Genomic DNA, 112296 nt, shown 5'->3' on the forward strand with positions numbered 1-112296 from the left:
GGTGCCGTAGCCCGCCATGTCCCACACATGTACGCGGTGCCCGGCGGCGGCGAGGGCGGGCGCGATCTCGTGCCACACATACGAGGAGAAGGGCGTCCCGTGCAGCAGCACCACCGGCTCTGCGCCGGGGTCGCCGAGGCGGTCCCAGCGCACGGTCCCCGACCCGGTGACCAGGCTCTCCCGCAGTATCCAGTCAGCCACGATCCCGCTCCCTCCCGTCGCGGGCACCTACCCGCGGTTTTTTGTCATTTCGGCGCGACAGTGCCGCTCCTCCGACCGTAATGTGACCTCATCGGACAGCCAGAGCAGCAGATCATGGCGGTACCTTTGCCGCGCCGGAAGGAGCGGCTCGCATGAACGGGTATGCGACCTCGGACCGCGACGCCGTCACGGCCGCGCCCGGCGGGTTGCTGGACCTGCTGAAGGTCGCGGCCGTGGTCCTGGACGCGGGCGGGCGCATCGCGTTGTGGAGTCCCGAGATCGAGCAACTGCTCGGCTGGACCGCGGCGGAGGCCCTGCGGCAGCGCGCCGACACCCTCCTGGTCTCCCCCGAGAACCGGCCCCGCGGCAGGGAGCTGTTCGCCCAGGTCAGCACAGGTGCCCGGTGGGCCGGTGTCTTCCCGCTGCGGCACCGCGACGGCACGGAACGCGCCGTGGAGTTCCGTACGATGCGCCTCCTCGACCCCGAGGGGCAGCCCCACCTGCTGGGACTGGCCACGGACGCGACGACCGTACGGCAGGTGGAGCGCGACCTCGCCCTCTCGCACAGCCTCGTGAACCAGACCCCGCTCGGCATCGCCGTCTTCGACAACGACCTGCGCTGGGTCGGCGTCAATCCCGCGCTGGAGCGGATCAACGGCGTGCCCGAGGAGGCCGTCCTGGGGCGCCGGGTGGGTGAGGTGCTGCCGGATCTGGACGTGGCGGCCATCGAGGCCCGGATGCGGCACGTCCTGGAGACCGGCAGACCCCTGCTCGACCAGCAGACCGTCGGGCGTACGGCGGCGGACGTCCAGGACCGCGCCTACTCGGAGTCGTACCACCGCATCGAGGACACCGACGGCCGGGTGCTCGGGCTCGCGATGGCCGTGCTGGACGTCACCGAGCGCCAGCAGGCCGCGGCGGAGGTCGCGCAGGCACGCCAGCACCTGTCGGTGATCGCCGACGCGGGCATGAAGATCGGCACCACGCTGGACCTCCAGCAGACCGCCCGGGAGCTGGCCGACGTGGTCGTGCCGCATCTGGCGGACCTGGCCGCCGTGGACGTCCTGGAGTCGGTCGTGGCCAGCGGCACCATCACGCCGGTGTCGGGCGGCGCCCCGGCCGAGTTCCGGGCTCTGGCCGTCGCGGCCGGCTACCCCACCGACGCCATCCACGCCGCCGACCCGGTGGGCGAACTGGCCACGTACGGCTCGTCGCGGGTCATCACGCAGGTCGTGCGCAGCGCCCGCCCGGTCCTGGTCGAGCGCGTGGACGGCAAGATGCTCCGGCGTCTGGCAAGGGACTCACGGGCCGCCTTGGCCCTGCACGAGGCCGGTGCCCACTCCTACCTGGCGCTGCCGCTGGTGGCCCGGGGCAAGGTGCTCGGCACGCTCTCGCTGTACCGCACGGTCAACGAGCGCCCCTTCGACGACCGGGACCGGGTGCTGGCCTCCGAACTCGCCGCCCGGGCCGCGATCTGCATCGACAACGCCCGCCTCTACGGCCGCGAGCGCGGCACCGCCCTGACCCTGCAGCGCAGCCTGCTGCCGAGCACGCCCGCCGAGCGGGAGGGGCTGGACATCGCCGCCCGCTACCGCCCGGCCCTCAGCGAGGTCGGCGGCGACTGGTACGACGTCCTGCCGCTGGGCCCGGGGCGCACCGGGCTGATCGTCGGGGACGTCATGGGCAAGGGCGTCCAGGCCGCGGCGATCATGGGGCAGCTCAGCACCGCGACCCGGGCGCTGGCCCGGCTGGACCTGCCGCCGGCCGAGCTGCTGCGCCACCTCGACGACATCGCCGGCTCGCTCGGCGACGCGATCGCCACGTGCGTGTACGCGGTGTGCGACCTGGAGCGCGGCACCTGCGAGCTGTCCAGCGCCGGGCATCTGCCGCCGGTGCTCGCCGGGGCGGACGGCAGCGCGAAGCTCCTCGACGTGCCGGGCGGTGTGCCGCTCGGGGTCGGCGGCGTGGGGTTCGGCACGGTGGAGGTGGAGCTCGCCCCGGGCTCCCTGCTCGCCCTCTACACGGACGGGCTGGTGGAGAACCGCTCGGAGCCGATCGACACGGGCCTCGACACGCTGACCCGCCTGCTCGGCAGCGCGGGGCCCAGCCTGCAGCGCGCGAGCGACAGTCTGCTCAGCGCGCTGAGTCCCGAACCGGACGACGACGTGGCCCTGCTGCTGGTCCGCAGGCGGGTCTGAGCCGCGACGGCTCAGGCGTCACCCCTGCGTGGGGTGCACAGGGCCCAGATGATGAACGCGGACATCGCGATCATGACCACGGACCAGACCGGGTAGGCGGGCAGGGAGAGGAAGTTGGCGATGATGACGAGTCCGGCGATGCCCACGCCGGTGACGCGCGCCCAGCCCGACCCCTGGAACAGACCCATGCTGACGAGCACGGCGACCACACCCAGGATGAGGTGGATCCAGCCCCAGCCGGTGAGGTCGAACGCGAAGACGTAGTTGGGGGTCGAGACGAAGACCTCGTCCTCGGCGATGGCTGCGATGCCGCGCAGCACGGCGAGGATCCCGGCGATCATGAGCATGACGGCCGCGAAGACCATCATGCCCGTGGCCAAGTTGTGCTTCGCCGTCCTGTGCCCGTGCGTAGGGTGTGTGGCTGCCATCTGCTGCCTCGTTTCTGTGGCGTCCGGCGCGGTCAGCGACCGGAGGTGGAGGTGGCGTGCGGCGAGGATGCCGACGCGCCGGAGCCGCTCAGGACCAGGTGCTTGGCCTTGCGGAACTCCTCGTCGGTGATGTCACCGCGGGCGCGGATCTCGGACAGCCTGGCGAGTTCGTCGACGCTGCTCGTCCGGTCGTCGCCGCCCCGGGCGGTCTGCCGTATGTAGCTGTCCATGGCCTCCTGCTGCTCGCGGGCGTGTGCGATCTCCCTGCGTCCCATGTTCTTGCCGCGGGCGATGACGTAGACGAACACCCCGAGGAAGGGCAGGACGATGCAGAACACCAGCCAGCCCGTCTTGGCCCAGCCGCTCAGGGAGTCGTCGCGGAAGATGTCGAAGACGATCCGGAAGAGCAGCACGAACCACATGATCCACAGGAAGAACCACAGCATCGCCCAGAAGGCGCTCAGCAGTGGAAAGTCGTACGCCAGGTAGGTCTGCGCACTCATGTCACTCCTCCGTCCCGGGCGGGGGCCCGGCAGCCTTATGTGCCGTTCTCAGCGTGGTCGCGGTCCGGGACGGCTGCCTCACCCGGAGCGGGTGATCGTGCGGCCGCCGCGCGGCCGGCCACGGGTGCCGATAGCCCTGCGGTACCAGGCGGACGTGGCCACCGTCTCGCCGAGTGCCAGCCCCGAGACGGCTACCAGGAAGACCGCGATCAGCCACGACAGGAAGGTGAACACCGGTCCCAGCAGGCCGAACGCCTCCAGGCTGCGGTCCATGGCCGTGGGCATCAGCAGACGGGCCGCCCAGCTGAGCCCGACCGTCCCCGTCCCCGCCAGGACCGCTCCCGGCAGCAGCTCGCTCCAGCCGACCCTGGCGCCCAGCAGCAGGTGCTGCGACCACCACCACAGCAGCGTCGCCCCGAGCAGGGACAGCACCGCTCCGAGAACCGGGCCGACGCCGAAGCCGCCGCGCATCGGCGCCTGGAGGAGCAGGTAGACGAGCCAGACCAGCAGCCACAGCGGCCAGCGCCAGGCCGCCTCCCGCAGCGGGGCCCGGGGCAGGTTCCAGCACCGCTGGCACACCGCCTGGAGCGCCCGGCTGAAGGCGGTCGCCGAAGCGAGCGTGACCAGCAAGCCCACGGCCCCGACCGTGTTCGCGGTGGGTCCGGTCGCCTCGAAGGCGCGCCGCACCTCCTCCAGCGTGTCGCCCCGGACCCCGAGCAGCTCCTGGAGCGCGTCGGCCAGCAGGTCCTGTACGCCGTCGGGTGCGAACGCCGCCACCGTCATCAGCAGGGGCAGCGCGGCGAGGAAGGCCTGGGCGGCCAGCCGGACCGCCCCTTCCACGATGTTGAGCGCGACCAGCCGGGGCAGCAGCCGGGCCGCGGGGCCGGACCTCAGGTGCGCCGAGATCCGCTCGGCCCTCGACCTGCGGGACGGCGGATCCGGGGCGGCGGTGCCGGACATGACTCATGGAGCCGCGGCCGGGCCCGTCCGCGTGGTATCCGCGCCCAGTGCGGCAGCGGCGAGCGTCTCCAGGACGATCAGCACGACGACGACCAGGCCTGCCACGAGCGCGACCGCGCCGGCCGTGGGGTGGTTCCACAGGACGAGGGCCAGCACGCCCGCGCCGATGACGATGCCGGTGGTCCACGAGCGGTGCTCCGCCAGGGCGAGGCCGGCGGATCCGGTGCGCAGCCCGGCACGGGACAGGCCCCGGCCGGCGGCCGAGGTGCCCCGGCGGGCGAGGTTCCGGACGGCCCGGGCCCCGCGCCCGGGGCCGTAGAGGTAGGCGGCCAGTGCGGTGATCACGGCCACCACGAGCAGGGTGCGGGTGCTGTCGCGCAGGAAGCGGACGAAGGTGTCGTAGATCGCCGCGGCGGCGTCCGGCGGCAGCGTCGCGCTCGGCACGGCGTCCAGGTAGACCCGCCGCAGGAGGGCGAGCGCCACCAGGAACACGATCATCATCACGCCGACGCCGACAGCCGTGACCAGCAGCATGCGCCGGTGCCGGGGAGCGGTCCACACGGCGAGGGCTGCCAGGGCGACCGTCAGCACGGGCAGCCAGGTACCCATGGTGTCCAGCAGCCTCATCGCGTCCTTCGCTTTGCCCAGTTCCTCGGCCTGGAACAGCGTGATGGTCCGGTCGGTGTCCGGGATGGCCGCGGCCTTGTCGAAGCCCGCGTCGACGAGACGCTGTCGCACCTCGTCGACCACCTGGCCGAGGTCGAGTTGCACGGTGTCGCCCTCGGCGCGGAGCGCGCCCTCGCGCTCTCCGGTGAGCATGCTCACCACGGCGGCGTGCGCCCGCGTGTTGGCGCCCTCCCACACCTGCGCGAAGACATCGCTGGTCACGACGCGGCTGATGGTCCGGTCCACGACGTCGCGGACGGCGGAGCGCAGGGGCCCGGCGAGGGACTCGGACGCCTCCACCACGCGCGGCGGTGCCCCGGCGTCCGCCAGCGTCCGCGTGAGCGCGTCCGTCACCGCCTCGACATCCACCTGGGCCACCACGCGGTCGGTCAGCCGGTCGGTCACCACGTCCTGGACCGCCGGGTCCGAGGCGAGCGGTGCCACGGTCTGCACGTACCGGCCCGTGTCGGAGACCTGGTCGTCCACCCAGGTGGCGACGACCGACAGCGGCGCGAGCAGCAGGGCCAGGACGAGCAGCACGCCGGCGCCGGAGTAGCGCAGCCGGCGGTGCCGTACGCCTGCGTTCCGGCGCAGCCGCTCGTACTCGGCGTCTTCTTCCGTGCTCAGGAAGCGCCCCGACCCCTCATTCCCCTCGCCGGGAGGTGACGGGACGGGACCGTCGGTGGGGGCCATGGCTGCTCCTTGCATGCGGTGACGGCGGTCGCCGTCGTCGGGTGTCCCGCCTGGCTCAGGCATTCCCGGTGGGGCCGTGCGGAACGGCCGTGGACGTTCCGCGCAGCGCGGCCCGCCAGGCGAACGCGAGCCCCGCCTCGGCCAGTCCGAGCAGGACGAGCCACAGGCCGAGCAGCCGGGTCAGCGCGCGGGCCGACTCCGCGGGCAGGGCGAGCACCACGATGCCCGCGACGATGCCCAGCACCGCGGCGCCCAGGACGAAGCCGCGGTGCGGCAGGTCCCGGGCGGCGAGGGCGGTGTAGAGGGTGAGGATGCCGGACACCAGCCAGACGAGGCCGACGATCAGCGACAGCGCGGTGATGGTCTGCAGCGGGTTCCGCAGGCACAGCACTCCGGCCAGCACGTACAGCACGGCCAGGAGCAGACTGGGCAGGCGGTGGCCCTGCTCCTGCCGGGCGAAGGTCGCGACGAAGCGGAACGCTCCGGCCGCCAGCAGGTACAGGCCCATCAGCACCGCCACGACGTGCAGGGTGGCCTCGGGCCAGACCAGGAGCAGGATGCCCGGCACGAGGGTCGCCACCGCCGAGGCGAGGATCCACGTCCAGGACCGTCCGAGGGCCGCCAGCAGCTGCGCGGGGTCGCCCGCGGTGCTGTACGCAGGCCCCGCGGGCTCGTACTCGGCTCCCGCACGTGGCCCCTGACCCGGTGACGTGGCCATGACTCCTCCTCACCGGCGATCCGCCGGTCTGCGGGAACGCCCTTGCCGAGCAGCGTCGCGTGCCCCGCCGGCCTCGGGATCACCCCCGGCGGGTGATCCCTCTCCCGCGCCGCCGCGGTGAGGTGGTGAGGACCCCATCTGACGGCAGGGAGCACGAGACACGAGATGAACGATCCAGCGCTGGCCCGGACCACGTCCCCCCGGCTGCGGCAGAAGCAGGACCAGGAGCAGGACGAGGAGCAGGAGCGGCTTCGGCGGCAGCACGGTCCGCGGCGACGCGCGCGGGCCGCCGTCCTCGTGCGTGCGGTGCTCATCGCGACCGGTCTCGTCACCGTCTACTACCTGCTGCCTCTGGACGGGCGGAGCACGACCGGCACCTCGGTCCTGCTCGCCTGCGGGCTGCTGCTGTGCGTCGTGGTCTTCTGGTGGGAGGTGCGGGCCATCACGTACTCGCCCTACCCGCGGCTGAAGGCCGTCGAGGCCCTGGCCGCCACGCTGGTCCTCTTCCTCCTGCTCTTCGCCGGCACCTACTACCTGCTGGAGCACTCCACCCCGGGTTCCTTCAGCGAACCGCTGACCAAGACGGACTCCCTGTACTTCACGCTCACCACGTTCACCACGGTCGGGTACGGCGACATCGCCGCCCGTTCCCAGACCGGACGCGTACTGACGATGATTCAGATGGCGGGCGGACTGCTGCTGGTGGGCGTCGCCGCACGGATCCTCGCCGGTGCCGTACAGGCGGGGCTGCGCCGTCGGGGACGGGAGCCCTCGGACGACTTCACCTCGCGGCCGGAGGACTGAGCCATGACCGTACCGGGCCCCCTCACGACCTACCTGTCCCCGGCCGAGCGGGCGGCCGAGGGCCGGAACGTGCGACGGCACGTCCCCCGCTCGTCCCACGGCTTCTTCGACGCCGGGCCACAGCGCTTCGACCCGGTCGAGGTGGTGGAACGTCAGTCGGCCACCCGCATACCGGAGTTGGTGCCGATCCGCTACGCCCGCATGCTCGAATCCCCGTTCCGCTTCTACCGCGGCGCGGCGGCCGTCATGGCGGCCGATCTCGGGGCCGTCGCGGACACCGGACTGCGGGTGCAGCTCTGCGGCGACGCCCATCTGCTGAACTTCCGGCTGCTGGCCTCGCCGGAACGCCACCTGGTGTTCGACATCAACGACTTCGACGAGACCCTGGCCGGGCCGTTCGAGTGGGACGTCAAGCGGCTCGCGACCAGTTTCGCCATCGCGGGCCGGGCCAACGGTTTCGAGGCCGAGGAGCAGAACCGGGTGGTGGAGACGTGCGTACGGGCCTACCGGCAGCGGATGCGGGAGTTCGCGGGCATGCGCACCCTGGACATCTGGTACGCGCAGGACGACGCCGACCGGCTGCGGGAACTGATGGCCGCGTCGATGACCAAGGAGGCGAGGCGCCGTACCGCCGAGGCGACGGCGAAGGCCAGGACCCGCACCCACCTCCAGGCCTTCGCGAAACTCACCCGGGTCACGGACGAAGGCCGGCGGATCGCCCCTGACCCGCCCCTGATCACGCCGCTGCGCGACCTGGTGGACGACTCCGCGCCGCACGGGCAGGAGAAGGAGCTGCGCGCCGTCCTGGAGGGATACGTGCGGACCCTGTCGTCCGAGCGCCGGCATCTGCTGCGCCGCTACCGGCTGGTCGACATCGCCCGCAAGGTCGTGGGCGTCGGCAGCGTCGGAACCCGCTGCTGGATCGTGCTCCTGCTCGGCCGGGACGACGACGATCCGCTGCTGCTGCAGGCCAAGGAGGCACAGGCGTCGGTACTCGCCGACCACACCGACGGCATCCGCTACGACAACGAGGGCCGCCGCGTGGTGGCGGGCCAGCGGCTGATCCAGACGACCAGCGACATCCTCCTCGGCTGGACGCACGCCGTGGGCCTCGACGGGCACGAGCGGGACTTCTATGTGCGTCAGCTGCGCGACTGGAAGGGCATCGCCCGGCCGGACACGATGGACCCGGGCCTGCTGCGGCTGTTCGCCGGGCTGTGCGGGGCGAGTCTGGCGAGGGCCCATGCCCGCTCGGGCGACCCCATCGCCATCGGGGCGTACCTCGGCGGCGGGAACGGCTTCGACCGCGCGCTCACCGCGTTCGCGCAGTCCTACGCCGACCGGAACGAGCGGGACTTCGCCGCGCTGGGCGCCGCCGCCCGGTCCGGCAGGATCCGGACGGCGGCCTCGTGAGCCGGTACCTCCTGTGAGCCGGTCACTCCGGCAACTGGCGCATCTCCACGACCCTGAGCCCCAGCGACTGGAAACGGGTCAGCAGCCCGTACAGGTGGGCGTCGTCCACGACCGGGCCGTACAGCAGCGTCTGCCCGGACACCACCACGTGGTCCAGTTCCGGGAAGACTTTGGCCAGTGTCTCCGACATCTGTCCGGCGATGCGGATCTCGTAGCGCATGAGCTGCTCTCCCGCGGGCGGCCCGAGAGGGTGAGGCACGCCCTTCCCTAGCGATGGTCCGCCCCGGCGAACCGTGCGCCCTCACCCGGCGCAGGTGAACCTCCGGCCCGGCTCGCGGGGCGCGTCAGTGCTTCACGACGAACTTGAAGGCGATGATCAGCAGACCGAGCAGCAGGTTCACCGCCGCCGAGGCGGCCAGCTGCCCCCGGGAGGCACCGGCCCGGACCGCCGCGGCGACCGACCAGCCGACCTGCTCCGCCACGGCCACGGCGAGCGCCAGCCACACGGCGCCCTGTATGTCCAGCCCGAGCAGGGGGCTGACGGCGACAGCGGCGGCGGGCGGGACCGCGGCCTGCACGATCGGCCACTCCTCGCGGCACACGTGCAGGACGGTCGCGCGGTCGACGGCCCGCTGCGCCAGCCGCGCTCCGAACAGCTGCGCGTGCACGTGCGCCAGCCAGAACACCCCGCCCGTCAGCACGAGCAGCAGCACCAGTTCCAGCCGGGGCAGCGCGCCCAGGGTTCCGGCCCCGATCACCACGGAGGCGGCGAGCATGGCCCCGTAGACGCCGCCGGTGTAGTCGGCGTGGGCCCGGCGCTCCGCGCTCCGTGCCCTGCGTGCGGCACCGCGGTCCGTGGCCATCAGACCCCTCCTTCGCCGGCGGGGCGCCGCGCAGGGCGCTGCCCCGCGGTCGGCAGATGCGAGGTGACCAGGAAACTGGCGACGGTGATCCCACCGGTGGCGAGGACGGCCGCCTTCAGCCCGTCGAGCTGGGCCGACGCGTAGGAGTCCGTGACCGCCTCGACCTCCGCGGGCGGCAGACCGGCCCGTTCGGCCGCCGAACGGACCTGGCCCGTGGAGACGAAGCTGACCCCGGCCTCCAGGGCCACGCCGGTCTGTCTGCGGGCCTCCTCCGACAGCCGGGGGTCGGCCTCGACCTGGGTGCTGAAGGCGTGCACCAGGGCCCCGATGAGCAGCGATCCGATGAGCGCGGTGCCCAGCGCGGAGCCCAGGTTCTGGGCCGTGAACTGGAGCCCTCCCGCCTCACTGCGCTCCTCCTCGCCGACGCCCGACTGGACGACGTTGCCCAGCTGCGAGGCGAGCAGGCCCATGCCCACGCCCAGCAGGGCCATGGCCCCGGCGAACTGGGCGTCGTCGATGGCGGGGTCGATCGTCGCCAGCAGCCACACGATCGCTCCCGCGAGGGTCAGCAGAGCCAGCCGCACCACCCGGCGCGGACCCGCCAGCCGGCCGAGCCGTGAGGCGAGCAGGGAGGCCGCGAGCATGGTGAGGGACACAGGGAGCAGCCGCAGGCCGGTCTCGAACGCGTCGAAGCCCTGCACCACCTGCAGGTACAGCGGGATCGTGAAGAACAGCCCCAGCAGGATGAGGTTCTGGCTCAGGAGCATCAGCAGACCGGACCGCAGGACCGGTCTGCCCAGCAGTGGCAGGTGCACCAGGGCGTCGGCCCCCCGGGCGTCCCGCCGCCGCTCCCAGTGCACGAAGACGGACAGGACCACCGCTCCTGCGCCGACGACGAACAGGGTGGGGGCGAAGCCCAGGACGGTGAAGGGCGGGTTGCGCGGCTGCACCCAGCCCCAGGTGCTGCTCTGGAGCACTCCGAGCACGCCCAGTCCGAGGCCGGTGGCGGAGAGCACCGCACCCACGGCGTCGAGCCGGGGCCGCGGTTCCCTCGGGGCCGTCCGGGGGATCGCGCGGTGCAAGAGCAGTACGGCCACGACGACCACGACCTCGCCGGCGAAGACCAGACGCCAGGTGAGGTACGTCGTCATCCAGCCGCCCAGCAGCGGGCCCACCGCGATGCCGGCGCCGGCGAGGCCGCCTATCACGCCGTAGGCGACGGCCCGGTCCCGTCCGCCGTAGGACTCGGCGACGAGGGCCGCCATGGAGGGCAGGACCATGGCGGCGCCGATCCCCTCGATGACCGACCAGCCCAGGGCGAGGACCCACAGACTGGGCGCGACGGCGGTCAGGGCCGAGCCGGTGCCGTAGACCGCCAGCCCCAGGAGGAACATGCGCCGGCGGCCCAGGACGTCGCCGAGCCGTCCGCCGACCATCATGAACGCCGCCATGACCAGGGCGTACAGGGTGATGACCGCCTGGATGGCGGTGACCTCGGTGTCGAAGTCCTCGACCAGCTTGCTGATGGACACGTTCATGACGGAGGTGTCCAGCACCATCAGGAACTGAGCGGTGCCGAGGACGAACAGGGGGCGCCAGCTTCTCACCCGTCCATCGCAGCCGCAGAGCCGTCGTCGCGCCTCACCCGCCCCGGGCGAGGGGGCGAAGCCGGACCCGTGGGGTCAGAGGATCCGCGCGTCGCGTGCGCGGCGCACCGCGTCGCCGCGCCGGCTCACCGCGAGCTTGCGGTAGATGCTCTTCAGGTGGGTCTTCACGGTGTTCACCGAGACGTGGAGGTCGGCCGCGATCTCCTCCGTCGACCTCATCTCGGCCAGCCTGCGCAGCACGTCACGCTCGCGCGCGCTCAGTTCCTCGACGACGAGCGCCGGTGGCTGCGGCTGCTCCGTGGGGGCGGGGGGACCGTGCCCGGGGCCGGGGACGAGCCAGCCGCCCGCCAGCTCCCGCAGGCGGCCCGTGCTAAGCAGCGGGCGGATCCAGGGGCCGGCTTCCAGGAACGGCAGGCGCAGCTGCTCGCGCCGGCCGTCCAGGAGGGCCCGGCCGAGCAGGCGGTGGGCGGCGGTGTGGTCGCCGAGCTCGTGGGCGGCCTGGGCGCGGACCAGCGTGGCCCGGACGGTCACCGCCGGCCCGGGCCGGTCGGTCTCCGGCAGGCTGTGGAGCATCTCCAGCGCTTCTGCGGGGTGGCCCGCGGCGAGCCGGGCCCGGGCGGCTTGCACGGTGCAGGCGGCCCGGCGGTCGGCCACCCGCTCGACGACCTTCCGGGCCGGCTCGGGCTGCCCCTGGGCCAGGTAGGCGGCGGAGGCGAGGGCAGCGGCGTGGTCCTGGGCCCAGGGTGAGCTCACGACGGCCGGGACGATCGCGTCCGCCGCCGCCAGTGCGGCCCGGGCGTCTCCCCTGGCGAGCAGCAGCCGGCCCCGGGTGAGCACCCGGCCCGCTTCCTCGACGGGATCCTCGCCGAGCAGGTGGGAGGCGGCGACCTCGTCGAGGAGCGCCTGCGCCTCGTCGAGTTCGTCACGGTCGATGAGGACGGCGGCCCGGACCAGCGTGCCGAGTCCGGCCCCGGACCGCTGGGGCAGGCTGTACCGCTGGGCCTGGCCGGCCGCCGCCAGGGCCTTGTGCTCCGCCCGGCCGAGCCAGCCGTTCAGGTAGTCGATCAGAGCCAGATGCCCGAGCGCCTCCCACCGGGGCAGCGCCATGGCCGCTCCGCCGGGTCGTCCGGCAACCGCCGACAGGACGGTACGGGCGTCCTCGAAGCGCCCGGCCCACAGCCGGGCGGAACCCAGGTGGGTGAGCAGCAGGGCGTTCAGCTCCGGGTGCTCGTCGAGCAGGTGCCCGGGAACCTCCGGCCGGAGGGCCAGTGCCTGCTCCGCGGCGCGCTCCGCCCTGCCCGGGGTTCCGGTCAGCCGCGCCGCCAGGGCCTCCAGCAGGGCGCAGGTGAGCCCGGCCGCCGCCGGGTCCGTCGCGCCGTCCCGCGCCAGTTCCTCCTCGGCCCGGTGCAGGTGCGCCAGGCCGTGTTCGACATCGCGGCCGGCCAGCTCGCGGGCCGCGCGGACGAGGTCCGGGGCCGGGCCCCTGACGTCGGGGCCCATCCGCTCGAACAGCGCGGTCAGGTCGTCGGAGCGCAGGCCGGTGAAGAGCTGACCGAGGGCGAGGTCGTCGACCACGGCCCGTGCGGTGAACTCCCAGTCGTCCGCCGCCGCTCCCTGGGCGAGCGCTTCGGGCAGGGCTCCGGAACGCCGCAGCCACTGGGCCGCCCGGCTGCGCAGTTCCGGCTCCAGGCCGGGGAAACGCTCGCGCAGGTGGGCGCGGAGGATCTCGGCGAACAGGGGATGCAGGCTGTACCACGAGTGGCCGAGGTAGTGGACGAAGGCGTTCTCGCGCTGCAACGCGGCCAGGATGGGCTCCGCGTCGGTGCGCTGTGTCAGCACGTTGACCAGGTCGGGGCAGCAGCGCTCCAGCACGCTGATGCGCAGCAGCAGGTCCTGTGTGTCGGGTGCCTGCCGGTCGAGCACCTCGGCCAGCAGGAAGTCGGCCACCGCGCTGTGGTCCGCCTCGAACTGCTTCAGGTAGGCGTGCGGGTCCGTGCCCTGCCGGGCGGCGAGTGCGCAGAGCCTGAGACCCGCGGCCCATCCCCGGGTCCGTTCCACCAGGGCCTGCACGGCGCTCGTGGACAGGTGGAGGCCGTGCCGTGTCAGGAGCTCATGGGCCTCGTCCGGGGTGAAGGCCAGTTCGGCGTCCCGGATCTCCGTCATCTCGCCGGACGCCCGGTAGCGGTGCAGCGGCAGCAGGGGTTCGGTGCGGGTGACCAGGATCAGACGCAGGCCACGCCCGGCGTGGTGCAGGACGAACTCCAGTTGCTCGGCGATCTCGCGGGAGACCACGCGGTCGAACTCGTCGAGGACGACGAGCGTGGATGTGTCCCTGCCCTCCAGATCGGCGGCGAGGCGGGTGAGCGTCCGCCGGTCCACGCGGCTCGCTTCCGCGGGGCTGCCGACCTCGCTCGCCACCGGCACACCGGCCGCGCGCAGGGCCTGCAGCACATGCGCCCAGAAGACGCCGGGGGCCTGATCGGTGCTCTCGGCGGTGAGCCAGGCGACCGGTTGGCGCAGGCCGGAGGCCCAGTCGGCGACCAGGAGCGTCTTGCCGGCGCCGGCCGACCCGTTGACCATCGTCAGGGGCGTCCCCAGGGCCTGGTCGAGGTGCTCGGTCAGGCGTGGCCGGCGCACGAACATGGCGGGCCGGCTGGGCAGGGCGAACCGGGTGCGCAGCATCGGGTCGCCGGTGGGGTCGGCGAACCCCGCCTCCGGAGTCTCATCGGTCGCGGCCATGGGGCTCACCCCTGCCTGCCGTCCGTCAGTCGGTCCTGAACTGGCGATCGTCCTGATCAGCATCTCAGTGTTGGCTCTGCCGCGCACGCCCGGGCCTCACCGTCCCCCGTCAACCACCCGTGGCGGGCGATGCGGCCACCGCTCCGGCCGGAGTCTCCTGGGGTCACCGCTCGGAACGGGAGGACCGACCATGTGCCGCTGGCTCGCCTACTCGGGCACCCCCGTACTGCTCGACGACGTCCTCTACCGCCCCGAGCACTCGTTGATCGACCAGAGCCTGCACGCGCGGATGGGGGTCGAAACCACCAACGGCGACGGCTTCGGCGTCGGCTGGTACGCGTGGCATCTGCGCACCCCGGCCGTCATCCGCGACACGGGTCCGGCCTGGAGCAACCGCAACCTGCGGGAGATCGCCGACCACGTCCGCTCGTCGCTCTTCTTCGCCCATGTGCGGGCCTCCACCGGCACCGCCGTGCAGCAGACCAACTGCCACCCCTTCCGGCACGGACGCTGGATGTGGATGCACAACGGGGCGATCGCCGGGTTCTCCGCGCTGCGCCGGGATCTCATGCTGGCCATAGCGCCGGAGCTGTTCCCGTCACTGGAGGGCACGACGGATTCCGAGGTGATGTTCCACGTGGCCCTCACCCTCGGTCTCGACGGAGATCCGCCGGGGGCGGTGGCCCGGATGGCGGGGCTCGTCGAGCGGCTCGGGCACGAACACGGGGTGCCGGAGCCGCTCCAGATGACGGTCGCGGTGACCGACGGCGAGCGGGTGTGGTTCTTCCGGTACTCGAGCGGCGGAGCCTCGCGCTCGCTGTACTACAGCAGCCGGGTGGAGGACGTGCGTGCCCTGCACCCCGATCTCGCGTTCCTGAACCACATCTCGGACGAGACCCGGCTGGTGGTGTCGGAACCGCTGGGCGACCTTCCCGGGGTGTGGAACACCGTGCCGGAGAACAGCTACGGCGTCGTCCAGCCCGGCCGGGATCTGCTGCGGCACTTCGAGCCCGAGCCCGTCTGAGCGCCGGCGTCTCGCGGCTCAGCGAAGGTGCGCGGCGAACGCCTCGTACGCGGGCCGGTCGAAGAGGACGAACCTGACCTCCTCGACCGTGGTGTCCGCCGCCCGTACGGTCTCGATCGCGATGCGGGCGCCGTCGTCCATCGGCCAGCCGTAGACGCCGGTGGAGATGGCGGGGAACGCGACGCTGCGGGCGCCGAGTTCACCGGCGATCCGGAGCGACTCGCGGTAGCAGGAGGCGAGGAGGGCGGAGCGGTCGTCGGTGGGGCTGAACACCGGGCCGACCGTGTGGACGACCCAGCGGGCGTCCAGGTCGCCCGCGGTGGTGGCGACGGCCTGGCCGGTGGGCAGGCCCTTGCCGAGGTGCGCCGCGCGGAGCCTGCGGCAGTCCTCCAGGATGGCCGGGCCGCCGCGGCGGTGGATCGCGCCGTCGACCCCTCCCCCGCCCAGCAGGGAGGAGTTGGCCGCGTTGACGATCACGTCGACGCTCTCGCGGGTGATGTCGCCCTGGACCAGTTCGATGGCCGTCATGTCTGCCTCAGTCGCTTCCAGACGGCCTTCGCCGCGTTGTGCCCGGACATGCCGTGCACGCCGGGGCCCGGCGGGGTCGCCGACGAGCAGATGAAGACGGCGGGATGCGGGGTGCGGTACGGGAACAGGGTGGGCTTGGGGCGCAGCAGGAGCTGGAGGCCGGAGACCGCGCCGGAGGCGATGTCCCCGCCGATGTAGTTGGCGTTGCGGGCGGCGAGTTCGGGCGGGCCGGCCGTGGCGCGGGCCAGGACGCGGTCGCGGAACCCCGGGGCGAAGCGCTCCAGTTGGCGCTCGATGGTGTCGGTGAGGTCGCCGGTCCAGCCATGCGGGACGTGCCCGTAGGCCCAGAAGACGTGCTTGCCCGCCGGGGCCCGGGTGGGGTCGACGACGCTCGGCTGGACCGTGATCAGGAACGGCTTGTCGGGGGCCCGGCCCTCCCGGGAGACCGCGCGCAGGGCGGCACCGATCTCCGCGCTGCTCGCGCCGACCTGCACCGTGCCGGCGGCGCGGGCCTCCTTCGCGGTCCAGGGCACGGGGCCGTCCAGCGCGTAGTCGATCTTGAAGACGCCCGGTCCGTAGCGGTAGCCGGCGTAGTGGTTGCCGAAGCCGGCGATGCGGGCCAGGGCGGTGGGCGAGGTGTCGAAGACGTACGCCCGGGCCGGCGGCAGGTCGTCGAGGCGCTTGACCTCGTAGTCGGTGTGGACGCTGCCGCCGAGGTCCCGCAGGTAGGCGGCGAGGGCGTCGGAGAGGGACTGGGAGCCGCCGCGGGCGACGGGCCAGCCCCGGGCGTGCGCCGCGAGGGCGAAGACCAGGCCGATGGCGCCGGTGGCGAAGCCGCCGAGGGGGGCCATCACGTGGGCGACGAGCCCGGAGAACAGGGCCTTGGCCGGTTCGTCGCGGAAGCGGCGCATCAGCAGCGTCGACGGGGGCAGTCCGGCCAGGCCGAAGCGGGCGAGGGTCACCGGGTCGCGGGGCAGCGCGGTCAGCGGCAGCGACATGAAGTCCCGGGCGAGGGTGTCCCACTTGGGCAGGAAGGGCTCGACGAGCCTGCGGTACGCGTCGGCGTCGCGCGGGCCGAAGGAGGCGGCCGTCTCGCCGACCGTCCGGGCCAGGACGGCCGCCGATCCGTCCGGGAAGGGGTGTGCCATGGGCAGCTCGGCGTGCAGCCACTCCAGGCCGTACCGCTCCAGCGGAAGGGCGCGGAACGCCGGGGAGTTGATGGCGAGCGGGTGGGCCGCGGAGCACGGGTCGTGCCGGAAGCCGGGGAGGGTGAGCTCCTCGGTGCGGGCTCCGCCGCCCACGGTGCTCCGGGCCTCGAAGACGGCGACGGAGAAGCCGCGGCGGGCCAGCTCCACGGCCGCGGTCAGTCCGTTCGGCCCCGCACCCACTACGACGGCATCGAGCATCGACGGCACCTCGGACCCCTTCGTCAGCCGACGGCCACTGGGGATCAGGATATGCCCGGGGACTGACAGTCACCGGCCGCCGGTGGTTTCCGGCAGGGAAGGCCGCTTTGCGGCGACCGAATCCCCTCGCGTGCACACACTGCGTAGTCAGCTGTGTGCGACACGCAATGGCCCGCCGCTCATGCCCCGCCCGACAGCAGGCTCACCACCCGGCGGGCCGTGGCCGCGTCGCGGGCGGCGGTGAAGGGCAGGGCGTTGCCGCCCGCGATGCGGAACGGCTCGTCCGCGAGCGTCAGGTGGGCGCCGCCGGCCTCCTCGACCAGCAGCAGCCCGGCCGCGTGATCCCAGGCCGCTTCCCAGGAGAACGCGACCGCGTCGGACTCGCCGCGGGCGATGGCGAGATACTCCAGTCCGGCGGAGCCGCACGGGCGCGGTGCCACGCCGTCGGTGCGCAGGCCGAGCAGGGCGTGCTTCTGCTCGTCCGTCGTGTAGTCGGGGTGGGAGGTGGCCACGCGCAGGTCCCGGCCGGCCTCCGGCACTCCGGCGAACAGCCGCTCCCCGTCGAGGTGGGCACCCTTGCCCCGCAGGGCGGTGGCGAGCCGGTCGCGGGCGGGCGCGTACGTCCAGGACGCGAGCAGGGTGCCGCGGTGGGCCAGCGCGACCAGGGTGCAGAACCCGGCCTCGCCGCGGACGAACTGGCGTGTCCCGTCGACCGGGTCGACGATCCAGACCGGGGCGTCACCGCGTATCGCCCGGTACGACTCCGGGTTGGCGTGGACCGCCTCCTCGCCGACCACGACCGAGCCGGGCAGCAGGGCGACCAGCGCCTCGGTCAGGTACAGCTCGGCCTTGCGGTCGGCGTCGGTCACCAGATCGTGCGGGCCGCTCTTCTGGTCGACCTCGTGCGCGGCCAGCCGGCGCCAGCGCGGCATGATCTCGTTGGCGGCAGCCTTGCGGATCGCCTCTTCGACGTCGAAGGCGTGCTGTGCGAGAAACTCTTCGATGGTTTCGGTGCTGTCGTTCACCCCTCCATGACAACACGTGCCACTGACAGCGCGCGCCGGCCGGGTGCACCGCGGGTGGCACCGCGATGAACAGCGGGGCGTCCGGGGGCGGTCGGACGGCGGTGAGTCCGCGGGCGCGCACCCGAGACCGGCCGGCCGGTCACCGGCCCACCGCGTACCCCTGCATTCCGCGCGGGTTCGCCGCGGCCGACAGGACGCCCGTCTCCGGGTCCCGCGCGACCGCGCACAGCCGGCCCTCCGACCAGGGGCCGCCCACGGTCACGTCGTGGCCGCGGCGGCGCAGTTCCGCGACGACGGCCGGGGCGGTGCGGGACTCCACCGTCACGCTGCCCGGGCGCATGCCGCGCGGGTAGAAGGAGCCGGGGAAGCTGTCGTTGTGCCAGTTGGGGGCGTCGATCGCGCCCTGGAGGTCGGGGCCGCCGCGCACGCGGGCGCGCAGCGCGACCGCGAGGAAGAAGTGCAGCTGCCACTGGTCCTGCTGGTCACCGCCGGGCGTGCCGAACGCCATGACGGGCACGCCGTCGCGCAGGGCGATCGAGGGTGTCAGGGTGGTGCGGGGGCGGCGGCCGGGGGTCAGGGAGCCCGGCAGGCCCTCCTCCAGCCAGGTCATCTGGAGCCGGGTGCCGAGCGGGAAGCCGAGTTCTGGCACGACGGGGTTGGACTGGAGCCAGCCGCCGCTGGGCGTGGCCGAGACCATGTTGCCCCAGCGGTCGACGACGTCGAGGTGGCAGGTGTCGCCCCGGGTGGTGCCGTCGGCGAGGACCTCCGGTTCGCCGGGAACGGGGGACGCCGGGCTCTTGGCGACGGTCGGTTCACCGGCGCCCAGGGCGTCGAAGCCCTTCTGGGCGGCGGCGGCCACGCGCGCGTGCGCGCACAGCCGCGGGGTGCGTCCGCCGGGGCTGCCGGGCCGCAGGTCGTTCTCGGCCCGCTCGCCGACGAGGGTGCGGCGGACCGTGTTGTACGCGTCGGACAGCAGGTCGTCGAGCGGCACGTCGGCGGCGTCCCCGTACCAGGCCTCGCGGTCGGCCATGGCGAGCTTGCAGTTCTCGACCAGGAGGTGGACGTAGTCGGCCGAACCGTACGGGGGCAGTTCGGGCGGGAGCAGGGCGAGTTGCTGGAGGAGGACGGGGCCCTGGCTCCAGGGGCCCGGCTTGCACACGGTCCAGCCGTTCCAGTCGTACGTCGCCGGTGCCTCGTAGGTCGCGGACCAGGCGGCGAGGTCGGCGGCCGTGAGGGTGCCGGTGTGACGTTTTCCGCTGGTGTCCCTGGTCGGGCGGCCGGCCTGGCGGACGAGGGCGTCGGCGATGAACCCGCCGCGCCACACCTGCCGGGCGGCCTCGATCCGCGCCTCCCGGTCGCCGGCGCCGGCCGTCTCGGCGAGCAGGCGCTTCCAGGTGGCGGCGAGCGCGGGGTTGGCGAAGAGCTCGCCGGGGCGCGGCGCCTTGCCGCCGGGCAGATAGACGTCCGCCGACGAGGTCCACTCCGTCTCGAACAGCTCGCGCACGGTCTCGACGGTCTCGCCGACGCGCTCCACGGGGGCGTGGCCGTGCTCGGCGTAGCCGATGGCGTACTTCAGGACGTCGTCGAGGGACCGGGTGCCGTGGTCGCGCAGCAGCAGCATCCACGCGTCGAACGCGCCCGGGACGGCGGCGGCGAGCGGCCCGGTGCCGGGGACCAGGTCCAGGCCGAGGCCCCGGTAGTGCGCGACGGTCGCGCCGGCCGGTGCGACGCCCTGCCCGCACAGCACCCGCACCTCGCCGCCGGCCGGCGCGAGCAGGATCGGGACCTCGCCCGCCGGGCCGTTGAGGTGCGGCTCGACGACGTGCAGCACGAAGGCGCCCGCCACTGCCGCGTCGTAGGCGTTGCCGCCGCTCTCCAGGACGGCCATCGCCGACTGCGAGGCGAGCCAGTGGGTCGAGGAGACCATGCCGAAGGTGCCCTGGAGGGTGGGGCGGGTGGTGAACATACGGCCTTCTCATCTCTCGTCGTCCTGTGCGCTCAGGGGGCACACCACCCGTCCCCCTCCCCTTGCCGGGGTCCTGGCAAAACCTCGGGAAAACCGCCCACCAGCTGCTGAATCGCCCGATTTCCGGGCGGTGAGAAGGGGGCCCCCGTCACCGCGCGGCCACGGAGCGAGTTCGCACTTCCGCACCACAGACACTCGTGTGAGACTGTCGTCCCGTCCGCCGTGCGGACCCGCTCCGCACCTTCCGTCCCCCACGAGAAGGGCGCCGTGCGTTCCCTACCCCTGCCCCTCGCCCTGACCGCACGTCTGTCCCCGGTGGTCGTGCTCGCCGCCGCGGGCTGGGCGCTGTCATCCGGTCCGCTCGCCGCGCCGCAGGCCGCCGAGCACAAGCCGGCCGAAGAGAAGACCGAGACGCAGTCCGCGTCCGCCCCGTCGACGTCGACGGCGTCGAAGACGTACTCGGCCGCGCCCGCCCCGTGCGGGAGCATCGCCAAGAAGACGCTCGAATCGCTGGTGCCGGGCGCCAAGACGGCCGGCAAGGAGATCCCGTCCACGGACTCCGAGCTGCGCCGCACCTGCTCCTGGAACGCGCTCAAGGGGTACGACTACCGCTGGCTCGACGTCTCCTACGAGGTCATGGAGTCGGACGAGGCCGCCCGGAAGTCGTACGAGGAGCACACCACGAAGAAGAGCGGCGGCGGGGCCGTCCCCGGACTCGGTGACAGCGCCTACTCCGTCGTGAACCTCACGACGGAGGACAAGCAGGAGACCCGCGAGGGCGCCGTGATCGCCCGCGCTTCCAACGCGCTGGTGATGATCACCTACAACGGCAGTGACTTCGAGTCGAAGAAGGCGCCCAGCACGGACACGATCAACAAGGGCGCCATCAAGGCCGCGAAGGAAGCCGTGGCCGCGCTGGAGAGCGACAAGGGCTGAGCGCCCTCCAGCGCGCCGGCCTTCCTCAGACGGTGCTCCGGCCCCGCGTGGCCATCAGCACCAGGTACAGGACCATCGACGTGCCCAGGCCCACGGCCCAGCCGTAGTCGGCGAGATCGGCCAGGGCGGGAATGGGACGGCCGTCGATCAGCGGCTTGAAGCTCGCGCCGCCGACGGCGAGGACACCGCCGACGGCGAAGGCGACGACGGCCCGCCAGTTCCAGCCGCCCTGGTACCAGTAGCGGCCGCCCGGGCGGTACAGGTCGGCGAGGTCGAGCCGGGAGCGGCGCAGGATCCAGTAGTCGGCGATGAGGATGCCCGCGACGGTGCCGAGCAGGCCGCCGACCAGGCCCAGCCAGGTGAAGATGTAGCCCTGCGGGTCGGAGTAGAGCTTCCACGGGAAGATCAGCACGCCGAGGACACAGGTGGCGAGGGCGCCGGCCCGGAAACTGATGCGGCGGGGCGCGATGTTGGAGAAGTCGAACGCCGGCGAGACCAGGTTGGCCGCGACGTTGACGGAGAGCGTCGCGACCAGGACGGTGACCAGCGCGAAGAGCAGGCCGACCGTGTTGTCGGTCTTGGCGGCGAGCTGCACAGGGTCCCAGATGGCCTCGCCGTAGACGGCCTGGGAGCCGGAGGTGACCATCACCGACAGGAAGGCGAAGAGGGTCATGGTGGTCGGCAGGCCGAGCGCCTGGCCCCGGGTCTGTGCCTTCTGGCTCCGGCCGTAACGCGTGAAGTCGGGGATGTTCAGCGACAGCGTGGACCAGAAGCCGATCATGCCCATGAGGGCGGGGGCGAACAGCTTCCAGAAGTCGGCGCCCCAGCCGAGCTTGGAGGGCTGGTCGAGCAGCGGGCCGAAGCCGCCCGCCTTGTCGCTCATCCACCACAGCATCACGAACGCGCCGACGAGCACGAAGGGCGCCGCCCAGTTCTCGAAGCGGCGGATGGTCTCCATGCCCCGGTAGATGATGACGACCTGCAGCGCCCAGAAGATCGCGAACGACAGCCACATCGTCCAGGCGTAGCCGCCGACCTTCGCCGCGTCGGTCCAGCCGGTGCCGATGAGCTTGCCGGCCAGGAAGTAGATGGCCTCGCCGCCGATCCACGTCTGGATGCCGAACCAGCCGCACGCCACCAACGCCCTCACGACGGCGGGCAGGTTGGCGCCGCGGATGCCGAAGGAGGCCCGGGCGAAGACCGGGAAGGGTATGCCGTACTTGGGTCCGGCGTGCCCGGTGAGCAGCATCGGTATCAGCACGATGACGTTGGCCAGGGCGATGGTGAGCACCGCCTGCTTCCAGTCCATGCCGACGGCGATGAGCCCGGAGGCCAGGGTCCAGGAGGCCGTGTTGTGGGCCATGCCGACCCACAGCGCGGAGAAGTTGTAGGTGGTCCAGGTGCGCTTCTCGACCGGGACCGGCAGCAGGTCCTCGTTGGCGTAGGGGCCGGTCGGTGCGGGGGCGCCCGGGGCGATCTCCACCCGGCCGTCGGCGAGGGTGACTTGGGTGGTCGGCGGTGGGGCCGTGGGAGCGGTATCGGTCATGGGCCGGGCCAATCAGGGGAGGTGGGACGGGAAAGGCCGTGCGGTGGCGCCGATGGGGGGTGCGCTCCGGGTGCACCGGGGAGCGTCCTGGGCCCCCTTCCCGAGCCGCTGGGAAGGGGGAGTTCACGGGGGTGTGGTGCGGCGGAAGAGGTCAGCCGTTGACGGCCGGGATCACCCGCGATCCGTAGGCCTCGATCACGGCCTCCTGCGCGTCGTGCATGTCGTAGACGGCGAACTGGTCCACGCCGAGCGCGCGCAGCGCGTCCAGCTTCTCGATGTGCTTCTCCACCGGGCCGATCAGGCAGAACCGGTCGACGATCTCGTCGGGCACGAACTGGGTGTCCGGGTTGCCGGCGCGGCCGTGGTGGGAGTAGTCGTAGCCCTCGCGGGCCTTGATGTAGTCGGTGAGTTCGTCGGGGACGGCGGCCGAGTGCTCGCCGTACTTGGAGACCAGGTCGGCCACGTGGTTGCCGACCATGCCGCCGAACCAGCGGCACTGCTCGCGGGCGTGGGCGAGTGCCTCGGGCGAGTCGTCCTCGGTGACGTAGGCCGGGGCGGCCACGCAGACGGTCACCTCGGCGGGGTCCCGGCCGGCCGCGACGGCCGCGTCCTTCACGGCCTTGACCATGTACTCGGTGAGATACAGGTCGGCCAGCTGGAGGATGAACCCGTCCGCCTCCTCGCCGGTCATCTTCAGGGCCTTGGGGCCGTACGCCGCCATCCACACGGGCAGTTCGGCGCCCTCCTTGATCCAGGGGAACCGGACGACGGTGCCGCCGCCGAGGTCGGCCTCCCGTCCGCTGCCGAGGTCCCGGATGACCTTCATGGCCTCGCTGATCCGGGCCAGGGTGTTGGGCTTGCGGCCGGCCACGCGCATGGCGGAGTCGCCGCGGCCGATGCCGCAGACCGTGCGGTTGCCGAACATGTCGTTGAGGGTGGCGAACGTGGAGGCGGTGACCTCCCAGGTGCGGGTGCCGGGGTTGGTCACCATCGGCCCGACCTTCAGGGTCGTGGTGTTGGCCAGGATCTGGCTGTAGATCACGAACGGTTCCTGCCACAGCACGGCGGAGTCGAAGGTCCAGCCGTAGGTGAAGCCGTTGCGTTCCGCCCGCTTCATCAGGCTGATCACCCGCGAGGCCGGCGGGTCGGCCTGCAGCACGAGTCCGAAGTCCATCTGCGCCACTCCTAGTTGAGGTACTGACAGGTGGATCGCGGGGTGAACACGCCGTGCCCGGCGTGCCCGGTGTACTCCCGCTCGGTGATGACCGGTTCGCCGCGCGAGAGGACCGTCTCGACCCGGCCGGTGGTGCGCTTGCCCTCGTACGCCGAGTAGTCGACGTTCATGTGGTGCGTCTCGGCGGACATGACCTGCTCGGCGTGCGGGTCGTAGATGACGATGTCGGCGTCGGCGCCCGGCGCGATGGTGCCCTTCTTCGGGTACAGGCCGAACATCCGGGCCGGGGTCGCGCAGGCGATCTCGATCCAGCGGCGGCGCGAGATGTGCCCGTCGACGACCGCCTGGTGGAGGAGGTCCATACGGTTCTCCACGCCCGGCAAGCCGTTGGGGATCTTGGAGAAGTCGCCGCGGCCCAGGTCCTTCTGACCGGCGAAGCAGAAGGGGCAGTGGTCGGTGGAGACGACCTGGAGGTCGTTCGTCCGCAGCCCCCGCCACAGTGCGGCCTGGTGCTCCTTCGGCCTGAGCGGGGTCGAGCACACGTACTTCGCGCCCTCGAAGTCCGGCTCGGCGAGGTTGTCGGTGGACAGGAACAGGTACTGCGGGCAGGTCTCGCCGAAGACGTTCAGTCCCTCGTCGCGGGCCCGGGCGAGCTCGGCGACCGCCTCCGTCGCCGAGACGTGCACGACGTACAGGGGTGCGCCGGCCACCTGCGCGAGCTTGATGGCGCGGTGGGTGGCCTCGGCTTCCAGCAGGGCCTTGCGGACCTCGCCGTGGTAGCGCGGGTCGGTCTCGCCCCGGGCGAGGGCCTGCTCGACCAGGACGTCGATCGCGATGCCGTTCTCGGCGTGCATCATGATCAGGCCGCCGTTCTCGGCGGAGCGCTGCATGGCGCGCAGGATCTGGCCGTCGTCGCTGTAGAAGACCCCCGGGTAGGCCATGAACTGCTTGAAGGAGGTGACACCCTCCTCGACCAGGTGGTCCATCTCTTTGAGGGTGTGCTCGTTGACGTCGGAGACGATCATGTGGAAGCCGTAGTCGATCGCGCAGTTGCCGTCGGCCTTGGCGTGCCAGGCGTCGAGTCCCTCGCGCAGGCTGTGGCCGACGCTCTGCACGGCGAAGTCGATGATCGTCGTCGTGCCGCCCCAGGCGGCGGCCCGGGTGCCGGTCTCGAAGGTGTCGGAGGCGAAGGTGCCGCCGAAGGGCAGCTCCATGTGGGTGTGGGCGTCTACGCCGCCGGGGATGACGTACTTTCCGGTGGCGTCGATGGTCCGGTCGGCTGTGAAGGCCTCTGCGGCGGGGGTGTGGGAGGTTGCGAGGGCGGCGATTCGGCCGTCCTCGATCAGGACGTCGGCGTGGATCTCGTCGGATGCGGTGACTACCAGGCCGCCGCGAATGACTGTACGGCTCATCGGTCGCTCCTCACGGTGTGCACGTGACGGTTGGTCGTGGCTGGTCGCGCAGTTCCCCGCGCCCCTGTCGGGGCGCTTACGGAGCCGTCAGTGGTCCGTACGCGCCCGGCGCCCGGTCCCGGTAGAACTGCCAGCGGTCGCGGACCTCGCGGAGTTTGGCCATGTCCAGGTCGCGGACGACCAGTTCGGGCTCCTTGTCGCTCGCCACCTCGCCGACGAACTGGGCCTCGGGGTCCACGAAGTACGACGTGCCGTAGAAGTCGTTGTCGCCGTACTCCTCGACCCCGACCCGGTTGATCGCGCCGACGAAGTACTCGTTGGCCACGGCCGCCGCCGGCTGCTCCAGCTGCCAGAGGTAGCCGGACAGGCCGCGGGAGGTGGCCGACGGGTTGAAGACGATCTCGGCACCCGCGAGGCCCAGGGCGCGCCAGCCCTCGGGGAAGTGGCGGTCGTAGCAGATGTAGACGCCGACCTTGCCGACGGCCGTGTCGAAGACGGGCCAGCCGGAGTTGCCCGGGCGGAAGTAGAACTTCTCCCAGAAGCCCCTGACCTGAGGGATGTGTGTCTTGCGGTACTTGCCGAGGTAGGAGCCGTCCGCGTCGATCACGGCGGCGGTGTTGTAGAGGACGCCGGGCTGCTCCTCCTCGTACATCGGCAGCACCAGGACGATGCCGAGTTCCCTGGCGAGTGCCTGGAAGCGCCGGACGATCGGGCCCTCGGGGATCTGCTCGGCGTACTCGTAGAACGCCGGGTCCTGCACCTGGCAGAAGTACGGTCCGTAGAACAGCTCCTGGAAGCACAGGACTTGAGCGCCCTGCGCGGCCGCGTCGCGGGCCGCCTGCTCGTGGACCTGGATCATCGATTCCTTGTCGCCCGTCCAGGCGGTCTGGAAGACGGCGGCACGGATCACTGGGCTCATCGGGACCTCCGGTCGCTCGGTGTGCCGTGAGCCTAGGGAGGGCGAAGGGTGTCTTTGAGTTGCAGCGTGTCACGTCCGAGGGCGTGCGGCGTGCCACCGTGTCACTCTTCCATGGGCCCATGTTTCACCGCCGTTTTCCCAGGTGGTCGCGTGTTTCACTGCTGTTGCGCGTCGTGCGCGAGGAGTGCGATGTGCACCGAGGCGGCCTGCTCGAAGTCGTCGAGGTCCACCCCGAGGCGGACCTGTATCGCCTCCAGGCGGCGGTAGAGGGCCGGCCGGGAGACGTGGTGGAGCTGGGCGGTGCGGGACTTGTTGCGGCCGGTGGCCAGGTAGGTGCGCAGCACCGACAGCAGGTCCTCGTCGGTCTCGCGGAGCAGCCCGTCCAGCTCGCGTTCCGCGAAGGACTGCACATGCGGGTCGTCGCGCAGCAGCCGGATCAGGCCCCGCAGGTGGACGTCCTTCAGGCGCACGACCGGTGGGAGGTCGAGGGCGGCGGAGGAGTCGGCCACGGCGTCCGCTACGTGCTGGGCCTCGCGCAGTCCGGTGGGTACGTCGTCCCAGGCGGAGCGGGCTTCGGCCGCTGCGACGACGGTGTGGTCCGGGCCGGTCTCGGTCCGCAGCCGGGTCGCGAAGTGCGCGGCGAGGGCGCCCGCGTCCTGGTCCCGGGGAAGGCTGAGCAGCACGGCGGTCGCCCCGTCGGCCAGTTCGGCCACCAGCCCGGGCAGCCCCAGCAGCCGCAGGAGCCGTTCGAGCCGGGCGGGGTCGCCGTCGCGGACGACCAGCGGCACGAAGGTGCGCCGGTTGACCGGCAGCCCGGCCGCGCGGGCCCGGGGCAGCAGTTGCCGTGCCGGTACGACGCCGCTGACCAGGTCGGTCAGCAGGCTCTGCGCGGACTGCTCCTCCCAGGAGCACGCGGCGCCCCCGGCGAGCATGCGGTGCAGGACGAGGGCTTCGGCGGCGCGGTCGGCCAGCAGCCGACCGGTGGCGGTGTCGCCGCGGTAGCCGCACAGCACGATCCGGCCCCAGCGCTCCCCGCGCCCGCCCAGTTCGGCCCGGATCCAGCCGTCGCCCTCGACGCCGCCGGCCTGCCGGGCGATGCGCTCCCAGTCGCGCAGCACGTCGTCCACCGCGGGCCGCTCCCCCGCCGTGCCGAGGACGCGGTGGGCGAGGTTGGTGACGACGACCGGGCAGGCGCTGTGCCGGGCGACCTCGTCGAGCAGGCGTTGCAGCGGGGCGCCGGCGGTGATGAGGGCGGTGAGTTCGGTGCGAACGGCCTCGGAGAGGCTGACGGCGGCGAACTTGCGGCGCACCAGCCGCGACTGGACCTCCTCGGTCAGTTCGGCGAAGGGGAAGGGCCGGTGCAGGACGACCATCGGCAGTCCGCACCGCTCGGCCGCCCGGCGCATCACGTCCGGCGCCGCGGGGAAGGCGCGGCCGAGCCCGAGGACGACGGCGGCGGCCTCCGCGCGGTGCAGCGACCGGACGTACTCGGCCTGCTTGTCCTCGTCGCCGGCGAGCAGCACACCGGTGGTGAGGACCATCTCGCCGCCGCTGAGCATCACGCCGACGTCGGCGGCCTCGGCGACGTGCACCCAGCGCACCGGCCGGTCGAGATGGCTCGCGCCGGCCACCACCTCGGGCTCCCCGGCGAGCACCCGTTCCAGGGTGAGGACCTGCCGCACCGACAGGGCGGGCTCCAGGGAATCCAGGGTGATGGTCATGGTGGCGGGTCCCTTGCTCAGTGCACTGCTACTGGATGCTCCTCAGAGCGTTCTCGAGGATCGCGGCGCCCTCCTCGGCCTCCGCGACGTTGAGGGACAGCGGCGGCGCGACGCGCAGCGAACTGGTGTTGTGCCCACCGCCCTTGCCGATCAGCAGGCCACCCTGGCGGGCCGCCTCCAGCACGGCCGCCGCGGTCTGCGGATCGGCCTCGTCGGTCCCCGGTTTCGTGATCTCGATGCCGATCATCAGCCCGCGTCCGCGTACCTCGCGTACGGCCGGGACCTGTGCGGCGACGGCCCGCAGCCGCTCGATGAGCAGGCCGCCGACGCGCCGGGCGTTGCCCTGGAGGTCGTGTTCCAGCAGGTAGTTGAGGTTGGCGAGGCCCGCCGCCATGGTGATCTGGGTGCCGCCGAAGGTGGAGATGCTGTTGGAGTCCAGGCAGTTCATGATCTCGGCGCGGGCGACGACCCCGCCGATGGACATGCCGTTGCCGATGCCCTTGGCGAAGGTCATGATGTCGGGCGGCCCGTTGCGGCCGTGGGCCTGCCAGCCCCAGAAGTGCTCGCCGGTGCGGCCCCAGCCGGTCTGCACCTCGTCGGCGATCCACAGGATGCCGCGCTCGTGCAGCACCTCGCGGAAGGCGGCGTAGAGCCCGTCCGGTGGTGCGGTGAAGCCGCCGACGCCCTGGACGGGTTCGGCGATCAGCGCGGCGGGCGGGCGGGTGTGGCCGAGCAGGTCCTTCAGGTCGTCGACGCAGGCCGCGATGAAGGCGTCGTCGCTGAGGGAGGCGAACGGGCCGCGGGTGCGCACGCCGCCGTGCACGTACAGGGTCTGGAGCGGGGAGAGCGAGGTCGGGGACCAGCCGCTGTTGCCGGTGATGCCGACGGCGCTGAAGGAGCGGCCGTGGTAGCTGTTGCGCATGGCCAGGATGGTGTTGCTGCGCCGGTAGGAGGTGGCCAGCAGCAGGGCGGTGTCGTTGGCCTCGGTGCCGGACGTGGTGAAGAAGACCCGTGCGTCCGGGATGCCGCTCAACTGGGCGATGCGCTCGGCGAGTTCGACCATCGGGCGGTTGAGGTAGAGGGTCGAGGAGTGGATGATCCGCCCGGCCTGCTCGCTCACCGCCTTGGTCACCTCGGGCAGCGCGTGCGCCGTCATGGTGGTGAGGATGCCGCCGAAGAAGTCGAGGTACCGGTTGCCCTGGGCGTCCCAGACGTGGCGGCCCTCGCCGTGGGTGAGCTCGAGGGGCTCCTCGTAGTAGAGGGCGAGCCAGTCGGGGAGCACGGCCCGGTGGCGGCCCAGGAGGTCGTTGGTCACGGCTGCACCAGCCCTTCGTAGGCGTCGGGGCGGCGGTCACGGTAGAAGGCCCACGTCTGCCGTACCTCTTCGATGAGGTCGAGGTCGATGTCCCGGATCACGAGCTCCTCCTCGCTGTCGCTGGCGACGTCCCCCACGAACTGCCCGCGCGGGTCGACAAAGTAGCTCGTGCCGTAGAAGTCGTTGTCGCCGTACTCCTCCTGCCCGACCCGGTTGATCGCGGCGATGTAGTACCCGTTGGCGACGGCGGCGGCGGGCTGCTCCAGCCGCCACAGGTGGGACGACAGGCTCCGGTGGGTGGCCGAGGGGTTGTAGACGAGTTGGGCGCCGGCCAGGCCGAGCTGGCGCCAGCCCTCCGGGAAGTGGCGGTCGTAGCAGATGTAGACGCCGACCTTGCCGACGGCCGTGTCGAAGACCGGCCAGCCGAGGTTCCCGGGCTTGAAGTAGAACTTCTCGCGGAAACCCTTGAGCTGCGGGATGTGGTGCTTGCGGTACTTGCCGAGGTAGGTGCCGTCGGCGTCGATCACGGCCGCGGTGTTGTAGTAGAAGCCGGGCTGCTCCGCCTCGAACACCGGCGCGACGATCACCATGCCGGTCTCGCGCGCGAGCGCCCGCATCCGCCGCACGGTCGGCCCGTCGGGGACGGGCTCGGCCCAGCGGTAGTGCTCCGGCTCCTCGACCTGACAGAAGTAGGGGCTGTTGAAGACTTCCTGGAAACCGATGATCTTCGCGCCCCGGCGGGCCGCCTCGCGGGCGTGCTCCTCGTGTTTCGCCACCATGGACTCGGTGTCGCCGGTCCAGGTGGCCTGGACCAGGGCGGCACGTACGACGTTGGCCATGAGCTGCTCCTTCGACGCGACGTCTGCGCCTCTACGCCCGTAGAAGCGGGCCGTAGAGCCACGAACGTAAGCCTCTGGCACGGGGTTGCCAAGACCATCGTCGCCAACCCGCGGGGCATTGCGCGATTCACACTCCTGTGGGTGAGTCGCCCGGGGCGTGAGGTCCCCGGTCAGGCGGCGAATCCGGCGACTCGCAGGGCGTGCACGAGGTCCCAGTGGCGCTCGTCCGAGACACCCCGGGCCGCCTCCAGCAGGAGCGGCACGAGGCGCCGCGGTTCGGGTTCGGCGCTGCGGGCGGCTTCCTCGGGGGTGCGGGCCCTCACGTATGCGTCGAGCAGCACGCGCACCTCGCGGTGGCGCCCCTCGGCGGTCAGTCCGAGGACGGCGTCCCCGACCTCGCCGGGCGGCCGTGCGATCCCCTGCCGCAGCATCTGCCGCCCGTCCTCCGCCCGCCCGGCCTCGACCAGTGCGTCGGCGGCGGCGACCAGCCGCCCGGCGGGCAGCGAGGCGGCCTCCCACAGCAGGGTCTGCCAGTCGGCGTCCAGCCCGGCGAGGTGCAGCCGCTCGGCGAGCAGCGGAAACCGGGCGGGCTCCCACGAGGCGACCTCGGTCAGCAGCGCGTGCGCCTCACCGCTGCGGCCCTCGCCACGCAGCCGGGCCAGCAGGTCGACGGTCCGACCGACCTCGGCCAGATCCGCGGCCCCTGCCGCGCCGGTCTCCCGCGCCGGGCGCTCCACCACGGCCTCCTCGGCGGCCCCGGCGAAGCGCGCGCCGCGGAGGGTACGGCCGCTGCTCGCGGGGGCGGGCGCGGGCAGAACCGGCAGGTCAGCAGCCGGCGGCACGGCGACGGCCGCGACATCCTCGTCCGCCATCCCGGCGAAGCGAGCACTGCCGCGACGGCGTTTGCGCTGCTTGGGGGTGGGGGGTTCGGGCGCTGGAGGTTCGGGGGCGGCTGGGGTGGAGTCGGCGGCCGGGGCGCCGAACGCGCCGGGCCCGCCGCCTGCGGCCACTCCCCCTGGGACGGCCGGGCTCCCGGGGTGCTGCGGGTCATGCCGCGAGGCATCCGGGGCTACGGCGCCGTACCGGGCGGCGGGACCGGCCCCGGCCGGGGCGGCGGGGGCTCGGAACCCGTCGAGCCCGCCGTCTGCGGCCACTCCCCCTGGGACGGCCGGGCCTCCGGGGTGCTGCGGGGTGTTCCACCGGTCCTCCGGGGGCACGGCCTCGTGCCGGGCGGGGGCATCGGCCCCGGCCGAGGAGGCCGTGCCGGGCCTGCCGTGCTCGGTGACTCCGCCAGGAGCGGCCCGGCTCCCGGAGTGCCGCCCGGCCCCCGAGGCTTCGGCGTCGTGTAGGCCTGCGGCACCGGTCGCGGCCCACGACGCCCCGTGGTCGTACCGATCAGCGGCGGTGGACGGTACCGCCGCCCCGGCGCCCCCTGGTCCGGCGGCGTCATCCCACGCCCCCGGGGCGGCCTCCCGGTCGCGTCGGTCCAGGTGGGCCATCCGGGCTCGGAGTTCCGCGCAGCGCGCTGCGGCCCGTTCGTGGTCGTCGCGGGCCCAGGCCAGGTCCAGGCGCAGGGCGTCCGCCTGCTCGCGGGTCGTGGCCGAGGTCAGATGGCGGGCCAAGGCGGCCTGGCGTTCCGCGGCGTACCTCTGTTCGCGGAGCATGACGTCGAGGCGGTCGCCGAGGGCGTCCCGGCCCCCGGGCCTGCCGTCGTACGCGGCGACCGCTGCGGCGTGCAGGGCTCGGGCGCGGTCCGTCTCGGGGCCGGCTCCCCCGGGGCCGTACTGCCCGGCGAGGTCCTGGAGCAGGGCCTCGACCACGTCCCAGGGCGGCATCTCGCGCCCGTCGAGGCAGGCCCGCATGCCCTCCGGGTCGCGCTGCCAGAACACCGCGCACCAGCCGCCGGACGGATCGAGGCGTGCCAGCAGGCCGTCCAGGTAGGTCGCGAACTCGCCGACTTCAGCCGGGAGTTGATCCGCCGCCATCGCTCAACTCCCGTGAGGCCGGAGCATTCCGCCCCGTAGGCAACACCAGTCGTGTTACGGACGTGCTACGGGGAGTTTTCACACGCGGCGCGGGTTCCTCAGAGGGGCACCAGCACGCATTGTCCGGCCAGGTCGTCCATGGACAGCCCCAGGACTCCGGCCAGCGCGGCCACCGTGAAGAAGGCCGGGGTCGGGGCCCGCCCGGTCTCGATCTTCCGGAGGGTCTCCGCGGAGATGCCCGCGCTCGCCGCGATCTCCGTCATGCTCCGGCCGCCACGCGCCTCACGCAGCAGCTTGCCGAGCCGCTCGCCGCGTTGGCGCTCTTCGGGGGTGAGTGGGGTGCGCACCATGACCCCATTCTAATACCGGTATAGTAATTGGCATGGTGGAGCTGAAGACGGACACTTCTATCGACGCGATGTACGAGGCGGGCCAGGTCGTCGCCCGGGCCCTGACGGCCGCCCGGGAGGCCGCCGCCGTGGGCGTCTCCCTGCTGGAACTGGACGAGGTGGCCCACGGCGTCCTGCGCGAGGCGGGCGCGACCTCACCCTTCCTGGGGTACCGCCCCTCCTTCGCACCGACCCCCTTCCCCGCCGTCCTGTGCGTCTCGGTCAACGACGCGATCGTGCACGGCATCCCGACCCGCTACCGCCTGCGCGACGGCGACCTCGTCTCGATCGACTTCGGCGCCGAACTGGGCGGCTGGGTCGGCGACTCCGCGCTCAGCTTCACCGTCGGCACCCCGCGCGAGGCGGACCTCCGCCTGATCGAGACCGCGGAGCGGGCCCTCGCGGCCGGCATCGGGGCGGCCGTCGTCGGCAACCGCATCGGAGACATCGCCCACGCGATCGGCACGGTGTGCCGGGGCGCCGGTTACGGCATCCCGGACGGCTTCGGCGGCCACGGCATCGGCCGCCGCATGCACGAGGATCCCGGGGTGCCGAACGAGGGCCGCCCCGGGCGCGGCATGCGGCTGCGGCACGGCATGGTGCTGGCGATCGAACCCATGGTCGTCGCGGGCGGCACGGACGACTTCCATGCGGCTCCCGACGGCTGGACCCTGAAGACGAACGACGGCTCCCGCGCGGCCCACGCGGAGCACACGGTGGCGATCACGGACTCGGGGCCGAGGATCCTGACCGCACGCTGACACCCGCCGGAATTACCCGGATACATCCCAAAGGTGCCCCTCGCCGACGATCGTGCGAAGGTGTTCTACGAGCGCGCCCCAGGTGTAACCGGCTGCCACCCGGGTTACCCGACCCCGGCACGTCGACCAGCGAGGGCGTCCCCCGCCCGCGCGCCGGGGACGCCGGGAACGGAAGGCCCATGAGCAGCGGCTTCACCAGCCCGGAGGGCTACGGCTCGGATCCCTTCGGAGAATTCCTCGCACGGTTCTTCGGCGGACCGCGTCCCGGTCCCCGGCAGATCGATCTCGGGCGGCTGCTCAGCCAGCCGGCCCGGGAGCTCGTCCGCGGCGCCGCCCAGTACGCCGCCGAGCACGGCAGCCGGGACCTCGACACCCAGCATCTGCTGCGGGCGGCGCTCTCCACCGAGCCCACCCGCACCCTGCTCAGCAAGGCCGGTGCGAACCCCGACTCGCTGGCGTCGCAGATCGACGACCGCTCGGGCCCGGCCCAGCACACCCCGGACGACGCCCCGCCGCCGACCGCGCTGTCCCTCACCCCGGCCGCCAAGCGGGCCCTGCTGGACGCGCACGACATGGCCCGGGCCCGCGGCTACGGCTACATCGGCCCGGAGCACGTGCTCAGCGCCCTGGCGTCGAACCCCGACTCGGCCGCCGGGCACATTCTGAACGCGGCCCGCTTCGCCCCCTCGGAACCGCCCGAGGCACCCGAGGTCCCGCAGTCCGAGCGCCCGCGCCCGACGAACACACCGACCCTCGACAAGTACGGCCGCGACCTCACCGAGCTGGCCCGCCAGGGCCGCATCGACCCGGTGATCGGCCGGGACCAGGAGATCGAGCAGACCGTCGAGGTCCTGTCCCGGCGCGGCAAGAACAACCCGGTGCTGATCGGTGACGCGGGGGTCGGCAAGACGGCCATCGTGGAGGGGCTGGCGCAGCGCATCTCCGAGGCGGACGTGCCCGACGTGCTCATCGGGCGCCGCGTGGTCGCCCTGGACCTCACGGGCGTGGTCGCGGGCACCCGCTACCGGGGCGACTTCGAGGAGCGGATGAACAACATCGTGGGCGAGATCCGCGCCCACTCCGACCAGTTGATCATCTTCATCGACGAGCTGCACACGGTCGTGGGCGCCGGTTCCGGCGGCGGCGACGGCAGCTCGATGGACGCCGGCAACATCCTCAAGCCGGCCCTCGCCCGGGGCGAGCTGCACATCGTGGGCGCCACCACGCTGGAGGAGTACCGCCGGATCGAGAAGGACGCGGCGCTGGCCCGCCGCTTCCAGCCGATCATGGTGCCGGAGCCGACCGCCGCGGACGCCATCGAGATCCTGCGCGGCCTCCAGGACCGCTACGAGGCCCACCACCAGGTCCGTTACACCGACGAGGCCCTGGTCGCGGCCGTGGAGCTCTCCGACCGCTACCTCACCGACCGCCGCCTGCCCGACAAGGCCATCGACCTCATCGACCAGGCCGGCGCCCGGGTGCGGCTGCGGGCCCGGACCAAGGGCACGGACGTACGGGCCCTGGAGCGGGAGCTGGAGCAGCTCACCCGCGACAAGGACCAGGCCGTCGCGGACGAGCAGTACGAGCAGGCCACCCAGCTGCGCGACCGGATCGTGGAACTGAAGCAGCGGATCACCGAGGCCGGCGGCGACAGCGAGGTCGACGAGGGCCAGGACCTGGTCGTCGGGGCCGAGTCGATCGCCGAGGTGGTGTCCCGGCAGACCGGCATCCCGGTCGCCAGCCTCACCCAGGAGGAGAAGGACCGCCTGCTGGGCCTGGAGGAGCATCTGCACCAGCGGGTGGTCGGCCAGGACGAGGCCGTGCGGGTCGTCTCGGACGCGGTGCTGCGCTCCCGCGCCGGGCTGGCCGCCCCCGACCGGCCGATCGGCAGCTTCCTGTTCCTCGGCCCGACGGGCGTCGGCAAGACCGAACTGGCCCGGGCGCTCGCCGAGGCGCTGTTCGGCAGCGAGGACCGCATGGTCCGGCTCGACATGAGCGAGTACCAGGAGCGCCACACCGTCAGTCGGCTGATCGGCGCCCCGCCCGGCTACGTCGGCCACGAGGAGGCGGGCCAGCTGACCGAGGTCGTGCGCCGCCACCCGTACTCGCTGCTGCTCCTTGACGAGGTGGAGAAGGCCCACCCGGACGTCTTCAACATTCTGCTCCAGGTCCTCGACGACGGCCGGCTGACCGATTCCCAGGGCCGCACGGTGGACTTCAGCAACACCGTCATCGTGATGACGAGCAACCTGGGCTCCGAGGCGATCACCCGCCGGGGCGCCCAGACGGGCTTCGCCGCGGGCGGCGCCGACGCGGACGAGGAGGCCCGCCGCGAGCAGATCCTGCGCCCGCTGCGCGAGCACTTCCGCCCCGAGTTCCTCAACCGCATCGACGAGATCGTCGTCTTCCGCCAGCTCACCACGGAGCAGCTGCGCCGGATCACCAATCTCCTGCTGGACCGCACCCGGTCCCTGGTGAAGCACAAGGGCATCACGGTGACCTTCACCGACCGGGCGGTTCAGTGGCTGGCCGACCGCGGCTACCAGCCGGAGTACGGCGCCCGCCCCCTGCGCCGCACCATCCAGCGCGAGGTGGACAACGAACTGTCACGGCTGTTGCTGGACGGCCGGGTGGACGAAGGCGGCGGGGTGACGGTGGACGTGGAGGACGGGAAACTCATGTTCCAGACGCAGAGTCCTGCAGCGCCCCATTAGGGGCGCAGGGAACTGCGCGACCAGCCCCCACGCACCCGCACACGGCGTCAACGCACAGGCCGCACCACCATCGCCGACCCCCCACCCCGCCGCACGGTCTCGGCGGCTGCCAACCACTTCCCACCGGGCAGCCGCTGAACACCCGTAGCAGCACCGATCTCCGGGTTCGCCTTGAAGGAGTGCCCGATCGCCTCCAGCTGCTTCCTGACATCACTGTCGAAACCGGGCTCCAGCTCGGTCTGCGCGGCGTTCCGCTGACTCGCCCGGGGCGCCGCGATCGCGTCGACCAGCGGCAGCCCCCGGTCGACGAACCCGGTGAGCGTCTGCAGCACGGTCGTGATGATCGTCGCGCCGCCCGGTGACCCCAGCGCCACCACGGGCTGGTGGTGCCGGTCCAGCACGATCGTCGGCGACATCGACGACCGCGGCCGCTTGCCCGGCCCCGGCAGGTTCGGGTCGTGCACGGCCGGGTTCGCCGGGGTGAAGGAGAAGTCCGTCAGCTCGTTGTTGAGGATGAATCCCCGCCCCGGCACGGTGATGCCGCTGCCGCCGGTCTGCTCGATGGTGAGGGTGTAGGCGACGACGTTCCCCCACTTGTCGGCCACCGTCAGGTGTGTGGTGCTGTCACCCTCGTACGTCGTGGGAGCCGCGGTGCCGCCGGAATCGCACCGCTGCGGATGACGCGGATCGCCGGGCGCAACCGGACTCGTGAGCACCGCGTCGTCCTCGATGAGGCACTCGCGCGAGTCGGCGAACCGCTGCGAGAGCAGTTCCTTCGTCGGCACGTCCTCGAAGGCGGGGTCGCCGACCCACCGCCCCCGGTCCGCGAACGCGATCCGGCTGGCCTCGATGAAGCGGTGCAGATAGCGGGCCTTGCCCGCCTTCGACAGGTCGGTCCGCTCCAGGATGTTGAGCGCCTCCCCGACCGTGGTGCCTCCGGAGGAGGACGGCGCCATGGAGTAGACGCCGAGGCCCCGGTACGAGGTCCTGGTGGGCGCCTGGACCTTGGTGCGGTAGGCGGCCAGATCCTTCGCGGACAGGTCGCCGGGCCGGGCGTTCCAGCCGGAGCCGGGGTCCACCGGCGGCTTGTTGACCGTGTCGACGACGTCACGGCCGAGCCGGCCGTGGTAGAGCGCGTCGACGCCCTCGCGTCCCAGCTCCGCGTAGGTACGGGCGAGGTCGGGGTTCTTGAAGGTGGAGCCGACGACCGGGAGCTGTCCGCCCGGCAGGAACAGGTCGGCGGTGTCCGGGAAGTAGCGGAAGCGGGCCTCGTTGGACGCCGTCTGGGACCGGAACGTCTCATCGACCGTGAAGCCGTCGCGGGCGATCCGCTCGGCCGGCTTCAGCACGCTGGAGAGCCGCTTGCTGCCCCACCGGTCGAGCGCTGTCTGCCAGGTGGCGGGCGTGCCCGGGGTGCCGACGCTCAGGCCGCTGCTGACGGCGTCGGCGAAGGCGAGGGGTTTGCCGTTCTCGACGAAGAGGTTCTTGTCCGCGGTCAGCGGGGCGGTCTCGCGGCCGTCGATGGTGCGTACCGTGCGGGACTTGGCGTCGTAGTACACGAAGTAGCCGCCCCCGCCGATGCCGGCGGAGTAGGGCTCGGTGACGCCGAGCGCGGCGGCCGTGGCGACGGCCGCGTCGACGGCGTTGCCGCCCTTCCTCAGGACCTCGATGCCGGCGGCGGAAGCGTCCGGGTCGACACTCGAGACGGCGCCCCCGTAGCCGACGGCCAGCGGGGATTTCTCACCGCCGGGGCTCTGCGCGGCGGGTGGCGGCGCCGCCGCTCCCACCGACACCACCACGGCGGCCGAAACCGCCAGGACCGTCAGATTCCGTGCGACAGGGCGACGCATCCGCACCTCCAGTCAAAGGCCGTCCGCGCAGCTTAATTCATCGCCATGGCCGCGTCAGTCAGGCGTCGAACACCGGTGCGTCGGGCCCGCTACCATGCGCGCCCATGAATGACGACGTGCGCAACATCGTTCTGGGTGTGGTCGCGGCGGGCATCAGTGCCGCGCTCGGCTGGGTGGCCCGCACCTACCTGTGGAGGCGCAAGCTGCGCAGGAAGCAGGTGTTCTTCGGGCTGCCCGACAACTCCGAGTCCCTGCTGGTGGTGAACCGGGGCGCCACCGGGCCCGAGTTCGCGGTGATGCGCTACGACGTGTTCGCGCTGCTCGAACTCGCCGCGCTGATCAAGGACTGCAACGCCCACGCCCAGATACTTCCGCACGACACCGCACGCCAGGGTTTCGGGGAGCGCACCGAGTTCTGCGTGGGCGGCCCGGCGTCCAACCGCCGGATGGCGGCCCACCTGTCCTCCCTGCTGCCGGGCGTGCGGGTGAACGTCGACGCCGAACCGGGCCCGGACCGGGGCGCGTTCCAGGTCGGCACCGAGCGCTACCGCGTGGACAACGGCAGGGAGGAGTACGCGCTGCTCGCCCGGCTCACCGCGGACCGCAGCCAGAACACCCGGCCGGTCTTCCTCTTCTGCGGCCAGACGTCGATCACCAACCAGGCCACCACCCGCTACCTCGCCCGCAACCACGAGAAGCTGACCCGCAAGTACGGCAACAGCTCCTTCGTCCTGCTGCTCAAGGTGATCAACTCCCAGGCGTACGGCCCGGACGTCGTCGAACTGGTCGAGGACGTGACGCGGGCGGCGCAGACCGCGCTGCCCGCCGCGGCGACGGTTCCACGCAATGCACACCGCGCCTCCTGAGGTCCTCCACCGCTCAACAATCGTTACTGGCACGTAACTTACCGACGGGTTACCCCTGGTAAGGCGCTGAGGTTACCGTTCGGTCACTTTGCACTGACACGAGTGAGGAGTGACCCGTGGGACCCCACCGCAAGGCCTTGCGCACCACCGCCGCAGGCGCCGTCTCGGCGACCCTGGTCGCCGGTACCGCCCTCGGATTCGCCCCCACCGCCCAGGCCGCGCCGAACCCCGTCCGCTTCGTCGACATCGCCGGCGACGGCGGCACCGTCCTCAAGGCCAACGTCGTGACCCCGGCCGGCGCCCGCGGCGCCGACCATCCGCTGCTCGTCATGCCCACGAGCTGGGGGCTGCCCCAGGTCGAGTACCTGGCCCAGGCGCAGAAACTCGCCGACTCCGGGTACGTCGTGGTCACGTACAACGTGCGCGGATTCTGGCAGTCGGGCGGCGAGATAGAAGTGGCGGGGCCACCCGACATCGCCGACGCGTCGAAGGTCATCGACTGGGCGCTCGCCCACACCCCCGCGGATGCCGGGCGCATCGGCATGGCGGGCGTCTCCTACGGCGCGGGCATCAGCCTGCTCACCGCCGCGCACGACAAGCGGGTCAGGGCGGTCGCCTCCCTCAGCGGCTGGGCCGACCTGATCGACTCGATCTACGCCGGGCGCACCCAGCACCTCCAGGCCGCCGCCCTGCTGGACGGCGCGAGCGTGGTGACGGGCCGCCAGAGCGCGGAACTCCGGCAGACCTTCAACGACTTCTACGGCTCCAACCTGGCGAAGGAACCGGAGCTCATCGCCTGGGGGAAGAAACGTTCCGCTGCGACCTACGTCGACCGGATCAACGAGAACGGCGCGGCGATCATGCTCGCCAACGCCTGGGGCGACAGCGTCTTCCCGCCCAACCAGTACGCCGACTTCTACGAGAAGCTGACCGGCCCGAAGCGGCTGGAGATGCGGCCCGGCGACCACGCCACGGCCGAACTGACCGGCCTGTTCGGGCTGCCCAACGACGTGTGGAAGGACACGACGCGCTGGTTCGACCACTACCTCAGGGGCGAGGACAACGGCATCGACCGCGAGCAGCCCGTCCAGCTCAAGTCCCGTTCCTCCGGCGGCTACGAGGGCTACCCCGACTGGAAGTCGGCCGGCGCGACCGACCGGAAGATCGCCCTCGCCGGCTCGAAGACGATCCGCGCCAACGTGAATTCGGGCGCCGACGGCGGTGTCGTCTTCCTGTCCAGCATCCTCGACCAGGTGGCCCAGCTGCCGCCGACGGCCTCGATCCCGCTGCTCCCCCGCCGCTGGGCCGCCGTCTGGCAGTCGGAGAAGTACGCCACGGCCCAACGGGTGCGCGGGACGACGAGGTTGCACACGACCCTCACCCCGACCAAGGAGAGCGGCACCCTCGTCGCCTACCTGTACGACGTGGGGCCGCTCGGCCTCGGCAAGCTGGTCACCCACGCGCCGTACACCTTCCACGGGCGCACCCCCGGAAAGCCGTTCGGCGTCGACCTGGAGCTGTACTCCACGGCCTATGACGTCCCGGCCGGGCATCGCCTCGCCCTGGTCGTCGACACGGTCGACCCGCTCTACATCGAGCACAACCCGTCCGGCGCGCAGCTGACCTTCTCCTCACCGGCGAACGACCCGTCGTACGTGTCGGTTCCGCTGCGCGAGCAGTGATCTCCGGCTGCCGCCGGACGGGCCTGGCCGATGTGAACCGCCGCCCCCGTGGCCTTCGGGCCGCGGGGGCCGCACCCGGTGGGAAGTGCCCCGCGGACCGGGCGGGCGGTCTGCTCACCCCTGGCGGGATCGGCGGTCTTCGGCGAAGTCCCCCTCTCCGACAGGGATGAAGAGCACATCGTAGTCGAGGTCCGATGCGATGAGCCGTCCGGTGCCCGCCCGTTCAGTGCTTGAGGATCTTGGAGAGGAAGTCCTTGGCGCGGTCACTGCTCGGGTTGGTGAAGAACTCGTCGGGGGTGCGGTCCTCGACGATCCGGCCGTCGGACATGAAGACGACGCGGTTGGCGGCCGAGCGGGCGAAGCCCATCTCGTGAGTGACGACGATCATGGTCATGCCGTCGCGGGCCAGTTGTTTCATGACCTCCAGCACCTCGTTGATCATCTCCGGGTCGAGGGCCGAGGTCGGCTCGTCGAAGAGCATCGCCTTGGGCTCCATGGCCAGGGCGCGGGCGATGGCCACGCGCTGCTGCTGACCTCCGGAGAGCTGCGCCGGGTACTTGTCCGCCTGGTCGGCGACGCCGACCCGGTCGAGGAGTTCACGGGAGCGCTTGTCGGCGTCCTCCTTCTTGCGCCCGCGGACCTTGACCTGCCCCAGGGAGAGGTTCTGCAGGACGGTCTTGTGGGCGAAGAGGTTGAACGCCTGGAAGACCATCCCGACGTCGGCGCGCAGCCGGGCCAGGGGCTTGCCCTCCGCCGGCAGCGGCTGCCCGTCGAGGACGATCTCCCCGGACTCGATGGTCTCCAGCCGGTTGATCGCCCGGCACAGGGTGGACTTTCCCGACCCCGACGGGCCGATGACCACGACCACCTCCCCCCGGGCGACGGTGAGGTTGATGTCCTGCAGGACATGCAGATCCCCGAAGTGCTTGTTGACGTCACGCAGCTCGATCAGCGGCTCGACGGCCATGCTCAGCCCTACTCACTCTCAGCTGTGTGGTGGTTGCCGCAACGTATCCAGGCAAGATCGAACTTGTCGGGCGACACGCACTTTTCGATCATTAGCCGTATTTACGTCGGACTTTGGGCCAAAGGTTGCGGCCATGGGGCTCACGACTCCGCGACTTCGGCGTACAGCTGCGACAGCTCGGGGACCCCGTTCACCGCCCACTCGTGCCCGGAGTCCACCACGTCGAACTCCCGGCCGGAGACCAGCCGCACGACCGGTTGCCCGTCGGAGCGGATCTCCCAGGCGGCTCCCGGCACCGTGCGCACGATGACGGTGCCGAGGTAGAGGCCGGCGTCGTTGCCGAGCCAGGGCAGCGTCTCCTCGTCGTCCCGCCAGCGCGGCACGAGCTGGTCGAGCGCCTCCAGGGAGGCGGCCGAGTCGTCCAGCCGGACGCCCTCCCGGTACGCCTGGGAGCGGAGCAGTTCGCACTCGGCGAGGAGTTCCGCGATGCCTGCGGGGTCGGGGAACCCGACCTTCTGGCGCCGGTTGCCCAGGAAAGGGATGTTCATACTCCCAGCGTGTCATTCGTACCGCCGTACGCACCACAGGGCGCGCGGGTCCGCCGATCCCGGTCGAGTTCAGGCCGAGTTCACGCAGCGCGCGTTGACGGGTCACTCCCGTCTCCCTAACTTCACCGTGCGTCTTGTGTCCCGGCTGTCGTTGTCTCTTCTGTTTTCGTCTCAGCGTTTCGTCTGTCGCGTCGTGTGTCGATGAGCGGGAGGAGTCGGCCGTGCGCCGATGTGTCCGGGGGATCCTGGTCGTCCTGACCCTGTGCGGGTCGCTGGTGCCGGCGGTGTCGGCGCAGGCCGCCGAGCGGGGGCGGGCGGCGCCGGTGCCGCTGGAGCGGCTGTTCGACAACGTGGCCGTCAGCGACGACAGCCGGCCCCGGGAGGCCGACTTCGACGGCTCCGGCGCCTCTCTGTCGGCGCGAGACCTCACCGCCGCCGGCTGGACGCCCGGCCGCGCGCTCACCGTGCAGGGCGCCCGGCTGACCTGGCCGAAGCGCGGGCCCGGCGAGCCGGACAACGTCCGCGCCGCCGGGCAGGACGTCCGGGTCACGGGGCGCGGGGATGCCCTGGCCTTCCTGGTGGCGGGCACCGCCGGCACGGAGGTGGGCGGCCCGGGCACGGTCACGTACGCGAACGGCACGCGTTCCGGGTACCGGCTGGCCGCACCCGACTGGCGCACCGGGCCGCTCGCGACCAAGGCGGTGGCCCTGCCGCACATCAACACACCCGGCGGCCAACTCGACCTGTCGGCCCGCTTGTACGTCGTGACGGTGCCGCTGGTGCCGGGGCGTGCGGTGAGCTCGGTCCGGCTGCCGAGCGCCGCCGGGCTGCACGTCTTCGCGGTGTCGGTGCGGACCGCCACACAGGGCTGGACGGGCAGCTGGACGACCGCCACGGGAGGCTACGCCGCCGTGGGCCCCTGGACGGACCGGACGCTGCGGCTGGTCGTGCACACGTCCGCCGGCGGGCCCCGGGTGCGGATGCGGTTCGACAACACCTTCGCGGCCACTCCGGTGCGGATCGGGAGCGCGACGGTCGCGGTGCAGGCATCGGGCGCGGCCTCGCGGGGCACCCCGGTGGCGCTGTCGTTCCGCGGTGCGGCGGGCGTGACGATCCCGGCCGGGGGCCAGGCGTACAGCGATCCGCTCGGCTTCTCCGTACCGGCGGACGCCAATCTGCTGGTGAGCTTCCATCTGCCCAAGGCGGTGACGGCCGCGCCCGTGCACGGGCTCGCCCAGCAGCGCTCGTACGTCAGCGAGCCCGGCGATCACACGGCCGACACCGCCGCCGGGGCCTACACCTCGATGATCACCCGCTGGCCGCTGCTCGCCGGGGTCGACGTGAGCGGCGGCCCCGGCTCCCTGGTGCTGCTCGGGGACTCGATCACCGACGGCGACAAGTCCACGGTGGACGCGAACCGGCGCTGGCCGAACGTCCTGGCCGGCCGGCTCCTGAAGCAGAGCACCGTCCCGCGCTACGGCGTGCTGAACCTCGGAATCTCGGGCAACCGCGTGGTCACCGACCGGTACCCGGGCGACGGGGTGTCCACGGACACGGCCGGGGTGAGCGCCCTGCACCGCTTCGACCGGGACGTCCTCGCCCAGCCGTCGGCGCGTACGGCCGTCGTCTTCGAGGGCGTCAACGATCTGCGGTGGGGCACGCCGGCGGAGCGCGTGATCGCCGGGCTGCGCGAGCTGGCGGCCCGCGGGCACGCCCGGGGACTGAGGATGCTCGCGGCGACGATCCTGCCCTGCGAGGGCGAGGCGCGGTGCACCGCCACCGTCGACGCCGAGCGGGTCGCGGTGAACGAGTGGCTCCGCGGCGGCGAGGCCTTCGACGGCGTGCTCGACTTCGACGCGGTGGTCCGAGATCCGCAGCGGCCCGCCCGGATGCTCCCCGTGTACGACAGCGGGGACCGTCTGCATCCGGGCGACGCGGGCCTGGCCGCCCTGGCGGACTCGGTCGACCTGGGGCTGCTGCGGCCCTAGAAAGCCCCTCAGACCTCCAGGTCCACGACCACGGGGGCGTGGTCCGAGGCGCCCTTGCCCTTGCGCTCCTCGCGGTCCACGTACGCGTCGCTGACCGCCTTCGCGAAGGGCGCGTTGGCGTACACCAGGTCGATGCGCATGCCGCGGTTCTTCGGGAAGGCGAGCTGGCGGTAGTCCCAGTACGTGAACGGCTGGTCGTACTTCAGGGGCCGCGGGACCACGTCGGACAGGCCCGCCTCGCGCAGGGAGGCCAGGGCGGCGCGCTCGGCGGGGGTGACGTGGGTGGAGCCCTCGAAGAAGGCGGGGTCGAAGACGTCGTCGTCCGTCGGCGCCACGTTGTAGTCGCCCATCACCGCGAAGGGGCGACTGCCCGCCGCGTCACCGGCGACGGCGGCCTTCAGGGCCTCGAACCACTGGAGCTTGTAGGCGTAGTGCGGGTGGTCGACCTCCCGGCCGTTCGGCACGTAGACCGACCAGACGCGGAGCGGGCCGCAGGTCGCCGAGATGGCGCGGGGCTCCACCGAGCCGTCGAAGCCGGGGTCGCCCGGCAGGCCCTTGACGACGTCCTCGATGCCGACGCGGGAGAGCACCGCCACGCCGTTCCACCGGCCGGTCGCGTGGACCGCCGACTCGTAGCCCAGCTCGCGCAGTTGCTCCGAGGGGAACTGCTCCTCGGCGACCTTGGCCTCCTGGAGGCACAGCACGTCCGTGCCGCTGCTCTCCAGCCAGGCCAGGAGCCTCGGCAGGCGGGCGGTGATCGAGTTCACGTTCCAGGTCGCGATGCGCATGCCCCACAACCTACCCGGCGGGTCCGACAACGCGGTCCGGTCCCTTCGCGGCCTCAGACCTCGGCGGACTCCCCCGGCGTCAGCCGCAGGTGCTGCGCGCCGCCGAGCTGCCCGATCTGGCGGTCGTAGATCGGCCGGGCCAGGTCGGTGAGGAGGGCGTCGTGGATGTCGTAGGCGCGCTGCGGCTTCACCTCGCGGACGTAGTCGATGACCTCGGAGATCTTGCTCCAGGGGGCCATGACGGGGAGCATCAGCGTCTCCACCGGGTGGCCGGGGACGGTGAGGGCGTCGCCGGGGTGGAAGACCTTGCCGCCGTCGACGAGGTAGCCGACGTTGGTGATGCGCGGGATGTCCGGGTGGATCACCGCGTGGAGTTCGCCGTGGACCTGGACGTCGAAGCCGGCGGCGGAGAAGGTGTCGCCGTGGCCGACGGTGTGGACGCGGCCGGGGAAGGCGGCGGAGATCTTCTCCGCGACCGACCGCAGGGTCCAGATCTCGGCGGCCGGGTTGCCCTCCATCGCGGCCCGCAGCCGGGACTCGTCGAAGTGGTCGGGGTGCTCGTGGGTGACGAGGATCGCGTCCGCGCCGAGCGCGGCGTCCTCCTCGGTGAAGGCACCGGGGTCGAGGACGAGGGTCCGGCCGTCCTTCTCCAGCCGGACGCAGGCGTGCGACTTCTTCGTGAGCTTCATGAGTCCATCCTGCCTCCGCGCCCTTCGCGCGGACTCACTCCTGGGGCGTGGTCTCCTCGCGGATGACCTGCTGGGCCACCTTGAACGCACTGTTCGCGGCCGGGACGCCGCAGTAGACGGCCGCCTGGAGCAGCACTTCCTTGATCTCCCCCGGGGTGAGGCCGTTGCGCAGGGCGGCTCTGGTGTGGAAGGCCAGCTCGTCCAGGTGCCCACCGGCGACCAGGGCGGTGAGGGTGACGCAGCTGCGGGTGCGCCGGTCGAGGCCGGGGCGGTCCCAGATCTCGCCCCAGGCGTAGCGGGTGATGAACTCCTGGAAGTCCCCGGAGAACTCGTCGGCCTGGGCGAGCGCCCGGTCCACGTGCGCGTCGCCCAGCACTTCGCGGCGGACCTTGATCCCGGCGTCGTACGGGTCGGGCCGGCCCTGGGCCTGCGGCGGTACGGCGAGCGGGGCGATCTCCGCGACGGGCCCCGTCTGCGGGGGCTGCGGCGGGGCGGGGGACAGGACCGGCTTGAGGGCGGCCGCGGGCAGGGCGTTCTGGCCGGTGGACGTCTCGAAGACGGGCTGCCAGGCGGTGGAGAAGTGCCGCACCAGCAGGTCGGTGACCGCCCCGGGCTGCTCCACCGGGACCAGGTGGGAGGCGCCGGGGACGACGGCGAGGCGGGCGTCCGGGATGCCGGCGACCAGCGTGCGGGCCTCGGCGGGGCCGGTGACCTGGTCGTCCGATCCGACCAGGACCAGGGTCGGTACGCCGACCCGCCCGAGCTCGGGGCGCACGTCGAACGAGGCGAGCGCCTCGCAGGAGGCGATGTAGCAGCCGGGGTCGGTGGTGCGCACCATCTGCACGGCCCACTCGGTGATCGCGGGCTGCGCGGCGGCGAACCCGCCGGTGAACCAGCGCTCGGGTGCGCTGCGGGCGATCGGGTCGAGGCCGTTCGTGCGGACGATCACGCCCCGCTGCCGGAACTCGTCGGCCGTGCCGAAGCGGGGTGAGGCGGCGATCAGGGCGAGCGAGGCGAGCCGTTCCGGGTGGCGCAGGGCCAGCTCGATGCCGACGGCCCCGCCGAGCGCGCAGCCCGCGTAGCCGAAGCGCTGCACGCCGAGCCCTTCGAGGGTGGCCAGCAGCCGCGTTGCGAGCTCACTCACCGATCCCGCCGGGTACGCGGGGGCGCCGCCGTGGCCGGGCAGGTCGAACCGGAAGACGCGCCACTGCTTGGTCAGCTCGGGGATCTGGCGGTCCCACATGTGCCATGTGGTACCCAGGGACGGGCCCAGGATCAGGACCGGAGCCTCTTCTGGCCCGTCAAAGCGGTATTGCAGGGTGTTCGACGGTGTCTCACTCACGCCTCAGACCCTCTCACGTATCACGGACGCCCCTATAGCGGGGGTTTGGCGGATACCGTCCTGACAGGTTGAAGACCTCGCGGGCGGCATATCGCTCGAGCCCGGACCTTGTGGGGAAGGCTCGTCGCGTACAGGGCGCCACCGTAGAAGCGGGAGCCGCCGACCAGATCACACAGGCAATGGATCATGCCGTCCCGCTCTGCGGGTACCGTCAGGGTATGAGTCATCCGCACCCCGAGCTGAAAGCCGCCCCGCCCCTTCCCGCAGGAGGGCTGCGGGTCGTCGCCCTGGGCGGCCTGGGTGAGATCGGCCGCAACATGACCGTCTTCGAGCACGCCGGCAAACTGCTCATCGTCGACTGCGGCGTGCTGTTCCCCGAGGAGACCCAGCCCGGCGTGGACGTCATCCTGCCGGACTTCACCTCGATCCGGGACCGGCTGGACGACATCGTGGCCGTGGTGCTCACCCACGGCCACGAGGACCACATCGGCGGTGTGCCCTACCTGCTGCGCGAGCGGTCCGACATTCCCGTCGTGGGCTCCAAGCTGACGTTGGCGTTCCTGGAGGCCAAGCTCAAGGAGCACGGCATCCGGCCGCGCACGGTGCGGGTGCGCGAGGGCGACCGGCGCGGTTTCGGGCCCTTCGACTGCGAGTTCGTGGCGGTCAACCACTCCATCCCCGACAGCCTCGCGGTCGCGATCCGCACCCGGGCCGGGATGGTGCTGCACACCGGCGACTTCAAGATGGACCAGTTCCCCCTCGACGACCGCATCACCGATCTGCGCGCCTTCGCCCGCCTCGGCGAAGAGGGCGTGGACCTGTTCCTCACCGACTCCACCAACGCCGAGGTCCCCGGCTTCACCACCTCCGAGCGTGAGCTGAACCCGGCGATCGAGCAGGTGATGCGCACCGCGCCGCGCCGGGTCATCGTCTCCAGCTTCGCCAGCCACGTGCACCGCATCCAGCAGGTTCTGGACGCCGCACACGAGCACGGCCGCAAGGTCGCCTTCGTCGGCAGGTCCATGGTCCGCAACATGGGCATCGCCCGTGACCTGGGCTATCTGAAGGTCCCCTCCGGTCTGGTCGTGAGCACGAAGGAGCTGGAAAAGCTCCCCGACCACAAGATCACTCTGGTGTGCACCGGCTCCCAGGGCGAACCGATGGCCGCGCTGTCACGGATGGCCAACCGCGACCACATGATCCGCATCGGCAAGGGCGACACCGTCCTGCTCGCCAGCTCCCTCATCCCCGGCAACGAGAACGCCATCTACCGGGTGATCAACGGACTCACCCGGTGGGGCGCCCACGTGGTCCACAAGGGCAACGCCAAGGTGCACGTCTCCGGCCACGCCAGCGCCGGCGAACTCGTCTACTGCTACAACATCGTCAAACCCCGCAACGTCATGCCCGTGCACGGCGAATGGCGCCACCTGCGGGCCAACGGCGACCTCGCCATCCGCACCGGCGTCGACCCCGACCGGGTCGTCATCGCCGAGGACGGCGTCGTCGTCGACCTCGTCGACGGGCGCGCGTCCATCACCGGCAAGGTCCCCGCCGGCAACGTCTACGTGGACGGCATGGAAGTCGGCGGCGCCACCGAAGCGTCCCTCAAGGACCGCCTCACCCTCGCCGCCGAAGGCGTGGTCACGGTCGTGGCGATCGTCGACGCGGACACCGGCGCCCTCGCCGAGCCCCCCGACTTCCTGGCCCGCGGCTTCGTCCACGACGACACCACCTTCGAGCCGGTCATCCCCGTCATCGAGAAGACACTGGCCACCGCCGCCGACGAAGGCGTCGGCGACGCCCACCAGCTCGAACAACTCGTCGCCCGCGCCGTGGCCAACTGGGCGTTCCGCACCCACCGCCGCAAGCCCCTCATCATCCCCGTCATCATCGACGCCTGAGCCACAGCCCGGCGGCACGCTCGCCGGCCGGTCGCGGCCCGTGGGCATTGAGGTCGGGCAAAGACAGCTGACGCAAACGCTGCACGCCCACACACCGCGTGACCATAGGAAATGCTCACACCGCACACCGAGACCGACGCGTGCGGTGCCCCGTCGACGCTGACCGGCACGCTCATCTCATGCTGCTGCCGTCGGGTTCGCTGATTCGGCGGCACGGCGATATTCGGCGTTGAGGCGCTGGGCTTCCTCGAGCTGGTCTTCGAGGATGACGATCCGGCAGGCGGCCTCGACGGGGGTCCCGTGGTCGACGAGTTCCCGGGCGCGGGCGGCGATGCGCAGCTGGTAGCGGGAGTAGCGGCGATGGCCGCCTGCGGAGCGGAGTGGGGTGATGAGGCGGTGTTCGCCGATGGCACGGAGGAAGCCCTGTGTCGTGCCGAGCAGTTCGGCGGCTCGGCCCATGGTGTAGGCGGGGTAGTCGTCGTCATCGAGACGGCCGAACGTGTCGTCTGCTGTCATTGCACCTCTCTGCGGAACGCGTGGAGGGGCCCTGGCGCCGTACTGGCACCAGGGCCCCGAAGGAACTACTACACCATCTGCGGGCCCTGATACTGCACCGGCCCTCTGTTTCCGCGGACCCGACCGAGATGCTGTCGGGGGCGCGGGGATCGCGGTTGCTCGACCGGAGACCACCTCACTATCGATGTCCTGCGGTACCCGGGCCCAAGACGTCCGCCCGGGCGATCCTGATGGCGCTCGGCTCCTCCGTTCTTCCCTCTTGATCAACTACTCACTGTGCCGTACTGCTCGTGGCGGCCCCTGATCACTGCGGGCCACCCGGTCCGGTCGTCAGCCCCGTCGCCGTCCTGCAACCGCTCTGGCTTCGGAACTCCACCACCGCACCGCCCTGCGAACTTCAACTGCGTACTGCTGCCCGGCAGTTCATGTCTGCCGGGCCTTGCTTGATCTCGGCTACGAGAGAAACCGTAACCGCACGGCCGCCGAATGTCTACTCTGGCTGGCATAGATTTCCGCGCGATCGAAGGTTAGGTATTCCGCCTCGACCGGCCCATGGGTGGTTCGAGCAGCTCCGAGGCTCAGTCCGGCGCTCGCGTGCCCCACCGCCGCGCAGCACGTCGGGCTGGGCGTGGCGTCGCCGATGCGCCGCGGCTACCGTCGGCCCGCACCGGCCAGCACTGCGTCCCGTGAAGAACACCACCGGTTGACGCTCCTGCTGCCGCCTCCGTGCCTTGACGAGGCTCCGCTTCCTCGTCCCGCGGCCACTCTCACCGTGGCCCCTGATCCAGCGGACCCGGTGGTCTTGTTCGTGACCGAGCTCGTCACCAATGCCCTGCGCCACGGCGGGGGCCCGCTGCACACTGGCACCGACCGCGCACCCCGACGCCATCGAGGTCGTCGTTCACGACCGCAGCCGGCCGTGTGCCGCGCATAGGTCACCCCTGACCTGAACGGCGGCGCCGGGGGACTTGGGCTGGCCCATGGTCACCCGCTCGCCCCATGCCACGGCGGTCGCCCGCCGGGCCTCCAGCGGCAGGACCGTGAGCGCCTGCCTTGCCCAGTGGCGGCACCGCTCAAGCAGCCGGACGGCCGGCGAATATAGTCCGCTTCATGTCGAAGCCTGACGAGCTGCTCGTTGACGTCGCCGCCATGGTGGAGTCCGCGCAGAGCAATCAGATGTCCCTGACCGTCGTCACCGGCGGCGCTGTCATCACCGGCCGCCTGGCTCCCGAATCGATGTGGAGGCGGCGGGTGTCGGATGTGCTGAGGGATTCCGCCCGCTTGGGCGAGTTCACCGCCGTCTTCGACGCCCCCGTGAAAAAGGACGGACCGCCCACCCACCTGCACCTCCATGTCGCCCGGATCCTGCAGGGCACGGTGGGGATCCCGGAGACGGGCGGGATGTACCGGGTTGCGATCGAGGAGGTCAGCGCCTGGACCATGGGCGACTTCAGCTATTCCGACCACTGAACGACGGCGACGGGAACCGGCCGCACGCAGTGTGGGCCCGACCGGCACACCGGCAGGGCCCACATTGTTGTTCAGGTGTCGCTCGTGCCTGTTTCCCCGGTCAGACGGATACGGGGGCGCCGAGCATCGAGGAGGCATGCTGCATCGGGCTGAGAATGCCCAGGGGCGCGGCCTTGGGGACGGCACGGCAGGTGAAGCCGAGCTGAGTCATGGCCCGCAGGACTTCTGCGGCGCTGAAGTCACGGCGGTCCTGGCGGGTGATGACCTGGCCGACCTGCTTGACGGGGTAGTGACGACGGCCGATGATCACCGATTCGCCGGTGACCGGTTCGGGCTTGATGCCCTTCATCGATTCCAGCACGCCGCCCTTGGTGAGCTCGAAGGGGAAGCGGGCGATGACGCAACGCATGTGGCCTCACAGAGAGAAGGGGGAGAACGGTCCGACCAGGGATGAGACAGTTCAGCGACAGAGGGCGAAGATGCCCCGGGCCGCTGTCTTACCCGTCGAAGGGGCGTGGCGTCCGCCGGGCGGGGCTGCGTCTGGTGCGGGCGGAGCGGTCGTCGTGTACGTGCGGTTCATGCGGAACCTTCCTCGATGTGGCACATATCAAGGAATTCCCGGAGCGATGAGCGGCATGGAGAATTACAAGTATGGACCGGTTGCAAAAGAGAGCAGATCTGGCCGGCGGAAATCTATGGGGCACAGGTGACATAATGAGCGACGCGATGGGATGTAGAACCCGGGCCTCGGCTGCGGTGCGGCTCTTCAGGGAGCCCGCGCGTCTCTGAAGGAGGAGCCGCGTGTGGTGGGCCTGCGGATTCCTCCGAGTCGTCCCGCGGATGAAACCGCTGCGGGAGATGCGTGCAGCTGGGGCCCGCACCCCGAAGGATGCGGGCCCCAGCTACAGATGGTGCGTGAGCGTCAGGCGGGAACGATGTTCTCAGCCGTCGGGCCCTTCTGGCCCTGCGCGATGTCGAAGTTCACCTTCTGGCCTTCGAGCAACTCACGGAAGCCCTGCGCCGCGATGTTCGAGTAGTGGGCGAACACGTCGGCGCCGCCACCGTCCTGCTCGATGAAGCCGAAGCCCTTTTCGGCGTTGAACCACTTCACGGTACCAGCAGCCATGTCATATCTCCTTTGGGGCAGTGCAGCGCCATCCGCACTGTGCGAACGCCGTGTCGCCGCGATGATTACCCCTCCCGGAAATGACCGGAAATACAAGAGCGCTCCCGACCGGCAGAAGCCTGGTGGGGACACTTGAAGTTCGGGAACCACAACTGCAACTGAGACCGACAGTAGCACGCCGGAACAGAACGTGCGTGTCGGATAATTCCACTTGCTCTTCGCGGCAAAAACTCCCACTGAGTGGTCCGTCAAAATCTGATCTCTCGGCCACAGATATTGATTCACTCGAAGTGCAATACAGCCCCGCACGCTTTCGCACACCTGGGGCGTCGCGGGGAGTTTTCGGTACTGGAGGGCAGGGGTCGCGGTCTCACTCACCGCTCCACGCTGACCGCCGGTTCCGGCACCGCCGACACGGGTCCCCCGGATCCTCGCATCCGGCTCCCGGATATCGCCGGGGCTGTTCCCCGGGGAGCACCTTGGGGTGTCGTCAGAGATCGCTCGGCAGACCCAGGCCGGTGAGGGCGCCGACCGGGTCCAGGTCGGGGGTGCCGCGCGGCCACCAGTCGTCACGGTCCGGCTCGGACTCGTAGGCGTACCAGAGGCCGTCGCGGCCGAGGCGGAGCTGGAGGTGGCCCCGGGGGTGGGTGAGGTGGTTGCGCCAGGGGCGGAAGGCGGGCAGGTCGGCGGCGAGCAGGAGGGGGCGGGCCCGGTCGAACCGCCCGGCCGGCGGGTCCCACGGCTCCTCCAGTACGGCGAGGCCCTCCAGCCCTCCCTGACGCCAGGCGGCGACCGCCCGGGCCAGCTCGGACGGGGTGCGGCCCGCCGCCGAGGCGAGGGACGCGTAGAGCGACCGGGTGCCGGCGGTGAGTCCCGCCCCGGGGCGTGCGGCGGCCAGACGGACCGCGTCCTGCCAGAAGGTCAGCTGCCCGACCGGGTCACGGCCGGTGCCGAGCAGGGCGTGGGCACGGGCGGCGGCGTCCGTGGCGAGCTGGTCCAGCGCGAAGGGGTCCGGGCCGCCGGGGGCCGCCGGGTAGGCCGGTGGCTGCTCGGGGTGCGCGGGTGGAGGCAGTGGTGAAGGAAGGGGCGCGAGGGCGCGCGACGCGAGGACCTCCGCGGCCCGCACGCCCGGCAAGGGCGCCGGGGCCTTGTCGCGCGCGGCGCGCGCCGCGCGGGTGGCGCTCAGTCGGGACAGCGCGTCGAGCAGGTCCCGTTCGCCTCTGCCGCGCAGCAGGAGCAGGACGAAGGGGTCGGCGTCGAGCAGCCGGGCGGTCTGGTAGCAGAGGGCGGCCGCGTGCTTGCAGGGGTGACCGCGGTCGGGGCAGCTGCACCGGGGCTCCAGGTCACCGGGGCCGGGCAGCAGCGGCACGCCACATTCCGCGAGGGAGTGGGGCATCTCCTTGTCGAGCAGCGCGGCGATGTGCCCGGGGCGGTCGGCGGCCGCGTCCAGGAAGCGGTCCCAGTCGGAGTCGTCGAGCGTGCGCAGGCGAACCTGGACGCGGTACGGGCGGGGGCGGCTGCCCTGGACGTAGGCCAGCACGAGTCCGGGCGTCACGGTGATGGCGTCGACATGCCCCTGCGCCGCGTACCCCCGCCCGCGCTCCAGCCGCTTCACGTCCAGCGCACCCTGCTCCAGCGCCCCGACCCAGGCGTTGCCCCACCAGCTCTCGGCGAAGCGGTCGCCCTCCCGGGGCGGGAAGGGCGGGAAGGTGCGGCGCAGGTCGCCGTCCCGGCCGGGGGCCGCCATGGAGCGGGGAGCTGTACGGGAGGCCGTGGAGCCGGGGGCGGTCATGGCGGGGGACGCCGAGTGGGCGGGCCCGGAGACGCGGGTCGGCGGGATCGGAGCCGCCGGGGCCGTCGGGGCCGTCGGCTGCGGGGCGTCGGTCGCGGGCACGGCCGGAGTCGCCGGGGCACTCGTCTCGGGGGTGGGGGCCGCGGCTGACGCCGCCAGACCGTTCCTCTCGTCGAGGTCGGAGGGCGTCTCCTCCGGTCCGGCAGGCACGTCCGGCAGTTCCGCCAGGTCCGGCGCATCCGATGCGTCTGACCTGTCGGACACCCCAGGGAGGTCCGACACGTCCCGCGCATCCGGCAGATCCGGCATCCGGAACGCGTCCGACAGCAGTCGTCGTACGTCGGGTGCTCCCTCGCCGACGCCGTGGTCGCGGGCTCGCCGGGCGGCCGCCGCCCTCTCGTCCACGGCTTTCTGCCGGGCCCTGCGCCTGCGCCGGGCGCCTTCCCGCTCGGTCTCCTCCCGGGCGCGCCGCGCGTCGTCCCGGGTCGCGCGCAGCGCCTCCCGCGCGATGTCCGCCGCGCGGTGACCGGCCGAAGGCGCCTCGGCCTCCTGCGCCCCGGTTCGATCCTCGGCCGGGGCGGGCCCGGCCGCAGCTTCCCGCGAACGCTCCGGCGCGGACGGCTCCGGCGCAGTCCCGGCTCCCCGGGTGTCCTCCTCCGGGTCCTGCCCGTCTCCTCGGCCGCTCCCCCGGTGCCCGGACACCGCCTTCCGCAGCGCCTCACGGGCGATGTCGCCGGGGCGCGGGACGTCCTGCCCCGCGGGCTCACCGCCCGGGGACGATGCCGGGTCCGGTCCCTGGGCCGCCCGCTCCCGGGCCTCCCGCAGGGCCCGGCGGGCCTCGTCGGCCGGGCCGGGGGTCATGACGACCTCCGCAGGGACACCAGGTCGGACAGCTCCCGGTCCGTCAGTTCCGTGAGGGAGGACTCGCCGGAGCCGAGGATCGCGTCGGCCAGGGCGCGCTTGGACTGGAGCATCTCGGCGATGCGGTCCTCCACGGTGCCCTCGGTGATGAGGCGGTGCACCTGCACCGGCTGGGTCTGGCCGATGCGGTAGGCGCGGTCGGTGGCCTGTTCCTCGACGGCCGGGTTCCACCAGCGGTCGAAGTGCACGACGTGACCCGCGCGGGTGAGGTTGAGTCCGGTGCCCGCCGCCTTCAGGGACAGGACCAGCACCGGTGTCGAACCGGCCTGGAAGCGGTCCACCATGCGCTCCCGCTCGGGGACCGGCGTACCGCCGTGGAGGAGGTCGACCGGGACCGCGCGGGTGGCCAGGTGGGAGGTGATGAGGCGGGCCATCCCGACGTACTGGGTGAAGACGAGGGCGGACCCGTCCTCCGCCAGGAGTGTGTCCAGCAGTTCGTCGAGGAGGGCGAGTTTGCCGGAGCGGGCGGCGAGCCGGTCGCCCGCGGCCGGGGTGTGCTCCTCCTTGAGGAACAGCGCCGGGTGGTTGCAGATCTGCTTCAGCGATGTGAGGAGCTTCAGCACCAGGCCGCGGCGGGGCATGCCCTCGGCCGTCTCGATGGCGAGCATCGACTCGCGGACCACCGCCTCGTACAGCGCGGCCTGTTCACGGGTGAGCGGGACCGGGTGGTCGGTCTCCGTCTTGGGCGGCAGCTCGGGCACGATGCCCGGGTCGGACTTCTTGCGCCGCAGCAGGAAGGGCCTCACCAGGCGGGCCAGGCGCTCCACCGCCTCCTCGTCCTCGCCGTTCTCCACGGCGCGCGCGTGCCGGGCGCGGAAGGACTTCAGCGGGCCGAGGAGGCCGGGGGTCGTCCAGTCGAGCAGGGCCCACAGCTCCGAGAGGTTGTTCTCGACGGGCGTGCCGGTGAGGGCCACGCGTGCGGGTGCCGGGATGGTGCGCAGCGCCTTGGCGGTGGCCGAATAGGGGTTCTTGACGTGCTGTGCCTCGTCGGCCACGACCATGCCCCAGTCACGCTCGGCCAGGGCGGGGGCCGCTGAGCGCATGGTCCCGTAGGTGGTGAGGACGAAGCCGCCGTCGAGGCCGTCGAGGCTGCGGTCCGGGCCGTGGAAGCGGCGGACGGGCACGCCGGGGGCGAAGCGGGTGATCTCCCGCTGCCAGTTGCCCAGCAGGGAGGCGGGGCAGACGACCAGGGTCGGCTCACGGCGGGCCCGCTTGAGGTGCAGGGCGATGAGGGTGACGGTCTTGCCGAGGCCCATGTCGTCGGCCAGGCAGCCGCCGAGACCGAGGGTGGTCATCAGGTCGAGCCAGGCCAGGCCCCGCAGCTGGTAGTCCCGGAGGGTGGCCCGCAGGTCCGGGGGCGGTTGCGCCGGGCGGATCCCCGCGGTCAGGCGGTCGCGCAGGGCGGCCAGTGCGCCCAGGGGGACGGCCTCGACCGTCTCGCCGTCCACGTCGGCCGTGCCGGTGAGGGCGACGGACAGGGCGTCGACCGGGTCGAGCAGGCCGAGGTCCCGCTTGCGGGCCTTGCGGACGAGGGCCGGGTCGACCAGCACCCACTGGTCGCGCAGCCGGACGACCGGGCGGTGGGCCTCGGCGAGGGCGTCCATCTCGGTGTCGGTGAGAGGGTCGCCGCCGAGCGCCAGCTGCCAGCTGAACCGGAGGAGGTCCTCGCTCTCGAAGAAGCCGGTGCCGTCGGTCGCCGAGCCGGGGGCCGGGCGGACCACCGCAGCGGCGGACAGATCCTGCGCGAGGTCCCGCGGCCAGTGCACGGCGACGCCGGCCGCGGCGAGCCGGGTCGCCGCGACCCCGAGCAGGTCGCTGAGCTCGTCCTCGGTCAGGGCCAGCACGTCGGGCACGTCCTGGTCGGCGAGCCGGTCGAGCGGGGGCCAGACGCGGGCCGCGCGGCGGACGGCGAGGGCGGCGTCCACCCGTGCGCGGGGCCCGAAGGCCTCGGCGGCCTCCCCCGCCCACAGGGCCGCCGCGTCGGCCACGAGAGTGGGGTCGGCGAGGCTGTGCACCTGGACGATCGCGGCGCCGGCGCCGCGGGCGCGGCCGTCGGAGGCGTCGTCGAACAGGTCGTACGCCGACAGGTCCAGGCGGAGCGAGATCCGCACGCCGGCGTCCATGCCCGCGGCGACCTCGGCGGCCCAGTCCTGGGCGGCGGGCAGGTGCTGGGGCTCGCGGGCCGCGAAGGGCCTGCCGGAGGTGTGGGGCGCGGCCGGGGTGCGGGGCAGGGTGTCGGCGACGGCGTCCAGGAAGGCGCGGACCAGTGCTTCCGGTTCGGGCAGCCGGATCGGGCCGGGACCGGGCAGCGGCACGGCGTGGCCCTCGTAGGGCAGGGCGGCGGCAACGGCGCGCAGGTGCCCGATGTCGTCCGGGTCGAGAGGGCCGGCGCGCCAGGCGTCGTGGCCCGTGGGGGTGAGGCCGGGGAGCAGCCGGCCGCGGGCGGTCAGCCGCAGGGCGTGCAGGGCGGCGGCGCCCCAGCAGGCCGTGGCGGGGTGGGCCGCCGGGTCGTGCCGGGCGCGCACGAGGAGCGGCAGGGCCGCGTCGAGCGGCAGGGTCAGCGCGGGGGTGGTGCGCCGCCGGACCCCGGCGGCGCCGTGCCGTCGCACGACGGTCAGCTCGGTGGCCGCGGTGTGCTCCGGGTCCCCGGCGGGCAGGGGTTCGCCCTCGGGGTCCCAGAAGGCGATGCGTCCCTCGCGCGGGAGGGGTGCGGGCAGGAAGACGGCCGGGAGGCGGACCGGGACCGCCGCGTCCCTGGTCCGTTCGGCTGCCGGAGCCGTCTGTCCCATACGTCCTGCCACCTCCCGCCCCGCGTGTCGGATCAGTTGTCTCCGACTCTACGGGCGGGGTCTGACACTCGGCTCCGGAAGCCCCCTAGGGCACGGTCCGGGCCACGACGTACACCCAGGGGTACGCCGGGTTGGACAGGTCCACGACCACGTCGTGGGTGGGGGCCGGCTTCTTCTGCCGGTGGACGAAGCCGTACCAGGAGTCGGTCGTGGCGAACTTCCAGCCGGTGATCTTCCGGTCGCGGGCGCCGATGGTGACGTCGCCCTTGTTCAGGTCCTTCCGCGTCACGCCCAGGCCGGTCAGGTAGGCGTCCAGGCCGGCGGCGTTGGTCTCGAACTGGGTGTAGAGGCGGCTGGTCTTCCAGTTGTTGGTCTCGTAGTACGCCACGTGCCAGGCCGGGTGCGGGACGGGGACCTGGTAGATCCGGCGCTGGAGCTTGGAGGGCCAGCCCTCGGTCAGGCCGGTCGCCGAGTACTTCGCCTCCTTGTCCTTGCCGCTGTCGCGGCTCTGGTTCGCGGAGATCACGAGGTAGCCGGCCGGGATGCCGATGAGCAGCACGATGATCAGCAGGGTGAGGGCCCTGCGGCGGATCATGTGGCGGCGGTCCTCGACCGGGCGGTCCGGCTCGTCGGGCCAGGATCCCTGGTGGGGCAGGGAGGTGGTCACGGCGTCTCCTGGGTACTGCGGAGCGACTGCGTGTAGCGCTCGTACCGCTCGTAGCGCTCCACGCGGCGGCGCTTGGCGCGGCGGAAGCGGCGGGCGACCAGCCGGGCGAGGTCGGCGGCGCCGACCATGCCGGCCTCGGGGCCGAGCTGGGCGCGGACGATGCGGGCCTCGGGGCGGTAGCCGCGGCCGGTGAGGTGCCGCTTGAAGGCATCACGGGCCGGGCCGATCAGCAGGTCGTCGGCGGCCGAGACACCGCCGCCGATCACGAAGCAGGAGGGGTCGAGGGCGGCGGCGAGGTTGGCGATGCCGACGCCGAGCCACTGGCCGATGTCCTGGAGCAGCTCGATGCACATGGCGTCGCCGTCGCGGGCCAGCTCGGTGATCATCGGACCGGTGATGTCGCCGATGCTGCCCTTGACGTGCTCGATGATCCCGTAGGCGACGGGCGAGTCGGCGGCGGCCAGCTCGCGGGCCTCGCGGACCAGGGCGTTCCCGGAGCTGTACTGCTCCCAGCAGCCGCGGTTGCCGCACGGGCAGCGGTGGCCGCCGGGCACGACCTGCATGTGGCCGAACTCGCCGGCGACGCCGTACTTGCCGCGCTTGACCTGGCCGTCCTCCAGGATCGCGCCGCCGATGCCGGTGCCGAGGGTGATCATGACGAGGTGGTCCTCGCCCCGGCCGGCGCCGAAGCGCCATTCCGCCCAGGCGGCGGTGTTGGCGTCGTTGTCCACGAGGACGGGGACGGAGAGCCGGCCCGAGAGGCGGTCGCGGAGTGGTTCGTTGCGCCAGGACAGGTGGGGGGCGAACAGCACCCGGTTGCGGTCGGCGTCCACCCAGCCGGCCGCGCCGATACCGACGGCGTGCACGTCGTGCCGGTCGGAGAGGTCCAGGACCAGCTCGGCGATGGTGTCCTCGACGACCTTGGGGCTCTTGGACTTGTCCGGGGTCTCCGTGCGGAGCATCTCCAGGATGTTGCCGTCGGCGTCGACGCCCGCCATCACCTTCGTACCGCCGATGTCGATGCCGACCGTGGGCACGCGGGGCGCCGTCAGGTGCGAGCGGCGCTCCCGGGTGCCGACGGTGCGGAGCGCTGTGGCGCGGCGGGAGCCGATGGGGGCGGTGAAGTCGCGGTAGGTGCTCATCGCCGCCGATTCTGCCTCACGGGGAGGCGGGGTGCGGAGCGGGGGAACAACCCGCCGTCACCGTGTGCGGGTGCGTGGGGGCCGGCCGCGCAGTTCCCCGCGCCCCTGAGAAATCAGGGGCGTACCAGCAACTGGAACTCGAAGGAGTAGCGCGTCGGGCGGTACGTGTGTGTGCCGTACTCCACTGCCCGGCCCGTGTCGTCGAACGTGACGCGTTGCATGGTCAGCAGCGGCGCGCCCGTCTCCTCCGCCAGGCGGTCAGCCTCCTCCGTCGTCGCCGCCCGGGCGCCGATGGACTGGCGGGCGCTGTGCAGGGTGATGCCCGCAGCGCGCATCAGGCGGTAGAGGCCCGTGGTCTCCAGCTGGTCCGTGTCGAGATCGATGAGGCCGGGGGGCAGGAAGTTGCAGAGGTAGGCCATGGGCTCGCCGTGGGCGAGGCGGAGGCGCTCCACGCGGTGGACGTCGCTGTCCTCGGCGACGCCGAGCGCGGCGGCGACCTCGGCGGAGGCGGGGACGAGCTTGTTGACGAGGACCCGGGTGGCCGGGCGCTGGCCCGCCGCCTCCAGGTCGTCGTAGAGGCTGCTGAGCTCCAGCGGGCGTTTGACCTGGCTGTGCACGACCTGGGTGCCCACGCCGCGGCGGCGGACGAGGAGGCCCTTGTCGACGAGCGACTGGATGGCCTGGCGGACGGTCGGCCGGGACAGGCCGAGCCGGGCGGCGAGTTCGATCTCGTTGCCCAGCAGGCTGCCGGGGGTCAGCGTGCCGTGCTCGATCGCGGCCTCCAGCTGCTGGGACAGCTGGAAGTACAACGGCACGGGGGAGCTGCGGTCCACGCTCAGCTCGAGCTGCACGGTCGGGTCCACTTCTGGTTTCGGCACGGGCCGAGCGTAGCTCCGTGCGTTGTTGACGGGAAGTCGTGTAGTCAGATTGTCCGGACATACAGATTGACAGCGGCGAGTTGGGCACGCACTTTGTTTTCATGCGCATCGGCGTCATCGGTACGGGCCGCATCGGCACCATCCACGCGAACACGCTCAGCCGGCATCGCGACGTCGGCTCCCTGATCCTCACGGACGCGGACGCCGCCCGGGCCCAGGAACTGGCGCACCGGCTGGGCGAGACGGCTGCGCCCGGCGTGGAGGAGATCTTCCGCTGGGGGGTCGACGCGGTGGTGATCACGACGGCGACGTCGGCCCACGCCGAACTGATCGGTCGGGCAGCACGCTCGGGTCTGCCGGTGTTCTGCGAGAAGCCCATCGCGCTGGATCTGCCGGGGTCCCTGGCCGCGATCTCCGAGGTCGAGACGGCCGGGACAGTCCTCCAGATGGGCTTCCAGCGCCGCTTCGACGCGGGCTACACGGGGGCACGTGAGGCCGTGCGCTCCGGTCGGCTGGGGAGGCTGCACACCGTGCGGGCCCTGACCAGCGACCAGGCGCCGCCGGACGCCGCGTGGCTGCCGCTGTCCGGCGGGCTGTACCGGGACACGCTGATCCACGACTTCGACGTGCTGCGCTGGGTGACCGGCCGGGAGGTGACGGACGTCTACGCCGCCGGGTCCGACGCCGGTCCCCGGATGTTCCGCGAGGCGGGCGACGTCGACACCGCGGCCGCGCTGCTCACCCTGGACGACGGCACGCTGGCCACCCTCACCGCGACCCGGATGAACGGGGCCGGCTACGACGTGCGCATGGAGCTCGCCGGGGAGCGCGACCAGATCGTGGTCGGTCTGGACGACCGTACGCCGATCGCGTCCACCGAGCCGACCGGGCCGCCGGCCGCGGACAAGCCGTGGACGGGCTTCCTGGAGCGCTTCGGACCCGCCTACGAGGCCGAGCTGAACGCGTTCGTGGAGGTCGTCCGGGGCGAGCGGGCCAACCCCTGCGACGGGCGCGAGGCGCTGCAGGCGCTGCGGATCGCCGAGGCGTGCGAGCTGTCGCGGCGGGAGCGCAGGCCGGTGCGCCTCGCGGAGATCGCCGGGGCCTCCCCCGCGTTCGCCTGACGGCGGTCCCCCGCGGTCAGTGCTCCTGCTCCTCCTCCAGGAGCCCGGCGTCGTAGGCGAGCAGCGCGATCTGCACCCGGTTGTTGAGGTCCAGCTTGGCCAGGATGCGCGAGACGTGTGTCTTCACGGTGGCGACGCTCATGAACAGTCCGGTGGCGATCGCGGCGTTGGCCAGGCCCCGGCCGACCGCGACGGCGACCTCGCGCTCGCGTTCGTTGAGGACGGACAGGCGTTCCCGCGCGCGGGTGCGGCGCGTGTCGGCCGCGGTGCCGACGGCGTGCCGCATCAGCTGGCGGGTGACCGCGGGCGACAGGACGGGGTCGCCGGCCGCGACCCGGCGCACCGCCGCGAGGATCTCGGCCGGCGGGGTGTCCTTGAGGACGAACCCGGCGGCACCCACGCGCAGTGCGCGCAGCACCTGCTCGTCGGCGTGGAACGTGGTGAGCACCACCACCTGCGGGGCGTCCTCACGGGCGCGCAGCCGCTCCGTGGCGGTGAGACCGTCCACCGCCGGCATCCTGATGTCCATCAGTACGACGTCCGGGCGGGTGCGGTCGACGAGGGCCTCCACCTCGGCGCCGTCGGCGGCCTCGCCGACGATCTCGATGTCGTCGGCGCCGCCCATCATGAAGGACAGCCCGGCCCGCACCAGCGGATCGTCGTCGACGAGGAGCACTCTGATCGCAGTCATGGGCCCTAAGTAATCACGGCCGGGCCGGGCGGCGGGGCACAAGGCGTCACCCCCACGGCAGCCACGCCCGCACCTCGAACCCGCCCCGCGGGGTGGGCCCGTGCTCCAGCCGGCCGCCCGCGAGGGTCGCCCGCTCCGTGAGGCCGATCAGACCCTGCCCGGAGCCGGGGACGGGTGGCACCTCGCCCTCGGGCGGCGGGTTGCGCACGAGGACGCTGAGGCCGGTGCCCGGCGCGCCGGTGACGGTCACGGTGACCTCCGTGCCGGGCGCGTGCTTGCGCGCGTTCGTCAGGCCCTCCTGGGTGATCCGGTAGGCGGTGCGGCCGACGGAGGACGGCACGGCGGCGGGGTTCTCGACGCGGTGGTCGAGGGAGACCTTCATACCGGCCTCGCGGGACTCGGCGACCAGGGTGTCCAGCGCCGCGAGTGTCGGCTGCGGCCGGCCGGTGTCGTCGGGCTCCCCCGCCCGCAGCACGCCGATGATCTCCCGCAGGTCCTGGAGGGCCTCGTGGGCGCTCTCCCGGATCACGCCCGCCGCCCGCGCCGTCTCCGCCGGGGGTGCGTCGGGCCGGAACTCCAGGGCGCCGGCGTGCACGCTCAGCAGGGTCAGCCGGTGGGCGAGCACGTCGTGCATCTCCCGCGCGATGGCCTCGCGGGCGAGCCGCTGCGCCTGCTCGGCCCGCAGCCGCGCCTCCGTCTCGGCGCGCCGGGCGCGGTCCCTGAGACTCACCATGAGCTGCCGCTTGGCGCGTACGAACATGCCCCAGCCGACGATCGCCAGGGTGAGCAGCACGGCGAACGGGACGCTCACCAGGTAGGGGACGTCCGCGTCGGGGCGCACCCAGTAGTAGAGGGGCACCAGCGCCACGTTGACGCCGCCCACCCAGGCCACGTACCGGAAGGGCCGGTGCACGGCGAGGGTGAACAGGGCGATGAGGCCCGCGCCGCCCGAGGTGTCGGAGAGGAGGCTGATGGGGGTCAGCGCCACGGCCAGCCCCAGCGGCCAGCGGCGCCGCAGCCAGACCGCCGCGCAGGCCAGCGCGCCGATCACCTGGTCGGCGACGGCGAGTCCGTCCGGTACATGGGGGTTGTCGGCGAGCGCCTCCATGGCGGTCGCGCCGACCACCACGGCCAGCAGGAAGCAGGAGAAGTCGACGACCCAGTCGCGGGCGGTGCGCCGGGGCCGCCGCCCGGCCCGTGCGGCGTCGGGGTCGAGTTCGTGCAGGAGCGCCGACGGGAAGAACCATCTGCGCCCGGTGAACAGCGCGGGCGTCTCTCCCACCGGCAGCGGGGAGGCCTGCCCCACGTCGTCACCCTTCACGAGCGCCAAATCTACGCAGCAGCAGCCCGCCGCACCCGCTCTCGCGCGGGATCGTCGACCAAAGTCGCCACGGCGCAGACTTTCGTCGCCGTCGTGGCTCCGGAGCGGGGACTTCCGCCCCCCGGGGGGTCGCCCAAGGGCCGATGTGCGTGGGGGGTCCGCGGGGCGAGGCTGAGGGCATGAAGCAGGTACTGGAGATTCTCGGCCTGCTCGCCCTGGTGCAGGGCGTGGCGGGCCTGGTGCACGAGTTCACCGACTGGAACTGGGGCCTGGTGCAGCGGCTGGGGTTCCTCGACGGCTACGAGGTCTACGCGAGCGTCGCGCTGCTCGTGCTGGGCGTCGCCCTGTTCGCGGCGGCCGGGAGCCGGAGGTCCGTCTGAGCAGGTGGACGGACCTCCGGCCCGCGGCCCCGGCGAGGGGTCAGCAGCCGTAGTCGACCAGGTCGAACGACGCGTAGTGGTCGGCCGTGTAGTAGTCCTCCCGGTTCTCCTCACCGGTGACGATGCGCCGGGCACCGCGGGTGGAGGAGCCCGGGGTGATGACCGTGTACTCGTGGTAGTAGCCGGACGACTGGCCGGGCAGGATGCCTTCCCGGTTCTGGAAGACGGTGCCGTCCTGTTCGAACGGGTAGGGACCGCCCTGCTCGATCAGGTCGAGCGTGTCATGGGCCTGGGACGGCAGCTTGCTGTAGCAGATGTCGCCGACGGCGGTGGGGGCGGCGTCGGCCGTGGTCGCGGAGACGGTTCCGCCGACGAGGAGGGCGGACAGGAGGGCGGCTGCTGCGCCGAGCCGCGAGGCGCGTGGGGGGAAATTCATGACGCTCATGATGACGCGCGTAGACGCTGGCATGTCAATGACAAGCCTGGCGAATTTCCTGTGAAACCCCATGCGTTCGCGGGGAGTTCACCCGCGCCCCGGCCCCCCTCACACGTCCTCCGGGAGTCCGAACTCGCCGTACTCCGGGCGGCCCTTCAGGTCGTACGTCTGGACCGACACGCCCGCGCCGGTGACGCTCCCGCCGGTGTGCTCGAACGCGGTCGGCGCGGCGCCCTCCGTGAACAGCCGGAACCCGGAGCCGAGCACGACCGGGAAGGTCAGCAGGTGCAGCGTGTCCACGAGGCCGAGCGCCAGCAGGGACCGGACGAGGGCGCCGCTGCCGTGCACCTGGACCTCGCCGTCGGTGCGCTCCTTCACACCGGCGACCTCCTCTGCGAGATCGCCGGTCAGCACCGTGGTGCCCGCCCAGCCGGGGTCCTTCAGGGTCGAGGAAGGCACGTACTTCGGCAGGGAGTTGAGCCGGGAGGCGACCGGGTCGGCGGGGTCGGTCACCTTGGGCCAGTAGGTGGCGAAGATGTCGTACGTGCGGCGGCCGAGCAGGAAGGCACCCGGACGGGTGAAGACCTCGCCGATGAACCGGCCGAAGTCCTCGTCGGCGTACGGGAAGCTCCAGCCGCCGTGGGTGAAGCCGCCGCGGGTGTCCTCCTGCGGCCCGCCGGGAGCCTGGTAGACGCCGTCGAGGGTGATGAAGAGGGTGGAGACGAGCTTGCCCATGGCGAAACCTTCCTTCGGAACCGGACGGATCTGTTGTCATCGGTTCAGACCCGGCCGCCTCCCGCAACTCATCGCCGCACCGCCGGCGATCTCACCTCGACGTCCGTTCGCCGCCAGCGCCGGTGGCGCGCGGCCGCTGGGATGGACTCATGACCATTCAGGGAACTCTGCACGGCAAGGTGGCTCTCGTGACCGGCGGGAGCCGTGGGATCGGCGCGGCGACGGCGGTGCGGCTGGCGCGGGAGGGCGCGGACGTGGCCGTCGGCCATGTGAACGGCAAGGAGGCGGCCGAGGACGTCGTCCGGGAGGTGGAGGCGCTGGGGCGCCGGGCGGTGGCCGTGCGCGCGGACGTGGCACGGCCTGCCGAGGCGGCCGCCGTGGTGGACGCGGCGGCAGAGGCGCTGGGCGGGCTCGACATCCTGGTCAACAACGCCGGTGTGGGGGTGCTCGGGCCGCTGGAGGCCCTGTCGCTCGCGGAGGTGGACCGGGTCCTGGACGTCAACGTCCGGGGGGTCTTCCTGGCCTCTCAGGCGGCCGCGGCACGGATGCCCGAGGGCGGGCGGATCATCACGATCGGCAGTTGCATGGCCCAGCGGGTGCCGGGGCCCGGCGGGACGCTCTACGCGACGAGCAAGGCGGCCCTGGCCGGTCTGACGAAGGCGCTGGCCAGGGAGCTGGGCGGACGCGGGATCACGGCGAACCTCGTCCTTCCCGGCCCGATCGACACGGACATGAATCCGGCGCACGGGCCGTACGCGGCCGGCCAGGCGGCGATGACGGCGCTGGGCCGGTTCGGGACGGCGGACGAGGTGGCGTCGATGGTCGCCTACCTGGCGGGGGCGACGTACGTGACCGGGGCGGAGTTCCCGGTGGACGGCGGCCACGCGGCGTGAGGCACGTGGGGCGCACCGGTGCTGTCCGGCCGGCGCGCCCCACGGTCACGGGGTGGTTCAGCCCCCCAGCTCCTGGTGGCGTGCCGCCAGCCGGCTCGTGCCCTCCTGGGTCAGGGAGCCGAACAGGCGGAGCCGGGAGATGCCCCCGTCGGGGAAGATGTCCACGCGCGCGTGCGTGCCGACGGCCGGTTCCGGCAGGACGAAGCGGTGGTTGGTGTCGGGCTGGAGACGGGTGCGGGGAAGGATCTCCTGCCAGTCGCCGTCCTCGCCGTCCCTGACCGACACCGACGCCCAGCCGGCGCTGTTGCCCTTGAGGTAGGCGGTGTCGATCTCCAGGGCGCGGATCTGCGCCTGGGCGGCCAGCCGGTAGCGGATCCAGTCGTGGCCCCGGTCGCGGCGGCGGCGGGTCTCCCAGCCGTCGTCCATCTTCAGGGAGCGGCCCGGCTGGATGGTGTTGGAGGCGGGCGAGTAGAAGCGGTTGGAGGCGTCCTCGGCCCGGCCGCCGTTCTCCAGGGCGACGACGTCGAAGGTGCCGAGCGCCTCCAGCCACGCGGGGTCGGGGACGACCTCGCCGTGGACGCGCAGGCGCGCGATGCCGCCGTCGGGGTGCTGGTTGACCCGCAGGTGCGTGAAGCACTGCTCGACGTCGACGGCGAACCCGTTCGCCGCGTGGCCGCCGACCGGGGTGCGCGGGACGAGAGTCGTCCACTTCACGTCGTCCCCGAGGAGTTCCTCCGGCGACGGGGAGCCGATGACGGCCGTGCCCTCGACGGACACGGACTGCGGGTAGTTGCCGCGGAAGTGGGCGGTGTCGACGACGATCCCGCGGATCACGCCCGGGGCGCCGAGGCGGACCAGGGCCCAGTCGTGGTCCTCGGCGGCCGGCCAGGGGTGGCCCGCGGAGGCGCCCCGGCGGCGGCGGGTCTCCCAGCCGTCCATGATCTTGCCCTTGTGCCCGAAGTGCTCGGGGTCGAACTCGGCGGGCCCGGGCACCAGCAGGTTCTCGCGCTGGGCGAAGAACTCGTCGTTGGCGGCGATGACACCGGCACCGAGGCGCCGGTCGGCGAGGTCGGTGTACTGGGTGAAGGGGAAGTCCGCGGTGCGGTAGTCCGCGTACGGGTCGCCGCCTCCGTAGGGGTTCGCGTCGCCGGTGAAACTGGGGATCGCCGTCACGATGATCAGGTCTGCCTTTCGGGTGTCCGGGATGGGATTCAGTGGGTCCGGGTGAGGAGCTGCCCCTTCGGTTCGGTGAACTCGCCGTCCGCGACGATGCGCTGCCCGCGCAGCCAGGTGGACTTCACGACGCCGTGCAGGGTCTTGCCGGCGTAGGCCGTGACGCGGTTGCGGTGCTGGAGGGCGGCCGGGTCGACGGTGAAGGTCTCATCGGGGGCGAGGACGGCGAAGTCGGCGTCGCGGCCCACCGCGATGGCGCCCTTGCGGTCGTCGAGGCCGACCAGTTCGGAGGTGCGCGCGGACATCCAGCGCACCACGTCCTCCAGGCCGTGCCCGCGTCTGCGGGCCTCGGTCCACACCGCGGCCAGGCTGAGCTGGAGTCCGGAGATGCCGCCCCAGGCGGTCGCGAAGTCGTCGGTCTTCAGGTCGGCCGTGGACGGGGAGTGGTCGGTGACGACACAGTCGATGGTGCCGTCGGCGAGCGCCTGCCAGAGCAGGTCCTGGTTGGCGGCTTCGCGGATGGGCGGGCAGCACTTGAACTCGCTGGCGCCGTCGGGCACTTCCTCGGCGGTGAGGGTCAGGTAGTGGGGGCAGGTCTCCACGGTGATGCGGACGCCCTCCGCCCGCGCCTCGGCGATCATCGGCAGGGCGTCGCTGGAGGAGAGGTGCAGGACGTGCACGCGCGCGTGGAGGGCCTTCGCCTCGCGGATGAGCTGGGCGATGGCGGTGTCCTCGGCGTCCCGGGGGCGGGAGGCGAGGAAGTCGGCGTACTTCGGGCCCGCCTGCTGCGGGGCGGAGGCGAGGAGGCGGGGGTCCTCGGCGTGCACGATGAGCAGCCCGTCGAAGGCGGCGATCTCGGCCATGGTGCGGGCCAGGGGCTCCCGCTCCAGGTGCGGGAACTCGTCCACGCCGGACGGCGACAGGAACGCCTTGAAGCCGAACACGCCGGCCTCGTGCAGCGGGCGGAGTTCCTTGATGTTGCCGGGCAGCGCGCCGCCCCAGAAGCCGACGTCGATGTGCGCCTTGCCGGCGGCGACCCGCTGCTTGGTGCGCAGGTGCGGGACGGTCGTGGTCGGCGGGAGGGAGTTCAGGGGCATGTCGACGAGCGTCGTGATGCCTCCGGCCGCGGCGGCGCGGGTGGCCGTCCAGAAGCCCTCCCACTCGGTGCGGCCCGGATCGTTGACGTGCACGTGCGTGTCGACGAGGCCGGGCAGCAGGACGTGGTCGCCCAGGTCCTCCAGGCGGGCGCTCTCCGGTACGGGCGCGTCGTACGGGAGGACGGCCGTGATCGTGCCGTCGGCGACCGCGACCGATGCGGCGCGCGTCCCCTCGGGAGTGATGACACGCGTCGAGCGAAGCACCAGTTCAGCGTCGGACACCCGAACCCCTTACTTCCAGTCACTTCCGCGTAACGGAATTCAACTTTCTGTTGAAGGAGTCTTCACTCCCTCTTCCGCGACGTCAAGGGCACACTTGGCTACGGCGCCCTTCGGTGAACACTCCTGGACGTTTCCACAAAGCGGAATTAAACTTCCAGTACGCAGAACGTAGCTACGTACAAGCGGGGAGTCAACCGACCGCCGGGTAGGCTTCTGCCCTTCCCGCCCGCCCCGAAAGGAACGCGCCGTGCCGACGTCCAGCGCCAGCACCACCGACTCCGCCCGGTCCTCCGCCAACGGCGGCGTCCAGTCCCTGGAGCGCGCCTTCGACCTGCTCGAACGGATGGCGGACGCGGGCGGCGAGGTCGGCCTGAGCGAGCTGTCCGCGAGCAGCGGCCTGCCCCTGCCGACCATCCACCGCCTGATGCGCACGCTGGTGGCCTGCGGGTACGTGCGTCAGCAGCCCAACCGGCGGTACGCGCTCGGCCCGCGCCTGATCCGCCTCGGCGAGTCGGCCTCCCGACTGCTGGGCACCTGGGCGCGGCCGTACCTTGCGCGGCTGGTCGAGGAGACCGGCGAGACGGCGAACATGGCACTGCTGGACGGGGACGAGATCGTCTACGTGGCGCAGGTGCCCTCGAAGCACTCGATGCGCATGTTCACGGAGGTCGGCCGGAGGGTGCTGCCGCACTCCACCGGCGTGGGCAAGGCTCTGCTCGCCGGTTTCCCGCCGGAGGAGGTGCGGGCGCTGCTCTCCCGTACGGGCATGCCCGCCGCGACGGAGAAGACGATCACGACGCCCGACGGGTTCCTCGCGGCCCTGGAGGACGTGCGCCGGCAGGGCTACGCCATCGACGACAACGAGCAGGAGATCGGGGTCCGTTGCCTCGCGGTCCCGGTGCCCGACTCCCCCACCGCCGCGGCCATCTCCATCTCGGGCCCGGCGGGCCGGGTCACGGAGGCGGCGACGGACAAGATCGTGCCGGTGCTCCAGCAGGTCGCGGGGGAACTGTCCGAGGCCCTCGCGAGTCAGAGCCCCGCGTAACGGCGCGCCCGTCCGGGCCTGGGGCCCGCCGTCTGGATCAGCCCGCAGACGCGGGGCCCGGCACGCACCTCTGCGGCGTCGAGAGGATCCGCCGATCCCCTGCGGCCTGACCCGAACGACAGGTCCTAGCCCTGCCCCCGCACCGGCTCCCCGAAGAGATCCACCGCCCGGCGGACCTCCCTCAGTTCCGCGGACAGGGCGCTCACCGAGCCGATCGCGCCCGCGATCAGCAGCAGGGAGCGGCGCAGGCAGGGGATTTCGGGGATGCCGTCGGCGGCCATGGCGGCCACGGCTGCCAGTTCCTCCTCGGCGATGGTCCGGTCGGCGAACTCGCCGGGGTGGGCAGCCAGCCGGCGGCGCAGCCGCGACACGGCGGAGCGCAGCTCCGTCACGCGCGGGTCCTCGCCACCGCCGGTCACAGGCCCCTGCCGCTTCTGCTCGACGCTTGGCAACACAGTCCTCCCCCTCGCACCTCGTCGTGCGCGCGCCCTTCCGGCGCCAAGTCCCCCGCACCCGGCAGCCGTCGGGCACCCGGCCGGCCGGTGCGGGCGACAGTAAACGACGCGGACCACCAGACGCCAGTCCATTGCGTCATCGACTTGTTTCGCTGAGTGACTTTCTGGCCCGAGGCGCACGCCCGTCCGACGCGCACCCCGCGCCGTCGCACCCCTGTGCGGGGCGTGCGGTATGCAGGAGCCATGACGACACGGGAGACGGCGGAGGGGACACCGGCGGTTGCGGGACTGCTGCTCGCGGCGGGGGGCGGACGGCGGCTCGGCGGGCGGCCCAAGGCGCTGCTCCCGCACCGGGGGCGGCCTCTCGTGGAGCACGCGGTGCGGGTGCTGCGGGAGGGCGGTTGCAGGACCGTGCACGTGGTCCTGGGCGCGCGGGCCGACGAGGTGCGCGCCCGGGCCTCGCTCCCGGGGTGCGTCCTGGTGGACAACCCCGACTGGGAGCAGGGCATGGGGAGTTCCCTGCGCGCCGGACTCGGCTCGCTCGCGGGCACGGGCGCCGGGGCCGCCCTGGTGTCACTGGTCGACCAGCCCGGCATCGGACCGGAGGCGGTGGCCCGGGTCCTCGCGGCCCACGCGGGCGAGGAGTCGCTCGTTTCCGCCTCGTACGACGGTGAGCGCGGCCATCCGGTGCTGTTCGGCGCCGCCCACTGGGCGGGCATCGCCGCGACTGCGCAAGGGGACCGGGGGGCACGCGCCTACTTGAAGGAGCACCGGCCGGAGGTGGTCCTCGTCGAGTGCGGGGATGTCGCCCGGCCTTTCGACATCGACACCGAGGCCGATCTGGCCCACCTGGAGTGAGCGGGGTGGCACGGAGCGCCACCTTGCCTCGACCCGGAGAATCTCGACATCAACAGACGATTGAACTTCCACTATGAGGAAACTAGTATCCACTGTTCAGAAGCGCCCGTCTGCTCCGCGGGCGCCGAACGCCGTATCCGGGAAGACTGGCACCCGGTGCCGAGCACGCCGGCTCGTCTTCACAGCTCGCTGAAGGAAGTGACCGTTCATGTCCGCTCCAGCGCCGTCTCCGCTGGCCATCGTCGACGCCGAGCCCCTGCCCCGGCAGGAGGAGGTCCTCACCGAAGCGGCGCTCGCCTTCGTGGCCGAGCTGCACCGGCGGTTCACGCCCCGGCGTGACGAACTCCTCGCCCGCCGCGCCGAGCGCCGCGCCGAGATCGCCCGCACCTCCACCCTCGACTTCCTCCCGGAGACGGCCGCGATCCGCGCCGACGACTCCTGGAAGGTCGCGCCGGCCCCGGACGCGCTGAACGACCGCCGGGTCGAGATCACCGGCCCCACCGACCGCAAGATGACCATCAACGCCCTCAACTCGGGCGCCAGGGTGTGGCTCGCGGACTTCGAGGACGCCTCCGCACCCACCTGGGAGAACGTGGTCCTCGGCCAGGTCAACCTGAGCGACGCCTACACCCGCACCATCGACTTCACCGACCCGAAGTCCGGCAAGTCCTACGCCCTCAAGGCGAACGAGGAACTCGCCACGGTCGTCATGCGCCCGCGCGGCTGGCACCTGAACGAGCGTCACCTCGTCGACGCCGACGGCACCCCGGTGCCCGGCGCCCTCGTCGACTTCGGCCTGTACTTCTTCCACAACGCCCAGCGCCTGCTGGACCTCGGCAAGGGCCCGTATTTCTACCTCCCCAAGACGGAGTCCCACCTGGAGGCCCGCCTCTGGAACGACGTCTTCGTCTTCGCGCAGGAGTACTGCGGCATCCCCCAGGGCACCGTCCGCGCCACCGTCCTCATCGAGACGATCACGGCCGCGTACGAGATGGAGGAGATCCTCTACGAGCTGCGCGACCACGCCTCCGGGCTGAACGCGGGCCGCTGGGACTACCTGTTCTCCATCGTCAAGAACTTCCGTGACGGCGGCGCGAAGTTCGTGCTGCCGGACCGCAACGCGGTGACGATGACGGCCCCGTTCATGCGCGCCTACACCGAACTCCTCGTGCGCACCTGCCACAAGCGCGGCGCGCACGCCATCGGCGGCATGGCGGCCTTCATCCCCTCCCGCCGGGACGCCGAGGTCAACAAGGTCGCTTTCGAGAAGGTCCGCGCCGACAAGGACCGCGAGGCCGGCGACGGCTTCGACGGCTCCTGGGTCGCCCACCCCGACCTGGTGCCGATCGCCATGGAGTCCTTCGACAAGGTCCTCGGCGACAAGCCCAACCAGAAGGACCGGCTGCGCGAGGACGTCGACGTCAAGGCCGCCGACCTCATCGCCGTCGACTCGCTGGACGCCAAGCCCACCTACGCGGGTCTGGTCAACGCCGTGCAGGTCGGCATCCGTTACATCGAGGCCTGGCTGCGCGGCATGGGCGCGGTCGCCATCTTCAACCTGATGGAGGACGCGGCCACCGCCGAGATCTCCCGCTCCCAGATCTGGCAGTGGATCAACGCGGAGGTCGTCCTCGACAACGGCGAGCAGGTCACCGCCGACCTGGCCCGCAAGGTCGCCGCGGAGGAACTCGCGAACATCAAGGCCGAGATCGGCGAGGAGGCCTTCGCCGCCGGCCACTGGCAGCAGGCGCACGACCTGCTGCTGACGGTCTCCCTCGACGAGGACTACGCCGACTTCCTGACCCTCCCGGCGTACGAGCAGCTCAAGGGCTGACTCAGTCCGCGGACGGCTTCTCCGAGTGGCCCAGGGACTTCTCCGGGGCCACTCGGTCGCGTACGGCCTGCTTCACGGCCGTCGGCTCCGGGAAGCCCTGCTCGCGCCGGTCCCAGACGACCTCGTCGCCGACGCGGACCACGAACACCCCGCCCGTGCCGGGCTTCAGGGCCAGCTCCGTGAGTTCGGCCTCGAAGGTCGTGAGCAGCTCCTGCGCCAGCCAGGCCGCGCGGGGCAGCCAGCGGCACTGGGTGCAGTACTCGATCTCGACCCGCTGAACGTCCGTCATCCGAGGTGCACCGACCAATCCTGCTGAGCCGCGGGCTTGCCGTGCAGGTCGGGCACCTGCTTGAGCCACGCGGGGCGTCCTTGCTGGTTCTTCGCCGCCCGGAGGGCCTCCTCGGCGGCGAGTTCCTCCCGGGTGGGGAAGCCCGTGGGCAGCCAGTCCCCGGAGGCCCGCACGCGCGCGTGCAGGTACGTCACGTACGCCTCGCGCACCTCGTCCGCGGTGGCGAAGCCCGGCTCGCCGGCCAGCCAGGCGTCCGGGACCTCGGCGAGGATCCGCCGCAGCAGTTCCTCGGTGACCCGGGGCGCCAGCTCGGCGTCGGCGGCCCGGACGTCGGGCCCGTAGTGGCCGAGGGCGTGGTGCCGGAAGTCGTAGGTCTTGCGGGGGTCGGTGGCGTCCCAGCGGTGGTGGAAGACCAGCGCGGCCCCGTGGTCGATCAGCCACAGGCGCGGGGGTGCCACGCCGAGGGTGGGCCAGACCATCAGGTTGGAGCTGTGGACCGTACGGTCGACGTTCACGGTCAGGGCGTCCAGCCAGACGATCTTCCCCGCCTCCAGCGGGTCGACGGGGAAGACCCGGGCGAGCTCCGGGGTGAAGTCGCGGGCGCCCGGCAGGTAGTCCATGCCGAGGTTGACGCCCGCGCTGGCCGCGTGCAGGCCCCGCACCTCCTGATGCGGCTCGTGGTCCGCGATCGCGGGGTCGAAACGCACCAGGACCAGCTCGGGGAAGCGCAGCCCGAGGGCACGGGCCAGCTCCCCCACGATCACTTCGGCGACGAGTGCCTTGCGGCCCTGCGCGGAGCCGGTGAACTTCACGACGTAGGTGCCGAGGTCGTCCGCCTCGACGACGCCGGGCACGGAACCGCCGGATCGCAGCGGTTCGATGTAGCGGGTCGCGGTGACCTCTCTCAGCATGGTCCAGGGCTCCACGGCGGGCAGAATCCGAAGGCGCCATCGTAACCAGGCACGACAGCCGGTCAGGAGCCTCGGCCCACGGCCGGATCCCGGTCGGCCTCAGCGTGCGGCGGGCGCGGGCCCGTGAGCGGGCGCCGGTGCCCGGACGGCGTCCAGGACGAAGCCGCTGCGGACCCGGGCCGGCATGCGGTTCAGCGGGATCCGCAGGTCCTGGTCGGGCACCTCGTACTCCAGCAGGGCCAGCCGTGGCCCGAGGGCGCGCAGCAGCGCGATCGTGACGTCCTCGCCGGGGCAGCGGTGACCGGTTGCGCAGTCGCCGCCGCCCTGGGGGATCAGTTCGTCGGGCTGGGGCGGCCGCTGGAGGAAACGCCGCGGTTCGAAGGTGTACGGGTCGTCCCAGAGGCCGGGGTCGTGGTTCTGCCCGTAGAGGTCGAGCAGGATCAGCGTGCCGGACGGGATCGGTTCGCCCCGCCACTGCAGATCGGTGGCGGCCCGGCCGCCGACGAAGGGCGCGAAGGGGTAGAAGCGCCGCACCTCGTGGGCGAACGCCACGGCGTACGCGGGATCGTCGCCGGTCAGGCGGTCCCGCAGCTCGGGCCTCAGGCGCAGCGCGTGGGCGGCGTAGGTGACGAACCAGCACACCGCGACGGCCGGGCGGATGACGTTGAGCAGTTCGACCGCGGCCGTGTGCGGGTCGAGGACCCGGCCGTCGGCGTCCCGGTGCCGGACGATCCCCTCCAGTGCCGACCCGGCCGGTGCGGTGGCGGCCCCCGACCGTACGTCCTCGACCAGGCGTCCCAGCCAGGCCTCGCAGCGGGCCCGTGCCCGCCGGGCCCGCCAGTGGCGCGGGCCGGGACTGGCGAAACCGTCGACCATGGCCACGAGGTCACCGGCCAGGGGACCGGCGTCCTCGACGGTGAGTCCGGCCCACTGGCACACGCCCCGGGTGAGCACGCGGCTCGCCTCGTCGAACAGCACGACCCGCCGGCCGGGCCACGACTCCACCGCCTCGTCCCACTCCGCGGCGACGCGGTCCACCAGACCGGCGACCGCCTCCGCCCCGGTGAGCAGGGACAGGAACATCCCCTTGCGTACGCGGTGGTCCGGCCCGTCCAGGGTGTGCACGGCTCCGTGCCCGAAGAGCGTGCTCAGCACCGGCCCGGGCAGTGCCGTCCGGCGCTCCACGTGCCGCTCGTCGTAGAAGAACCGCACCGCCCCGGGGCCGTGCAGGGCGACCACCGGCTGTCCCATGAGCCGGGTGCGGACGAGCGGAGCGGTGGTGCGGCGCCTCCGGTCGGGCAGCCATGCGTATCCCTTGGCCAGGAGGGCGAGTGAGCTGTCGGCGGCCGGTGGACGGAGACGGGGATCCATGGCGCGGCGGGTGCCCGCCGGTTCTGCCGGGAAACCGGGCACACCCTGGTCCGCGACGGCGGGGCGGCCGGCCAGGGGCCGTCGCCGCGTCGTGGTCCGTTTGTCCTCGGTGGCGGTGGGGACCCGGCGGGGCATGAGCGCATCCCCACGCCGCCGCGTGATGCGGCAGAACCGGGTCCTGTGGCTGCTGGACCGTCTGGAGCGGGAGCCCAGGGCCGACGCGGTGATCGACACGCTCCGCAGGGGCGTGCGGGCCCTCCCCCTGGGGCGTGGCCGGGACCTGCTGCACGGCAGGTGGCTGGGGCACCCGGTGCATCCGCTGCTGGTGCAGGTGCCGATCGGAAGCTGGCTGTCGGCGGCCGTCCTGGACCTGCGTCCCGGCCGCTCGCGCGAGTCGCGGCTGCTGGTCGGGGTCGGGCTGGGCGCCGCGGCCCCCTCGGCCGTGGCCGGCTGGGTGGACTGGGCGGAACTGCACCACCGCCAGCAGCGGATCGGGCTGGTGCACGCCCTCTCCAACACGACGGCCGTCGGTCTGTACGCCGCCTCGCTCGTCTGCCGCGTCAAGGGGCGCGAGGGGGCGGGCCGGGCGTACGGCTTCCTGGGGCTCACGGCCGTCGGAGTCGGGGGCATGCTGGGCGGCCACCTGGCCTACCGGCAGGCCTCCGGCGCCAATCACGCCGAGGAGGTCCCGAACGTCGTCTCCCCGGGCTGGCACCGGATCGGAAGCGTCGACGAGTTCCCGGCCGGTGAGCCGGTGCGGCGCAGCGTGGACGACGTGCCGGTGCTGGTGGTGCGCGAGTCCGGCGGGGCGGTCCACGCGCTGGCCGAGCGGTGCAGCCACCTCGCGGGGCCGCTGTCCGAGGGCACCGTCGCCGACGGGTGTGTGCGGTGCCCGTGGCACGGCAGCGTGTTCCGGCTCTCCGACGGCTGGAACGTGCGCGGGCCGGCCACCGCCCCCCAGCCCTCCTTCGAGACGCGGATCACAGGCGGGCACGTCGAGGTGCGGCTGCGTCACCAGAACGGCGGAGAGCCGGCCGGACAGGGGAAGCCGACACGATCGCGGGCTGCCCATGGGCACGGCGACCATGACTGACAGCCGCCTCGCGCGCCGGCTGCGCGGAGCGCTCCGGCGCACCAGCCGGGACTACGCGGCGGGGCACGACCGCCCGCTGGGCGGTTATCTGGCGGCCATAGCCGGCTTCGCGGCCTGCACGGCGGCCTGGACCACGGTGGTACGGCGCAGCGGGCGCCCGCTGCCCGAGCGGCCCGAGCCGTGGGACGTGGTTCTCACGTCGGTGGCCACGTTCCGGCTCAGCCGACTGCTGAGCAAGGCGTCGGTGACCAGCCCGCTGCGGGCTCCCTTCACCCGGTACGTCGGGCCGCAGGGCCCCGCCGAGCTGCACGAGGAGGCTCAGCCCGAGCCGGGCAGGCACACCGTCGGCGAGCTCGCGACCTGCCCGTTCTGCATGAGCGTCTGGGTGGCCTCGGCCCTGACCGCCGGCCGGCTGCTCTGGCCGCAGGCCACCCGTACGGCCATGGGCACGCTGACCGCTCTGGCCGGCGCGGACGCGCTGCAACTGGCGTACGGCGCGCTGGTGGACAGGACGACGGGCGACTGACCGCACGCGCGTCCGGACACCCCCTGGGCGTGCGGCTTTTCGGTGATGCCGCGTCCGAAGGGCCGGACGAGTCCGGACGCGGATCCCCCTTGTCAAGGCGATATTAGGTTAGGCAACGACGGCGACAAGTCCAGCAACCCGTTCTCCGGCCAGCTGAAGAAGAACGCCGTGTGGACCTCCCTGCCGTTCGTGAAGGCGGACCGGGTGCACCGGCTGCCCGACGGCATCTGGATGTTCGGCGGTCCCGGTTCGATGGAGGCGTACATCGACGCCCTCGTCGACGCGCTGAAGAAGTAGCGAGGCCATGGCCGTCACCGAAGCACCCCCCGTCGCCCGTCCGCCGGCGGCCGCGTCCCGGACGGGTGCGGCCGCGGTGACGGCCGGGCTCGTCCTCCTGGTCGCCGCCCTCGCCGTCGTCGACATCACCCAGGGCACGGCCGACGTCGGACCGGGCCAGGTCCTCAAGGCCCTGACCGGGCAGGCCGATCCGGGCGACGCGTCCGTCGTGATCGCCTCCCGGCTGCCGCGGATGACCGCCGGCATCCTGGTCGGCCTCGTCCTCGGCATCGCGGGCGCGGTCCTGCAGGCCGTCAGCCGCAATGTGCTCGCCTCGCCCGACACCCTCGCGGTGAACGCCGGTTCGTACCTGGCCCTCGGGCTGGTCGGCGCGACCGGCGTCTCGCTGCCCCTGCTCACCTCCTCCGGCGTGGCCTTCGCGGGCGGGCTGGCGGCCGCCGCCGTCGTCCTCGCCCTGTCCGGCCTCGACACGGGGACCGTGCGGCTGGTCCTCGCCGGTACCGCGCTGGCGCTGGGCCTGAACTCCGTCACCGAAGGGCTGCTCCTGCTGTTCCCGCAGCAGACGGAGGGCCTGTACCAGTGGAACCAGGGCAGCATCGGCCAGAACGGCTTCGACGGCGTCCTGCAGATGCTGCCCGTCGCCCTGGTGGGACTCGCCGGGCTGCTGCTGGTCGCCCGCCGGGTCGACGCGCTCGCCCTCGGGGACGACGCGGCGCGCGGTCTCGGCGTCCCCGTGCGGGCCACCCGGGTCACGGTGGTGGTCCTGGCGGCGCTGCTGTCCGCCGCGGCCGTCACGCTCGCCGGGCCCATCGGCTTCGTCGGCCTGTGCGCCCCGGCGCTGGTCCGCCCGCTCGCCCGCCGGTTCCGGGGCTTCGTCCGCGCCCGGGCGGCCCTGCCCGTGGCCGGTCTGGCCGGTGCCGCGCTGGTGCTCGGGTCGGACGTACTGCTGCGGTCCCTCGTCCCGGCGGACACGGCGGTCGCCGTCCCGACGGGCATCGTCACCAGCCTGGTCGGTGCCGTCTTCCTCGTGGGTACGGCCCTGCGCCTCAAGGACACCGTCGGGGCCGACGCGCCGGACCGGCTGCGCATCCCGAGCCGGACGGCGTTCCTCGTCACCGTGGGCGCACTCGCCGCGGCGGTCGTCGGCATCACGGTGGCAGGCGTCCTGCTGGGCGACAGCAAGCTCCTGCTCGGCGATGTCGCCAACTGGGTGCAGGGGCGGGCCGGGCAGACCGTCTCGTTCGTCCTGGACACCCGTGTGCCGAGGGTGCTCGCGGCGCTGTGCGCGGGCGCGGCGCTCGCCCTGGCCGGCACGCTGGTACAGGCCGTGACCCGCAACCCGCTGGCGGAGCCCGGTGTGCTGGGCGTCTCCGGCGGTGCCGCGCTGGGCGCCGTCCTGCTCGTCACCACCGTGCCCACGGCCGGTTCCTGGGGGGTCGCGGGCGCGGCGTTCGGGGGCGCGGCGCTGGCCTCGGCCATCGTCTTCGGGCTGTCCGCCCGGGGCGGTTACCGGCACAACCGGCTGGTCCTCGTCGGCATCGGCATGGCGGCCGGTTCCACGGCCCTGATCAGCCTGCTCATCGTGCTCACCGACCCGTTCAACGCCACCAAGGCGCTGACCTGGCTGTCCGGTTCCACCTACGGGCGGACCACGGCCGACGTCCTGCCCGTCGCGCTCGTCCTGGCGCTGGGCCTGGCCGTCGCCTTCGCCCGGCGCACCGAGCTGGACCTCGTGTCCCTGGACGAGGACACCCCGCGGCTGCTCGGTCTCGAACTGCCGCGGGCCAGGCTGGGCTTCCTGGTGACGGGTGTGCTGCTCGCCGCGACGGCCGTCGCCTCGGCCGGCACGATCGGCTTCGTGGGTCTGGTGGCGCCGCACGCGGCGCGTGCCCTCGTGGGCCGGCGGCACGGGCGGGTCCTACCGGTCGCCGTCCTGCTCGGCGCGGCGCTGGTCTGCACGGCCGACCTGATCGGCCGAACCGTCATCGCCCCGGCCCAGCTGGGCGCCGGCCTGATGACGGCGGTGATCGGCACGCCGTACTTCCTGCACCTGCTGGTCCGCGGCCGAAAAGCGGCATGACACCCGAAGGGGGCATCATAGTTAAAGCGCCCCGAAAGTGTCTGTTGTACGGATGTACACACAACGGGAGCGAGGGAGCATGGCCAAGGACATCACGGCCCCGGGCCCGCCCCCGGAGGCGAGCCTGAAGCCCAATGCGATCGGGTTCCTCGACGCCCTGGTCATCGGGCTCAACGCGACCTCCCCCGCGTACTCCGTGGCGGCGGTCATCGGACCGATCGTGGCGCTGGTGGGCATCTACGCCCCCGGGGTGATGCTCGCGTCGTTCGTGCCCATGCTGCTGATCGCGTCGGCGTTCTACTACCTCAACAAGGTCGACCAGGACTGCGGCACGACGTTCTCCTGGGTCACCCGGGCCATGGGGCCGTGGGCGGGCTGGCTGGGCGGCTGGGCCATCGCCATGACGGGCGTCCTGGTGGTCGGGTCGCTCGCGGACGTCGCCGTGACGTTCTTCCTGCTCGCCGTGGGCCTGGACGGCTGGGCCGACAACGACGCGGTGCGCCAGGTGCTGACGGTGCTGCTCATCCTGGTGATGACCGCCGTCTGCGTGATCGGCACCGAGATCTCGGCCAAGGTGCAGAACGTCCTCATCCTGGCCCAGGTGGCCTGCCTGCTGGCCTTCGCCGTGGTGGCGCTCTACCGCGTCTACGCCGACACCGGCACCCTCGACGCCATCGATCCGGAGTTCGGCTGGCTCGATCCGTTCGGGGCCGGCGGGGCGTCACTGACCGCGTCCCTGCTGCTGGGTGTGTTCATCTACTGGGGGTGGGAGTCGGCGGTCAACCTCACCGAGGAGGTCGAGAACTCGGCGACCGCCCCGGGCAAGGCGGCCGTCTGGTCGACCGTGCTGCTGCTGGTGACCTACCTCGCGGTCGCCTTCGCGGTCGTGGCCTACGCGGGAACGGACTACCTCGCCGAGAACGCGGCGGAGGAGGAGTTCATCTTCGCGCTGCTCGCCGAGGAGACGATGGGCGGCTGGGACTGGGTCGTCCTGCTCGCCGTCTCGACGTCGGCGCTCGCCTCCACGCAGACGACGATCATCCCGGCGTCGCGCACGGGCCTGTCCATGGCACGCCGGCACGCGCTGCCGGCGAACTTGGGCCGCATCCACCCGCGGTTCCGCACCCCGGATGTGAGCACGTGGTGGGTCGCGGGCATCGCCATCGCCTGGTACCTCGTGCTCTACCACCTCAGTGAGAACGCCCTCTTCGACTCCCTCACCGCCCTGTCCCTGCTGATCGCCTTCTACTACGCGCTCACGGGCCTCGCCTGCGCGGTCTACTACCGCCGCCAGCTGACCCGCAGCGCCCGCAACTTCTTCCTGATCGGCCTCGGCCCGCTGATCGGCGCGGGGCTGCTGGCGTGGCTGCTGGTGGAATCCGTGGCGGACATGTCCGACCCCGAGAACTCCTACAGCGGCGTCTCGTGGTTCGGGCTCGGTCCCCCGCTCGTCATCGGCATCGGCATCGTGGTCACGGGCGTGGTCCTCATGATCGTGTGGCGGCTGCTGGCGCCCGCCTTCTGGTCGGAACACCCGAGCGTGGTCGACCCGGACCTCGTCGACGGCAAGGAGTCCTGAACATGTCGGTGGTCCTCGGCTACGACGAGTCCCCGGGCGCCCTGAGCGCGCTGCGCGTCGCCATCGAGGTGGCGACCGCGTACGACGAACCCCTGGTGATCGTCCACGGCGTCGCCGCCCCCGGCATCACGGGCGAGGAGTACGGCGCTCATCACGAGGCCGTGCGCGAGGCCGGCAGCACCGCGCTCTCCCACGCCGTCCGGGTGGCCGACGAGGCCGGTGTGCAGACGTCCGTGGAGCTCATCGACGAACGGCCCGCGCAGGCGCTGATCGAGGCGGCGGCCCGGCACGGCGCCAGGGTCATCGTGGTGGGCACGTGGGGCGAGAGCCCGGTACGGGGCGCGCTGCTCGGCTCCACGCCGCACAAGCTGCTGCACCTGTCGACCGTGCCCGTGCTGTGCGTACCGGCCCGGTCATGAGCCGCCCGGGCGGCGTCGCCCGGGCGGCTTGAACACGTACAGGCCGAGGATGTCGGGCAGGGGCGCGACGCCGGGGCCGCCCTCGCGCACCCAGGAGACGACGTCCTCGGTGGCGGCCGGGTCGTTGACCAGTCCGAGCCACACCGGCCGGGCTCCGGCGGCCCGGCCCGCCGCCGAGGGCTGGACGACCACGACGTTGGCCTGGTCGCAGACGTCGAGGCAGTCGGAGACGCGCACCGGCGCCGCCTCGCGCAGGCGCTCGGTCTGGGCGGCGTGATCGACGCCCCTGATCTTGCGGGTGCCGCAGCAGCAGTCGCGGCAGACGACGATGCGGCAGGGAAGCCCTGCGTCCGGCGTCGCGGACATGCCGCTCCCTCCCTCTCTGCGCGTGGTGATGATCATGTCACGCGGGCGCCGGGCCCGGCGGGCCGGGTCCCTTCCCGGAGCGGGTTGGCCAGGGGCAGGTAGCGGGCGTCGGCGCCGTCCGCGCCCGTCCACCGCAGCAGCAGGTTGGTCTTGGCGGGGAGGGTCGGCGAGCCGAGCAGGGCGGGGATCTCGGGGAGGTCGTGACGGGCGAGTTCGCGGCGGGCGGCCGGCCAGGGGTCGAACCCGGGGTGCCTGTCCGTGAGGGCGCCGGCGATCTCGGTCAGGTGGTTGACGACCAGGCAGTACACGAGCCGCTCCCAGCCGGCCTGCCGCGACACGTCCGGCAGCAGTTTCACGCCCTCGGCGTCCCGGTACAGCGCCTGCACCGGGAGGCCGTCGGCGTCCACGGCGACCAGGGTGTTCTGGAGGTGGGCCTCGATGACTACGCCGTGCTCGGCGAACGCCGTCAGCGCCGGGGGGACGACCTGGGCCAGGTAAGCCTCCCACCACGCCCCGGGGTCCGGGGCGCGGTCGAGCGGGCTGCCGTCGAAGCCCTCGACCAGGCCGGCGGCCAGCAGCGGGGTCGCGCCGGGCAGGAGGCGGTCGCCGAAGCCGTCGCGGACGAGGACGGCCAGGGCCTCGAAGGCGAAGTCGGCGGTGCGGTACCCGCGGTCGGCGAGCCAGGCCGGGGGGCCGTCGGACGTCGCGAAGGCGGCGCACACGGCCGCGTCGGTCCGGCGCAGGGCGAGCAGGTCGTGGCGCCAGAGCCGGCGGATGTCGTTGGTGATGCGCACGTCCAGGCTGAACTTGAGGAAGAGGTCGTGCCCGGGCGTGTAGAGCGTGCGGATCGCGGCCGTGGGCCAGGTGTCGAAGGCGGTCTCGCCGAGCCGGATGAGCCTGCCGTCCGCGAAGGCGCCGGCGAGCTCCCCGCTCGCCAGGTCCAGCTGCCAGGGGTGGGCCGGGAGCAGGCGGTAGCCGGGCGGGGCCGTGCCGAGGGCGTCGAGGGCGGAGGTGTCGCCCTCCTCGACGACGGTGTCCTCGCGTACCCCGAGCAGGGCCATCGGGAAGCGGGCGTACGCCTCGGGCGCGTACGGCAGCCAGCCGGCGGCGGGGCCGCCCCCGCGCGCCTTGGGGGCGGGGTGGTGGGTGTGGCCGGTCAGGAGGGACTGCTCGGAGCGCCGGTAGAGGTCGCCCGGCGGGGTGGCCCGGGCCCGGGCGGCGAGCATGGCGGCCACGGCGTCCCGGCTGTCGAGCATCTCGGCGGGCAGCTCGTGGTTGGACAGCCCGGTGTGCCGGCGCAGTTCCTCGGCGACGAGCTTGACCAGCTCGGTGTGGCCGAGGCGGTGCCAGCCGCCCGCGACCTCGGCCTCCGGTTCGGCGGGCCGCCGCGTTCCGCGCACCCGCAGCAGCCGGTCTCCGCCGGGCAGCCGGTAGACGTGACGGCCGCCCTCCCGGCGCACCGGCCGGGCGACCTCCCGCAGCAGGCAGTTCAGCAGGGGGACGGCGGCATATGCGTCGGCGAGGGCCCCGGTGGCCGGGTCGTCACCGTGGGCCGAGTCGTCGTCGGCGGGCGGGGGCATGAGGTCCACGCGTTCCACTCGTCCCTACGGTCCTTCCAGCGTTCCGGGCGGAGATGATCAGTATGTCGGTCGTCGCCATTCCGCTGTGACGCCCCTATTCGTACCCGAGGAGCCCGCCCGTGCACCGTCCCCCCTCCGCCGAGGCCGAGGTCGCCGACGAACTGTCCGTCGTACGGCCCGGACTCCTGCCGCGGTACGAGGCCGAACTGCCCGGTGCCCGGGCGGCCGTGCTGTCCCGGCTGTGGCGCGGTCTCGCCCACGATCCGCTGCCCTGGGTCACCCGCGCCGAGCGGGACCGGGACGGTCTGACGCTGTCCCTGTCCGACGGCCGCCGGCTGTGCGGCCCCCGGCCGGATCCCTACGCCACCGGCGCGTACGTCACCGTCGTACGGCTCGACGGGACGGCCTACGCGGATCCGGCGCGGCTGATGACGGACCTCGCCGTGCCGCACTCCGCCTCGTTCGCCGTCGAACTCGGGCACAGCGTCGCCTCGTTGGCGCTGTCGAGGGCGGGGCAGCAGGGCGGCCGGGACGACTGGCCCGACAGCGACTGGGAGTGGGAGCAGCGGATCACCGACGGGCATCCGTTCCATCCGACGTGCCGGTCCCGGCCCGGATTCTCGGTGGCCGAGCAGCTGGCCTACGGGCCCGAGCACCGGCCGGTCGTGGAGCTGGGCTTGGTGCCGGTACGGGCCGAGGAGTGCCTGGTCACGGGCGCGTGGCCGGCGGAGCTGCGGGACGGGGGGCGGGTGGTGCTGCCGGTGCACCCGTGGCAGGCGGCGCATGTGCTGAAGCGGGTGTGCGAGGAGCGGCGTCCCGCGCATCCGCTGATGTCGCTGCGGACGCTGGCCCTGCCCGGCGGGCCGCATGTGAAGACCTCCCTGAGTGCCCGGCTGACGTCCTCGGTGCGGGACATCTCCCTGCCGTCGGTGGCCGCGTCCGCGCTGCTGTCGGACTTCGCCGCGACACCGGCGGCGCGCACGGACGGCCTGCTGCACGTCACCCGCACCCTGGGCGCGGCGGCGGCCGGGTCCCCCGACTTCGCGGCCGTCCTGCGGGAGTCGCCGCAGGCGTACGCGGGCAGCGGCGAGCGGGTCCTGCCGGTGGCGGCGCTCGCCACCACCGGCCTCCCCCGCTCCCCCGCCTGGCTGGCCGGTTTCGCCCGGCTCGCGCTGACCGCCGGACTGCGGCTGCTGGAGCTGGGCGTGGCCCTGGAGGCGCACGGCCAGAACCTCCTGGTGGTCCTCTCGGCGGCGGGCGATCCGCTGCGGCTGGTCTACCGTGACCTGGCCGACATCCGTGTCAGTCCGGCCCGCCTCGCCCGGCACGGCATCACGGTGCCCGAGCTGCCGGCCCGGATGGTCACGGACGACGAACACGTGCTGCGCCGCAAGCTGTTCGGCTCGCTCGTGGCGGGCGCGCTGGCCGGCACGGCCGGGTCGGGCCCGGCGCTCGGAGCGGCGCTGGAGACGGCCGTACGGGACCTGCCGCGCACCCCCGACCTCGCGGCACTGTGCGCGGATCCGCTGCCCGCGAAGGCACTGACGCTGATGCGCCTGTCGCCGCGGACGCCCGGGGACCAGTGGGCGGAACTGCCCAATCCCCTTCGCTGAGACCCGTTTTGGAAGCGGAGCCGGATGATCAATAGGATCCGGCGATGATCACAAGAAAACGGCTGGCGGCAGGGGTCTGTGGCCTGCTCGCCGCGCTGACGGCCGGGCTCGCCTTCCCGGCCGGAGCGGCCGCCGGTGAACCCACGGGCCAGGGCGCCCCCAAGGTCGACCTCGTCCTCGACGTGAGCGGCTCGATGCGCGCCCGGGACATCGACGGCCGGTCGCGCATGGCCGCCGCGAAGCAGGCGTTCAACGAGGTGCTCGACGCGACGCCCGAGGAGGTCGAACTCGGCATCCGCACCCTCGGCGCGAACTACCCCGGGGACGACCGCAAGACGGGCTGCAAGGACACCGCGCAGCTGTACCCCGTCGGCCCGCTGGACCGCACCGAGGCCAAGACGGCCGTCGCCACCCTCACCCCGACGGGCTGGACGCCGATCGGCCCGGCCCTGCTGAAGGCGGCGGGCGACCTGGACGGCGGCGACGGCTCCAAGCGCATCGTGCTGATCAGCGACGGCGAGGACACCTGCGCGCCGCTCGACCCGTGCGAGGTGGCCCGCGAGATCGCGGCCAAGGGCATCGGCCTGACCATCGACACCCTGGGCCTGGTCCCGACGGCCAAGCTGAGCCGGCAGTTGAGCTGCATCGCCGAGGCCACCGGCGGCACCTACACCTCGGTCGAGCACCAGGACGAACTCACCGACCGGGTGAACCAGTTGGTGGACCGGGCGGCCGACCCGGTGGTGACGCCGGTGGCGACCGAGGGGGCGGACCGGTGCGCCGGGGCACCGACGCTGAAGTCGGGCCTGTACACCGACCGCGAGGAGTTCGGGCAGCAGCGCTTCTACCGGGTGGACGTGCGGCCGGGGCAGGAGCTGCGCGCGTCGGTGAGCGTCGCCGCGGACCGGGCGGTGAACCCCGGCTACGGTGTGCTGATGCGGGCCGTGACGTCCAAGGGCCGCGAGATCGTGCGCGGCGAGGCGGCGGGCAACGGCCGTACGGACGTGATCTCGACGGGCCTGCGCTACCCGAAGGCGGAGAGCGACGACGAGGACGCTCCCGCCGAGGCGGTCTGCCTCTCCGTCTCGCACTCCTTCTCGGCGGCCCCCGGTGTGAAGACCACGCCCGGTCTGCCGCTGGAGCTGACCGTGGACGTGGTGGACGCCCCGAGCCGGGCGGGCGACGTGGCCGCCTTCGGCCTCGGCCGCGGCTGGTGGCTGCTCGGCGTGCTGATCCTCACCGGCTTCCTCGCCGGTGTCGTCTGGGGCTGGCTGTCGCGCTGGCGGATCGCGGTCTGGAGGACCAACTGATGCGAGCGGTACGAGCGTTGAGCGCGGCCTTGCTGACCCTCGGAGTGGCGGCCGGCCCGGCCGCGGCCGACGCCTCGCCGAGCCCGTCGCAGGACGAGGCGTCGGCCCCCACGCGGGCCGGTACGTCGTTCCGTACGGCGACGGAGATCGAGCAGGGGCAGCCGGCCACGGCGAGCGGCTCCACGGGTGACTACCTGTACTGGTCGTTCCCCGCCGACACCGGACAGCGCCCCACGGTCGAGGCGACGGTGAAGCTCCCTGAGAGCCACGCCTCCCAGACCTGGCAGATCGATGTCTACGACGGTCTGCGCCGCCGTCAGGCCTGCCAGTACGGGGCGCAGACGCGCACGGCTGCGGCGGACGCCCCCTCCGTGAAGCTGGCGTGCGTGCTGCGCACGGTCCGCGCCTGGTCGGAGCCGTGGGCGAACGACCCGCTGCCCGGCACCTACTACGTCCGGCTGACGGCCACCGGCGTCGCCACCGCCGACCTCGGTCTGCCGGTGGGCAGCGACGTGCGGGTGGACTCCAGGGACATCGGCGGATCCGCGGCGGTGGACGGCTCGCTCGCCGAGCCGCTGGTGCCGGGCGTGGCCACGAAGCCCGGGCAGGAGCGGGAGGACGCGGCGGTGCTGGCCGGTCTCGAACCCGAGGACGGCTGGGCGTCCGGCCGGTGGTCGGACCGGTGGGTGTGGACCGCGGCCGGCGGGATCATGGCCGCGCTGGCCGGCGTCGGCGGGTACGCGCTGACGCGCGGGACGGGACGGCCGTCCCGGGTGCCGCCCGCCTGACGATCCCGGATTTCGCTGATGGTCACTCAGAAGGCCCGCTGACCGCGGGCCTTCTCTCATGCCTCGCGCAGCGCCTTGGCGAGCGCGCCCTCGCCGCTCACCTGGACCCGACCTTCGCGCACGGCGCGGGCGAGGCTCAGCTCCCCGCGGGCGACGGCCGTGCACGTGGCGGTGTCCAGGGCCAGCCGGGCGTCCGGTTCCCCGGGGGCGGGTCCGTCGCCGTACACGGGCCCCTCCTCGGCACCGGCGTGCAGATGGAACAGTCCTTCCTCGAGGCGGACTTCGACGAGCCCTTCCCCGTCCAGCAGGCGCAGCAGGGGCAGGGCGAACCAGTGCGCCCGGACCGCGTCCGTCGGCCGGCGCTCGCCGAGCCCGGCCCGCCCCCACTCCCCCAGCGCCTGGAGCACGGGCAGCAACTCCCGCCCCCGCTGGGTGAGTTCGTACACGAAGGCCGCACCGGGCGGCGGCAGCCGGCGCCGGGTCGACAGGCCGTCGCGCTCCATGTCCTTCAGTCGCGAGGCGAGTACGTCGGTGCTGACCCCGGGCAGGTCCGCGTGCAGGTCGGTGTAGCGGCGGGGACCGGCGAGGAGCTCCCGGACGATCAGCAGGGTCCAGCGGTCGCCGACGACATCGAGCGCACGGGCGACGGAGCAGTACTGGTCGTAGCTTCGGCGAGGTGGCATGCGACGCAGTCTAGACAAGTTGTTGGACTTTCCAAGCGCACACTTGGTAAAACCAAGCAACACGGTTCGGCAGAGGAGAGGCGCGCATGGAGTTCCGGCAGTCGAGCAAGCTCAGCGAGGTCTGTTACGAGATCCGCGGTCCGGTCATCGAGCACGCCAACGCTCTGGAGGAGGCGGGCCACAGCGTGCTGCGCCTGAACACCGGCAATCCGGCGCTCTTCGGGTTCGAGGCGCCGGAGGAGATCCTCCAGGACATGATCCGGATGCTGCCGCAGGCCCACGGCTACACCGACTCGCGCGGCATCCTCTCCGCCCGCCGCGCGGTCGCCCAGCGCTACCAGACCCTCGGCCTGGAGGTCGGCGTCGACGACGTCTTCCTCGGCAACGGCGTCTCGGAACTGGTGTCGATGGCCGTCCAGGCGCTCATCGAGGACGGCGACGAGATCCTCATCCCCGCCCCCGACTTCCCCCTCTGGACGGCGGTGACGACCCTCGCGGGCGGCAAGGCCGTCCATTACCTGTGCGACGAGCAGGCCGACTGGTACCCCGACCTCGACGACATGGCGTCGAAGATCACCGACCGCACGAAGGCGGTCGTGATCATCAACCCGAACAACCCCACCGGCGCGGTCTACCCCAGGGAGATCGTCGAGGGCATCCTCGGCCTCGCCCGGCGGCACGGCCTCATGGTCTTCGCCGACGAGATCTACGACCAGATCCTCTACGACGACGCCGTGCACCACTCGGCCGCCGCCCTCGCCCCCGACCTGGTGGTCCTCACGTTCTGCGGCCTGTCCAAGACCTACCGCGTGGCGGGTTTCCGCTCCGGCTGGCTGGTGGTCACGGGACCGCGGCAGCACGCGAAGGACTACCTGGAGGGCCTCACCATGCTGGCCTCCATGCGGCTGTGCGCCAACGCGCCCGCCCAGTACGCCATCCAGGCCGCGCTGGGCGGCCGGCAGTCCATCCGCGAGCTGACCACCCCGGGCGGCCGCTTGCTGGAGCAGCGGGACGTGGCCTGGGAGAAGCTGAACGAGATCCCCGGCGTGACGTGCGTGAAGCCCAAGGGCGCGCTGTACGCGTTCCCGCGTCTCGACCCCAAGGTGCACCAGATCCACGACGACGAGAAATTCGTCCTGGACCTGCTGCTGAGGGAGAAGATCCAGGTGGTCCAGGGCACGGGCTTCAACTGGCCGGCCCCGGACCACTTCCGCATCCTGACCCTCCCGCAGGCCGACGACCTGGAGGCGGCGATCGGCCGGATCGGACGGTTCCTCGGCGGGTACCGCCAGTAGGCGCCGAGCCATTCCCGGAACGTGCGGGACGGCCGGAAAAGGGTCCTTGAGCCGGATGGAGGCCGAGCGCAGGGCGTGAGCGCTGCGCAGCAGGGAACGTCGTCTTCGGTTCTTCCCCCAGGCGAGAGCGGAGACGATCAATGGCCACCACGCAGGGTGAGTCCCGGGCCGGCACCGCACGACCGGCGGACCTACGGCTGCCGGGCATCGTGCTCGGGGTGGGGATGGGCGGGTTCGCCGACGGCATCCTGCTGCACCAGTTGCTGCAGTGGCACCACATGCTCTCCAGCACCAACCAGGACCGCATCGGGGTGAAGTACTACGACCCCCACACCGTCTCCGGCCTGGAGATGAACACCCTGTGGGACGGCGTCTTCCACACCGTGTGCTGGCTCTCGGTGCTCGTGGGGCTGGCCGTGCTGTACTCGCGGGTCACCCACGACCGGCTGCGGGTGTGGACCTCCCGGGTGCTGTGGGGCTGGATGCTCGTCGGCTGGGGCCTGTTCAACCTCGTGGAGGGCGTCCTGGACCACCACGTCCTCGGCATCCACCACGTCTACGCCGGGGAGGGCCAGGTCTGGTGGGACGTCGGCTTCCTCGCCCTGGGCGCCCTGCTGGTCGCCGGCGGCCACCTGCTCCAGCGCGGCGGCCGGTTCTTCGACCCCGGCGCACCCGCCGGCCGCCGTGCGGCCCGGCAGGGCTGATGGGCCACCACCTGCCCGAGCACGGGCACGACGCGGGCAGCGGCACCCTGGACTGGCTGCCACCGGCGCTCATGCTGCTGGCCGCCGCCGGTGCCTACCTGCTCCTCGTCCGCCGGGCGCGCCACCGCAATCCGGCCCTCGGCTGGAGCAGGTGGCGGACCGGTTTCTTCCTGGGCGGGATCCTCCTGCTCGGCGTCGCGCTGCTGCCGCCCCTGGCCCCCTTCGCCCACGAGGACTTCCGCGGGCACATGGTCCAGCACCTCCTCATCGGCATGTACGCGCCGCTCGCCCTGGTCCTGTCCGCCCCCGTCACCCTCCTGCTGCGCACCCTGCCCGCGTCCCGCGGCCGACGGCTGACCGCGGTGCTGCACAGCCTGCCCGCCCGCGTGATCGCCCACCCGGCGGTCGCGCTGGTGCTCTCCACGGGCAGCCTCGTGGTGCTGTACTTCACCCCCCTGTACAACGCGACCGTGGCCGACCCGGCGGCGCACTGGCTGCTGCACGCGCACTTCCTGCTCTCCGGATGCCTGTTCGCCTACGCCATCGCCGGCCCCGACCCGGCCCCCACCAGGCCGGGCGTCCGGGCCCGGCTGGTCTACCTCGGCGTCGCGATCGCGGCGCACGCCGTGATCTCCCAATTGATGTACGCCGGCTTCCGGGTCCACATCCACGCGCCGGTCGACCAGGTGCAGGGCGGCGCGGAAGTCATGTACTACGGCGGCGACCTGGCCGAGTTGCTGCTGGCCGCCGCGCTGGTCGCCACGTGGCGGCCCGAGCCCCGCCGCGTGACGAGCCGTGGCGGGTGGCGGGGAGCCGTCCCGGTCCGGAATGTCAGTGGCGGGTCGTAGCCTTCGAGCAGGTGGGGCGAGGAGCCCCTGGATCGCCCGAGGCCGGAGAGGAGCACGCCGTGACCCGTCCGCCGACCGCCGCGCAGAGGCGTGTCATCGACGCCGCCGACCCGGTGACCGGGCGGCTCCGGGGCACGGAGTCGCAGCTGACGGCACTGGTGAAGCGGGGACTGGCCTTCCGGCACCCGCGGCCGCCGCACGACCACTTCCTGACGCCCGAGGGACACCGGGTGCGGCAGGGCATCACGCCGGTGCCCGAGCCCGCCGCGCCCGGGGAGGCCCCCGCGTCGACGGGCGTGTTCGCCGCACGCGCCGGCGGTGAGGAAGCCGCTGCGGATGCCGGGCCCGCGCGGCGCCGTGAGGTGCACAGCGCCTGGCAGGGGCTGCTGGAGCTGCGCCGGATGACGAACCCCGGCGGGGGCACGGACCGGCCGTGCGGCTGGGAGCGTACGCATCTGGTGCGGGCCGCCGCGCTGGCTCTGGAGGCGGCCGGGCACGCTCCGGCGGGGCGGGAGGGCGGGGGCTACCGCGTCCGGGAGACCCCGCAGCCGGAGGCCGTCGCCGTGCACGAGCCGGACGGCGAGGCGCTGCGGGCCTGCGCGGCCACCCTGGAAGGGGCAGGCTGGCAGGTGAGCGAGCACCGTGAGCCGCGCACCAGGAACCGGTATCTGCTGGCTTCCCCGCGCCGGGCGTGATGGGCATGCCAAGATCGGTGGATCGTTGTGCAGTGCACGAGAAGCCGAAGGGGAAGCCGTGAGCGAGCCGTTTTCCGTCCCTGTGACCGTCCGTGGATACGAGACGGACGTCCAAGGACACCTCAATCAGGCGGTCTACCTGAACTACGCGGAGCACGCCCGCTGGTCGCTGCTCCACGCCGCCGGCATCAGCCAGTCCGCCCTCATCGGCAGCGGCGTGGGCCCGGTCGCCCTGGAGACGACCATCCGCTACAAACGCGAGCTGCTCGCGGGCGACGAGGTCGAGGTGACCTGTGCCTTCGCATGGGGTGGCGGCAAGACGTTCCGGATCGAGCAGAGCGTCCTGAAGGCGGACGGCTCGGTGGCCGCGGAGATCACGGCGGTCGGCGGGATCCTGGACCTGGAGAAGCGCAAGCTGGTCGCCGATCCCGCCGAGGTCTTCAAGAAGCTGGCGTCGGACCCGGGGCTGTTCGGGCTCTAGGCGGCGTCGCGCCAGATCGTCATGTCCCCGTTGGAATGCTTGACGCAGATCTCGCTGCCGGCGGCCGCCCCGGCCAGGGTCCAGCGGTGGGGGTCGGCACCGGCGAGCATCAGCCGGCACTCGTCGAGGGTCGCCCCCGACTTGCCGACCAGCTGGAGGAACACGCTGGCGTCGCTCTCCACCGGGGAGTTCAGGACGCGGCCGGGGTCCTGGGGGTGCCCGTGAGTTCCTCGCCCGCCTCCATCGGGTGGGTCACGTCGTGGGCGTCGCGGCCACCCCGGCCCAGGTGGTTGAAGACCAGGTTGAGCAGCACGGCCGCCACACAGCCCGTCGAGATGCCGGAGTCCAGGACGATCCTCGCCGTCTCCGGGAAGGCGTGGTAGAACTCCGGCGCCGTGATGGGGATGATGCCGACGGCCAGGGAGACGGCCACGATCAGGACGTTGTTGTCCTTGTCCAGGGCGGCCCGGACCAGGGTCTGGATGCCGCTGGCGGCGACCGAGCCGAACAGCACCACGCCCGCTCCGCCGAGCACCGGGCGCGGTACGACGGCGATCAGCGAGGCCGCCATCGGGCACAGGCCCATCAGCACCAGGAACCCGCCGCCCGCGGCGACGACGTACCGGCTGCGGATCTTCGTCATCGCGACCAGGCCGATGTTCTGGGCGAAGGCGCTGCACATGAAGCCGTTGAAGAGCGGGCTGATCGCCGAGCCGAGGGTGTCGGCGCGCAGGCCGGCCGCGATGGTCTTCTCGTCGGCCGGGCGGTCGACGATCTCGCCCAGCGCCAGCATGTCGGCGGTCGATTCGGTCATCGACACCACCATCACCACGCACATCGAGATGATCGCGGCGAGCTGGAACTGCGGTGCGCCGAAGTGGAACGGGGTGGGGAAGCCGATGACGGCCGCGTCCGCGACGGGGCCGAAGTCCGTGGCACCGAACGGGATCGCGATCAGCGTGCCGATCACCAGGCCGAGCAGGACGGCGATCTGCTTGACGAAGCCCGTGGTGAAGCGGCGCAGCAGCAGCACGATCAGCAGGGTGACGGCCGCGAGGCCCAGGTTGGTCGCCGAGCCGTAGTCGTGCGCCGTCGGGTCGGGTCCCTGCGCCCAGCCGAAGGCGACGGGGAGCAGGGATATGCCGATCAGGGTGATGACCGTGCCCGTGACCACGGGCGGGAAGAAGCGGATCGCCTTGCAGAAGACGGGAGCGGCGAGGAAGCCGAGGAGTCCGGCGACGATGACCGCGCCGAAGATGATGGGCAGGGCGTCGGACTTGTCCTCGGTGGAGGCGACGATGGCGGTCATCGGGGCGACACCGGCGAAGGTGACGCCGTTGACGAACGGCAGGCGGGCGCCGATCTTCCAGATGCCGAGGGTCTGCAGGAAGGTGGCGAGGCCCGCGGTGAACAGGCAGGCGCCGGTGAGGAAGGTCAGGTCGGTGGCGGTGAGGCCGATGGCCGCGCCGACGATCAGGGGCGGGGCGACGACACCCGCGTACATGGCGGCCACGTGCTGCAGGCCGGTCGTCGCCATCTTGAGCGCGGGGAGTTTTTCGTCAACGGGGTGGTCGGCCACGGCGGCGTCCCTCCGGTCGGTTACACGGCACGCCGAAGGGCCGCCGTGGGTGTCAGGGAGGTGGTGCGGGTGGGCTGGGGGTACCTCCCTGCTCGAGCGAAGCCGAGAGCTTGGGGGAGGGACCTGATGTGCGGTGGACGGGGGTGGCCGTTCCGGGGTGCGCGCGTCCGCGCGCACCCCGGAGACGACCGCCGTGGTCCCCGCTCGGGTCCACGGCCGCCGGCCGGGAGCCGTCCCTCCCGGCCGGAGTCATCGGGGTGTTCAGGCCTCAGCGGCGATCTTCGCCAGCCGCTGGGCCTCGTCCCGCGTGGCGCGGGCGATGGCGTCCTCGTCGGCCGTGAGCAGCCGCCCGTCCTCGACGATCTGCCGGCCGTCCACGAAGGACGCGGTGACCGGGGCGGCCGCGCCGAAGACCAGGGCGGTCACCGGGTCGGCGATCGAGGCGTGGGCGAGCGTGTCCAGCTTCCACAGCACGAGGTCGGCGAGCTTGCCCGGCTCGAGGGAGCCGGTCTCCATCGCCCGGCCCAGCACCTGGGCGCCGCCGTACGTGCCCAGGCGCAGGGCCTGACGGGCGTTCAAGGCGGCTTCCCGGTGAGCGCCGAGGCGGTTGATGAGGAGGGCGTTGCGCAGCTCGGTGTGGAGTTCGCCGGACTCGTTGGAGGCGGTGCCGTCGACGCCGAGGCCGACGGGGACGCCGGCCGCGAGCATGTCGGGGACGCGGGCGATACCGGCGGCGAGGCGGGCGTTGGAGGACGGGCAGTGCGCGACGCCGGTCCGGGACCGGGCGAAGGCGGCGATGTCGGAGTCGTTCATGTGGACGCAGTGCGCCATCCACACGTCCTCGCCGAGCCAGCCGGTGGACTCGAAGTAGTCGGTCGGGCCCATGCCGAACAGTTCGTGGCAGAACTTCTCCTCCTCCACGGTCTCCGAGCCGTGGGTGTGCAGCCGGACGCCGAGGCGGCGGGCCAGCTGGGCGCCGTCGCGGAGCAGTTCGGTGGAGACGGAGAAGGGCGAGCAGGGGGCGACGGCGACCTGCGTCATGGCGTCGAAGGAGGAGTCGTGGTGCTGCCGCACGGTCTCCTCGGTGGCCGCGAGCGCGCCGTCGAGGGTCTCCACGGCGAAGTCCGGGGGCAGGCCGCCGTCCTTCTCGCTGCGGTCCATGGAACCGCGGGCGAGGGTGAAGCGGACGCCCATGTCTCGGGCGGCGCCGATGATCGCGCCGGAGAGGTCGCCGGAGCCCCGCGGGAAGACGTAGTGGTGGTCCATGGCGGTGGTGACGCCGCCGCGGGCCATCATCGCGAGGGAGCCTTGGGCAGCTGCCCGGACCATCGGCTCGTCGATGCGCGCCCAGGTGGGGTACAGCGCGACGAGCCAGTTGAAGAGATTGTGGTCCGTGGCCAGGCCCCGGGTGATCCACTGGTAGAAGTGGTGGTGGGTGTTGATCAGGCCGGGGGTCACGAGGTGGCCGGAGGCGTCGATACGGCGTGCGACGTTCTCCAGGCCCTCGGGGGCCGCGCCCGCGCCGAGCGACTCGATGCGGTTGCCGGCGAGCACGAGGTGCCCGGAGGCGTACTCCGTGTCGTGCGCGTCGACGGTCGCGATCGCGCAGTTCTCGATGACGATGCGCCGGTCTGCTGCCATGGTTCGTCCCTTTTCACGAAGTGTGCTGAATTGGCGAGGCACGGCAGGACCCCGGGAGTTTTGAGTGCCGTGGCCGGGAGAAGGGTTCCCCCGGCCACGGGTGCCGAAAGGGGGAACGTCAGAGGTTGGTGAGGTCCTCGGGGATCCGCGCCTCGCAGCCGTCCCGGAGGACCGTCGCCTCGATCAGGCCGTAGGGGCGGTCGGCGGCGTAGTACACCTCGTTGTCGTTCTTCAGCCCGAACGGCTCCAGGTCCACCAGGAAGTGGTGCTTGTTCGGGAGGGAGAAGCGGACCTCGTCGATCTCGCTGCGGTTGTTGATGATGCGCGAGCCCATTTGGTACAGCGTCTGCTGGAGCGAGAGCGAGTAGGTCTCGGCGAAGGCCTGGAGCATGTGCTTCTTCACCTGCTCGTAGGACTTCTCCCAGTCGGGCATGCGCTGCTCGTCGTCGGTCCAGTTGAACCGCCAGCGGCCGGAGACCTCGGTGGCCAGGATGCGGTCGTAGGCCTCCTTCAGCGTCGTGTACTTGTCCTTGACGTAGCCCCAGAACTCGGAGTTGGTCGAGTTCATCACGACCAGGTCCTTGAGGCCGGAGACGACCTCCCACGACGAGCCGTCGTAGGTGATCTGGGTGAGCCGGACCTCCTGGCCCTTGCGGACGAAGGAGTGCTTGACCTCGTCGGCGCCGGTGAACTGCGCGTTGGCGTCGGAGGCCTCGATCCGCTCCCAGGCGTACTCCTCGATGCGGATGCGGGCCCGGTGGATCGGCTCCTGGCTAGTGACGAAGTGCCGGGCGAGGTGGATGCCGAACTGCTCGGCGGATTCGATGCCGTGCTCCTTGGCGAACGCGTACACCGTGTTCTTGGTGGTGTCGGTCGGCAGCACGTTGGCGTTCGAGCCGGAGTAGTGGACCTCGTCCATGTCGCCGGAGAGGGCGACGGAGACGTTGAGGTCCTTGATGTGGTGGGTGGCGCCGTCCCGCGTGATCTTGACGACTCGGTTCTCGGCCTTGCCGTACTGGTTCTGACCCAGGATCACAGGGCGGGCAGGGCGGGAATTGACGGTCATGTAGCTAGCTCCCTCGGTATACGGAGTAGCCGAACGGGTTGAGCAGCAGCGGTACGTGGTAGTGCTCACCGGGCTCGACGGCGAAGGTGATCGCCACTTCCGGAAAGAACGCACCGCTGTCCCGATTCGCGGGGGCGTCCTGCTGCGCATCGGCTTGCTTCTTCGCAGATTCCTCGAAGTACGGCTCCACCGCGAAGTCGAGCCGTACGTGGGTGGTGCCCTCCGGCAGCGCCGGCAGATCCTTGCACCGCCCGTCCGCGTCGGTCGCGGAGCCGCCGAGCGCCTGCCAGTCCGCCGTACGGCCCGGGCGGGCGGAGAGGTGGACGGCGACGCCCTCGGCGGGGCGGCCGATGCTGGTGTCCAGGATGTGGGTGGACACGGACGCGGTGGCGGAGGTGCTCATGGTGCTGTCAGTCCTCTTCGACGAGTCGGGCCAGACGGATGCGGTTGATCTTCCCCAGTTCGGTGCGGACGATCTCCCGCTCCCGCTCCGGCGGGTTGCCGATCCGTTCCCGGAGCGCGTCGCGCATCTGCTCGCCGGTGCGGCCGGTGGCGCAGATCAGGAAGACATGGCCGAACCTCTCCTGGTAGGCGAGGTTCAGTTTCAGCATCTCCGTCCTGAGTGCGTCGGAGGCGCCGGCCATGCCGCTCTGTTCCCGGGCCGAGGTGGGGTCACCGGGCTTGGGGCGGCCGATGGGCGGGTGGCCGGCCATCGCCTCGTCGAGGTCGGCGGCCGTCAGCTCCGCCATGGCGGCGTCGCTCGCGGCGTACAGGTCCTCGCTGGTGGCGTAGGGGCGGGCGGCCAGCAGGCGCTTCGCCCACGCCGTGGCGGCGCACGCCTCGCGGAGTGCGGTGTACGCCGCGTGCTCCTCGAGGGTGTTGAACCGGGTCAGGCCCGGCGGCGTGGAAGTGGACGTCACGGGAGCCTCCGTGGCCGGTGTCGGCCTTCGTGCTGAACGGGCGTGCCGATAGCTAACGCCCTCCCGCGACAGCACGTCAACAGTTTGTTGAAAATTCGGTGGCGCGAAACCGGACCGTCGCGGGGCGGGTCCGGTCAGGCCCCCTTCTCGCGATTGAGGTAGTTGTAGACAGTGAAGCGGCTGACACCGAGGGCGCTCGCCACGGTCTCCACGCCGTGCCGTACGGAGAAGGCGCCGCGCGCCTCGAGTATCCGCACGACCTCCTGCTTGGCCCTGCGGTCCAGATCGGCCAGCGGCACGCCCTTGCGGCGTTCCATGGCGGCCAGGATGTGATCGAGGGAGTCGGCGAGCTGCGGCAGCCGGACGGCGACGGCGTCCCGGCCCTCCCAGGACAGGACGACATCGTCGGGACCGGCCTCGTCGGGCGGGATCATCTCGCCGCCCATGGCGTCGACCAGGGGTTTCACGGCCGCGATGAACGGCTCGTCCCCCGCGCCACTCACGCCTCGCCCTCCTCGACCACGTTGACCTGGAGCGTGACCCGGGTGGCACCGGCCTCCAGGGTCTTGCGGAGCAGGGCGTCCACTGCGGTGAGCACCGCGTCGGCACCGCCCTCCGCGGTGTTGCCGAACGGGCCCACGTCCACGGCGTCCAGCTCGGCGGCCTCCACGACCTCGCGGGCCACCACCGCGTGCGCGGGCGCCTCGTCCAGGTCGAACGGCTCGGTCGTGAACTCCACTCTCAGTCGCACGCGCTCAACCTAACGCGCGAGGCGGACTTTCCGGCAGCCCCTCTTGACAGCCCGTGCACCCCGCAGGCAATCTTCCGTTAAGCAGAAACATGATTCCGCAATACGGAAAAGCGCCATGGACGCTCGCACCATGGAAGACACGGAAGGGAGCGCCGCCCCGATGGGATTCGCAGACCAGCGCTTCAACGTCAACCTGTCGATCCTCTTCACGGAGCTCCCCCTCCTGGAGCGCCCCGCTGCCGCCGCGGCGGCCGGCTTCACCGCGGTCGAGCTGTGGTGGCCCTGGGTCGACTCGCCGACGCCGGAGCAGTCCGAGCTCGACGCCCTCAGGCGGGCGATCGAGGACGCGGGCGTCCAGCTCACCGGCCTGAACTTCTACGCCGGGCGGCTCCCGGGCCCGGACCGCGGCGCCCTGTCGGTCCCCGGCGAGGAGTCCGAGCGGTTCCGCGCCAACATCGACGTGGCCGCCGGCTTCGCCGCCGCCCTGGGCTGCACGGCCCTGAACGCCCTGTACGGCAACCGCGTCGAGGGCGTGGACCCGGCCGAGCAGGACGCGCTCGCGCTGGAGAACCTGACCCTCGCGGCCCGGGCCGCCGACCGGATCGGCGGGGTGCTGCTGATCGAGGCCCTGAACCGGCCCGAGTCCCCGCTGTACCCGCTGGTGTCGGCCCCCGCCGCCGTGGCCGTCGTCGACCAGGTCAACGACGCGACCGGCCTGGGCAACGCCCGCTTCCTCATGGACCTCTACCACCTGTCCATGAACGGCGAGGACCTCCCGTCGGTGATCGAGCGGTTCGCCTCGAAGACCGGCCACGTCCAGATCGCCGACAACCCCGGCCGCGGCGCGCCGGGCACGGGCTCACTGCCCCTCGAAGACCTCCTCGACCAGCTCACGAAGGCGGGCTACGACGGCTGGGTCGGCCTCGAGTACAAGCCGGGCGACCGCCCGAGCGCCGAGGCCTTCGACTGGCTGTCCCGCTGACGACGTATCCGAAAGGCACCCCATCATGAGCACACTCCCCAAGGTCGCCTGGATAGGACTCGGCATCATGGGCTCCCCCATGTCCGAGAACCTGATCAAGGCGGGCTACCAGGTCACCGGCTACACGCTGGAGCAGGACAAGCTGGACCGCCTGGCCGCCGCCGGCGGCACCGCCGCGGGCTCGATCGCCGAGGCCGTGCGGGACGCCGACGTGATCATCACGATGGTCCCGGCCTCCCCGCAGGTCGAGGCCATCGCCTACGGCCCGGCCGGCATCCTGGAGAACGCGAGGTCCGGCGCGCTGCTGATCGACATGTCCTCGATCACCCCGCAGACGTCGGTCGACCTGGCGAAGGCAGCGAAGGACAAGGGAATCCGCGTCCTGGACGCCCCGGTGTCCGGCGGCGAGGCCGGTGCCGTCGAGGCCGTGCTGTCCATCATGGTCGGCGGCGAGCAGGCCGACTTCGACGCCGCGAAGCCGATCCTCGAAGCCCTCGGCAAGACCATCGTGCTGTGCGGTCCGCACGGCTCCGGCCAGACCGTGAAGGCCGCCAACCAGCTGATCGTCGCCGTGAACATCCAGGCGTGCGCCGAGGCCGTGGTCTTCCTGGAGAAGTCCGGCGTGGACCTGAAGGCCGCCCTGGACGTCCTCAACGGGGGACTCGCCGGCTCGACCGTGCTGACCCGCAAGAAGGACAACTTCCTCGGCCGCGACTTCAAGCCGGGCTTCCGGATCGACCTGCACCACAAGGACATGGGCATCGTCACGGACGCCGCCCGCAACGTCGGCGCGGCCCTGCCCGTCGGTGCCGTGGTCGCCCAGCTGGTCGCGTCCCTGCGCGCGCAGGGCGACGGCGGCCTGGACCACTCGGCGCTGCTGCGGGGCGTGGAGCGGCTCTCCGGCGCGCAGGTCTGACGTCCCTCACCCGGCCCGGACAGTCCCGGGCCCCGATCCCCGGGCGGCGCCGCCGCTGACACCTGTCCTGTCGCGCCCGAAGCGGCGGCGCCGCCCGGCACCAGCCATACCCACCGCTTCAACAAATTGTGAACTCCCTGACCGTGGCCGACCGCCCGGGGCGACCCGGATGAGGGGTGGTCCCCCGGGCACGGCACGGTCAGGGCGCGGACCGCGGCGGCGTGCGAGCCAGTGCGGTGGTGAAGGGCCCGGGCCGGCTTCTCGACCTGAGGGAAGCCCGCCAGGAGCCCGTCGCACCCGCCGCGGTCCCAGCACCCACCCCTCTCCCCGACCCCGTCCGGCGGCGCGAACGTCCTGTCGCGCCCAGCCTCGCGCCGCCGGACGGCCAGCGTCCCCGGGGTGCGGAACCGTCCCGTTCGCAGCAGCCTGAAGGCATGGCACCTCCCACCGAGCACCCGCATGTCGTGGTCCACGCCCCCGCCCTGGACGGCTCGCGCCGGGTCACCCTGGGCAAGGAGCCGCTGGGCGTCGCGACCCACGCCGACGACGTCGCCGAGATCCTGCGCCTAGCCGACCTGTACGTCACCGATGTCGCGGAGAGCGACCTCGTCGAGTGGCAGGGCGGCGGGCCGGACGACTGGCCGGGACTGTCGGAGCACCACGAGGCGTGAGCGCGGCTGCGCCACCGGTCGTACAGCCCGTACGGCACCCTCAGAACAACCTCTGAACCCGGCCCCGGGGGCTTCAACCGCCCCCGGGGCCGGGCACATTCTCGTCACACGGAGCCCGTCGGCACGGGGGCGGCGGGCCCGGCACGGGGGTGAAGCCATGAGCGACGGTACGGCGGTCCGGCTGGAGCCGCACGAGATCGCACTGCTGGGGGAAGGCCCGCGGGCCGCCGTCACCGTCGCCGTGGTGGACCTGTACCTGCGGGGCCTGGTGGAGGCGGACCTGCCGGGGACGATCCGGGCGGGTGCCGCGGATGAGGCACCTGCACCGCGGCCGCCCTCTCCGCTGGCCGTCGCCGTGCACGCCCGCCTGCGCGAGCCCGCCGCCCCCAAGAGCCTGGTGAAGGACCCGGACATCCGGCTCGCGGTGGCCCTCCTGCGCATCCCGCTCGCTGAGGCGGGGCTGCTGCGCTACCCCCTGCTCGGACCGACCCGCACCGCCCGCCGCCACGTCCGCGGCCTGCGGCAGGACCACCCGCTGCCGACGAGCAGGCACGGCCTGACCGACGGTGAACGGTTGCTGCTGGTCGCCCTGCACGGCGAGGCGGCCCTGCGGCTGCTGGTGCCGCGCTTCGCCCTGCGGGCGGGTCTGGTCCGCCGGGCCGAGGTGGGCGGCAAGAGCCTCCTCAAGAACTCACCGCGCGGCACGGGCGGCGGGGGCTACCACTACTGCGGCGGAGGCGGGGGCGGCTGCGGGGGCGGCGGGAGCTGACCCAGGGCGCGCGTGGGCGGTCATGCGCGGGGACTCGGCACAGACATGCCCGAGGGGCGGACCGTCCCCCACGGACGGGCCGCCCCTCTGCTCCCCCGCGCGTCAGACCTTCAGCGTCCTGATCGAGGTCGGCGCGTGGCCGGGCTCGGTGGCGATCTCCTCGAACTCCACGACGTTGCCGATGTCATTGGTCGTCGACATGGAGATGTTGGTGACGCGCTCCAGGATCGCCTCGACGACGACCGGGACCCGGTGCTCCGCGGCCAGCTTCTTGGCCTGCTCGAAGGCGTCACCCAGCTCGGCGGGGTCGGTGACGCGGATCGCCTTGCAGCCGAGGCCCTCGGCGACCTTCACGTGGTCGACGCCGTAGACGCCGAGCTCCGGGGAGTTGAGGTTCTCGAATTCCAGGTTGACCTGGAAGTCGATCTCGAACGCCCGCTGCGCCTGGCGGATCAGACCCAGGTAGGAGTTGTTCACGAGGACGTGGACGTAGGGGATCCTGTGCTGCGCTCCGACGGCGAGTTCCTCCAGCATGAACTGGAAGTCGTAGTCGCCGGAGAGGGCGACGACGGACGCCTCCGGGTCGGCCTTGGCGACGCCGAGCGCGGCCGGGATGGTCCAGCCGAGCGGGCCGGCCTGGCCGCAGTTGATCCAGTGGCGGGGCCGGTAGACGTGCAGCATCTGGGCGCCGGCGATCTGCGAGAGGCCGATGGTGGAGACGTACCGGGTCTCCGGGCCGAAGGCCTTGTTCATCTCCTCGTAGACGCGCTGCGGCTTGATCGGGATGTCGTCGAAGTGCGTCCGGCGCTGGAGGGTCGCCTTGCGCTCCTGGGCGGCCTCGGCCCACTCGGAACGGTCGGGCAGCCTGCCGTCCGCCCTCAGCTCGCGGGCGACCTCGACGAACAGTTCCAGGGCGGCCCGGGCGTCGGAGGCGATGCCGTAGTCCGGGGCGAAGATCCTGCCGATCTGGGTGGGCTCGATGTCGACGTGGACGAACGTCCGCCCGGTTGTGTAGACGTCGAGTTTGCCGGTGTGGCGGTTGGCCCAGCGGTTGCCGATGCCGAGGACGAAGTCGGACTCCAGGAACGTCGCGTTGCCGTAGCGGTGCGAGGTCTGCAGGCCGACCATGCCGGCGTTCAGCTCGTGGTCGTCGGGCAGGATGCCCCAGCCCATCAGGGTCGGGACGACCGGGGTGCCGGTCAGCTCGGCGAACTCGACGAGGAGTTCGGCGGCGTCGGCGTTGATGATGCCGCCGCCCGCGACGATCAGCGGCCGCTCGGAGGCGTTGAGCATCCCGATCGCCTTCTCGATCTGGGCGCGGGTCGCCGCGGGCTTGTAGACCGGGAGCGGCTCGTAGGTCTCCGGGTCGAACTCGATCTCCGTCAGCTGCACGTCGATCGGCAGGTCGATGAGGACCGGGCCGGGGCGGCCGGAGCGCATCAGGTGGAAGGCCTGCTGGAAGACGCCCGGGACCTGCGCCGCCTCCAGCACCGTGACGGCCATCTTCGTGACCGGCTTGGCGATGGAGGCGATGTCGACGGCCTGGAAGTCCTCCTTGTGGATCACGGCGGTCGGGGCCTGGCCCGTGATGCACAGGATCGGGATGGAGTCGCCGGTCGCGGAGTACAGACCCGTGATCATGTCGGTGCCGGCCGGGCCCGAGGTGCCGATGCAGACGCCGATGTTGCCCGGGTGGGCGCGGGTGTAGCCCTCGGCCATGTGCGAGGCGCCCTCGACATGCCGGGCGAGGGTGTGGGTGATGCCGCCGGAGGCTTTGAGCGCCGCGTAGAACGGGTTGATCGCCGCGCCGGGGACACCGAACGCGTCGGCGACGCCCTCGCGCTTGAGGATCTCAACTGCCGCGCGGGCAGCGGTCATTCGAGCCATCGAGTACTCCTGCTTCGGCTGTCGGATTCGCACTCCCGTCGCGCCCCGCGGTGAGCTCTTCCGTATTGCGGAAATTGTTTTCTACTATCTGGAATGAATGTATGCGGGGTGGGCGAAGGGCGTCAAGAGACGCCAAGCGCCGGACAGAGCAGGGCCCGAGGGAGCACGATGGGCACGCTGTCCCGACGCGACACGGTTCTGGAGTGGCCATGCCCGAGACCGTTGCGGTGCGCTGCCCGGCCTGCCGCCGCGAGCACCGCTACACGGCTCCCGCGTACCCCTGCGCGTGCGGCGCGCCGGTCGCCCCGCGACTGGACCGCGACGGCTCGCCGACGCCCGTCTCGCACCGGGTCTGGCAGGACGACTGGGTGACGGTGCGGTGCGGCTCCTGCGGACGGCGCGGCGAGTGGCCGCACCCGGAGGTGGGGTGTTCGTGCGGGGTGGTGCTGCGGGTGGCGGTGGTGGAGGGCCCGGTGGGCATCCGGGACCAGGACTCGGCGACGGCCGGCGGGACGTCGCCCGCCGAGAGCGCGACAACCGGCCGGGACACGGCAGGGGGCCAGGGCAAGACATCCGCCCGGGACACGGCAGACGCCCCCGATACGTCCGTCACCGGCGACGCCGCCTCCGCCCGGCCTCCGTTCAGGTCCGTCACCATCCGCACCGCCCTCGACGCCGTCACCGCCACCGCGCTGTATCTGCGCTGGCTCGGATACCGGGGTGTCCGCCGGGCGGACCAGCGGCCCCCGTCCGGTATAGGACTGGCCGCCCGCGGTGTCGTCGCGCAGGTCGACCCGGCCGTGCGCCCGGCGGGTCTGCGGGACGTGGAGTGCCTGTGGCTGACGGCCATGACCGAGTCCGCGGACTGCCTCTACTTCTCCCTCGCCGGATACGCCGACGACGCCCGGGCCCGCGCCGACGCCCTGGGCGTCCCTCTGTTCGTCCTGGACCCCACCGGCACACCGAGGCCGGTGAACGCCCCGGCCGAGACGCTGGCCGCGGCCGGCCCCGGAAACCGGGCCCCCTGACCACGCCGCCGCACCGCATACTCGCCGCATGCGCATCCGCCCCGCGACCCCGGCCGAACTCCCCGCCCTCCAGGACATCGAGCGGGCCGCCGGTGCCCCTTTCCGCGACCTCGGCATGCCGGAGATCGCCGACGACGAGCCGCCCGCCCTCGACGTCCTGGAGCACTACCGCCGGGCGGGCCGCTGCTGGGTCGCCTGCGACCCGCGGGACCGGCCGGTCGCCTACCTCCTGGCCGAACCCGTCGACGGTGCCCTGCACGTCGAGCAGGTCTCGGTCCACCCGCACGCCGCCCGCCGGGGCGTGGGCCGCGCCCTCCTGGCCCACGCCGCCGACCGCGCCCGCGAGGAAGGGCTGACCTCCCTGACGCTGACCACCTTCACGGAAGTGCCGTGGAACGCCCCCTACTACGAGCGCCTCGGTTTCCGGCCGCTCCCCGAGTCGGACCTGACGCCCGGCCTGCGCGCGATCCGCGCGACGGAGGCCGGACTCGGCCTGGACCACTGGCCACGGGTGTGCATGCGAAAACCGTTGTGAACGGGAGTTCCGCCGCTGCCACGATGCCCCCGCGCACCACTCCCAAGCTGTTCACCTCGGCCAACATCTCCAGCCTGCGCCCCGAGCTCTTCTACCTCTGCCCGTCCGCGAACCTCTCCCGCAGCTCGACCTTGCGCACCTTCCCGGACACCGTCATCGGGAAGGAGTCGAGGATCCGCACCCGGGCCGGGACCTTGTAGTGGGCCAACTGCCCCTCGCAGAAGGCCCGGAGGTCCTCCAGGGTCGGCGGGTCGTCCGGGTCGCGGGCGATGACGCAGGCCAGGACCTCCTCGCCGTAGCGCTCGTGCGGGACGCCGACGACCTGGACGTCCTGGATCTTCGGGTGGCCGTAGAGGAACTCCTCGATCTCGCGGGGGTAGATGTTCTCCCCGCCCCGGATGATCATGTCCTTGATGCGGCCGACGATCTCGACGTAGCCGTCCTCGCGCATCACGGCGAGGTCGCCCGTGTGCATCCAGCGGCCGGCGTCGACGGCCTCGGCGGTCTTCTCCGGCTCGTTCCAGTAGCCGAGCATCACGCTGTAGCCGCGGGTGCACAACTCGCCCGCCGTTCCGCGCGGTCGGGTGACGCCCGTGGCCGGGTCGACGATCTTGACCTCGATGTGCGGCAGGACCCGGCCGACCGTGCCGGTGCGGTGCTCCAGGTCGTCGTCCCTGCGGGTCTGGAGGGACACCGGGGACGTCTCGGTCATGCCGTAGCAGATGGAGACCTCCGCCATGTGCATCTCGGCGACCACCCGCTTCATCACCTCCACCGGGCAGGGCGAGCCCGCCATGATGCCGGTGCGCAGGGAGGAGAGGTCGTAGGAGGCGAAGTCGGGGAGGTTCAGCTCGGCGATGAACATGGTCGGGACGCCGTAGAGCGAGGTGCAGCGCTCCTGCTGGACCGCGTCCAGGGTGGCCTTGGCGTCGAACGACGGGGCGGGGATGACCATGCAGGCGCCGTGCGAGGTGGCGGCGAGATTGCCCATGACCATGCCGAAGCAGTGGTAGAAGGGCACCGGGATGCAGATCCGGTCCTGCTCGGAGTAGGCGATCAGCTCACCCACGAAGAAGCCGTTGTTGAGGATGTTGTGGTGGGAGAGGGTCGCGCCCTTCGGGAAGCCCGTCGTGCCGGACGTGTACTGGATGTTGATCGGGTCGTCGCAGGAGAGGTCGGCGTACGCCGCCTCGGGGGTCGCCCGCCCGAGCAGCGCCTCCCAGCCCGGGTCGCCGAAGTAGACCACCTCCCGCAACTCGGGGCAGGCGCCCCGGACTTCCCCGACCATCGCCCGGTAGTCGCTCGTCTTGTGGCCGAGCGAGGCGAACAGCAGGGACACGCCGGCCTGCTTCAGGACGTACGCCACCTCGTGGGTGCGGTACGCCGGGTTGATGTTCACCATGATCGCGCCGATGCGGGCGGTGGCGTACTGGACGAGCACCCATTCGGGGCAGTTGACCGCCCAGATGCCCACCCGGTCGCCCTTGGCGACCCCGGAGGCGTGCAGGGCGGAGGCGAGCTCGTCGACCGCCGCACCGAACTCGGCGTACGTCCAGCGCCGGCCGGACGGTACGTCCACCAGTGCCTCGCGGTCCGGCCAGGTGGCCACCGCCCGGTCCAGACTGGCCCCGATGGTGTCGCCGAGCAGCGCCGTCCGGCCGGTGCCGTGGCTGTAGGAGTTCACCGGAAGTCCTCCTCGCGGTACTCGGCGTCCGACCCGGCCGCCGTGGCCTCACGCAGCTCGATCCGGCGGATCTTGCCGGAGACGGTCTTGGGCAGGTCGCCGAACTCCAGGCGGCGGATGCGCTTGTAGGGGGCCAGCACCTCGCGGGAGTGCTCGAACAGGACCTTGGCGGTGTCGGCGCCGGGCTCCCAGCCCGCGGCCAGGACGACGTACGCCTTGGGGACGGCGAGCCGCAGCGCGTCCGGCGCGGGGACGACCGCCGCCTCGGCGACCGCGTCGTGCTCCAGCAGCGCGCTCTCCAGCTCGAACGGGCTGATCTTGTAGTCGGAGGCCTTGAAGACGTCGTCGCTGCGCCCGATGTAGGTCAGATACCCCTCCTCGTCCCTGGAGGCGACGTCTCCCGTGCGGTAGTAGCCGCCGGCCATCGCCTCCGCCGTACGGTCGGCGTCGCCGTGGTAGCCGGTCATCAGGCCGACGGGGCGGTCCGACAGGTCGAGTGCGATCTCGCCCTCCGCCGCGCCCGGCGCGCCGGACACGGGGTCGAGGAGTTCGACGCGGTAGCCGGGGCTCGGCCGGCCCATCGAGCCGGTCTTGAGCGGCTGTCCGGGACTGTTGGCGACCTGCACGGCCGTCTCGGTCTGGCCGAAACCGTCCCGGATGGTGAGGTTCCAGGCCCGGCGGACCTGCTCGATGACCTCCGGGTTGAGCGGCTCGCCTGCCGCGACGACCTCGCGGGGCGGCGTGCGCAGCTGGGTCAGGTCGGCCTGGATGAGCATGCGCCACACGGTCGGCGGGGCGCAGAAGGTGGTGACGCCCGCCCGGTCCATCTCGGTCATGAGACGGACGGCGTCGAAACGCGTGTAGTTGTGCAGGAAGACGGTCGCCTCGGCGTTCCACGGGGCGAACAGGTTGGACCAGGCGTGCTTGGCCCAGCCGGGTGAGGAGATGTTCAGGTGCACGTCGCCGGGTTTCAGGCCGATCCAGTACATGGTCGACAGATGGCCGACCGGGTACGACGTGTGCGTGTGCTCGACGAGCTTGGGCCGGGCGGTGGTGCCCGAGGTGAAGTAGAGCATCAGCGGGTCGTCGGCCCGGGTGGGGCCGTCGGGGGTGAAGTCGGCGGAGGCGCCGTAGGCGTCGTCCAGCGGCAGCCAGCCGTCCGGCACGGCGCCGGCGGCGTCCGCGGCGATGCGCGTGTAGTCGCCGGGCACCTCGGCGAACTTGCCGGTGTCCTCGGGGCGCGCGACGACGTGCCGGACCCGGCCGCGCTCGACGCGGTCGCGCAGGTCGGCGGGGCCGAGCAGCGGGGTGGCCGGGATGACCACCGCGCGCAGCTTCATCGCGGCGAGGGCGGTGATCCACAGTTCGGCCTGGTTGCCGAGCATGACGAGGATCCGGTCCTCGGCGCGCACGCCCCGCTCCCGCAGCCAGGTGGCGAACTGCGCCGACCGCACCGACATCTCCCCGAAGGACAGCCGGGTCTCCCGGCCGTCCTCCTCGACGAGGTACAGGGCGGTGCGGGCGTTGCCGTCGGCGATCTCGTCGAACCAGTCGAGGGCCCAGTTGAAGTACTCGGGGCGGGGCCAGCGGAAGCCCTCGTAGGCCGTCGGGTAGTCCTCGCGGTGCTCCAGCAGGAAATCCCGCGCGTCGCGGAACAGTGCCGTCGCCGATGTCATCTGTCCTCCTGGGTGCCGGACCATTGCCGGGCGGCTCCGAGCCATCGTGTAATCCGTGATGCAGGTCTCACTACCCCCGAACGGGGGGTGCGCCCGCGCAGGAGCCGTAGTGAAGGGGCGATCAGGGTGACGACAGACGCGTCCGACGCGGTCGAGATGCGCAACGCGCTGCTGCGTCTGCGGCGGGGCACCGGCCTTCCGATCGCCTTCGGCGGCCTGCTGGAGGCCGGGCAGCGGATGCGCATCAGCGAACTGAGCGGCACGGCGACGCACGCCCTGCGGTCGCTGGTGGTGACGTCCGGCACCGGTCTGGGCGGCAAGACGGTGGCGCTGTCCCGGCCGTGCGTGGTGACGGACTACTCGGCGTCGCGGCAGATCAGCCACGAGTACGACGCCCCGGTGGCCGCGGAGGGGCTGCGCTCGGTGCTGGCCGTGCCGGTGGTGGTGCGGCACCGGGTGCGCGGGGTGCTGTACGGGGCGCTGCGCACTGCTCTGCCGCTGGGCGGCCGGATGCTGGACGCGGCGGTCGAGGCGGCGCGGGACGTGGAGCGGGCGCTGGCCGTCCGGGACGAGGCCCGCACGCTCGTCGCCGGGGCGGGGGCCGGTGCCGGGGCGGGTCCGGGGTGGGAGCAGGTGCGGGAGGCGCACGCGGCCCTGCGGGCGCTGGCCGGGCGGATCACGGACCCGGAGCTGCGCGCGGAGCTGCTCGGCGCGTGTGCGCTGCTGACGGCCGGGTCCGCCGGGCCGGCCCGGGTCCGGCTCGCGCCGCGCGAGGTGGACGTCCTGGCGTGTGTCGCGGCGGGTGCGACGAACGCCGTCGCCGCCGACCGGCTGGGGGTGACGCCGGAGACTGTCAAGGGGTACCTGCGGTCGGCCATGCGGAAACTGCGGGCCCACACCCGTGGCGAGGCCGTGGTCGCCGCGCGCCGGGCGGGGTGGTTGCCGTAGGTTTGTGGTGCTTTCTGTCGTGCTTGCTCGTTCGAGCTGCCGGAGGGTTCCCGACGGGGCACCGGCCTCGCGTTCCGCCGCATTCGGGAGACCGATGAATTCGCCCGCCGGCACCTGTTGTTATTTCCCTCACGACGCCGTCCCTCCGAAATTCAAAGAGCTGTTGCCTAATATTGGCCAGGACACGACACAGGGAGGGGAGCGGTGACCGGACGACGGGACTTCCAGGAGCCTCCCAGAAGCCGCCCCGACCTGGTCATCGGCCGGGAGGAACTGTTCACCTCGGCCCGTGAGCAGCTGAGCCGGGGCGGCAGTGTGCTGCTCCACGGTCCGGCCGGAATTGGAAAGTCGACGGTCCTGCGGGCGCTGGCCGCGGATTACGGCGGCGCGGCGCGGACGGTGTTGCGCTGCTCGGCGACCGAGTCGGAATCCCACCTGCCCTTCCTGGCGCTGGCCGACCTGTTCGGGCTGGTCCTGGAGGACGTGTCGGGTGCGCTGCCCGGCGCCCAGCGCACCGCCCTGGAGTCGGCGCTGACCGGCCGCGGCGAGTCCACGCTCCAGCGGGACGGGCTCGCGCTGCGCCTGGCGGTGCTGTCGGCGCTGCGCGTCCTCGCCGCCAAGGGCCCGGTGCTGGTGGTCGCCGACGATCTCCAGTGGCTGGATGCCGCCAGTGCGGAACTGCTCGGCTTCGCGGCCCGCCGGCTGGGTGACACGCCCGTGCAGATGCTGTGCGCGGTGCGGACCGAGGGCCAGGAGTACGACCGGCATCTGCCGGCGTCCCCGCCCGACACGCTCGCCGTCCGGCTGGGCCCGCTGAACCGTACGCAGGTCTCGGCGCTGCTCGACCACCGCGGCTACACGCCCCTGTCCCGCTCCACGATCCGCGACATCCACCGCACCAGCGGCGGCAACCCGCTCTTCGCGCTGGAGCTGGGCCGGGCCCTGGCCGAGAGCCCGGCCCGGCCGCGGCCGGGTGAGCCGCTGCCGGTGCCCACCTCGCTGCGGGCCCTGGTGCTGAGCCGGCTGGAGATGCTGTCGGACGAGGCGCGCCGCACCCTCCTGGTGGCCAGCGCGGGTGCCCGTCCCACGCTGGCGCTGCTGCACGCGGCCGGGCGGGAGAACGCCGAGGCCGAGACGGCCCGGGCGGCGGCCCTGGGGCTGCTCGTCACGGATCCCGAGGCACCGGCCCTGCGGTTCGCGCACCCTTTGATCTCGGCGGCGCTGTACGCGGAGGCCCCGGCGCAGGAGCGACGGGCCGTGCACGCCGCGCTGTCCACGGCGGCCTCCGACCCGATCGAGCGGGCCCGGCACCTGGCCCTGGCGACCACCGGCACCGACCCGGACGTGGCGGCCCGGCTCGCCGAGGCCGGTGCGCTGGCCCGGGACCGCGGGGCGCCCTCCGTGGCCGCCTCGCTCGGGCTGCTGTCCGCCCGGCACACCCCGGCGGACAGCGCCCCCGGCCCCGACGAGCGACGCCTTCAGGCCGCGGAGGACGCGATCACCGCGGGCGAGGCCGACCTCGCCCGGGACATCGCACGCGACGTACTGACGCGTGCCACCGTGCCCGCCGAGCGGGTGCGGGCGTGGATGGTGGTCATCGAGGCGGCCGGGCAGGCCCTCGGCGAGGTCGACGCCGTCTTCCCGCAGGTCCTGGCCGACGCGGGTGACGACCCGCGCCTGCTCGCCCAGGTCTACTACCAGCTGGCCTGGCGCGGCCTGGTCGTCGAGGGCGACTTCGCCGAGGCCCGCCAGGAGGCGGCGCACGCGGCGGAGCTGGCCGCCCGGGGCGGGGACCGGCGCACCGAGCTGATGGCGCTGTCCTTCCAGGCGTCCACCGAGACCCTGATGGGTCACCCGGACGCCCCCGTGACCGTCAAACGGGCGCTGAAGGAACCCCAGGACCCCTATGTGGCCTGCCACCACAACGGCGCCGGGTCGGCCCGGTTCCGCTGGCTGATCATGAGCGACCAGCTGCCCGAGGCGCGGGCGACCATCACCGCGCTGCTGCGTGAGGTGCGCCGGCGCGGCATGGTCGAGAGCGAGGTGCACTTCCTGCGCTTCCTCGCCGACACGGAACTGCGCTCCGGGCACTGCGGCCGGGCCCTGGACCTGGCCCGCGAGAGTCTGCGGCTCGCCCGGGACTCCGGGATCGGCGAAGGTGCGTCGGCCATGCTCGCCTCCCTCGCGGAGGCCTCCGCCGGGGACGTGGACCGGGCGCTGGCCCTCGCCCGGGAGGCGGCGGACCACGCCGAAGTCGACGGCGACCAGATGTACCTGTCCCGGGCCCTCGCGGCCCTGGGCTACGCCCAGTTGGTGGCCGGCGACCCGGCCGCCACCGTCCGTTCGCTGCGCCGGGTGCGGGAGCTGGAGCAGGGCCTCGGCATCAACGACCCCGGGCGCGGCCGCTGGCACGGCGACCTCGCCGAGGCACTGGTCCGCATCGGCGAGCCGGGCGAGGCCCAGGACGTCATCGACACGACCCGGGCGCACGCGCTGCGGCTGGGACGGCAGAGTGTGCTGGCGGTCCTCGACCGGGCCGAGGCGCTGGTGCGGGCGGCACGCGGCGAACACGAGGCCGCCGTGGCCCGGCTGACGTCCGTGCAGGACCGGCTCGGCCGGCTCGGGTACGGCCTGGAGGAGGCCCGGGCCGCCTTCGCACTGGCCCGCCTGCGCGCTCAGGCCGCCGCCCTCCCCCGCGGCGGCGCGCGGCCCCTGCCGGGACCGGCGTCGTACGACGAGGCCGCCCGGCTGTTCCGGCGCTGCCGGGCGCTGCCGTGGCTGCGGCAGGTCGACGCCGCTGCCACCGCCGGCCCCACGGCGGTGGAAGCGCCGGCCGCCACGCCGGCCGTCTCCCTGGACGCGCTGGAGGGCCTGGCCGCGATGGAGCGTCAGGTCGCCTCGCTGGTGATGGAGGGCGCCACCAACCGGGAGATCGCGGCACGCCTGTTCATCAGCGTCAAGACCGTCGAGGCGACCCTCACCCGGGTGTACCGCAAGCTCGGGATCCGCTCCCGGGTGGACATCGTCCGGCTGGCCGCGGGCCGCCGAACGACCTGACCCCGCCTGGGTTTACGGGGCCGGACCGAGGGTTATCCCTGCCCAACTCCCTTAGGGGGTTCCCTCATTGGGAGCCCCCTCGTCCGGGCTCTAGCTTTGGGGCGTGCCGCTCGCCGGGCACACGGAGATCCGAACAAAGGCGTCAGGGTCCCCGTGCACGACCACCCGCGCGACCCCCCACCGGCAACTCCCCAAGGAGACCCATGTTCGGGCTCAACGCCGCCAAGAAGGCCGTCGCGCTCGCCGCCGCGGCCGCTGCCGCCGCCACGACCGCGCTGCTCGCCGCCCCCACGGCCGTCGCCGCGCCCCAGCCGATCGTCGGCGGCACCACGACCACGACGTCCGCGTACCCGTTCGTCATGCAGATCACGGACGCCTCGCAGAACCAGTTCTGCGGCGGCACGCTCGTCTCGCCCACGAAGGTCGTCACCGCCGCGCACTGCATGGTCGGCGAGACCACGAGCAGCGTGCGCGTCGTCGGTGGCCGCACCTACCTGAACGGCACCAACGGCACGGTCTCCAGAGTCGGCAAGATCTGGATCCACCCGAACTACACCGACGCCACCAACGGCGAGGACGTGGCCGTGCTGACGCTGTCGACGTCGATGCCGTACACACCGGCCAAGTACGTCTCCTCCTCCCAGACCTCGGTGTACGCGGCCGGCACCACGGCCCGCATCCTCGGCTGGGGCACCACCGCCTCGAACGGCAGCAGCTCCAACCAGCTGCGCACCGCGACCGTACCGACCGTGTCCGACTCCAGTTGTGGGAGCTCCTACGGCTCCGACTTCGTGAAGAGCGACATGGTGTGCGCCGGATACACCGCCGGCGGCGTGGACACCTGCCAGGGCGACAGCGGCGGCCCCCTGCTCATCGGGGGCGTCCTGGCAGGCATCACTTCCTGGGGCGAAGGCTGCGCCCAGGCCGGTTACCCGGGTGTCTACACCCGGCTGACCACCTTCTCCAACCTGGTCACGGCGCAGGTCAACTCGTGACCCTTCACTAGCTCCTGAGTACCCCTCAGGTGAAAGACCAGGGGGCGTTGCGGGCCTCCACGAGCGGCCCGCAACGCCCCCTCTCCATGCCGCGGAGCGGACTTCTAGGTCCGTACGGCACCGAACCGGATGTCGTACGACGACCCCGGGTGCATGACGCGCAGCATCCGCTCCCCCTCGGCGGTGACCTCGTCCTGCCGGTCCCGGGTGAGGCGTTCGAAGGGCTCGATCACGAGCGCGTCCTCCTCCAGCCGCCACAGCCCCGCGAGGAAGCCGTCGACGAGGAGCGTGCAGTGGGCCAGGTTCCCCTGCCACGAACGGCCCCGGTACTCGGGCGGGACGACGCGGGTGCGGTCGGCGTGCGAGAGCAGCAGGTTGTCGAACTCGGGGAGGAAGCGCGGCGGCGCGGGGGTCTCCGGGTCGGGGCGCGGCGCGTCCGGGAGGTCGAAGAGTTCGGCGCCGGTGTCGTCCCGGAAGGTCACGAGCCGCGGTCGGAGGCGTTCGAAGGCGTCACGCAGCCGGGTCATGCCCGCCCAGGCCTGCATGTCGCGCACGGAGGCCGGA

The 112296-nt window shown here is 72.5% G+C and carries 102 protein-coding genes and 1 pseudogene (2 of these 103 running past the window's edge); 41 read left to right on the forward strand and 62 right to left on the reverse strand.

The window, feature by feature from the left end; all coding sequences use genetic code 11:
- Positions 1 to 201: the 5' end (the start) of an alpha/beta fold hydrolase gene (locus tag HNR57_RS03215; RefSeq protein WP_184555508.1), read on the reverse strand. The gene continues 630 nt to the left of window position 1, outside the view; 201 of the gene's 831 nt are visible here — the first part of the coding sequence; the start codon lies at positions 199 to 201; its stop codon lies beyond the left edge, outside the window.
- A gap of 152 nt (positions 202 to 353) precedes the next feature.
- Between HNR57_RS03215 and HNR57_RS03220 the strand changes: the two genes are divergently transcribed.
- On the forward strand, positions 354 to 2399 hold the full coding sequence (locus HNR57_RS03220; protein WP_184555511.1) for a SpoIIE family protein phosphatase: 2046 nt from the start codon (positions 354 to 356) through the stop codon (positions 2397 to 2399).
- 11 nt (positions 2400 to 2410) lie between these two features.
- Here the strand turns inward: HNR57_RS03220 and HNR57_RS03225 are convergent, their stop codons facing one another.
- The 5 genes from HNR57_RS03225 to HNR57_RS03245 all read right to left on the reverse strand — a co-directional run bounded on the left by HNR57_RS03225 (position 2411) and on the right by HNR57_RS03245 (position 6367).
- A complete protein-coding gene (locus HNR57_RS03225) occupies positions 2411 to 2827 on the reverse strand; it encodes a DUF7144 family membrane protein (protein ID WP_184555513.1) in 417 nt (138 codons plus the stop codon).
- Positions 2828 to 2859: 32 nt separating this feature from the next.
- Positions 2860 to 3330: an SHOCT domain-containing protein gene (locus HNR57_RS03230; RefSeq protein ID WP_184555515.1), complete on the reverse strand. Its 471-nt coding sequence runs from the start codon at positions 3328 to 3330 to the stop codon at positions 2860 to 2862.
- Positions 3331 to 3408: 78 nt separating this feature from the next.
- On the reverse strand, positions 3409 to 4290 hold the full coding sequence (locus HNR57_RS03235) for a YhjD/YihY/BrkB family envelope integrity protein (protein WP_184555517.1): 882 nt from the start codon (positions 4288 to 4290) through the stop codon (positions 3409 to 3411).
- Between the two features lie 3 nt (positions 4291 to 4293).
- Positions 4294 to 5649, reverse strand: coding sequence for a hypothetical protein (locus tag HNR57_RS03240; protein WP_184555519.1), 1356 nt, complete (start codon positions 5647 to 5649; stop codon positions 4294 to 4296).
- 55 nt (positions 5650 to 5704) lie between these two features.
- The gene (locus HNR57_RS03245; RefSeq protein WP_184555521.1) at positions 5705 to 6367 is read right to left on the reverse strand and encodes an HdeD family acid-resistance protein; all 663 of its coding nucleotides are present in this window, start codon (positions 6365 to 6367) and stop codon (positions 5705 to 5707) included.
- Positions 6368 to 6532: 165 nt separating this feature from the next.
- Here HNR57_RS03245 and HNR57_RS03250 point away from each other — a divergent pair, with 165 nt between their 5' ends.
- Positions 6533 to 7171, forward strand: a complete 639-nt coding sequence (locus tag HNR57_RS03250) for a potassium channel family protein (protein WP_184555523.1) — start codon at positions 6533 to 6535, stop codon at positions 7169 to 7171.
- 3 nt (positions 7172 to 7174) lie between these two features.
- Positions 7175 to 8584, forward strand: coding sequence for a DUF2252 domain-containing protein (locus HNR57_RS03255; protein WP_184555527.1), 1410 nt, complete (start codon positions 7175 to 7177; stop codon positions 8582 to 8584).
- A 22-nt stretch (positions 8585 to 8606) separates the two neighbouring features.
- On the opposite strand, the gene HNR57_RS03260 is transcribed toward HNR57_RS03255, so the two are convergent.
- From HNR57_RS03260 to HNR57_RS03275, 4 genes are all read right to left on the reverse strand, one after another.
- Positions 8607 to 8804 (reverse strand): DUF8691 family protein, encoded by a 198-nt coding sequence (locus tag HNR57_RS03260; protein WP_184556564.1) that lies wholly within the window; start codon positions 8802 to 8804, stop codon positions 8607 to 8609.
- A 124-nt stretch (positions 8805 to 8928) separates the two neighbouring features.
- Positions 8929 to 9447, reverse strand: a complete 519-nt coding sequence (locus HNR57_RS03265) for a hypothetical protein (RefSeq protein WP_184555530.1) — start codon at positions 9445 to 9447, stop codon at positions 8929 to 8931.
- Positions 9447 to 11054, reverse strand: a complete 1608-nt coding sequence (locus HNR57_RS03270) for an MFS transporter (protein WP_184555533.1) — start codon at positions 11052 to 11054, stop codon at positions 9447 to 9449. The genes HNR57_RS03265 and HNR57_RS03270 overlap by 1 nt, the downstream gene beginning before the upstream one ends.
- Positions 11055 to 11129: 75 nt before the next feature.
- Positions 11130 to 13793 carry a winged helix-turn-helix domain-containing protein gene (locus HNR57_RS03275; protein ID WP_184555535.1) on the reverse strand — a complete coding sequence of 888 codons (2664 nt, stop codon included), beginning with the start codon at positions 13791 to 13793 and terminating at the stop codon, positions 11130 to 11132.
- Between the two features lie 190 nt (positions 13794 to 13983).
- Here HNR57_RS03275 and HNR57_RS03280 point away from each other — a divergent pair, with 190 nt between their 5' ends.
- A complete protein-coding gene (locus HNR57_RS03280) occupies positions 13984 to 14817 on the forward strand; it encodes a class II glutamine amidotransferase (RefSeq protein WP_184555538.1) in 834 nt (277 codons plus the stop codon).
- Between the two features lie 18 nt (positions 14818 to 14835).
- Here the strand turns inward: HNR57_RS03280 and HNR57_RS03285 are convergent, their stop codons facing one another.
- From HNR57_RS03285 to HNR57_RS03300, 4 genes are all read right to left on the reverse strand, one after another.
- Positions 14836 to 15345 (reverse strand): O-acetyl-ADP-ribose deacetylase, encoded by a 510-nt coding sequence (locus HNR57_RS03285; RefSeq protein WP_184555541.1) that lies wholly within the window; start codon positions 15343 to 15345, stop codon positions 14836 to 14838.
- Positions 15342 to 16751 carry a phytoene desaturase family protein gene (locus HNR57_RS03290; protein WP_184555544.1) on the reverse strand — a complete coding sequence of 470 codons (1410 nt, stop codon included), beginning with the start codon at positions 16749 to 16751 and terminating at the stop codon, positions 15342 to 15344. Before HNR57_RS03290 ends, HNR57_RS03285 begins: the two co-directional genes overlap by 4 nt.
- A 179-nt stretch (positions 16752 to 16930) precedes the next feature.
- Positions 16931 to 17776 carry an inositol monophosphatase family protein gene (locus HNR57_RS03295; protein WP_184555547.1) on the reverse strand — a complete coding sequence of 282 codons (846 nt, stop codon included), beginning with the start codon at positions 17774 to 17776 and terminating at the stop codon, positions 16931 to 16933.
- Positions 17777 to 17915: 139 nt separating this feature from the next.
- Positions 17916 to 19742 (reverse strand): gamma-glutamyltransferase family protein, encoded by a 1827-nt coding sequence (locus HNR57_RS03300; RefSeq protein ID WP_184555550.1) that lies wholly within the window; start codon positions 19740 to 19742, stop codon positions 17916 to 17918.
- A 267-nt stretch (positions 19743 to 20009) separates the two neighbouring features.
- On the opposite strand from HNR57_RS03300, the gene HNR57_RS03305 reads away from it, so the two are divergent.
- Positions 20010 to 20678, forward strand: coding sequence for a hypothetical protein (locus tag HNR57_RS03305; protein WP_184555552.1), 669 nt, complete (start codon positions 20010 to 20012; stop codon positions 20676 to 20678).
- 25 nt (positions 20679 to 20703) lie between these two features.
- Here HNR57_RS03305 and HNR57_RS03310 read toward each other — a convergent pair whose 3' ends face one another.
- The 9 genes from HNR57_RS03310 to HNR57_RS03350 all read right to left on the reverse strand — a co-directional run bounded on the left by HNR57_RS03310 (position 20704) and on the right by HNR57_RS03350 (position 31939).
- The gene (locus HNR57_RS03310; RefSeq protein WP_184555555.1) at positions 20704 to 22224 is read right to left on the reverse strand and encodes an NCS1 family nucleobase:cation symporter-1; all 1521 of its coding nucleotides are present in this window, start codon (positions 22222 to 22224) and stop codon (positions 20704 to 20706) included.
- Between the two features lie 151 nt (positions 22225 to 22375).
- Complete coding sequence (locus tag HNR57_RS03315; protein ID WP_184555559.1) at positions 22376 to 23398, reverse strand: TIGR03842 family LLM class F420-dependent oxidoreductase; 1023 nt, start codon at positions 23396 to 23398, stop codon at positions 22376 to 22378.
- Between the two features lie 11 nt (positions 23399 to 23409).
- Positions 23410 to 24810: a dihydropyrimidinase gene (gene hydA / locus HNR57_RS03320; protein ID WP_184555561.1), complete on the reverse strand. Its 1401-nt coding sequence runs from the start codon at positions 24808 to 24810 to the stop codon at positions 23410 to 23412.
- A gap of 76 nt (positions 24811 to 24886) precedes the next feature.
- On the reverse strand, positions 24887 to 25729 hold the full coding sequence (locus tag HNR57_RS03325; protein ID WP_184555564.1) for a nitrilase-related carbon-nitrogen hydrolase: 843 nt from the start codon (positions 25727 to 25729) through the stop codon (positions 24887 to 24889).
- Positions 25730 to 25884: 155 nt separating this feature from the next.
- The gene (locus HNR57_RS03330; RefSeq protein ID WP_184555567.1) at positions 25885 to 27450 is read right to left on the reverse strand and encodes a PucR family transcriptional regulator; all 1566 of its coding nucleotides are present in this window, start codon (positions 27448 to 27450) and stop codon (positions 25885 to 25887) included.
- A gap of 28 nt (positions 27451 to 27478) precedes the next feature.
- The gene (locus tag HNR57_RS03335; RefSeq protein ID WP_184555570.1) at positions 27479 to 28765 is read right to left on the reverse strand and encodes an aspartate aminotransferase family protein; all 1287 of its coding nucleotides are present in this window, start codon (positions 28763 to 28765) and stop codon (positions 27479 to 27481) included.
- Positions 28762 to 29604, reverse strand: a complete 843-nt coding sequence (locus tag HNR57_RS03340) for a nitrilase-related carbon-nitrogen hydrolase (protein WP_184555573.1) — start codon at positions 29602 to 29604, stop codon at positions 28762 to 28764. Before HNR57_RS03340 ends, HNR57_RS03335 begins: the two co-directional genes overlap by 4 nt.
- Positions 29605 to 29774: 170 nt before the next feature.
- Positions 29775 to 31589: a hypothetical protein gene (locus HNR57_RS03345; protein WP_184555576.1), complete on the reverse strand. Its 1815-nt coding sequence runs from the start codon at positions 31587 to 31589 to the stop codon at positions 29775 to 29777.
- Between the two features lie 98 nt (positions 31590 to 31687).
- Complete coding sequence (locus HNR57_RS03350; protein WP_184555579.1) at positions 31688 to 31939, reverse strand: helix-turn-helix domain-containing protein; 252 nt, start codon at positions 31937 to 31939, stop codon at positions 31688 to 31690.
- A gap of 32 nt (positions 31940 to 31971) precedes the next feature.
- Between HNR57_RS03350 and map the strand changes: the two genes are divergently transcribed.
- A complete protein-coding gene (map, locus tag HNR57_RS03355; RefSeq protein ID WP_184555582.1) occupies positions 31972 to 32739 on the forward strand; it encodes a type I methionyl aminopeptidase in 768 nt (255 codons plus the stop codon).
- A 179-nt stretch (positions 32740 to 32918) separates the two neighbouring features.
- Complete coding sequence (locus HNR57_RS03360; protein ID WP_184555585.1) at positions 32919 to 35453, forward strand: ATP-dependent Clp protease ATP-binding subunit; 2535 nt, start codon at positions 32919 to 32921, stop codon at positions 35451 to 35453.
- Positions 35454 to 35500: 47 nt separating this feature from the next.
- Here the strand turns inward: HNR57_RS03360 and ggt are convergent, their stop codons facing one another.
- Complete coding sequence (gene ggt / locus HNR57_RS03365) at positions 35501 to 37303, reverse strand: gamma-glutamyltransferase (RefSeq protein WP_184555588.1); 1803 nt, start codon at positions 37301 to 37303, stop codon at positions 35501 to 35503.
- Positions 37304 to 37407: 104 nt separating this feature from the next.
- On the opposite strand from ggt, the gene HNR57_RS03370 reads away from it, so the two are divergent.
- Together HNR57_RS03370 and HNR57_RS03375 are read left to right on the forward strand one after the other, a co-directional pair.
- Positions 37408 to 38169, forward strand: coding sequence for a hypothetical protein (locus HNR57_RS03370; RefSeq protein ID WP_184555591.1), 762 nt, complete (start codon positions 37408 to 37410; stop codon positions 38167 to 38169).
- A gap of 116 nt (positions 38170 to 38285) precedes the next feature.
- Positions 38286 to 39851, forward strand: a complete 1566-nt coding sequence (locus HNR57_RS03375) for a CocE/NonD family hydrolase (RefSeq protein WP_184555594.1) — start codon at positions 38286 to 38288, stop codon at positions 39849 to 39851.
- Between the two features lie 223 nt (positions 39852 to 40074).
- Here HNR57_RS03375 and HNR57_RS03380 read toward each other — a convergent pair whose 3' ends face one another.
- Both HNR57_RS03380 and HNR57_RS03385 read right to left on the reverse strand, forming a co-directional pair.
- Positions 40075 to 40818 carry an amino acid ABC transporter ATP-binding protein gene (locus HNR57_RS03380; RefSeq protein ID WP_184555597.1) on the reverse strand — a complete coding sequence of 248 codons (744 nt, stop codon included), beginning with the start codon at positions 40816 to 40818 and terminating at the stop codon, positions 40075 to 40077.
- A 140-nt stretch (positions 40819 to 40958) separates the two neighbouring features.
- Positions 40959 to 41366 carry a DUF6278 family protein gene (locus HNR57_RS03385; RefSeq protein ID WP_062930051.1) on the reverse strand — a complete coding sequence of 136 codons (408 nt, stop codon included), beginning with the start codon at positions 41364 to 41366 and terminating at the stop codon, positions 40959 to 40961.
- A 221-nt stretch (positions 41367 to 41587) separates the two neighbouring features.
- Here HNR57_RS03385 and HNR57_RS03390 point away from each other — a divergent pair, with 221 nt between their 5' ends.
- Positions 41588 to 43354 carry an SGNH/GDSL hydrolase family protein gene (locus HNR57_RS03390; protein ID WP_184555600.1) on the forward strand — a complete coding sequence of 589 codons (1767 nt, stop codon included), beginning with the start codon at positions 41588 to 41590 and terminating at the stop codon, positions 43352 to 43354.
- 8 nt (positions 43355 to 43362) lie between these two features.
- Here HNR57_RS03390 and HNR57_RS03395 read toward each other — a convergent pair whose 3' ends face one another.
- From HNR57_RS03395 to pcaDC, 3 genes are read right to left on the reverse strand one after another with little or no spacing between them, the layout of a single operon-like run.
- The gene (locus tag HNR57_RS03395) at positions 43363 to 44142 is read right to left on the reverse strand and encodes an exodeoxyribonuclease III (protein WP_184555603.1); all 780 of its coding nucleotides are present in this window, start codon (positions 44140 to 44142) and stop codon (positions 43363 to 43365) included.
- 53 nt (positions 44143 to 44195) lie between these two features.
- Positions 44196 to 44831 carry an MBL fold metallo-hydrolase gene (locus tag HNR57_RS03400; RefSeq protein WP_184555606.1) on the reverse strand — a complete coding sequence of 212 codons (636 nt, stop codon included), beginning with the start codon at positions 44829 to 44831 and terminating at the stop codon, positions 44196 to 44198.
- Positions 44832 to 44865: 34 nt separating this feature from the next.
- Positions 44866 to 46173 carry a bifunctional 3-oxoadipate enol-lactonase/4-carboxymuconolactone decarboxylase PcaDC gene (pcaDC, locus tag HNR57_RS03405; protein ID WP_184555609.1) on the reverse strand — a complete coding sequence of 436 codons (1308 nt, stop codon included), beginning with the start codon at positions 46171 to 46173 and terminating at the stop codon, positions 44866 to 44868.
- A 218-nt stretch (positions 46174 to 46391) separates the two neighbouring features.
- Between pcaDC and HNR57_RS03410 the strand changes: the two genes are divergently transcribed.
- Positions 46392 to 48077, forward strand: a complete 1686-nt coding sequence (locus tag HNR57_RS03410; RefSeq protein ID WP_184555613.1) for a ribonuclease J — start codon at positions 46392 to 46394, stop codon at positions 48075 to 48077.
- 177 nt (positions 48078 to 48254) lie between these two features.
- Here HNR57_RS03410 and HNR57_RS03415 read toward each other — a convergent pair whose 3' ends face one another.
- Entirely contained in the window at positions 48255 to 48593 is a 339-nt protein-coding gene (locus HNR57_RS03415) for a MerR family transcriptional regulator (protein WP_184555616.1), read from the reverse strand.
- A gap of 1110 nt (positions 48594 to 49703) precedes the next feature.
- On the opposite strand from HNR57_RS03415, the gene HNR57_RS03420 reads away from it, so the two are divergent.
- Positions 49704 to 50063, forward strand: coding sequence for a GvpU-like protein (locus HNR57_RS03420; RefSeq protein ID WP_184555619.1), 360 nt, complete (start codon positions 49704 to 49706; stop codon positions 50061 to 50063).
- A gap of 100 nt (positions 50064 to 50163) precedes the next feature.
- Here the strand turns inward: HNR57_RS03420 and HNR57_RS03425 are convergent, their stop codons facing one another.
- The 7 genes from HNR57_RS03425 to HNR57_RS03455 form a co-directional block, all read right to left on the reverse strand.
- Positions 50164 to 50472, reverse strand: a complete 309-nt coding sequence (locus tag HNR57_RS03425) for an SCO5918 family protein (protein WP_184555622.1) — start codon at positions 50470 to 50472, stop codon at positions 50164 to 50166.
- A 513-nt stretch (positions 50473 to 50985) separates the two neighbouring features.
- The gene (locus HNR57_RS03430; protein ID WP_003973099.1) at positions 50986 to 51189 is read right to left on the reverse strand and encodes a cold-shock protein; all 204 of its coding nucleotides are present in this window, start codon (positions 51187 to 51189) and stop codon (positions 50986 to 50988) included.
- Positions 51190 to 51679: 490 nt separating this feature from the next.
- Positions 51680 to 53842 carry an SWIM zinc finger family protein gene (locus tag HNR57_RS03435; RefSeq protein WP_184555625.1) on the reverse strand — a complete coding sequence of 721 codons (2163 nt, stop codon included), beginning with the start codon at positions 53840 to 53842 and terminating at the stop codon, positions 51680 to 51682.
- Entirely contained in the window at positions 53839 to 56691 is a 2853-nt protein-coding gene (locus tag HNR57_RS03440; protein WP_184555628.1) for an SCO1167/SCO6262 family helicase, read from the reverse strand. Before HNR57_RS03440 ends, HNR57_RS03435 begins: the two co-directional genes overlap by 4 nt.
- Before the next feature lie 85 nt (positions 56692 to 56776).
- Entirely contained in the window at positions 56777 to 57358 is a 582-nt protein-coding gene (locus HNR57_RS03445; protein ID WP_184555631.1) for a sugar kinase, read from the reverse strand.
- Positions 57355 to 58500 (reverse strand): ROK family glucokinase, encoded by a 1146-nt coding sequence (locus HNR57_RS03450; RefSeq protein WP_184555643.1) that lies wholly within the window; start codon positions 58498 to 58500, stop codon positions 57355 to 57357. Before HNR57_RS03450 ends, HNR57_RS03445 begins: the two co-directional genes overlap by 4 nt.
- A gap of 113 nt (positions 58501 to 58613) precedes the next feature.
- Positions 58614 to 59351 carry a GntR family transcriptional regulator gene (locus tag HNR57_RS03455; protein WP_184556567.1) on the reverse strand — a complete coding sequence of 246 codons (738 nt, stop codon included), beginning with the start codon at positions 59349 to 59351 and terminating at the stop codon, positions 58614 to 58616.
- A gap of 128 nt (positions 59352 to 59479) precedes the next feature.
- Between HNR57_RS03455 and HNR57_RS03460 the strand changes: the two genes are divergently transcribed.
- Positions 59480 to 60499 carry a Gfo/Idh/MocA family protein gene (locus HNR57_RS03460; RefSeq protein ID WP_184555645.1) on the forward strand — a complete coding sequence of 340 codons (1020 nt, stop codon included), beginning with the start codon at positions 59480 to 59482 and terminating at the stop codon, positions 60497 to 60499.
- A 16-nt stretch (positions 60500 to 60515) separates the two neighbouring features.
- On the opposite strand, the gene HNR57_RS03465 is transcribed toward HNR57_RS03460, so the two are convergent.
- Together HNR57_RS03465 and HNR57_RS03470 are read right to left on the reverse strand one after the other, a co-directional pair.
- Entirely contained in the window at positions 60516 to 61190 is a 675-nt protein-coding gene (locus HNR57_RS03465) for a response regulator (RefSeq protein ID WP_184555647.1), read from the reverse strand.
- A gap of 46 nt (positions 61191 to 61236) precedes the next feature.
- On the reverse strand, positions 61237 to 62511 hold the full coding sequence (locus tag HNR57_RS03470; RefSeq protein WP_376772149.1) for a sensor histidine kinase: 1275 nt from the start codon (positions 62509 to 62511) through the stop codon (positions 61237 to 61239).
- Between the two features lie 179 nt (positions 62512 to 62690).
- Between HNR57_RS03470 and HNR57_RS03475 the strand changes: the two genes are divergently transcribed.
- Complete coding sequence (locus tag HNR57_RS03475) at positions 62691 to 62891, forward strand: hypothetical protein (RefSeq protein ID WP_184555649.1); 201 nt, start codon at positions 62691 to 62693, stop codon at positions 62889 to 62891.
- A 40-nt stretch (positions 62892 to 62931) separates the two neighbouring features.
- On the opposite strand, the gene HNR57_RS03480 is transcribed toward HNR57_RS03475, so the two are convergent.
- Together HNR57_RS03480 and HNR57_RS03485 are read right to left on the reverse strand one after the other, a co-directional pair.
- Entirely contained in the window at positions 62932 to 63327 is a 396-nt protein-coding gene (locus HNR57_RS03480; protein WP_184555652.1) for a ribonuclease domain-containing protein, read from the reverse strand.
- A gap of 108 nt (positions 63328 to 63435) precedes the next feature.
- Positions 63436 to 64062: a dihydrofolate reductase family protein gene (locus HNR57_RS03485; protein ID WP_184555654.1), complete on the reverse strand. Its 627-nt coding sequence runs from the start codon at positions 64060 to 64062 to the stop codon at positions 63436 to 63438.
- 149 nt (positions 64063 to 64211) lie between these two features.
- Between HNR57_RS03485 and HNR57_RS03490 the strand changes: the two genes are divergently transcribed.
- Positions 64212 to 64955, forward strand: coding sequence for an SDR family oxidoreductase (locus HNR57_RS03490; RefSeq protein ID WP_184555657.1), 744 nt, complete (start codon positions 64212 to 64214; stop codon positions 64953 to 64955).
- A gap of 57 nt (positions 64956 to 65012) precedes the next feature.
- Here the strand turns inward: HNR57_RS03490 and alc are convergent, their stop codons facing one another.
- On the reverse strand, positions 65013 to 66128 hold the full coding sequence (gene alc, locus HNR57_RS03495; RefSeq protein ID WP_184555660.1) for an allantoicase: 1116 nt from the start codon (positions 66126 to 66128) through the stop codon (positions 65013 to 65015).
- Between the two features lie 38 nt (positions 66129 to 66166).
- Positions 66167 to 67507, reverse strand: coding sequence for an allantoinase AllB (gene allB / locus HNR57_RS03500; RefSeq protein WP_184555663.1), 1341 nt, complete (start codon positions 67505 to 67507; stop codon positions 66167 to 66169).
- A 247-nt stretch (positions 67508 to 67754) separates the two neighbouring features.
- Between allB and HNR57_RS03505 the strand changes: the two genes are divergently transcribed.
- Positions 67755 to 68552, forward strand: coding sequence for an IclR family transcriptional regulator (locus tag HNR57_RS03505; RefSeq protein ID WP_161369035.1), 798 nt, complete (start codon positions 67755 to 67757; stop codon positions 68550 to 68552).
- 125 nt (positions 68553 to 68677) lie between these two features.
- Here HNR57_RS03505 and HNR57_RS03510 read toward each other — a convergent pair whose 3' ends face one another.
- Positions 68678 to 68971, reverse strand: a complete 294-nt coding sequence (locus HNR57_RS03510; protein WP_313672948.1) for a DUF5955 family protein — start codon at positions 68969 to 68971, stop codon at positions 68678 to 68680.
- A gap of 279 nt (positions 68972 to 69250) precedes the next feature.
- On the opposite strand from HNR57_RS03510, the gene HNR57_RS03515 reads away from it, so the two are divergent.
- Both HNR57_RS03515 and aceB read left to right on the forward strand, forming a co-directional pair.
- Entirely contained in the window at positions 69251 to 69865 is a 615-nt protein-coding gene (locus HNR57_RS03515; protein WP_184555668.1) for a nucleotidyltransferase family protein, read from the forward strand.
- 208 nt (positions 69866 to 70073) lie between these two features.
- Entirely contained in the window at positions 70074 to 71699 is a 1626-nt protein-coding gene (aceB, locus tag HNR57_RS03520; protein WP_184555670.1) for a malate synthase A, read from the forward strand.
- A 1-nt stretch (position 71700) separates the two neighbouring features.
- Here aceB and HNR57_RS03525 read toward each other — a convergent pair whose 3' ends face one another.
- From HNR57_RS03525 to HNR57_RS03535, 3 genes are all read right to left on the reverse strand, one after another.
- A complete protein-coding gene (locus HNR57_RS03525) occupies positions 71701 to 71988 on the reverse strand; it encodes an Rdx family protein (protein ID WP_184555672.1) in 288 nt (95 codons plus the stop codon).
- Positions 71985 to 72899 (reverse strand): HipA family kinase, encoded by a 915-nt coding sequence (locus HNR57_RS03530; protein ID WP_184555674.1) that lies wholly within the window; start codon positions 72897 to 72899, stop codon positions 71985 to 71987. The genes HNR57_RS03525 and HNR57_RS03530 overlap by 4 nt, the downstream gene beginning before the upstream one ends.
- Before the next feature lie 99 nt (positions 72900 to 72998).
- Positions 72999 to 74270 carry a cytochrome P450 gene (locus HNR57_RS03535; RefSeq protein ID WP_184556573.1) on the reverse strand — a complete coding sequence of 424 codons (1272 nt, stop codon included), beginning with the start codon at positions 74268 to 74270 and terminating at the stop codon, positions 72999 to 73001.
- A gap of 133 nt (positions 74271 to 74403) precedes the next feature.
- Here HNR57_RS03535 and HNR57_RS03540 point away from each other — a divergent pair, with 133 nt between their 5' ends.
- The 6 genes and pseudogenes from HNR57_RS03540 (at position 74404) to HNR57_RS03565 (ending at position 80264) form a co-directional block, all read left to right on the forward strand.
- The gene (locus HNR57_RS03540) at positions 74404 to 75363 is read left to right on the forward strand and encodes a Rieske (2Fe-2S) protein (RefSeq protein WP_376772150.1); all 960 of its coding nucleotides are present in this window, start codon (positions 74404 to 74406) and stop codon (positions 75361 to 75363) included.
- Positions 75356 to 75889, forward strand: coding sequence for a DUF1360 domain-containing protein (locus HNR57_RS03545; RefSeq protein WP_246554158.1), 534 nt, complete (start codon positions 75356 to 75358; stop codon positions 75887 to 75889). Before HNR57_RS03540 ends, HNR57_RS03545 begins: the two co-directional genes overlap by 8 nt.
- Positions 75890 to 76000: 111 nt before the next feature.
- Positions 76001 to 76186: pseudogene (locus HNR57_RS03550) on the forward strand (iron-siderophore ABC transporter substrate-binding protein); the annotation flags it as partial.
- Positions 76187 to 76193: 7 nt separating this feature from the next.
- Complete coding sequence (locus HNR57_RS03555) at positions 76194 to 78266, forward strand: iron ABC transporter permease (protein WP_184555677.1); 2073 nt, start codon at positions 76194 to 76196, stop codon at positions 78264 to 78266.
- 79 nt (positions 78267 to 78345) lie between these two features.
- Positions 78346 to 79845, forward strand: a complete 1500-nt coding sequence (locus HNR57_RS03560) for an APC family permease (protein WP_184555679.1) — start codon at positions 78346 to 78348, stop codon at positions 79843 to 79845.
- A 2-nt stretch (positions 79846 to 79847) separates the two neighbouring features.
- Complete coding sequence (locus HNR57_RS03565; protein WP_184555681.1) at positions 79848 to 80264, forward strand: universal stress protein; 417 nt, start codon at positions 79848 to 79850, stop codon at positions 80262 to 80264.
- Here the strand turns inward: HNR57_RS03565 and HNR57_RS03570 are convergent.
- Both HNR57_RS03570 and HNR57_RS03575 read right to left on the reverse strand, forming a co-directional pair.
- Complete coding sequence (locus HNR57_RS03570; protein WP_184555683.1) at positions 80259 to 80630, reverse strand: (2Fe-2S) ferredoxin domain-containing protein; 372 nt, start codon at positions 80628 to 80630, stop codon at positions 80259 to 80261. The genes HNR57_RS03565 and HNR57_RS03570 overlap by 6 nt on opposite strands.
- A gap of 32 nt (positions 80631 to 80662) precedes the next feature.
- Positions 80663 to 82228: an IucA/IucC family protein gene (locus HNR57_RS03575; protein WP_376772151.1), complete on the reverse strand. Its 1566-nt coding sequence runs from the start codon at positions 82226 to 82228 to the stop codon at positions 80663 to 80665.
- 101 nt (positions 82229 to 82329) lie between these two features.
- On the opposite strand from HNR57_RS03575, the gene HNR57_RS03580 reads away from it, so the two are divergent.
- From HNR57_RS03580 to HNR57_RS03590, 3 genes are read left to right on the forward strand one after another with little or no spacing between them, the layout of a single operon-like run.
- The gene (locus HNR57_RS03580) at positions 82330 to 83823 is read left to right on the forward strand and encodes an IucA/IucC family protein (RefSeq protein ID WP_184555685.1); all 1494 of its coding nucleotides are present in this window, start codon (positions 82330 to 82332) and stop codon (positions 83821 to 83823) included.
- A 44-nt stretch (positions 83824 to 83867) separates the two neighbouring features.
- A complete protein-coding gene (locus tag HNR57_RS03585; RefSeq protein ID WP_184555686.1) occupies positions 83868 to 85133 on the forward strand; it encodes a VWA domain-containing protein in 1266 nt (421 codons plus the stop codon).
- Entirely contained in the window at positions 85133 to 85921 is a 789-nt protein-coding gene (locus tag HNR57_RS03590; RefSeq protein ID WP_184555688.1) for a hypothetical protein, read from the forward strand. The genes HNR57_RS03585 and HNR57_RS03590 overlap by 1 nt, the downstream gene beginning before the upstream one ends.
- Before the next feature lie 56 nt (positions 85922 to 85977).
- Here the strand turns inward: HNR57_RS03590 and HNR57_RS03595 are convergent, their stop codons facing one another.
- Positions 85978 to 86604 (reverse strand): winged helix-turn-helix transcriptional regulator, encoded by a 627-nt coding sequence (locus HNR57_RS03595; protein WP_184555690.1) that lies wholly within the window; start codon positions 86602 to 86604, stop codon positions 85978 to 85980.
- 86 nt (positions 86605 to 86690) lie between these two features.
- On the opposite strand from HNR57_RS03595, the gene HNR57_RS03600 reads away from it, so the two are divergent.
- The 5 genes from HNR57_RS03600 (at position 86691) to HNR57_RS03620 (ending at position 90627) form a co-directional block, all read left to right on the forward strand.
- Complete coding sequence (locus HNR57_RS03600) at positions 86691 to 87899, forward strand: pyridoxal phosphate-dependent aminotransferase (protein WP_184555692.1); 1209 nt, start codon at positions 86691 to 86693, stop codon at positions 87897 to 87899.
- A gap of 140 nt (positions 87900 to 88039) precedes the next feature.
- Complete coding sequence (locus HNR57_RS03605; protein ID WP_184555694.1) at positions 88040 to 88603, forward strand: DUF2243 domain-containing protein; 564 nt, start codon at positions 88040 to 88042, stop codon at positions 88601 to 88603.
- Complete coding sequence (locus HNR57_RS03610; RefSeq protein ID WP_184555696.1) at positions 88603 to 89451, forward strand: cytochrome c oxidase assembly protein; 849 nt, start codon at positions 88603 to 88605, stop codon at positions 89449 to 89451. Before HNR57_RS03605 ends, HNR57_RS03610 begins: the two co-directional genes overlap by 1 nt.
- Positions 89452 to 89510: 59 nt before the next feature.
- Positions 89511 to 90146, forward strand: a complete 636-nt coding sequence (locus tag HNR57_RS03615; protein ID WP_184555698.1) for a hypothetical protein — start codon at positions 89511 to 89513, stop codon at positions 90144 to 90146.
- A 58-nt stretch (positions 90147 to 90204) separates the two neighbouring features.
- On the forward strand, positions 90205 to 90627 hold the full coding sequence (locus HNR57_RS03620) for an acyl-CoA thioesterase (protein ID WP_184555700.1): 423 nt from the start codon (positions 90205 to 90207) through the stop codon (positions 90625 to 90627).
- On the opposite strand, the gene HNR57_RS03625 is transcribed toward HNR57_RS03620, so the two are convergent.
- The 8 genes from HNR57_RS03625 to HNR57_RS03660 form a co-directional block, all read right to left on the reverse strand.
- Positions 90624 to 90809 carry a hypothetical protein gene (locus tag HNR57_RS03625; protein ID WP_184555701.1) on the reverse strand — a complete coding sequence of 62 codons (186 nt, stop codon included), beginning with the start codon at positions 90807 to 90809 and terminating at the stop codon, positions 90624 to 90626. The two genes, HNR57_RS03620 and HNR57_RS03625, sit on opposite strands and share 4 nt — an antisense overlap.
- 8 nt (positions 90810 to 90817) lie before the next feature.
- Positions 90818 to 92206 (reverse strand): nucleobase:cation symporter-2 family protein, encoded by a 1389-nt coding sequence (locus HNR57_RS03630; RefSeq protein ID WP_184555703.1) that lies wholly within the window; start codon positions 92204 to 92206, stop codon positions 90818 to 90820.
- Positions 92207 to 92467: 261 nt separating this feature from the next.
- Complete coding sequence (locus HNR57_RS03635) at positions 92468 to 93847, reverse strand: 8-oxoguanine deaminase (RefSeq protein WP_184555704.1); 1380 nt, start codon at positions 93845 to 93847, stop codon at positions 92468 to 92470.
- Between the two features lie 118 nt (positions 93848 to 93965).
- Positions 93966 to 94913: a factor-independent urate hydroxylase gene (gene pucL, locus HNR57_RS03640; protein ID WP_184555707.1), complete on the reverse strand. Its 948-nt coding sequence runs from the start codon at positions 94911 to 94913 to the stop codon at positions 93966 to 93968.
- Between the two features lie 4 nt (positions 94914 to 94917).
- Positions 94918 to 95316, reverse strand: a complete 399-nt coding sequence (uraH, locus tag HNR57_RS03645) for a hydroxyisourate hydrolase (protein ID WP_184555709.1) — start codon at positions 95314 to 95316, stop codon at positions 94918 to 94920.
- A gap of 7 nt (positions 95317 to 95323) precedes the next feature.
- A complete protein-coding gene (uraD, locus tag HNR57_RS03650) occupies positions 95324 to 95833 on the reverse strand; it encodes a 2-oxo-4-hydroxy-4-carboxy-5-ureidoimidazoline decarboxylase (RefSeq protein ID WP_184555712.1) in 510 nt (169 codons plus the stop codon).
- A gap of 134 nt (positions 95834 to 95967) precedes the next feature.
- Complete coding sequence (locus HNR57_RS03655) at positions 95968 to 96336, reverse strand: helix-turn-helix domain-containing protein (RefSeq protein WP_184555714.1); 369 nt, start codon at positions 96334 to 96336, stop codon at positions 95968 to 95970.
- Entirely contained in the window at positions 96333 to 96584 is a 252-nt protein-coding gene (locus HNR57_RS03660; protein WP_184555717.1) for a hypothetical protein, read from the reverse strand. The genes HNR57_RS03655 and HNR57_RS03660 overlap by 4 nt, the downstream gene beginning before the upstream one ends.
- Positions 96585 to 96744: 160 nt before the next feature.
- Between HNR57_RS03660 and HNR57_RS03665 the strand changes: the two genes are divergently transcribed.
- From HNR57_RS03665 to HNR57_RS03680, 4 genes are all read left to right on the forward strand, one after another.
- Positions 96745 to 97566 carry a TIM barrel protein gene (locus HNR57_RS03665; RefSeq protein ID WP_184555719.1) on the forward strand — a complete coding sequence of 274 codons (822 nt, stop codon included), beginning with the start codon at positions 96745 to 96747 and terminating at the stop codon, positions 97564 to 97566.
- A gap of 25 nt (positions 97567 to 97591) precedes the next feature.
- A complete protein-coding gene (locus HNR57_RS03670; protein WP_184555722.1) occupies positions 97592 to 98482 on the forward strand; it encodes a 2-hydroxy-3-oxopropionate reductase in 891 nt (296 codons plus the stop codon).
- Between the two features lie 434 nt (positions 98483 to 98916).
- Positions 98917 to 99153 carry a hypothetical protein gene (locus HNR57_RS03675; protein ID WP_184555724.1) on the forward strand — a complete coding sequence of 79 codons (237 nt, stop codon included), beginning with the start codon at positions 98917 to 98919 and terminating at the stop codon, positions 99151 to 99153.
- A 157-nt stretch (positions 99154 to 99310) separates the two neighbouring features.
- Positions 99311 to 99922: a DUF2207 domain-containing protein gene (locus HNR57_RS03680; protein ID WP_184555727.1), complete on the forward strand. Its 612-nt coding sequence runs from the start codon at positions 99311 to 99313 to the stop codon at positions 99920 to 99922.
- 102 nt (positions 99923 to 100024) lie between these two features.
- Here HNR57_RS03680 and gcl read toward each other — a convergent pair whose 3' ends face one another.
- Positions 100025 to 101809, reverse strand: coding sequence for a glyoxylate carboligase (gene gcl, locus HNR57_RS03685; protein WP_184555730.1), 1785 nt, complete (start codon positions 101807 to 101809; stop codon positions 100025 to 100027).
- A 209-nt stretch (positions 101810 to 102018) separates the two neighbouring features.
- On the opposite strand from gcl, the gene HNR57_RS03690 reads away from it, so the two are divergent.
- Positions 102019 to 102837 (forward strand): hypothetical protein, encoded by an 819-nt coding sequence (locus tag HNR57_RS03690; protein ID WP_184555733.1) that lies wholly within the window; start codon positions 102019 to 102021, stop codon positions 102835 to 102837.
- A 28-nt stretch (positions 102838 to 102865) separates the two neighbouring features.
- A complete protein-coding gene (locus HNR57_RS03695) occupies positions 102866 to 103372 on the forward strand; it encodes a GNAT family N-acetyltransferase (RefSeq protein ID WP_184555736.1) in 507 nt (168 codons plus the stop codon).
- 91 nt (positions 103373 to 103463) lie between these two features.
- On the opposite strand, the gene HNR57_RS03700 is transcribed toward HNR57_RS03695, so the two are convergent.
- Positions 103464 to 105056: an AMP-binding protein gene (locus tag HNR57_RS03700; RefSeq protein WP_184555738.1), complete on the reverse strand. Its 1593-nt coding sequence runs from the start codon at positions 105054 to 105056 to the stop codon at positions 103464 to 103466.
- Positions 105053 to 106732 (reverse strand): AMP-binding protein, encoded by a 1680-nt coding sequence (locus tag HNR57_RS03705; RefSeq protein WP_184555741.1) that lies wholly within the window; start codon positions 106730 to 106732, stop codon positions 105053 to 105055. The genes HNR57_RS03700 and HNR57_RS03705 overlap by 4 nt, the downstream gene beginning before the upstream one ends.
- Positions 106733 to 106858: 126 nt before the next feature.
- Between HNR57_RS03705 and HNR57_RS03710 the strand changes: the two genes are divergently transcribed.
- From HNR57_RS03710 to HNR57_RS03720, 3 genes are all read left to right on the forward strand, one after another.
- Entirely contained in the window at positions 106859 to 107680 is an 822-nt protein-coding gene (locus HNR57_RS03710; RefSeq protein WP_184555744.1) for a helix-turn-helix transcriptional regulator, read from the forward strand.
- A 204-nt stretch (positions 107681 to 107884) separates the two neighbouring features.
- Complete coding sequence (locus HNR57_RS03715; RefSeq protein ID WP_184555747.1) at positions 107885 to 110737, forward strand: helix-turn-helix transcriptional regulator; 2853 nt, start codon at positions 107885 to 107887, stop codon at positions 110735 to 110737.
- A 203-nt stretch (positions 110738 to 110940) separates the two neighbouring features.
- Complete coding sequence (locus tag HNR57_RS03720; RefSeq protein WP_184555750.1) at positions 110941 to 111732, forward strand: S1 family peptidase; 792 nt, start codon at positions 110941 to 110943, stop codon at positions 111730 to 111732.
- Positions 111733 to 111836: 104 nt separating this feature from the next.
- On the opposite strand, the gene HNR57_RS03725 is transcribed toward HNR57_RS03720, so the two are convergent.
- On the reverse strand, positions 111837 to 112296 hold the 3' end of the coding sequence (locus HNR57_RS03725) for a winged helix DNA-binding domain-containing protein (RefSeq protein ID WP_184555753.1). Its footprint extends 656 nt past the window's final position; only the last 460 of its 1116 coding nucleotides appear in the window; its start codon lies off the right edge, out of view; the stop codon is at positions 111837 to 111839.

The sequence above is a fragment of the Streptomyces paradoxus genome, assembly GCF_014202475.1.
Taxonomy (GTDB): Bacteria; Actinomycetota; Actinomycetes; order Streptomycetales; family Streptomycetaceae; genus Streptomyces; species Streptomyces paradoxus.

What these genes read in the sequence shown, in the direction of transcription:
- uraH (WP_184555709.1), bottom strand. Translation starts at nt 95,316, where the DNA reads ATGAGCACCTCCGCCACCGCGTCCGTGTCCACCCACATCCTGGACACC.
- HNR57_RS03485 (WP_184555654.1), bottom strand. Translation starts at nt 64,062, where the DNA reads ATGGGCAAGCTCGTCTCCACCCTCTTCATCACCCTCGACGGCGTCTAC.
- HNR57_RS03230 (WP_184555515.1), bottom strand. Translation starts at nt 3,330, where the DNA reads ATGAGTGCGCAGACCTACCTGGCGTACGACTTTCCACTGCTGAGCGCC.
- ggt (WP_184555588.1), bottom strand. Translation starts at nt 37,303, where the DNA reads ATGCGTCGCCCTGTCGCACGGAATCTGACGGTCCTGGCGGTTTCGGCC.
- HNR57_RS03395 (WP_184555603.1), bottom strand. Translation starts at nt 44,142, where the DNA reads ATGCGCATCGCGACCTGGAACGTGAACTCGATCACCGCCCGCCTGCCG.
- HNR57_RS03250 (WP_184555523.1), top strand. Translation starts at nt 6,533, where the DNA reads ATGAACGATCCAGCGCTGGCCCGGACCACGTCCCCCCGGCTGCGGCAG.
- HNR57_RS03720 (WP_184555750.1), top strand. Translation starts at nt 110,941, where the DNA reads ATGTTCGGGCTCAACGCCGCCAAGAAGGCCGTCGCGCTCGCCGCCGCG.
- HNR57_RS03275 (WP_184555535.1), bottom strand. Translation starts at nt 13,793, where the DNA reads ATGGCCGCGACCGATGAGACTCCGGAGGCGGGGTTCGCCGACCCCACC.
- hydA (WP_184555561.1), bottom strand. Translation starts at nt 24,810, where the DNA reads ATGAGCCGTACAGTCATTCGCGGCGGCCTGGTAGTCACCGCATCCGAC.
- HNR57_RS03665 (WP_184555719.1), top strand. Translation starts at nt 96,745, where the DNA reads ATGGGATTCGCAGACCAGCGCTTCAACGTCAACCTGTCGATCCTCTTC.
- HNR57_RS03265 (WP_184555530.1), bottom strand. Translation starts at nt 9,447, where the DNA reads ATGGCCACGGACCGCGGTGCCGCACGCAGGGCACGGAGCGCGGAGCGC.
- HNR57_RS03380 (WP_184555597.1), bottom strand. Translation starts at nt 40,818, where the DNA reads ATGGCCGTCGAGCCGCTGATCGAGCTGCGTGACGTCAACAAGCACTTC.
- HNR57_RS03260 (WP_184556564.1), bottom strand. Translation starts at nt 8,804, where the DNA reads ATGCGCTACGAGATCCGCATCGCCGGACAGATGTCGGAGACACTGGCC.
- HNR57_RS03545 (WP_246554158.1), top strand. Translation starts at nt 75,356, where the DNA reads ATGACTGACAGCCGCCTCGCGCGCCGGCTGCGCGGAGCGCTCCGGCGC.
- HNR57_RS03605 (WP_184555694.1), top strand. Translation starts at nt 88,040, where the DNA reads ATGGCCACCACGCAGGGTGAGTCCCGGGCCGGCACCGCACGACCGGCG.
- HNR57_RS03555 (WP_184555677.1), top strand. Translation starts at nt 76,194, where the DNA reads ATGGCCGTCACCGAAGCACCCCCCGTCGCCCGTCCGCCGGCGGCCGCG.
- gcl (WP_184555730.1), bottom strand. Translation starts at nt 101,809, where the DNA reads ATGGCTCGAATGACCGCTGCCCGCGCGGCAGTTGAGATCCTCAAGCGC.
- HNR57_RS03595 (WP_184555690.1), bottom strand. Translation starts at nt 86,604, where the DNA reads ATGCCACCTCGCCGAAGCTACGACCAGTACTGCTCCGTCGCCCGTGCG.
- HNR57_RS03300 (WP_184555550.1), bottom strand. Translation starts at nt 19,742, where the DNA reads ATGTTCACCACCCGCCCCACCCTCCAGGGCACCTTCGGCATGGTCTCC.
- HNR57_RS03460 (WP_184555645.1), top strand. Translation starts at nt 59,480, where the DNA reads ATGCGCATCGGCGTCATCGGTACGGGCCGCATCGGCACCATCCACGCG.
- HNR57_RS03480 (WP_184555652.1), bottom strand. Translation starts at nt 63,327, where the DNA reads ATGAATTTCCCCCCACGCGCCTCGCGGCTCGGCGCAGCAGCCGCCCTC.
- HNR57_RS03255 (WP_184555527.1), top strand. Translation starts at nt 7,175, where the DNA reads ATGACCGTACCGGGCCCCCTCACGACCTACCTGTCCCCGGCCGAGCGG.
- HNR57_RS03680 (WP_184555727.1), top strand. Translation starts at nt 99,311, where the DNA reads ATGAGCGACGGTACGGCGGTCCGGCTGGAGCCGCACGAGATCGCACTG.
- HNR57_RS03280 (WP_184555538.1), top strand. Translation starts at nt 13,984, where the DNA reads ATGTGCCGCTGGCTCGCCTACTCGGGCACCCCCGTACTGCTCGACGAC.
- HNR57_RS03340 (WP_184555573.1), bottom strand. Translation starts at nt 29,604, where the DNA reads ATGGCCAACGTCGTACGTGCCGCCCTGGTCCAGGCCACCTGGACCGGC.
- HNR57_RS03415 (WP_184555616.1), bottom strand. Translation starts at nt 48,593, where the DNA reads ATGACAGCAGACGACACGTTCGGCCGTCTCGATGACGACGACTACCCC.
- HNR57_RS03370 (WP_184555591.1), top strand. Translation starts at nt 37,408, where the DNA reads ATGAATGACGACGTGCGCAACATCGTTCTGGGTGTGGTCGCGGCGGGC.
- HNR57_RS03590 (WP_184555688.1), top strand. Translation starts at nt 85,133, where the DNA reads ATGCGAGCGGTACGAGCGTTGAGCGCGGCCTTGCTGACCCTCGGAGTG.
- HNR57_RS03225 (WP_184555513.1), bottom strand. Translation starts at nt 2,827, where the DNA reads ATGGCAGCCACACACCCTACGCACGGGCACAGGACGGCGAAGCACAAC.
- HNR57_RS03325 (WP_184555564.1), bottom strand. Translation starts at nt 25,729, where the DNA reads ATGAGCCCAGTGATCCGTGCCGCCGTCTTCCAGACCGCCTGGACGGGC.
- HNR57_RS03465 (WP_184555647.1), bottom strand. Translation starts at nt 61,190, where the DNA reads ATGACTGCGATCAGAGTGCTCCTCGTCGACGACGATCCGCTGGTGCGG.
- HNR57_RS03425 (WP_184555622.1), bottom strand. Translation starts at nt 50,472, where the DNA reads ATGCGTTGCGTCATCGCCCGCTTCCCCTTCGAGCTCACCAAGGGCGGC.
- HNR57_RS03610 (WP_184555696.1), top strand. Translation starts at nt 88,603, where the DNA reads ATGGGCCACCACCTGCCCGAGCACGGGCACGACGCGGGCAGCGGCACC.
- HNR57_RS03670 (WP_184555722.1), top strand. Translation starts at nt 97,592, where the DNA reads ATGAGCACACTCCCCAAGGTCGCCTGGATAGGACTCGGCATCATGGGC.
- HNR57_RS03560 (WP_184555679.1), top strand. Translation starts at nt 78,346, where the DNA reads ATGGCCAAGGACATCACGGCCCCGGGCCCGCCCCCGGAGGCGAGCCTG.
- pucL (WP_184555707.1), bottom strand. Translation starts at nt 94,913, where the DNA reads ATGACCGTCAATTCCCGCCCTGCCCGCCCTGTGATCCTGGGTCAGAAC.
- aceB (WP_184555670.1), top strand. Translation starts at nt 70,074, where the DNA reads ATGTCCGCTCCAGCGCCGTCTCCGCTGGCCATCGTCGACGCCGAGCCC.
- HNR57_RS03430 (WP_003973099.1), bottom strand. Translation starts at nt 51,189, where the DNA reads ATGGCTGCTGGTACCGTGAAGTGGTTCAACGCCGAAAAGGGCTTCGGC.
- HNR57_RS03345 (WP_184555576.1), bottom strand. Translation starts at nt 31,589, where the DNA reads ATGGCGGCGGATCAACTCCCGGCTGAAGTCGGCGAGTTCGCGACCTAC.
- HNR57_RS03350 (WP_184555579.1), bottom strand. Translation starts at nt 31,939, where the DNA reads ATGGTGCGCACCCCACTCACCCCCGAAGAGCGCCAACGCGGCGAGCGG.
- HNR57_RS03435 (WP_184555625.1), bottom strand. Translation starts at nt 53,842, where the DNA reads ATGACCCCCGGCCCGGCCGACGAGGCCCGCCGGGCCCTGCGGGAGGCC.
- HNR57_RS03220 (WP_184555511.1), top strand. Translation starts at nt 354, where the DNA reads ATGAACGGGTATGCGACCTCGGACCGCGACGCCGTCACGGCCGCGCCC.
- HNR57_RS03330 (WP_184555567.1), bottom strand. Translation starts at nt 27,450, where the DNA reads ATGACCATCACCCTGGATTCCCTGGAGCCCGCCCTGTCGGTGCGGCAG.
- HNR57_RS03585 (WP_184555686.1), top strand. Translation starts at nt 83,868, where the DNA reads ATGATCACAAGAAAACGGCTGGCGGCAGGGGTCTGTGGCCTGCTCGCC.
- HNR57_RS03535 (WP_184556573.1), bottom strand. Translation starts at nt 74,270, where the DNA reads ATGGATCCCCGTCTCCGTCCACCGGCCGCCGACAGCTCACTCGCCCTC.
- HNR57_RS03235 (WP_184555517.1), bottom strand. Translation starts at nt 4,290, where the DNA reads ATGTCCGGCACCGCCGCCCCGGATCCGCCGTCCCGCAGGTCGAGGGCC.
- HNR57_RS03565 (WP_184555681.1), top strand. Translation starts at nt 79,848, where the DNA reads ATGTCGGTGGTCCTCGGCTACGACGAGTCCCCGGGCGCCCTGAGCGCG.
- HNR57_RS03690 (WP_184555733.1), top strand. Translation starts at nt 102,019, where the DNA reads ATGCCCGAGACCGTTGCGGTGCGCTGCCCGGCCTGCCGCCGCGAGCAC.
- HNR57_RS03360 (WP_184555585.1), top strand. Translation starts at nt 32,919, where the DNA reads ATGAGCAGCGGCTTCACCAGCCCGGAGGGCTACGGCTCGGATCCCTTC.
- HNR57_RS03695 (WP_184555736.1), top strand. Translation starts at nt 102,866, where the DNA reads ATGCGCATCCGCCCCGCGACCCCGGCCGAACTCCCCGCCCTCCAGGAC.
- HNR57_RS03385 (WP_062930051.1), bottom strand. Translation starts at nt 41,366, where the DNA reads ATGAACATCCCTTTCCTGGGCAACCGGCGCCAGAAGGTCGGGTTCCCC.
- HNR57_RS03570 (WP_184555683.1), bottom strand. Translation starts at nt 80,630, where the DNA reads ATGTCCGCGACGCCGGACGCAGGGCTTCCCTGCCGCATCGTCGTCTGC.
- HNR57_RS03475 (WP_184555649.1), top strand. Translation starts at nt 62,691, where the DNA reads ATGAAGCAGGTACTGGAGATTCTCGGCCTGCTCGCCCTGGTGCAGGGC.
- HNR57_RS03310 (WP_184555555.1), bottom strand. Translation starts at nt 22,224, where the DNA reads ATGACCGATACCGCTCCCACGGCCCCACCGCCGACCACCCAAGTCACC.
- HNR57_RS03530 (WP_184555674.1), bottom strand. Translation starts at nt 72,899, where the DNA reads ATGCTGAGAGAGGTCACCGCGACCCGCTACATCGAACCGCTGCGATCC.
- HNR57_RS03705 (WP_184555741.1), bottom strand. Translation starts at nt 106,732, where the DNA reads ATGACATCGGCGACGGCACTGTTCCGCGACGCGCGGGATTTCCTGCTG.
- map (WP_184555582.1), top strand. Translation starts at nt 31,972, where the DNA reads ATGGTGGAGCTGAAGACGGACACTTCTATCGACGCGATGTACGAGGCG.
- HNR57_RS03240 (WP_184555519.1), bottom strand. Translation starts at nt 5,649, where the DNA reads ATGGCCCCCACCGACGGTCCCGTCCCGTCACCTCCCGGCGAGGGGAAT.
- HNR57_RS03450 (WP_184555643.1), bottom strand. Translation starts at nt 58,500, where the DNA reads ATGAGCACCTACCGCGACTTCACCGCCCCCATCGGCTCCCGCCGCGCC.
- HNR57_RS03525 (WP_184555672.1), bottom strand. Translation starts at nt 71,988, where the DNA reads ATGACGGACGTTCAGCGGGTCGAGATCGAGTACTGCACCCAGTGCCGC.
- HNR57_RS03290 (WP_184555544.1), bottom strand. Translation starts at nt 16,751, where the DNA reads ATGCTCGATGCCGTCGTAGTGGGTGCGGGGCCGAACGGACTGACCGCG.
- HNR57_RS03315 (WP_184555559.1), bottom strand. Translation starts at nt 23,398, where the DNA reads ATGGACTTCGGACTCGTGCTGCAGGCCGACCCGCCGGCCTCGCGGGTG.
- HNR57_RS03600 (WP_184555692.1), top strand. Translation starts at nt 86,691, where the DNA reads ATGGAGTTCCGGCAGTCGAGCAAGCTCAGCGAGGTCTGTTACGAGATC.
- HNR57_RS03675 (WP_184555724.1), top strand. Translation starts at nt 98,917, where the DNA reads ATGGCACCTCCCACCGAGCACCCGCATGTCGTGGTCCACGCCCCCGCC.
- HNR57_RS03540 (WP_376772150.1), top strand. Translation starts at nt 74,404, where the DNA reads ATGAGCGCATCCCCACGCCGCCGCGTGATGCGGCAGAACCGGGTCCTG.
- HNR57_RS03490 (WP_184555657.1), top strand. Translation starts at nt 64,212, where the DNA reads ATGACCATTCAGGGAACTCTGCACGGCAAGGTGGCTCTCGTGACCGGC.
- HNR57_RS03410 (WP_184555613.1), top strand. Translation starts at nt 46,392, where the DNA reads ATGAGTCATCCGCACCCCGAGCTGAAAGCCGCCCCGCCCCTTCCCGCA.
- HNR57_RS03400 (WP_184555606.1), bottom strand. Translation starts at nt 44,831, where the DNA reads ATGAAGCTCACGAAGAAGTCGCACGCCTGCGTCCGGCTGGAGAAGGAC.
- HNR57_RS03245 (WP_184555521.1), bottom strand. Translation starts at nt 6,367, where the DNA reads ATGGCCACGTCACCGGGTCAGGGGCCACGTGCGGGAGCCGAGTACGAG.
- HNR57_RS03515 (WP_184555668.1), top strand. Translation starts at nt 69,251, where the DNA reads ATGACGACACGGGAGACGGCGGAGGGGACACCGGCGGTTGCGGGACTG.
- HNR57_RS03635 (WP_184555704.1), bottom strand. Translation starts at nt 93,847, where the DNA reads ATGGCAGCAGACCGGCGCATCGTCATCGAGAACTGCGCGATCGCGACC.
- HNR57_RS03285 (WP_184555541.1), bottom strand. Translation starts at nt 15,345, where the DNA reads ATGACGGCCATCGAACTGGTCCAGGGCGACATCACCCGCGAGAGCGTC.
- HNR57_RS03440 (WP_184555628.1), bottom strand. Translation starts at nt 56,691, where the DNA reads ATGGGACAGACGGCTCCGGCAGCCGAACGGACCAGGGACGCGGCGGTC.
- HNR57_RS03420 (WP_184555619.1), top strand. Translation starts at nt 49,704, where the DNA reads ATGTCGAAGCCTGACGAGCTGCTCGTTGACGTCGCCGCCATGGTGGAG.